The 111835-nt window shown below is 67.6% G+C and carries 105 protein-coding genes and 1 pseudogene (2 of these 106 only partly in view); 46 read left to right on the forward strand and 60 right to left on the reverse strand.

From position 1 onward, the window contains the following. The 4 genes from urtB to urtE all read left to right on the forward strand — a co-directional run. A protein-coding gene (gene urtB / locus CVM50_RS02490; protein ID WP_085886276.1) for an urea ABC transporter permease subunit UrtB crosses the window boundary here: on the forward strand, positions 1–656 show its final stretch. The gene continues 1342 nt to the left of window position 1, outside the view; 656 of the gene's 1998 nt are visible here — the last part of the coding sequence; its start codon lies off the left edge, out of view; the stop codon is at positions 654–656. A 240-nt stretch (positions 657–896) separates the two neighbouring features. After that, positions 897–2126, forward strand: a complete 1230-nt coding sequence (urtC, locus tag CVM50_RS02495; RefSeq protein WP_085886275.1) for an urea ABC transporter permease subunit UrtC — start codon at positions 897–899, stop codon at positions 2124–2126. Then, entirely contained in the window at positions 2123–2863 is a 741-nt protein-coding gene (gene urtD / locus CVM50_RS02500; RefSeq protein ID WP_085886274.1) for an urea ABC transporter ATP-binding protein UrtD, read from the forward strand. The genes urtC and urtD overlap by 4 nt, the downstream gene beginning before the upstream one ends. A 1-nt stretch (position 2864) precedes the next feature. Further along, on the forward strand, positions 2865–3560 hold the full coding sequence (gene urtE, locus CVM50_RS02505; protein ID WP_085886273.1) for an urea ABC transporter ATP-binding subunit UrtE: 696 nt from the start codon (positions 2865–2867) through the stop codon (positions 3558–3560). A 75-nt stretch (positions 3561–3635) separates the two neighbouring features. Here urtE and dtd read toward each other — a convergent pair whose 3' ends face one another. Next, complete coding sequence (gene dtd, locus CVM50_RS02510) at positions 3636–4076, reverse strand: D-aminoacyl-tRNA deacylase (protein WP_085886272.1); 441 nt, start codon at positions 4074–4076, stop codon at positions 3636–3638. A 146-nt stretch (positions 4077–4222) separates the two neighbouring features. On the opposite strand from dtd, the gene CVM50_RS02515 reads away from it, so the two are divergent. Beyond that, the gene (locus CVM50_RS02515) at positions 4223–4606 is read left to right on the forward strand and encodes a CZB domain-containing protein (protein ID WP_085886271.1); all 384 of its coding nucleotides are present in this window, start codon (positions 4223–4225) and stop codon (positions 4604–4606) included. 33 nt (positions 4607–4639) lie between these two features. On the opposite strand, the gene CVM50_RS02520 is transcribed toward CVM50_RS02515, so the two are convergent. The 3 genes from CVM50_RS02520 to CVM50_RS02530 form a co-directional block, all read right to left on the reverse strand. After that, the gene (locus tag CVM50_RS02520; protein ID WP_085886270.1) at positions 4640–5719 is read right to left on the reverse strand and encodes a DUF2927 domain-containing protein; all 1080 of its coding nucleotides are present in this window, start codon (positions 5717–5719) and stop codon (positions 4640–4642) included. 161 nt (positions 5720–5880) lie between these two features. Beyond that, on the reverse strand, positions 5881–6873 hold the full coding sequence (locus CVM50_RS02525; protein WP_085886269.1) for a toxic anion resistance protein: 993 nt from the start codon (positions 6871–6873) through the stop codon (positions 5881–5883). A 277-nt stretch (positions 6874–7150) separates the two neighbouring features. Further along, a complete protein-coding gene (locus CVM50_RS02530; RefSeq protein ID WP_085886268.1) occupies positions 7151–8419 on the reverse strand; it encodes a pseudouridine synthase in 1269 nt (422 codons plus the stop codon). Positions 8420–8480: 61 nt separating this feature from the next. On the opposite strand from CVM50_RS02530, the gene CVM50_RS02535 reads away from it, so the two are divergent. Further along, the gene (locus CVM50_RS02535; protein ID WP_085886267.1) at positions 8481–8945 is read left to right on the forward strand and encodes a nucleoside deaminase; all 465 of its coding nucleotides are present in this window, start codon (positions 8481–8483) and stop codon (positions 8943–8945) included. A 259-nt stretch (positions 8946–9204) separates the two neighbouring features. Here the strand turns inward: CVM50_RS02535 and CVM50_RS02540 are convergent, their stop codons facing one another. Then, positions 9205–10221, reverse strand: a complete 1017-nt coding sequence (locus tag CVM50_RS02540; protein ID WP_085886629.1) for a ribose-phosphate pyrophosphokinase — start codon at positions 10219–10221, stop codon at positions 9205–9207. Between the two features lie 122 nt (positions 10222–10343). On the opposite strand from CVM50_RS02540, the gene CVM50_RS02545 reads away from it, so the two are divergent. Both CVM50_RS02545 and CVM50_RS02550 read left to right on the forward strand, forming a co-directional pair. Further along, the gene (locus CVM50_RS02545; protein ID WP_085886266.1) at positions 10344–10949 is read left to right on the forward strand and encodes a 2-hydroxychromene-2-carboxylate isomerase; all 606 of its coding nucleotides are present in this window, start codon (positions 10344–10346) and stop codon (positions 10947–10949) included. Continuing rightward, the gene (locus CVM50_RS02550) at positions 10946–11788 is read left to right on the forward strand and encodes an alpha/beta fold hydrolase (protein ID WP_232618130.1); all 843 of its coding nucleotides are present in this window, start codon (positions 10946–10948) and stop codon (positions 11786–11788) included. The genes CVM50_RS02545 and CVM50_RS02550 overlap by 4 nt, the downstream gene beginning before the upstream one ends. Positions 11789–12003: 215 nt before the next feature. Here the strand turns inward: CVM50_RS02550 and CVM50_RS02555 are convergent, their stop codons facing one another. The 4 genes from CVM50_RS02555 to glyA form a co-directional block, all read right to left on the reverse strand. Continuing rightward, positions 12004–13041: a threonine aldolase family protein gene (locus CVM50_RS02555; protein ID WP_085886265.1), complete on the reverse strand. Its 1038-nt coding sequence runs from the start codon at positions 13039–13041 to the stop codon at positions 12004–12006. Next, the gene (locus tag CVM50_RS02560; protein ID WP_085886264.1) at positions 13041–13511 is read right to left on the reverse strand and encodes a YcgN family cysteine cluster protein; all 471 of its coding nucleotides are present in this window, start codon (positions 13509–13511) and stop codon (positions 13041–13043) included. The genes CVM50_RS02555 and CVM50_RS02560 overlap by 1 nt, the downstream gene beginning before the upstream one ends. Continuing rightward, on the reverse strand, positions 13508–14446 hold the full coding sequence (locus tag CVM50_RS02565; protein ID WP_085886263.1) for a bifunctional riboflavin kinase/FAD synthetase: 939 nt from the start codon (positions 14444–14446) through the stop codon (positions 13508–13510). The genes CVM50_RS02560 and CVM50_RS02565 overlap by 4 nt, the downstream gene beginning before the upstream one ends. Before the next feature lie 103 nt (positions 14447–14549). Continuing rightward, on the reverse strand, positions 14550–15833 hold the full coding sequence (gene glyA, locus CVM50_RS02570) for a serine hydroxymethyltransferase (RefSeq protein ID WP_085886262.1): 1284 nt from the start codon (positions 15831–15833) through the stop codon (positions 14550–14552). Positions 15834–16051: 218 nt separating this feature from the next. Here glyA and CVM50_RS02575 point away from each other — a divergent pair, with 218 nt between their 5' ends. Continuing rightward, positions 16052–16816: an NAD kinase gene (locus tag CVM50_RS02575; RefSeq protein WP_198431835.1), complete on the forward strand. Its 765-nt coding sequence runs from the start codon at positions 16052–16054 to the stop codon at positions 16814–16816. A gap of 147 nt (positions 16817–16963) precedes the next feature. Then, positions 16964–17167, forward strand: coding sequence for a CsbD family protein (locus CVM50_RS02580; protein WP_085886261.1), 204 nt, complete (start codon positions 16964–16966; stop codon positions 17165–17167). Between the two features lie 182 nt (positions 17168–17349). On the opposite strand, the gene CVM50_RS02585 is transcribed toward CVM50_RS02580, so the two are convergent. Further along, a complete protein-coding gene (locus CVM50_RS02585) occupies positions 17350–19254 on the reverse strand; it encodes a propionyl-CoA synthetase (RefSeq protein ID WP_085886260.1) in 1905 nt (634 codons plus the stop codon). Positions 19255–19526: 272 nt separating this feature from the next. Continuing rightward, the gene (locus CVM50_RS02590; RefSeq protein ID WP_085886259.1) at positions 19527–21818 is read right to left on the reverse strand and encodes an NADP-dependent malic enzyme; all 2292 of its coding nucleotides are present in this window, start codon (positions 21816–21818) and stop codon (positions 19527–19529) included. A 244-nt stretch (positions 21819–22062) separates the two neighbouring features. Between CVM50_RS02590 and CVM50_RS02595 the strand changes: the two genes are divergently transcribed. The 6 genes from CVM50_RS02595 to CVM50_RS22130 all read left to right on the forward strand — a co-directional run bounded on the left by CVM50_RS02595 (position 22063) and on the right by CVM50_RS22130 (position 28019). Further along, a complete protein-coding gene (locus tag CVM50_RS02595; RefSeq protein WP_085886258.1) occupies positions 22063–22455 on the forward strand; it encodes a cytidine deaminase in 393 nt (130 codons plus the stop codon). Between the two features lie 2 nt (positions 22456–22457). Next, positions 22458–23771 (forward strand): thymidine phosphorylase, encoded by a 1314-nt coding sequence (locus CVM50_RS02600; RefSeq protein WP_085886257.1) that lies wholly within the window; start codon positions 22458–22460, stop codon positions 23769–23771. Further along, the gene (locus tag CVM50_RS02605) at positions 23768–24985 is read left to right on the forward strand and encodes a phosphopentomutase (protein ID WP_085886256.1); all 1218 of its coding nucleotides are present in this window, start codon (positions 23768–23770) and stop codon (positions 24983–24985) included. Before CVM50_RS02600 ends, CVM50_RS02605 begins: the two co-directional genes overlap by 4 nt. Then, the gene (locus CVM50_RS02610) at positions 24982–25992 is read left to right on the forward strand and encodes an adenosine deaminase (RefSeq protein WP_085886255.1); all 1011 of its coding nucleotides are present in this window, start codon (positions 24982–24984) and stop codon (positions 25990–25992) included. Before CVM50_RS02605 ends, CVM50_RS02610 begins: the two co-directional genes overlap by 4 nt. Continuing rightward, complete coding sequence (upp, locus tag CVM50_RS02615; RefSeq protein WP_085886254.1) at positions 25989–26621, forward strand: uracil phosphoribosyltransferase; 633 nt, start codon at positions 25989–25991, stop codon at positions 26619–26621. Before CVM50_RS02610 ends, upp begins: the two co-directional genes overlap by 4 nt. 66 nt (positions 26622–26687) lie before the next feature. Then, a complete protein-coding gene (locus tag CVM50_RS22130; RefSeq protein WP_085886253.1) occupies positions 26688–28019 on the forward strand; it encodes an SPOR domain-containing protein in 1332 nt (443 codons plus the stop codon). 100 nt (positions 28020–28119) lie between these two features. On the opposite strand, the gene CVM50_RS02625 is transcribed toward CVM50_RS22130, so the two are convergent. Next, entirely contained in the window at positions 28120–29148 is a 1029-nt protein-coding gene (locus CVM50_RS02625) for a hypothetical protein (protein ID WP_085886252.1), read from the reverse strand. 178 nt (positions 29149–29326) lie between these two features. On the opposite strand from CVM50_RS02625, the gene CVM50_RS02630 reads away from it, so the two are divergent. Together CVM50_RS02630 and CVM50_RS02635 are read left to right on the forward strand one after the other, a co-directional pair. Beyond that, complete coding sequence (locus CVM50_RS02630) at positions 29327–29980, forward strand: sulfotransferase family 2 domain-containing protein (RefSeq protein ID WP_085886251.1); 654 nt, start codon at positions 29327–29329, stop codon at positions 29978–29980. A 181-nt stretch (positions 29981–30161) separates the two neighbouring features. Continuing rightward, on the forward strand, positions 30162–30896 hold the full coding sequence (locus tag CVM50_RS02635) for a Hint domain-containing protein (RefSeq protein WP_157792118.1): 735 nt from the start codon (positions 30162–30164) through the stop codon (positions 30894–30896). Between the two features lie 271 nt (positions 30897–31167). On the opposite strand, the gene CVM50_RS02640 is transcribed toward CVM50_RS02635, so the two are convergent. From CVM50_RS02640 to CVM50_RS02680, 9 genes are all read right to left on the reverse strand, one after another. Further along, positions 31168–32208 (reverse strand): nickel/cobalt transporter, encoded by a 1041-nt coding sequence (locus CVM50_RS02640; protein WP_085886249.1) that lies wholly within the window; start codon positions 32206–32208, stop codon positions 31168–31170. Continuing rightward, positions 32205–32888: a DUF1007 family protein gene (locus tag CVM50_RS02645; RefSeq protein WP_232618131.1), complete on the reverse strand. Its 684-nt coding sequence runs from the start codon at positions 32886–32888 to the stop codon at positions 32205–32207. The genes CVM50_RS02640 and CVM50_RS02645 overlap by 4 nt, the downstream gene beginning before the upstream one ends. A 400-nt stretch (positions 32889–33288) precedes the next feature. Continuing rightward, positions 33289–35478 carry a 3-hydroxyacyl-CoA dehydrogenase NAD-binding domain-containing protein gene (locus tag CVM50_RS02650; RefSeq protein WP_085886248.1) on the reverse strand — a complete coding sequence of 730 codons (2190 nt, stop codon included), beginning with the start codon at positions 35476–35478 and terminating at the stop codon, positions 33289–33291. A 15-nt stretch (positions 35479–35493) separates the two neighbouring features. After that, positions 35494–36705, reverse strand: coding sequence for an acetyl-CoA C-acetyltransferase (locus CVM50_RS02655; protein WP_085886247.1), 1212 nt, complete (start codon positions 36703–36705; stop codon positions 35494–35496). A gap of 194 nt (positions 36706–36899) precedes the next feature. Next, entirely contained in the window at positions 36900–37538 is a 639-nt protein-coding gene (locus CVM50_RS02660) for a glutathione S-transferase family protein (RefSeq protein ID WP_085886246.1), read from the reverse strand. A 411-nt stretch (positions 37539–37949) separates the two neighbouring features. Further along, positions 37950–38162, reverse strand: a complete 213-nt coding sequence (locus tag CVM50_RS02665; RefSeq protein WP_085886245.1) for a hypothetical protein — start codon at positions 38160–38162, stop codon at positions 37950–37952. Between the two features lie 192 nt (positions 38163–38354). Beyond that, positions 38355–40133: an acyl-CoA dehydrogenase C-terminal domain-containing protein gene (locus CVM50_RS02670; RefSeq protein WP_085886244.1), complete on the reverse strand. Its 1779-nt coding sequence runs from the start codon at positions 40131–40133 to the stop codon at positions 38355–38357. Between the two features lie 50 nt (positions 40134–40183). After that, the gene (locus CVM50_RS02675) at positions 40184–40588 is read right to left on the reverse strand and encodes a MerR family transcriptional regulator (protein WP_085886243.1); all 405 of its coding nucleotides are present in this window, start codon (positions 40586–40588) and stop codon (positions 40184–40186) included. A gap of 268 nt (positions 40589–40856) precedes the next feature. Then, entirely contained in the window at positions 40857–41267 is a 411-nt protein-coding gene (locus tag CVM50_RS02680) for a MerR family transcriptional regulator (RefSeq protein WP_085886625.1), read from the reverse strand. Between the two features lie 173 nt (positions 41268–41440). Between CVM50_RS02680 and CVM50_RS02685 the strand changes: the two genes are divergently transcribed. The 4 genes from CVM50_RS02685 (at position 41441) to CVM50_RS02700 (ending at position 45155) form a co-directional block, all read left to right on the forward strand. Further along, positions 41441–41878 carry a PaaI family thioesterase gene (locus tag CVM50_RS02685; RefSeq protein ID WP_085886242.1) on the forward strand — a complete coding sequence of 146 codons (438 nt, stop codon included), beginning with the start codon at positions 41441–41443 and terminating at the stop codon, positions 41876–41878. Then, positions 41875–42414, forward strand: a complete 540-nt coding sequence (locus CVM50_RS02690; RefSeq protein WP_085886241.1) for a PaaI family thioesterase — start codon at positions 41875–41877, stop codon at positions 42412–42414. The genes CVM50_RS02685 and CVM50_RS02690 overlap by 4 nt, the downstream gene beginning before the upstream one ends. After that, positions 42411–43766: an MATE family efflux transporter gene (locus CVM50_RS02695; protein ID WP_085886240.1), complete on the forward strand. Its 1356-nt coding sequence runs from the start codon at positions 42411–42413 to the stop codon at positions 43764–43766. Before CVM50_RS02690 ends, CVM50_RS02695 begins: the two co-directional genes overlap by 4 nt. Positions 43767–43943: 177 nt before the next feature. Next, positions 43944–45155 (forward strand): pyridoxal-phosphate-dependent aminotransferase family protein, encoded by a 1212-nt coding sequence (locus CVM50_RS02700; RefSeq protein ID WP_085886239.1) that lies wholly within the window; start codon positions 43944–43946, stop codon positions 45153–45155. 55 nt (positions 45156–45210) lie between these two features. Here the strand turns inward: CVM50_RS02700 and CVM50_RS22135 are convergent, their stop codons facing one another. Together CVM50_RS22135 and CVM50_RS02705 are read right to left on the reverse strand one after the other, a co-directional pair. After that, on the reverse strand, positions 45211–45345 hold the full coding sequence (locus CVM50_RS22135; protein ID WP_268808197.1) for a hypothetical protein: 135 nt from the start codon (positions 45343–45345) through the stop codon (positions 45211–45213). Between the two features lie 34 nt (positions 45346–45379). After that, on the reverse strand, positions 45380–46495 hold the full coding sequence (locus CVM50_RS02705) for a pyridoxal phosphate-dependent aminotransferase (protein ID WP_085886624.1): 1116 nt from the start codon (positions 46493–46495) through the stop codon (positions 45380–45382). Between the two features lie 353 nt (positions 46496–46848). On the opposite strand from CVM50_RS02705, the gene CVM50_RS02710 reads away from it, so the two are divergent. Further along, positions 46849–47673 carry a crotonase/enoyl-CoA hydratase family protein gene (locus tag CVM50_RS02710; protein WP_085886238.1) on the forward strand — a complete coding sequence of 275 codons (825 nt, stop codon included), beginning with the start codon at positions 46849–46851 and terminating at the stop codon, positions 47671–47673. 120 nt (positions 47674–47793) lie between these two features. Here CVM50_RS02710 and arsC read toward each other — a convergent pair whose 3' ends face one another. From arsC to CVM50_RS02755, 9 genes are all read right to left on the reverse strand, one after another. Beyond that, on the reverse strand, positions 47794–48135 hold the full coding sequence (gene arsC, locus CVM50_RS02715; RefSeq protein ID WP_085886237.1) for an arsenate reductase (glutaredoxin): 342 nt from the start codon (positions 48133–48135) through the stop codon (positions 47794–47796). Next, positions 48132–49163, reverse strand: coding sequence for a quinone-dependent dihydroorotate dehydrogenase (locus tag CVM50_RS02720; protein WP_232618147.1), 1032 nt, complete (start codon positions 49161–49163; stop codon positions 48132–48134). Before CVM50_RS02720 ends, arsC begins: the two co-directional genes overlap by 4 nt. Before the next feature lie 77 nt (positions 49164–49240). Continuing rightward, positions 49241–49579 (reverse strand): DUF952 domain-containing protein, encoded by a 339-nt coding sequence (locus CVM50_RS02725; protein WP_085886235.1) that lies wholly within the window; start codon positions 49577–49579, stop codon positions 49241–49243. 59 nt (positions 49580–49638) lie between these two features. Beyond that, entirely contained in the window at positions 49639–50490 is an 852-nt protein-coding gene (locus tag CVM50_RS02730; protein ID WP_085886234.1) for an alpha/beta fold hydrolase, read from the reverse strand. Then, entirely contained in the window at positions 50487–51551 is a 1065-nt protein-coding gene (locus tag CVM50_RS02735) for a branched-chain amino acid ABC transporter permease (RefSeq protein ID WP_085886233.1), read from the reverse strand. The genes CVM50_RS02730 and CVM50_RS02735 overlap by 4 nt, the downstream gene beginning before the upstream one ends. A gap of 7 nt (positions 51552–51558) precedes the next feature. After that, entirely contained in the window at positions 51559–52551 is a 993-nt protein-coding gene (locus tag CVM50_RS02740; RefSeq protein ID WP_085886232.1) for a branched-chain amino acid ABC transporter permease, read from the reverse strand. A gap of 19 nt (positions 52552–52570) precedes the next feature. Then, on the reverse strand, positions 52571–53275 hold the full coding sequence (locus CVM50_RS02745; RefSeq protein WP_085886231.1) for an ABC transporter ATP-binding protein: 705 nt from the start codon (positions 53273–53275) through the stop codon (positions 52571–52573). After that, positions 53272–54036, reverse strand: a complete 765-nt coding sequence (locus tag CVM50_RS02750) for an ABC transporter ATP-binding protein (RefSeq protein WP_085886230.1) — start codon at positions 54034–54036, stop codon at positions 53272–53274. The genes CVM50_RS02745 and CVM50_RS02750 overlap by 4 nt, the downstream gene beginning before the upstream one ends. A 108-nt stretch (positions 54037–54144) precedes the next feature. Next, positions 54145–55341 carry a substrate-binding domain-containing protein gene (locus CVM50_RS02755; RefSeq protein WP_085886229.1) on the reverse strand — a complete coding sequence of 399 codons (1197 nt, stop codon included), beginning with the start codon at positions 55339–55341 and terminating at the stop codon, positions 54145–54147. Between the two features lie 109 nt (positions 55342–55450). Between CVM50_RS02755 and CVM50_RS02760 the strand changes: the two genes are divergently transcribed. From CVM50_RS02760 to CVM50_RS02775, 4 genes are all read left to right on the forward strand, one after another. Then, positions 55451–56047: a helix-turn-helix transcriptional regulator gene (locus CVM50_RS02760; RefSeq protein WP_232618132.1), complete on the forward strand. Its 597-nt coding sequence runs from the start codon at positions 55451–55453 to the stop codon at positions 56045–56047. 975 nt (positions 56048–57022) lie between these two features. Then, positions 57023–60436, forward strand: a complete 3414-nt coding sequence (locus CVM50_RS02765; protein ID WP_143515547.1) for a calcium-binding protein — start codon at positions 57023–57025, stop codon at positions 60434–60436. Positions 60437–61019: 583 nt separating this feature from the next. Beyond that, positions 61020–62207, forward strand: coding sequence for an amidohydrolase (locus tag CVM50_RS02770; protein ID WP_085886226.1), 1188 nt, complete (start codon positions 61020–61022; stop codon positions 62205–62207). Between the two features lie 261 nt (positions 62208–62468). Next, positions 62469–64028, forward strand: coding sequence for a bifunctional metallophosphatase/5'-nucleotidase (locus CVM50_RS02775; RefSeq protein ID WP_085886225.1), 1560 nt, complete (start codon positions 62469–62471; stop codon positions 64026–64028). A gap of 101 nt (positions 64029–64129) precedes the next feature. Here the strand turns inward: CVM50_RS02775 and CVM50_RS02780 are convergent, their stop codons facing one another. Then, positions 64130–64522 (reverse strand): hypothetical protein, encoded by a 393-nt coding sequence (locus CVM50_RS02780; protein WP_085886224.1) that lies wholly within the window; start codon positions 64520–64522, stop codon positions 64130–64132. Positions 64523–64735: 213 nt separating this feature from the next. Between CVM50_RS02780 and CVM50_RS02785 the strand changes: the two genes are divergently transcribed. Then, positions 64736–65044, forward strand: coding sequence for a DnaJ family domain-containing protein (locus CVM50_RS02785; RefSeq protein WP_085886223.1), 309 nt, complete (start codon positions 64736–64738; stop codon positions 65042–65044). 2 nt (positions 65045–65046) lie between these two features. Continuing rightward, positions 65047–65733, forward strand: coding sequence for an SOS response-associated peptidase (locus tag CVM50_RS02790; RefSeq protein WP_085886222.1), 687 nt, complete (start codon positions 65047–65049; stop codon positions 65731–65733). Between the two features lie 27 nt (positions 65734–65760). Here the strand turns inward: CVM50_RS02790 and CVM50_RS02795 are convergent, their stop codons facing one another. Further along, positions 65761–66408 (reverse strand): cupredoxin domain-containing protein, encoded by a 648-nt coding sequence (locus tag CVM50_RS02795; protein WP_085886221.1) that lies wholly within the window; start codon positions 66406–66408, stop codon positions 65761–65763. A gap of 170 nt (positions 66409–66578) precedes the next feature. Between CVM50_RS02795 and CVM50_RS02800 the strand changes: the two genes are divergently transcribed. The 4 genes from CVM50_RS02800 (at position 66579) to CVM50_RS02815 (ending at position 70532) form a co-directional block, all read left to right on the forward strand. Next, on the forward strand, positions 66579–66941 hold the full coding sequence (locus tag CVM50_RS02800; RefSeq protein ID WP_085886220.1) for a DUF883 family protein: 363 nt from the start codon (positions 66579–66581) through the stop codon (positions 66939–66941). Positions 66942–66951: 10 nt separating this feature from the next. Beyond that, complete coding sequence (locus tag CVM50_RS02805) at positions 66952–67356, forward strand: phage holin family protein (RefSeq protein ID WP_085886219.1); 405 nt, start codon at positions 66952–66954, stop codon at positions 67354–67356. Between the two features lie 284 nt (positions 67357–67640). Continuing rightward, positions 67641–68879, forward strand: a complete 1239-nt coding sequence (locus CVM50_RS02810) for an NAD(P)/FAD-dependent oxidoreductase (protein WP_085886218.1) — start codon at positions 67641–67643, stop codon at positions 68877–68879. A 219-nt stretch (positions 68880–69098) separates the two neighbouring features. After that, the gene (locus CVM50_RS02815; RefSeq protein WP_085886217.1) at positions 69099–70532 is read left to right on the forward strand and encodes an aminotransferase class V-fold PLP-dependent enzyme; all 1434 of its coding nucleotides are present in this window, start codon (positions 69099–69101) and stop codon (positions 70530–70532) included. 39 nt (positions 70533–70571) lie between these two features. Here CVM50_RS02815 and CVM50_RS02820 read toward each other — a convergent pair whose 3' ends face one another. From CVM50_RS02820 to CVM50_RS02880, 13 genes are all read right to left on the reverse strand, one after another. Continuing rightward, positions 70572–71033 carry an Lrp/AsnC family transcriptional regulator gene (locus CVM50_RS02820; protein WP_085886216.1) on the reverse strand — a complete coding sequence of 154 codons (462 nt, stop codon included), beginning with the start codon at positions 71031–71033 and terminating at the stop codon, positions 70572–70574. Positions 71034–71097: 64 nt separating this feature from the next. Beyond that, entirely contained in the window at positions 71098–73350 is a 2253-nt protein-coding gene (locus tag CVM50_RS02825; RefSeq protein ID WP_085886215.1) for a molybdopterin-dependent oxidoreductase, read from the reverse strand. A 67-nt stretch (positions 73351–73417) separates the two neighbouring features. Next, the gene (locus tag CVM50_RS02830; RefSeq protein ID WP_100148430.1) at positions 73418–74905 is read right to left on the reverse strand and encodes an ABC transporter substrate-binding protein; all 1488 of its coding nucleotides are present in this window, start codon (positions 74903–74905) and stop codon (positions 73418–73420) included. 40 nt (positions 74906–74945) lie between these two features. Further along, positions 74946–75857 carry an ABC transporter ATP-binding protein gene (locus CVM50_RS02835; RefSeq protein ID WP_085886213.1) on the reverse strand — a complete coding sequence of 304 codons (912 nt, stop codon included), beginning with the start codon at positions 75855–75857 and terminating at the stop codon, positions 74946–74948. Then, entirely contained in the window at positions 75854–76867 is a 1014-nt protein-coding gene (locus CVM50_RS02840; protein WP_085886212.1) for an ABC transporter ATP-binding protein, read from the reverse strand. Before CVM50_RS02840 ends, CVM50_RS02835 begins: the two co-directional genes overlap by 4 nt. Position 76868: 1 nt before the next feature. Then, complete coding sequence (locus CVM50_RS02845) at positions 76869–78062, reverse strand: M24 family metallopeptidase (protein ID WP_085886211.1); 1194 nt, start codon at positions 78060–78062, stop codon at positions 76869–76871. Beyond that, positions 78059–78916, reverse strand: coding sequence for an ABC transporter permease (locus CVM50_RS02850; protein ID WP_085886210.1), 858 nt, complete (start codon positions 78914–78916; stop codon positions 78059–78061). The genes CVM50_RS02845 and CVM50_RS02850 overlap by 4 nt, the downstream gene beginning before the upstream one ends. A gap of 12 nt (positions 78917–78928) precedes the next feature. Continuing rightward, a complete protein-coding gene (locus CVM50_RS02855) occupies positions 78929–79849 on the reverse strand; it encodes an ABC transporter permease (RefSeq protein WP_085886209.1) in 921 nt (306 codons plus the stop codon). Continuing rightward, entirely contained in the window at positions 79846–80709 is an 864-nt protein-coding gene (locus tag CVM50_RS02860; RefSeq protein ID WP_085886208.1) for an alpha/beta fold hydrolase, read from the reverse strand. The genes CVM50_RS02855 and CVM50_RS02860 overlap by 4 nt, the downstream gene beginning before the upstream one ends. Continuing rightward, positions 80706–82163, reverse strand: a complete 1458-nt coding sequence (locus tag CVM50_RS02865) for a flavin-containing monooxygenase (RefSeq protein ID WP_085886207.1) — start codon at positions 82161–82163, stop codon at positions 80706–80708. Before CVM50_RS02865 ends, CVM50_RS02860 begins: the two co-directional genes overlap by 4 nt. After that, positions 82156–83106 carry a LysR family transcriptional regulator gene (locus CVM50_RS02870; RefSeq protein ID WP_085886206.1) on the reverse strand — a complete coding sequence of 317 codons (951 nt, stop codon included), beginning with the start codon at positions 83104–83106 and terminating at the stop codon, positions 82156–82158. The genes CVM50_RS02865 and CVM50_RS02870 overlap by 8 nt, the downstream gene beginning before the upstream one ends. A 284-nt stretch (positions 83107–83390) precedes the next feature. Next, complete coding sequence (locus CVM50_RS02875; protein WP_085886205.1) at positions 83391–83954, reverse strand: peroxidase-related enzyme; 564 nt, start codon at positions 83952–83954, stop codon at positions 83391–83393. Beyond that, a complete protein-coding gene (locus CVM50_RS02880) occupies positions 83951–84433 on the reverse strand; it encodes a CMD domain-containing protein (RefSeq protein ID WP_085886204.1) in 483 nt (160 codons plus the stop codon). Before CVM50_RS02880 ends, CVM50_RS02875 begins: the two co-directional genes overlap by 4 nt. 134 nt (positions 84434–84567) lie before the next feature. Between CVM50_RS02880 and CVM50_RS02885 the strand changes: the two genes are divergently transcribed. Beyond that, a complete protein-coding gene (locus CVM50_RS02885) occupies positions 84568–85434 on the forward strand; it encodes a LysR family transcriptional regulator (protein ID WP_159457043.1) in 867 nt (288 codons plus the stop codon). A gap of 16 nt (positions 85435–85450) precedes the next feature. Here the strand turns inward: CVM50_RS02885 and CVM50_RS21925 are convergent. After that, a pseudogene (locus CVM50_RS21925) lies at positions 85451–87349 on the reverse strand (SulP family inorganic anion transporter). Between the two features lie 257 nt (positions 87350–87606). Here CVM50_RS21925 and CVM50_RS02900 point away from each other — a divergent pair. Beyond that, entirely contained in the window at positions 87607–88152 is a 546-nt protein-coding gene (locus CVM50_RS02900; protein ID WP_085886200.1) for a YaeQ family protein, read from the forward strand. Positions 88153–88425: 273 nt separating this feature from the next. Here CVM50_RS02900 and CVM50_RS02905 read toward each other — a convergent pair whose 3' ends face one another. From CVM50_RS02905 to CVM50_RS02930, 6 genes are all read right to left on the reverse strand, one after another. Continuing rightward, complete coding sequence (locus CVM50_RS02905; RefSeq protein ID WP_085886199.1) at positions 88426–90915, reverse strand: TonB-dependent receptor; 2490 nt, start codon at positions 90913–90915, stop codon at positions 88426–88428. 118 nt (positions 90916–91033) lie between these two features. Beyond that, positions 91034–91978 carry a FecR family protein gene (locus tag CVM50_RS02910; RefSeq protein ID WP_085886198.1) on the reverse strand — a complete coding sequence of 315 codons (945 nt, stop codon included), beginning with the start codon at positions 91976–91978 and terminating at the stop codon, positions 91034–91036. Then, a complete protein-coding gene (locus CVM50_RS02915) occupies positions 91975–92472 on the reverse strand; it encodes an RNA polymerase sigma factor (protein WP_085886197.1) in 498 nt (165 codons plus the stop codon). The genes CVM50_RS02910 and CVM50_RS02915 overlap by 4 nt, the downstream gene beginning before the upstream one ends. 244 nt (positions 92473–92716) lie before the next feature. Beyond that, the gene (locus tag CVM50_RS02920) at positions 92717–94234 is read right to left on the reverse strand and encodes an amidohydrolase family protein (protein ID WP_085886196.1); all 1518 of its coding nucleotides are present in this window, start codon (positions 94232–94234) and stop codon (positions 92717–92719) included. 110 nt (positions 94235–94344) lie between these two features. Next, on the reverse strand, positions 94345–95148 hold the full coding sequence (locus tag CVM50_RS02925) for an IclR family transcriptional regulator domain-containing protein (RefSeq protein ID WP_085886195.1): 804 nt from the start codon (positions 95146–95148) through the stop codon (positions 94345–94347). Positions 95149–95154: 6 nt separating this feature from the next. Next, positions 95155–96018 (reverse strand): dioxygenase family protein, encoded by an 864-nt coding sequence (locus tag CVM50_RS02930; protein ID WP_085886194.1) that lies wholly within the window; start codon positions 96016–96018, stop codon positions 95155–95157. A gap of 130 nt (positions 96019–96148) precedes the next feature. Here CVM50_RS02930 and CVM50_RS02935 point away from each other — a divergent pair, with 130 nt between their 5' ends. Genes CVM50_RS02935 through CVM50_RS02960 form a run of 6 tightly spaced genes read left to right on the forward strand, consistent with a single transcriptional unit; the run spans position 96149 to position 101585 of the window. Further along, positions 96149–96952 carry a citryl-CoA lyase gene (locus tag CVM50_RS02935; RefSeq protein WP_085886193.1) on the forward strand — a complete coding sequence of 268 codons (804 nt, stop codon included), beginning with the start codon at positions 96149–96151 and terminating at the stop codon, positions 96950–96952. 11 nt (positions 96953–96963) lie between these two features. Further along, a complete protein-coding gene (locus CVM50_RS02940; protein ID WP_085886192.1) occupies positions 96964–98109 on the forward strand; it encodes a CaiB/BaiF CoA transferase family protein in 1146 nt (381 codons plus the stop codon). 23 nt (positions 98110–98132) lie between these two features. Further along, positions 98133–98531 carry a YciI family protein gene (locus CVM50_RS02945; RefSeq protein WP_085886191.1) on the forward strand — a complete coding sequence of 133 codons (399 nt, stop codon included), beginning with the start codon at positions 98133–98135 and terminating at the stop codon, positions 98529–98531. A 23-nt stretch (positions 98532–98554) separates the two neighbouring features. Continuing rightward, a complete protein-coding gene (locus tag CVM50_RS02950; protein WP_085886190.1) occupies positions 98555–99634 on the forward strand; it encodes a C4-dicarboxylate TRAP transporter substrate-binding protein in 1080 nt (359 codons plus the stop codon). 14 nt (positions 99635–99648) lie between these two features. Next, a complete protein-coding gene (locus tag CVM50_RS02955) occupies positions 99649–100275 on the forward strand; it encodes a TRAP transporter small permease subunit (protein WP_085886189.1) in 627 nt (208 codons plus the stop codon). Beyond that, entirely contained in the window at positions 100272–101585 is a 1314-nt protein-coding gene (locus CVM50_RS02960) for a TRAP transporter large permease (protein ID WP_085886188.1), read from the forward strand. Before CVM50_RS02955 ends, CVM50_RS02960 begins: the two co-directional genes overlap by 4 nt. A 254-nt stretch (positions 101586–101839) precedes the next feature. Here CVM50_RS02960 and CVM50_RS02965 read toward each other — a convergent pair whose 3' ends face one another. Further along, positions 101840–102277, reverse strand: coding sequence for a hypothetical protein (locus tag CVM50_RS02965; protein ID WP_143515546.1), 438 nt, complete (start codon positions 102275–102277; stop codon positions 101840–101842). A gap of 162 nt (positions 102278–102439) precedes the next feature. Beyond that, positions 102440–103366, reverse strand: coding sequence for a DMT family transporter (locus tag CVM50_RS02970; RefSeq protein ID WP_085886186.1), 927 nt, complete (start codon positions 103364–103366; stop codon positions 102440–102442). 69 nt (positions 103367–103435) lie between these two features. Here CVM50_RS02970 and CVM50_RS02975 point away from each other — a divergent pair, with 69 nt between their 5' ends. Then, entirely contained in the window at positions 103436–104347 is a 912-nt protein-coding gene (locus tag CVM50_RS02975) for a LysR family transcriptional regulator (protein ID WP_085886185.1), read from the forward strand. Positions 104348–104395: 48 nt separating this feature from the next. On the opposite strand, the gene CVM50_RS02980 is transcribed toward CVM50_RS02975, so the two are convergent. Continuing rightward, positions 104396–105094 carry a siderophore-interacting protein gene (locus CVM50_RS02980; RefSeq protein WP_232618133.1) on the reverse strand — a complete coding sequence of 233 codons (699 nt, stop codon included), beginning with the start codon at positions 105092–105094 and terminating at the stop codon, positions 104396–104398. Positions 105095–105143: 49 nt separating this feature from the next. Next, positions 105144–106052 (reverse strand): ABC transporter substrate-binding protein, encoded by a 909-nt coding sequence (locus tag CVM50_RS02985; RefSeq protein ID WP_085886183.1) that lies wholly within the window; start codon positions 106050–106052, stop codon positions 105144–105146. Between the two features lie 98 nt (positions 106053–106150). Between CVM50_RS02985 and CVM50_RS02990 the strand changes: the two genes are divergently transcribed. The 3 genes from CVM50_RS02990 to CVM50_RS03000 are packed head-to-tail and all read left to right on the forward strand — an operon-like array spanning position 106151 to position 108949. Next, positions 106151–107134, forward strand: a complete 984-nt coding sequence (locus CVM50_RS02990) for a FecCD family ABC transporter permease (protein ID WP_085886182.1) — start codon at positions 106151–106153, stop codon at positions 107132–107134. Continuing rightward, a complete protein-coding gene (locus CVM50_RS02995; RefSeq protein WP_085886181.1) occupies positions 107131–108150 on the forward strand; it encodes a FecCD family ABC transporter permease in 1020 nt (339 codons plus the stop codon). Before CVM50_RS02990 ends, CVM50_RS02995 begins: the two co-directional genes overlap by 4 nt. Then, positions 108143–108949: an ABC transporter ATP-binding protein gene (locus tag CVM50_RS03000; RefSeq protein WP_085886180.1), complete on the forward strand. Its 807-nt coding sequence runs from the start codon at positions 108143–108145 to the stop codon at positions 108947–108949. The genes CVM50_RS02995 and CVM50_RS03000 overlap by 8 nt, the downstream gene beginning before the upstream one ends. Before the next feature lie 82 nt (positions 108950–109031). On the opposite strand, the gene CVM50_RS03005 is transcribed toward CVM50_RS03000, so the two are convergent. Both CVM50_RS03005 and CVM50_RS03010 read right to left on the reverse strand, forming a co-directional pair. Continuing rightward, positions 109032–109820, reverse strand: coding sequence for a GntR family transcriptional regulator (locus CVM50_RS03005; protein ID WP_085886179.1), 789 nt, complete (start codon positions 109818–109820; stop codon positions 109032–109034). Positions 109821–109834: 14 nt separating this feature from the next. Next, the gene (locus CVM50_RS03010) at positions 109835–111205 is read right to left on the reverse strand and encodes an aminomethyltransferase family protein (RefSeq protein ID WP_198431836.1); all 1371 of its coding nucleotides are present in this window, start codon (positions 111203–111205) and stop codon (positions 109835–109837) included. A gap of 176 nt (positions 111206–111381) precedes the next feature. Between CVM50_RS03010 and CVM50_RS03015 the strand changes: the two genes are divergently transcribed. Next, positions 111382–111835, forward strand: partial view of a TRAP transporter substrate-binding protein gene (locus tag CVM50_RS03015; RefSeq protein WP_085886178.1) — the start only. 530 nt of this gene lie beyond the right edge of the window; only the first 454 of its 984 coding nucleotides appear in the window; it begins with the start codon at positions 111382–111384; its stop codon lies beyond the right edge, outside the window.

A 111835-nucleotide genomic window follows, 5' to 3' on the forward strand; every position in this document is an offset into this window, starting at 1 on the left:
CCATGGAGCGGCTGGTGATCCGCTGGCTCTACTCCCGCCCGCTGGAAACCCTGCTGGCCACCTTCGGCGTCTCCATCGCGCTGCAACAGCTGGCCAAGAACATCTTCGGCACCCAGGCCCGCCCGCTGACCTCGCCCGACTGGCTGAACGGATCCTGGGTGATGAACGACATCGTCGGCATCAGCTACATCCGCATCGCCATCTTCGTGCTGGCGCTGATCTTCCTCGCTCTCTTCCTCTTCATGATGAAGAAGACGCGCCTTGGCCTGGAAACCCGCGCGGTGACCCAGAATCCGAAGATGGCCGCCTCCATGGGGATCAACCCCGACCGGGTGAACATGCTGACCTTCGGCCTGGGCTCCGGCATCGCCGGCATCGCGGGCGTCGCCATCGGGCTCTATGCTCAGGTCACCTCGGAAATCGGCCAGCAGTACATCGTGCAGAGCTTCATGACCGTGGTCGTGGGCGGTGTCGGCAACATCTGGGGCACGCTTCTGGGCGCCACGATGATCGGCTTCCTGCAGAAGGGGATCGAGTGGGTCTACCCGTCCAACACCCTGGCGGCCCAGACCTACATGATCGTCTTCATCATCATCTTCATCCAGTTCCGCCCCCGCGGCATCATCGCCCTCAAGGGCCGCGCAGCCGGAGATTGACCCCCATGTTCCAGTACCACCCCCCCGCCAATCTCGACCGCCCGCCGCTGCCCGTCATCGACGGCGGCCGCCCGGACAATGATGAGGAGGGCAGCTCGTGATCTCCCTCACCACCCCTTTGGCGGGCCTGATCTTCGCGCCCCTCCCTGTTCATCCGACGGCCGGAAATACTCCGGGGTGCGGCGCCCCCGGCGCCGGGGGGCAGCGCCCCCCCGCGACCCCCGCGACGGAGGCCCCCGCATGAGACAGAGCTTCATCGCCCGCAACCCGTCGGTCCTGATCTTCCTCGCCTGCCTCGCGGTCTTCACCCTCGCGGTGACGCTGATGTCGCACGCGCTCGGCGCCGAGATGATCTCGACCTCCTTCATCAAGACGCTGGGCCGCACCCTCTGCCTCTGCCTCGTGGCCATCGCCATGGATCTGGTCTGGGGCTACTGCGGGATCCTGTCGCTCGGCCATTTTGCCTTCTTCGGGCTGGGCGGCTACATGATCGGCATGTGGCTGATGTACGCCCGGACCGAGATCATCGTGGCCGAAAGCCTGGCCAATGCCGCCATACCACCCACGCCGGATGAGGTGCGCGATGCCATCGGCAGCCAGATCTTCGGCGTCGTCGGCAGCTCGGACTTCCCCGCGATCTGGGCCTTCGCCCATTCCCTGCCGCTGCAACTGGCGCTGGTGGTGCTGGTGCCGGGGCTGCTGGCGCTGGTGTTCGGCTGGCTGGCCTTCCGCTCGCGCGTCACCGGCGTCTATCTGTCGATCCTGACCCAGGCGATGACCCTGGCCCTGTCGCTCTACCTCTTCCAGAACGAAAGCGGGCTGCGCGGCAACAATGGCCTGTCGGGTCTGCAGAACCTGCCGGGCGTGGAGGCGGGGCAGGACTGGATCTCCCTGTGGTTCCTCTGGGCCTCCGCGCTGGCGCTCGGCCTGGGCTATGTGCTCTGCGCCTGGGTGGTCTCGGGCAAATTCGGCTCGGTAGTGCGCGGCATCCGCGATGACGAGGCACGGGTGCGCTTCCTCGGCTACTCGGTCGAGGGCTACAAGCTCTTCATCTTCACCTTCACGGCCATCATCGCCGCCGTGGCCGGCGCCCTCTACTACCCGCAGGCGGGCATCATCAACCCGGGCGAAGTGGCGCCCATTGCCTCGATCTACTTGGCGGTCTGGGTCGCCATCGGCGGGCGCGGGCGGCTCTACGGCGCGGTGATCGGCGCGGCGGTGGTCAGCCTCGTCTCAACCTGGTTCACCGGCGGCATGGTGCCCTCGATCCCGCTGGGGGTCTACACCGTCGACTGGGTGGACTGGTGGCTGGTCCTGCTGGGCCTCAGCTTCGTTCTGGTCACGCTCTTTGCGCCCAAGGGCATCGGCGGGCTGGTCGATCTGGTCTCGGCCCGCGTGGCCCCTGATCGCCACGGCGCCGACTACGGCCCCGACAAGGGCGCCCTGCGCGAAGAGGAGGGCCGGAAATGAGCGCGCTTCTAGAAGTCTCCGGCGTCTCCGTCAGCTTCGACGGGTTCAAGGCGATCAACAACCTCAGCTTCTCTATCGGTGAGGCGGAGCTGCGCGCCATCATCGGCCCCAATGGGGCCGGCAAGACCACCTTCATGGATATCGTCACCGGCAAGACGAAACCGGATGAGGGCAAGGTGCTGTGGGGGGAGCTGTCGCGCAACCTGCTGAAGATGCGGGAATCGAAGATCGCCCAGGCCGGGCTGGGGCGGAAATTCCAGCGTCCCACGGTCTTCGAGGACCAGTCGGTCTTCGACAACCTGCTGATGGCGCTGAAGAACCCGCGCGGCGCCTTCGCCTGCCTCTTCTACCGCCCGACCCGCGCCGACCGCGCCCGGGTGGGCGAACTGGCCGAAGAGGTGGGCCTGGCCGCCTTCCTGTCGCGCACCTCTGGTGAGCTGTCGCACGGACAGAAGCAATGGCTGGAGATCGGCATGCTGCTGGCGCAGGAGCCGCGCCTGATGCTGGTCGACGAACCCGCCGCCGGCATGACGCTGGCGGAACGCGAACATACGACTGACCTGCTGGTGTCGCTGGCCAGGACCCGCGCCGTGGTGGTTGTGGAACATGACATGGAATTCGTCCGCCGCCTCGGTTGCAAGGTGACCGTACTGCACGAGGGATCGGTGCTGGCCGAAGGCTCTATCGATCATGTCACCGCCGACCCGCGGGTCATCGAAGTTTACCTGGGGCGCTGAGATGCTGGAAGTGAACGGACTGACCCTCCACTACGGTCAAAGCCAGATCCTGAACGGGATCGACCTCTCTGCCGCCCAGGGGCAGGTGACCTGCATCATGGGCACCAACGGGGTGGGCAAGACCTCTCTGCTGAAGGCCATTTCGGGGACGCACCCGCGCTCGGGCGGAACCATGGCGCTGGATGGCGAGGATCTGGGGCGGCTGCCCGCCCATATGTTGGCGCAGAAGGGGATCGGCTATGTGCCCCAGGGGCGGATGATCTTCCCGCTCTTGACGGTGCAGGAGAACATGGAGACGGCCTATGCCTGCCTGCCGCGGTCCGAACACCACATACCCGACGAGATCTACGAGCTGTTTCCGATCCTGAAGGATTTCCTGAACCGGCGCGGCGGCGACCTGTCGGGCGGGCAGCAGCAACAGCTGGCCATCGCCCGGGCCATGCTGACCAAGCCGAAGCTGCTGCTGCTGGACGAACCGACGGAGGGGATCCAGCCCAACATCATCCAGCAGATCGGCCGGGTCATCGAATACCTGCGCGACCGGGGGGACATGGCGATCGTGCTGGTCGAGCAGTATTTCGAGTTCGCCTATGGACTGGCGGACAAGTTCTACGTGCTGCGCCGTGGCGCGGTCACGGCGTCGGGCAGCAAGTCCGAGCTGACCAAGGACGAGCTGATGGCCGAGGTGTCCGTCTGAAGTGACGCCCGGGCGCTCCGCTCCGTCGCGCGGTGCGCGACACCCCCACCGGGCGGATCGGGCGCGAAGACGATACTAGACTTCCACCCAGATTGTCACCGGGCCGTCGTTCGTGAGACTGACCTGCATGTCGGCGCCGAAACGGCCCGTCTCGACGGGGATGCTCTCCTGCTCCGCCAGCGCCTTGGCGAAATGCTCGTACAAGGCGCGGCCGTCCTCCGGCGCGGCGGCCGCGGAAAAGCCGGGGCGGTTGCCGCGCGAGGTGTCGGCGGCCAGGGTGAACTGGCTGACCACCAGCGCTGACCCCTCGATGTCCCGGAGGGAGCGGTTCATCTTGCCGGCCTCATCCTCGAAGATGCGCAGCTTTGCGACCCGCGCCGCCAGCTTCTCCGCCTGGGCCGTCGTGTCGCCCTGCATGGCGCAGACCAGGATCATCAGGCCGCGCCCGCAGCGTCCCACCGTTTCGCCGTCGATCTCGACCTTCGCCTCGTTCACCCGTTGCAGCAATGCCCGCATCGCATCTCTCCTTCTTTTTCCAAGGCCTAGCCGATCCGGGGAGGCGGCGCGAGGGGGGCGCCGCGGGCGAAATGCCCGGGGTTCAAGATCGGGGAAAGGAAAAGCGCCGAGGATGCTTGCATGTTGCCGTGATGAGGAGGTGTGACATGTTCTATCGACCCGACCTGATCGACGAACTGGAAGCGGCGCGAGATGCGCTGGACCGCTGGCGCGACCTGCATCTGGAAATGGCCCTGCGCCTGCGGCGCGGACGCCGCTCTGGCCTGGTGCATCTGCGCTCGCAGGATGAAAGCCAGTGCCGGCTGGGACGGTGCCTGGGGGAGATGCGGCGGCAGGCCCCCTCCGATCCCTATGTGGCCGAGCTTTGCCTGCTGCACGATGATTTCCACGCCTATGCCGGCGCGGTGCAGCGCATGATCGAGCAGGGCCGGGCCGACGCGGCGATTGCGGCCCTGACGGGGATGGAATTCGAGGGGCGGCGTGGCGCGCTGACCGATCGGATCACCGAACTTCTGGCCGAAGCCGCCTGACCCGGTGCCCCCCGCAGGCTGGTAAGCCTGCGGTCAGAGCGTGCTGGCGTCCGCGGTGACCTCCGGCATCAGCTCTGCCGCGATCTGCTCGATGATCGGGTGGGCTTCGTCCAGCGACATGCCCGGGCGCAGTCGGCTGTCGTAGAGGATCTCCAGCATCATCTCGTCCTGAGCCGTCAGCAAGGCGAACTCGCCATCGTCGTTGAAGATGGAGGGACGCGCGGCACGGCTGTCGTTGCGCAGGCCAAGGCCCTGGGCGATCTCCTCGTGGAAACAGGCGCGGCGCATCAGCTCCGGCAGCTCAGCCCGCACCAGGGCGACTGCCAGGTCATAGGTCGCAGGGTTGCCCGCCGCGGCAAAGCCCATCACCAGGCAGGGGATGTCGCGGGGCAGGGTGCGCAGGGTGTTCCTCGTGCTTGCCGACAGGTTGGGCACGAGGCTGCGTAGCTCGGCAATGGCCTCTTCGCGGTCGTCTTCGCCCATCACCAGCACGTGGAAATTGCCGCCCGGACCGGTGCCCAGTCCGATCGAATGGCCCGTGGCGTGGGCCAGGCGGCGGGCGTAGCCGCGCAGGACCGCGCGGTCATCGTCCCGGGTCGCCTCGTCGACGGAGGTGCCGAAGGTGACCCGCATCCGCACAGGTTGCTGCCAGCGCAGCAACTGGCCCGGCATGCCGTCGCCGGCGGCCAGCCCGGCCCCGGGGCGGTGTTCGCTGTAGAAGGCGATCCGTTCGAAGTTGCGCACCAGGTCGTCGCGATCATGGGCCGCTTCGGCGTCGCCGCCGCCGTCCTGGCGCAACAGCCCGGCGGCCAGATCCCGGGTCTGGGCCTCGGCGTAATAGGCCGCCAGCAGGCGGCTTTCGACCGAGGCGACCTCGGGCCGTGCGGCGGTTTCGGTGCGCGGAACGGGGCGCAGGCTTTCCTGTGGCGGGCCCTTCGGGCCGAAGAGGTCGGCCATGTCGGTACAGCCCGACAGCAGAAGCGGCAGGGTCAGGCCGAGGGCCAGCGGACGGATCCGCGAGGACCAGCGCTCGGCGCCCCTCCGCCGCCCGGATGAGCGCGGATCTGCGGACCGCGAAAGACCGCCTGCGGGCGGCTCTGCCTTGTCTGTCATGACCGTTCGGCCCCCACCGAGTACGATTTACACGCTTCCCCATACGACAGGACGGCCTTTGTGGAAAGGACCGCCCCCCTCGGGCGGGGTGCCGTCGCCCCCTGTCTGGGCGGGGTTTCGCCGGTCCGTGAACGTATCGGGAGGCGCCGGGCGGGACGGGGTCAGGGTTTCGGCGGATGGCCGCCGGCGGACAGGTCGGCCAGCGCCTGTGCCATCTGATGCAGGGCCTCTCGCGCCATCTCCTGACGGGCCTGTCCCTGTTCGGCGAGGGCCTGGCCCTGCAGAAGGGCGGTCAGGCAATGGTCGTGGCGCGCTATCTCCTGTGGGCCGGGCTGGGTGGTTTCTGCGGCGCGGGCGCAGTCAGGCAGCGCGCGGCTCAGAAGGTCCGAGAGATGCCCCAGCAGGCGCTTGTCTTCCTCCTGCGCCAGCCGCACCAGCGGCAGCGCCTGCGCCACCCGGTGACGTGTGGCGGCCATCTCCTCCAGCCGCCGTTCCAGCACGTCGCAGCAGGGCGGGGGCACCGCTAGGGTGGCTGGGTCCGGCTGGCGGGGCATGGCCAGTTCCAGCCGCGCCAGGCGCAGGCATTCCTTCCCGGCGGCCAGGTCCAGGGCCAGGGCGTCGTAGTGGTCCAGCCCCTGTTCATAGAGCATATCCAGCCGCCGCAGGCGCGCCATCAGGTCACGGTGTCGCCGAAGCAGGTCCTCGGCCAGCCGCCCGACCTGGCGCCAGGCCTCCGCCGCCTGCCGGCCTGCGCGGGGCGCGGGGCGGCGGCGCAGCCTTTGCCACAGCGTGAGGCGGGCTGACGCGGTATCGGGCGCAGAGGCGGCGCCGGACTGGGTCGCGGCCAGCGCCCGGGCCAGGGCCGTCAGGTCCCCCGCGATATGGGTATTCTCCCCGGCGTCCAGGGCGAGCAGCATTTCGCGGCTGATCCGCCCCAGCCCGTCATCCCCGGCGCGCCCGAACCCGCGCAGGGCCTCGGCATCTGCCATGTCCAGATCGGCCATCCGCGCACGGATCTGGTCGGCAAAGGCATCGCTGACCGCCTCCAGCGACAGGGCACTGTGCGCGGGGGAGGGTTCGGGCAATTCCAGCGCCGAGACGGCGTCGACCTCGGATCGGGTCGCACTGGCGGCCTGGCGGAGGGCCTCCAACATCTGCTGCTCTCCTCCTGTTCATCGCGCCCGACGGAGGGCCGGCCCCCCGGCCTTCGCGGCGCGCGGGATGGACCGACACCTCTCGCGGGTGTCTCACAGCCAAAGCACCGGAATGTAACAAATCCTTGGTCGATGTCCGGCGCTGCGGTGTCGGAGCAGGTTAGCCCCTGACCACGGGCAGGTGAAACCCCTGGCCCGCCGGAAACCGGGCCAGACGGGGCGCACCAGGAGGATTGTCACCAAACTGTCAGAAGAGGGGCCCCGGACGGAGCGGCGCCTAGCGCGATCCGCGCGGCGGCTTTCCGTTGCCGGGCCGTCCCTTGTGGGGGCCGCTGCGCGGGCCCGAGGGGCCGCCGGTGTCGCGGCGCGGGCTACCCTTGCCGCCCTGCGGCCTGCCGGCATCGCCCTTGCCACCGAAGGGCGCGGCGCCACCGGGCTTGCGGCCCGACCGTCCATCCTCCCGCGCGCTGTCCGCAGATCGCCCGTCACGGGCGCCGCCCTTGCCACCGCGCAGCTCGGCGCGGCCGATCAGCCCGCCTTTGCCGCCGCGCGTCCCCTTGCCTGCGCGGGTCTCCTTGGCGCCGGACCGGGGGCCTTGCCCGGCAAAGCCGCGCGTGCCGCTGTCGGCCTCCGCGCCCTTGCGGGGCAAGCGTTTCGGGCGGGGGGCGGCGTCGGGGTCGATCTCCAGCCCCAGCTGGTCACGCAGGACGCGCGGGCGCAGCTCCTCGACCTCACCGGCCTTCAGGGTGCCTAGCTGGAAGGGGCCGTAACTCACGCGGATCAGCCGGTTCACCGTCAGGCCGATGTTTTCCATGGCGCGGCGGATCTCGCGGTTGCGGCCCTCGCGCAGGCCGACGGTCAGCCAGGCATTGGCGCCCTGCTGCCGGTCCAGGGTGACCTGCATGGGCTGGAAGTGTTCGCCGTCGACCACTACGCCGTCGCGCAGGGGGGCGAGGGTGGCATCGGTCGGCGCGCCCTTGACCCGCACGCGGTACTTGCGCACCCAGCCGGTCTCGGGCAGCTCCAGCCGCCGTTTCACCTCACCGTCGTTGGTCAGCAGCAGCAGCCCTTCGGAGTTGAGGTCGAGCCGGCCCACGCTCATCACCCGGGGCAGATCCTCGGGCAGGGCGTCGAAGACGGTCTCGCGGCCCTGTTCGTCCTTTGCGGTGGTCACCAGCCCCGTGGGCTTGTGGTAGAGCCAGACGCGCGGCGGTTCCGCCGGGCCGAGCGGCTTGCCGTCCACCACGATCTTGTCTTTGCCGGTGACGTTCAGCGCCGGGCTGGTGATGACCTTGCCGTTCACGCTGACGCGGCCTGCCTCGATGATCTTCTCCGCATCGCGACGGCTGGCCACGCCCGCGCGCGCCATGACCTTGGCGATCCGGTCGGATCCGCTGCCCTGCGGGGCGGCGGCGACAGGGGCGCTGTCGGCGGTGGTTGCCCCTTTCGGGCCGGGGCGCCGGGGGCGGCCGGGTTTGGCGGGACGGTCAGGGCGGGGGCTGCCGGGGCGGGGGCCGCCGGGGCGCGTCGGTTTTTTCGGGCTCATGTCCCGGCTCTAGCGCAGCTTGGGCGCTTGCGAAAGCATTCATCGCGCGCCAGACAGGGGCATGAGCGTCACGCAGCCCCCCTTCACCTCCCACATGGACGCGGCCCTGGACGAGGCCAGTGCGGCTGCGGCGCGCGGCGAGGTCCCCGTGGGCGCGGTGCTGGTCGCCCCCGATGGGCGGGTCGTGGCCCGGGCCGGCAACCGTACGCGGGAGCTGTCGGATCCCACGGCCCATGCCGAGGTCCTGGCGATCCGCGCCGCCTGTGCCGCTGCCGGGTCGGAGCGGCTGCCGGGCCATGTGCTCTACGTCACGCTGGAGCCCTGCCCCTTCTGTGCTGCGGTGATTTCCGCGGCCCGGATCGCGCGTGTGGTCTATGGGGCAGCGGATCCCAAGTCCGGTGGGGTGGCCCAGGGGCCGCGCATCTTCGCCCACCCCCAGGCGCATCACGTGCCGGAGGTGATCGACGGAATCGCCGCCGCCGAGGCCGAAGCCCTGTTGAAGAACTTCTTCGCGGCGAAGCGGTGAGGGGAAGGGGGGCTCTGCCCCCGTCCGCTGACGCGGACTCCCCCGGAGTATTTTTGACGACGTGAAGGAACAGGGGAGGTGTTTGACCGGTGCCTGTGGCGCGGGGGGCGGAGGTTGCACGCTCTCCATTAAAAAAGGAGGGCGCCACTGCGGCGGCGCCCTCCTGTCTTCACCTTGTTTCAAATACTCATGGCGTGCCGGGGCAGCCCGTCTCAACGGATCCGTTCGGGGGCAACCGTCGAGCCGGGCGACTGGCGCCTCAGCCGCGGAAGAAGCCTTCGTAGATCGGCTCCAGCGTGCCCTGCTCGAAGAGCGAGGAGACGGAGGTGCCGTTCCAGATGTTCAGGATCGCCTGGGCGAACATCGGGGCGGTCGGCAGCACGCGGATCTTCTCACATGCGGCGACCGGTTCGGTGGCGGCGATGGAATCGGTGATCACCAGGTTCTCCATCACGGAGTTGGTGATCCGCTGCACCGCGGGGCCGGACAGAACGCCGTGGGAGATATAGGCGTGCACTTCCTTCGCGCCGAAGTCGAGCAGAAGCTCTGCCGCCTTGCACAGGGTGCCGGCGGTGTCGCACATGTCGTCGACGATGACGCAGATCTTGTCCTTCACATCGCCGATGACGGTCATCTCGGCCACTTCGCCGGGCTTCTCGCGGCGCTTGTCGACGATGGACAACGGCGCATTGATCCGCTTGGCCAGTTCGCGGGCGCGGGCCACGCCGCCGACGTCCGGGGACACGACCATGATCTCGTCGATGCGGTCCTTGAACTTCTCCTTGATGTCCAGGGCGAAGATCGGGCTCGCGTAGAGGTTGTCGACCGGAATGTCGAAGAAGCCCTGGATCTGCGCGGCGTGCAGGTCCATGGTCAGGACACGTTCCACGCCGGCCTCGACCAGCATGTTGGCGACCAGCTTGGCCGAGATGGGCGTGCGGGCCTTGGTGCGGCGGTCCTGGCGGGCATAGCCGAAGTAGGGGATCACGGCGGTGATGCGGCTGGCCGAGGAGCGACGCAGGGCGTCGGTCATGATCAGCAGTTCCATCAGGTTGTCGTTGGCGGGGTTCGAGGTCGACTGGATCACGAACATGTCCTCGCCGCGGACGTTCTCGAAGACCTCGACGAAGATCTCGCCGTCGTTGAAGCGTTCGACCCGCGCGTCGACCAGGCCGACGTTCATGCCGCGGTGCATCGACATGCGGCGCGCGATCGAGGTCGCAAGCGGCATGTTCGAATTCCCCGCGATCAGCTTGGGTTCGATGATATTCGGCATGAGGATGTCTCCGGGAGGCAGCAGGCCCGACAGGGCAGGGGATGACAGATTCGTGACGTTGAACACGCCTTAGCACCCCGGTAACGTCTTGCCAAACCACGCTGCAGGGGAGGGCCGCCAGGATGTCGCGGACCATTGACTACTATTTCACGACGATCTCGCCTTGGGCCTATCTGGCCGGCGACGGGTTGGAACGGATCGCGGCCGAGCATGAGGCCCAGATCCGCTACAAACCCGTTGATCTGATGGCGGTTTTTGCCCGCAGCGGCGGGCAGCCCTTGGGCGAGCGGCCACCCGCGCGGCAGGCGTACCGGATGCAGGAGTTGCGCCGGGCCAAGGCGAAGACGGGTATGGACCTGGTGCTGGAGCCGGCGTTTTTCCCGACCAACCCCGCGCCGTCCTGCTACGCCATCATCGCCGCGGATCGGGCGGGCGGCGGTGACACTGGCCTGCTGGTGCGTCTTCTGATGCGCGCCTGCTGGGCGGAGGAAAAGAACATTGCCGAGGATGACGTGATCCGTGCGGCCCTGGAGGCGGCGGGGTTTGATCCCGGCCTGGCCGACAGCGGGCTGCTGACCGGGGCCGAAACCTTCCTGCGCTACACCGAGGAGGCGGTGACGGAGGGGGTGTTCGGCTCCCCCTTCTACATCGTCGACGGGACCGAGCGGTTCTGGGGTCAGGACCGGCTGGCGGACCTGGACGCCTACCTTGCGGGGCGGCTGGGATGAGTGACGCCTTGGACGGGATCGGCCTGCGCACCTGGGGGCAGACGGGCCGCAAGCTGTTGATGATCCACTGTTCCCTGGCGCATTCCGGGGCTTGGGGCGGGGTCGCCCAAGCGCTGGACGGGCTGGCGCAGATGCGCGCCTTCGACCTGCCGGGGCACGGGCGCAGTGCCGATTGGGACCCCGCGCAGAGTTTCCAGGAACAGGCCCGTGACATGGCGGTGCGGGTGATCGAGGACTGGGGCGGCGGGCCGGTGGACCTGGTCGGCCACAGTTTCGGGGCCACCGTGGCGCTTCGGCTGGCGGTGGACCGGCCGGACCTGGTGCGCTCTCTGGCGCTGTACGAACCCGTCTTCTTCACCGCGGCCTTCCGGGCCTTTCCGGGCATGGAGGCGCAGCATGATCGCGACCTCGCCGATTTCGCCACTGCCTTTGCCGCAGGCGACCGGGAAGGGGCTGCGCGGGCCTTCATGCGGGTCTGGGGCGATGGTCGCCCCTGGGCGTCGCTGCCCGAGGCGCAACGGGCTGGCTTCGTGGCGCGCATCCATCTGATCGACGCGATCCGGGATACGAATTACGGCGATCCGGCCGGTATGCTGTCTGAAGGCAAGCTGGCCGCCCTGGACCTGCCGGTGTTGCTGATGGATGGCGCCGACAGCCCGATCTTCGCGCCGCGGATCAACGAGGCGCTGCTGGCCGAGATCCCCGGCGCGCGGCGCCAGGTGGTGGCCGGGGCGGCGCACATGGGGGTGCTGACTGCGCCCGAGGCGGTGGCTTCGCTGCTCAAGGCGTTCCTTGATCTCGAAGGCGCTGCGCCGTCGGCCCTGCCTGCGGGTGCCTGATTGGGGGGCAGAGCCTGCGACTGGCGGCAGAAACCATTTTCACTTTCTATACATTCTCGACGAAAAGCGAAAACGGTTGCTTGTTGAGGCTTTAGATGAACTCAAGACGACAAGGGGTTTTACTTTCAGGATGAATCTACGCAAAGGGCGCGCGACCTGCTGTCGTGCGCCTTTTCAAATCTTGATCTGACGCGATGAAGCCGGTCCTTGGCGGCTCAGCCCGCGGCGATGTTGAGGAAACGGGTGATTTCCTCTTCCGGCAGGGACCAGTCGCAGACGAAACGCGCCTGCAGCATGGTGTCATCCGGACCCTCGACCGACCCGTCCAGGTAGTAGACGGCCCCGGCTTCCTGCAGGCGGCGATGCATCGCGCGTGGCAAGGAGGCGAAGAGGATGTTGGCCTGCGGCTCCTGCAGGAAGGAGGCGCCCAGGGCGCGAAGCCCCTCAGCCAGCAGTCCCATCCGCGCGTTGGAGCGGCGGGCCAGGTCCAGCCAGAGGTCGTCAGCCAGGTAGGCCTCCATCTGGGCGGAGAGGTAGCGGTGCTTGGAGAAGAGGTGGGCGCCACGCTTGCGCCGCAGCTCGAACTCCCAGGCCTTCTCGGGATCGAAGAAGATCACCGCCTCGACACCCACGCAGCCGTTCTTGGTGCCGCCAAAGCTGACGGCGTCGACACCGGCGCGCCAGGTCATTTCGGCCGGGGTGCAGCCCAGGGCGACCAGCGCATTGGCGAACCGCGCCCCGTCGAGGTGCGTCGGCTGGCCGGCGCGGCTGGCGATGCTGGCCAGGTCCGCGATCTCGGCACAGGTGTAGATCCGGCCCTTCTCGGTCGCCTGGGTGATCGACAGCGGCCCGGGCTGGGCGCTGTGCACGGTGATGTCCGGGCTGCCGCCCATGGCGGCGGCCAGAAGTGCCGGGTCGATCTTGTCGCTGTCACCGACAGGGCAGAGCTTGCCGGCGCCCATGTAGAACTCGGGCGCGTTGCACTCGTCCTCGTTGATATGGGCCACGGGAGTGCAGAAGACCTGCTGCCAGGGCTGAGACAGCGTAGCCAGCGCCAGGGAATTGGCGGCGGTGCCGGTGGCGACCAGGTGCACAACGGCGTCCGGAGCCTCGAAGATTTCGCGCAGGCGGGCGCGCACACGGGTCATGATCTCGTCATTGCCGTAGGGCATGGCGAAGCCCTCGTTGGCGCGGATCATCGCCTCGGTGATCGAGGGGTGGGCGGGCCCGGCGTTGTCGGATGCAAAGAACATCAGAGCGGCTCCTCTATGATGTGGTCCTCCCAGTCGTCGTCATCCACCTCGAACTCGGGCACGGTCAAGTTGCGGACCGAGACCCCGGCGCGATGCACGCTTTCTGGATCGCCGGAAATCAGAGGATGCCAGTCGTATAGCGGCTGACCTTCATGCAGCAGGCGGTAGGCGCAGGTCTGCGGCATCCAGTAGAGATGGCTTTCCAGCGTCTTGGCCGTCAGGGTGATGCATTCGGGGACGAACTGGTGGCGGATCGGGTACTGCGAGCAGAGGCAGCTTTCCCCGTCCAGCAGGCGGCAGGCCACGCGGGTCAGGGCCACGTCGCCCGTTTCCTCGTCTTCCAGCTTGTTCAGACAGCACTTGCCGCAGCCGTCGCACAGCGCTTCCCATTCGCGCTGCGTCATCTTCTTCAGGGGCACGTGCTCCCAGAAGCGGTCGCGCAGGCCGGTGCGGTCGATGGCATCGCTCATAGCGCCGCCAGGATCTCGCGCGCCTGGGCGCAGTCGCGGTCCATCTGATCTATAAGCGCCTGAATCCCGTCGAATTTCATCTCTGGACGCAGGAAGTCGACCAGGCCTACGGAAATCTCGCAGCCATAAAGGTCACCGCGGAAATCGAAGAGGTAGCTTTCCAGGTTCGGCTCTTCTCCGTCGAACATCGGTCGCATGCCGAGGTTGGCGGCGGAGAGGTAGCTGCCCTTATGCGGGCCGGTCAGCACGTCAACCAGCGCGGCGTAGATGCCGAAGCGCGGACGGTGCAGGCCGCTGATCGCCATGTTGGCGGTCGGGAAGCCCAGGTCGCGCCCACGCTGGTCGCCGCGAATGACGGTGCCCTCGATCCGGTGCCAGTGGCCCAGCATGGCGGCGGCGTCACGCGGGCGGCCCTCGGCCAGGGCCGTGCGGATCTCTGTCGACGAAATCTCCCGTTCGCCACTTTCCAAAAGCTGCGCAACGGAGACGCCGAAACCGTACTTCTTGCCGAATTCTTTCAGTATTTCCACATTTCCGGCGCGCTTGGCGCCGAAGTGGAAATCGGCGCCCACGACGACGTGGCGCAGGCCCAGGCCGTTCACGATCACCTTTTCGACGAAGTCCTGCGGCGACAAGGCAGCCAGGGCGTGGGTGAAGCTGAGCTCGTAGAGCATGTCGACCCCCAGCTTTTCCAGCCGGTGCGCGCGGGACGCGGCGTTGGTCAGGCGGAAGGGGGGGCTGTCGGGGGCGAAGACCTGCCGCGGGTGCGGCTCGAAGGTCATGACTCCGAGCGGCGCGCCCAGCGTCTCTGCCTCGGCCCGCGCGATGTCGATCACCGCCTGGTGGCCCAGGTGGACGCCATCGAAATTGCCGATCGCGGCGACGGCGCCCCGGTCGGCATCGGAAACGAAAATGTAATCCCGGACGGTCTTCATGCGCTTTCGCCTACCCCCGAAACCCGGACAAGGCAAGGGGCGGGCAAAGGCCCGCCCCCCTTATGCTTTGCGCAGAGGCGCACAGTGCCTCCGCAAGCCGCTCTTACATCTCGGGATAGAGCGGGAAGTTGGCGCAAAGAGCCTCGACTTCGGCCTTCACCTTGGCCTCGACCTCGGCGTTGCCGTCCTCACCGTTCGCGGCCAGCCCATCGACCGCTTCGACGATCCAGTCGGCGATCTGGCGGAACTCGGCTTCCTTGAAGCCGCGGGTGGTGCCGGCCGGAGCGCCCAGGCGGATGCCGCTGGTGACAAAGGGCTTTTCCGGGTCAAACGGCACGCCGTTCTTGTTGCAGGTGATGTTGGCACGGCCCAGGGCGGCCTCGGCGGCCTTGCCGGTCACGCCCTTGGGGCGCAGGTCGGCCAGGCACAGGTGGTTGTCGGTGCCGCCCGAGACGATGTTGATCCCGCCCTTCATCAGCTGGTCGGCCATCGCCTGGGCGTTCTTGACGACCTGGGCCGCGTAGTCCTTGAACTCGGGGCGCAGCGCCTCGCCGAAGGCCACGGCCTTGCCGGCGATCACATGCATCAGCGGGCCACCCTGCAGGCCGGGGAAGACGGCGGAGTTGACCTTCTTGGCGATCGCCTCGTCGTTGGTCAGGATCATGCCGCCGCGCGGGCCGCGCAGGGATTTGTGGGTGGTGGTGGTGACCACGTCCGCGATCCCGATGGGCGAGGGGTGCTGGCCGCCGGCCACGAGGCCCGCGATATGGGCCATGTCGACCATCAGGTAGGCGCCGACCTCATCCGCGATCTCGCGGAAGGCCTGCCAGTCCCAGACGCGGGAATAGGCGGTGCCGCCGGCGACGATCAGCTTGGGCTTGTGTTCCCGTGCCTTTGCCCGGATGTCGTCCATGTCCAGCAGCTCGTCCTGCTGACGCACGCCGTAGGAAACGACGTTGAACCATTTGCCCGACATGTTGACCGGGCTGCCGTGGGTCAGGTGACCGCCGGAGTTCAGGTCGAGACCCATGAAGGTGTCGCCGGGCTTCAGCAGGGCCAGGAAGACGGCCTGGTTCATCTGGCTCCCGGAGTTCGGCTGGACGTTGGCGAAGTTGCAGCCGAACAGCTCTTTCGCGCGCTCGATCGCCAGCTCTTCGGCGATGTCGACGAACTGGCAACCGCCGTAGTAGCGCTTGCCCGGGTAGCCTTCGGCGTATTTGTTCGTCATCACCGAGCCCTGTGCCTGCAGCACGGCCAGGGAGACGATGTTCTCCGAGGCGATCAGCTCGATCTCATGGCGCTGGCGGCCCAGCTCCTTGGTGATGGCGCCGAAGATCTCGGGGTCGCGGGCTTCGAGGGTCTCGGTGAAAAAGCCGGTGTCCGACATGGGCGTTCTCCTTGGTCAGGTTCAGCGCTAGTTAGCGCGCAAGAGGCGCGGTCGGAAGGCCCCAAATCGTCATGATGATCATGAAAAGCGGCGTCGGGCGCAGGTTTCCCGGCGGGGCTGGTGCCTCCGGGACATTTATGCTTGTTTCGGAACCGGATGAGGGCTTTCGGAAACCGGCGTGCGCCGGGGCCCCCGGCCCGCGCTGGAGACGACGACGCATGCCCATCAAGATTGCCTTTACCGCCAGCCGGGGCCAGACCGCCCAGGCCGCGCGCAAGTTGCTGTCGGCGCGCTACGGGACGGTGCCGGAGGCCGAGGCGGACGTGATCGTGGCGCTTGGTGGTGATGGTTTCATGCTGGCCACGTTGCATCGCACCCAGGCGCTGTCAGCTCCGGTCTACGGGATGAATCGCGGCACCATCGGATTTCTGATGAACGCCTTTTCCGAGGACGACCTGGTCGAACGCCTGTCGGGCGCCGAGGAAGAGGTCATCAACCCGCTGCTGATGCGCGCCACCCGGGCCGATGGCAAGGTGCAGGAGGCGCTGGCGATCAACGAGGTCTCGCTGCTGCGCGCCGGGCCCCAGGCGGCGAAACTGCGGATCTCGGTCGATGGCCGCGTGCGCATGGAGGAGCTGGTCTGCGACGGGGCGCTGGTGGCCACGCCCGCGGGCTCGACCGCCTACAACTATTCCGCCCATGGGCCGATCCTGCCCATCGGGTCGGACGTGCTGGCGCTGACGGCCATCGCCCCCTTCCGCCCGCGTCGCTGGCGCGGCGCCTTGCTGCCGAAGGAGGCGACGATCCGCTTCGACATCCTGGAGCCGGAAAAGCGCCCGATCATGGCGGATGCGGACAGCCGCCGCTCCGTCTCCAACGTGCTGTCGGTGGAGATCGGCTCGGAGCCGCGGGTGGAGCATCGCATTCTCTTCGACCCCGGCCACGGGTTGGAAGAACGGCTGATCCGCGAACAGTTTTCCTGACCGAGGGCTCATCGGAAGGCGGCCATTTCCGGCCGATTCCGGCGCCGCGTCATCGAACCGTCACGGAACCTGTCGGGCGGGTGTCGGGTTGATAGGGTGACGGAGGCCGGGACCTCCCGCCACAGATGACCCGAAAGGAGAATTCCGATGAATTGGGATCGTATCGAAGGCAACTGGAAACAGATCAAGGGCGAGGCCATCTCGCAGTGGGGCAAGCTGACCGACGACGACGTGGATGTCGCCAACGGCGATCGCCAGAAACTGGTGGGCCTGGTGCAGGAACGCTACGGCGTGGCCAAGGACGAGGCGGAGCGCCAGGTGGATGAATTCGCGGCCAAGCACGGCGCCTGATCGGCGCTTGGACGCAAGCTGGTGTGAGAACGGGCGGCCCCAAGGGGTCGCCCTTTTGCTGTTCGGCGTCCCGGGGCAGGGTCGTCCAGACTGGCAATGCTGCTGGTGGCCCGACCCTGACGGAAGAAGGAGGGCCCAGGTGGGCGCCCTCCTTCGCTGCCTTGGTCATGCAGGGGCGCCTCTCAGGCGTCCTGCGGTTCGGGGGCGAAGCCGATGGTCTTCAGCGCGGTGGCGATCTCATCCAGGATGGCGGGATCGTCGATGGTCGCCGGCATCTTGAAACTGTCGCCGTCGGCGATTTTCACCATCGTGGCGCGCAGGATCTTGCCCGAGCGGGTCTTGGGCAACCTGTCGACCACGACCGCCTGCTTGAAGGCCGCGACCGGGCCGATCTGATCGCGGACCATGGCCACGCATTCCTTCACGATTTCCGCGTGTTCGCGGGTCACGCCTGCGCTGAGGCAGAGGAAGCCGAGCGGCACCTGGCCCTTCAGCGCGTCCGCGGCACCGATCACTGCGCATTCGGCCACGTCGGGGTGGTTGGCCAGGACCTCTTCCATGGCGCCGGTCGACAGGCGGTGACCGGCCACGTTGATCACGTCATCGGTGCGCGCCATGATGTAGAGATAGCCATCCTCGTCGATCATGCCCGCATCGCCGGTCTCATAATACCCGGGGAAGGTGGTCAGGTAGCTCTTCTTGAACCGGTCTTCGGCATTCCACAGCGTCGGCAGGGTGCCCGGCGGCAGCGGCAACTTGATCGCGATGGCACCCAGTTCGCCCGCGGGCAGGGGGCTGCCGCCCTCGTCCAAGACCTGCACGTCGTAGCCCGGCATCGGCACCGAGGGGCTGCCCGGTTTCACCGGCAGCAGTTCGATCCCCAGCGGGTTGGCCGCGATGGCCCAGCCGGTTTCCGTCTGCCACCAGTGGTCGATCACCGGCACGCCGAAATGTTTCTCGGCCCATTCGATGGTGGCCGGATCGGCGCGTTCGCCCGCCAGGAAGATCGCCTGCAGATCGTGTTTCGCATAGCGCCGGATCCATTCGCCGTCGGGGTCCTCGCGGCGGATGGCACGCAGCGCCGTGGGGGCGGTGAAGAAGCTCTTGATGCGGTTATTCTGGATGATCCGCCAGAAGACGCCCGGGTGGGGCGTGCCGACAGGCTTGCCCTCGAAGACCACGGTGGTGGCTCCCGCGATCAGCGGCCCATAGCAGATATAGCTGTGGCCCACGACCCAGCCCACGTCCGAGGCGGCCCAGAAGCGGTCGCCGGCCTCGATGTTGTAGATGTTCTTCATCGACCAGTTCAGCGCGACCAGATGGCCGGCGGTATGGCGCACGACGCCCTTCGGCTGGCCGGTCGTGCCGGAGGTATAGAGGATATAGGCCGGGTGGTTGCCCTCGACCGGCACGCAATCGGCCGGTTTCACCCCGTACTGGAAGCCGTGCCAGGAGAAGTCGCGCCCCTCGATCAGCTTGGCAACCTCTTGTTCGCGCTGGAAGATTACGCAGAACTCGGGCTTGTGGTCAGCCTGGTCTATGGCGTCGTCCAGCAGCGGCTTGTAATGCACGACCCGGTTGGGCTCCAGGCCGCAGGAGGCCGCGATGATCGCCTTGGGGGTGCAGTCGTTGATCCGCACCGCCAGTTCATGGGCGGCAAAGCCACCGAAGACCACGGAATGCACGGCGCCCAGGCGCGCGCAGGCCAGCATGGCTTCCAGCGCCTCGGGGATCATCGGCATGTAGATGATGACCCGGTCGCCCTTTTCCACCCCGCGCATGCGCAGCGCGCCGGCGAGGCTCGCCACGCGTTTCTGCAGCTCGGCATAGGTGATGCCCTTGGTGGCGTGGGTGATCGGGCTTTCGTGCTGGATCGCGATCTGATCGCCGCGACCGGCCTCGACATGGCGGTCCACCGCGTTCCAGCAGGTGTTCACCATGCCGTCGGCGAACCATTCGCCCGCCGGTTCGGCATCGGCAAAACAGGCCTTGCTGGGCGCCTCAGCCCAGTCGATGCTCTGCGCGGCGTCCATCCAGAATGCTTCGGGGTCCGCCTTCCAGGCGGCATAGACCTCGGAATAGGTCATTGGCCTCCTCCTCCTTAAACCCAATGTCCGGAAGGGTACGGGAGGAGTTCGGCGCGCGGCAAGCGTGCAGGCGCCCCCTGCGGCAACATGGTATGCAGAATTTGCAGGTCCGCCATGTTAGCGCCTGCAAATTTTTGCAAAGTCATTGGGTCTATGCAGAAATCGGCAAAGTCAGCGGGGTTTTGCAAAGTCTGCAAAGTCCTGGCTGCAAATCCTGCGCGGCGAAAGGCATATCTGCCGCGCAGGGATTCGGGTCGGGATGGCCGACGGGATCAGCCGTAGTGGGCGACCGGGGTGCCGGCGATGGCGGCCATGTTCAGCAGCCCGCGTGCAGTGATCGAGGGGCTGACGATATGGGCGCAGTTGCCCATGCCCATCAGGATCGGCCCCACTTCCAGCGCGCCGCCCTTCATCTTCAGGATGTTGCGCACGCCCGAGGCCGCATCGGCCTGGCCAAAGATCAGCACATTGGCAGGCCCCTGGATGCGCGCGCCGGGCAGGACGCGGTCACGCAGCTCCGGATCCAGGGCCGTGTCCACGTTCATCTCGCCCTCGTAGGCGAAATCGCGGGGCTTGGCGTCCAGGATTTCCATCGCGCCACGCAGGCGGCGGGCGGTTTCAGTATCCTGGTTGCCGAACTGCGACCGGCCGCACAGGGCGATCTGCGGGACCAGGCCGAACCGTTTGACGTGACGCGCGGCGCCGATGGCGGATTGCGCGATCTCTTCCGCCGTGGGGTCGGACCAGACATGGGTGTCAGCCAGGAACAGCGGCCCGTCTTCCATGATCATCAGCGACAGGGCGCCGTGCGGCGTGCGATCGGGCCGGCCCAGGATCTGTTCGATGTACTTCAGGTGCCAGCGGTATTCGCCGAAGGTGCCGCAGATCAGGCTGTCGGCCTCACCGCGATGGACCATCACCGCGCCGATGGCGGTGGTGTTGGTGCGCATGATCGCCTTGGCGAGGTCCGGCGTCACGCCACGGCGGGCCATGATCTTGTGATAGGTCTGCCAGTAGTCGCGATAACGCGGGTCGTTTTCCGGGTTCACCACGTGGAAATCCTCGCCCGGGCGGACGGTCAGCCCGGCGCGTTCGCAGCGCGCGGCGATCACGTCGGGACGACCGATCAGGATCGGCTGTTCCGGGGTCTCTTCCAGGATGGCCTGGGCGGCGCGCAGCACGCGGTCGTCTTCCCCATCGGCAAAGACGATGCGCCGCGCGGCGGTGCTGGCGGCCTCGAAGACCGGGCGCATCAGCAGGGCGGACTTGAAGACCGACGAGTTCAGCTTCGCCTTGTAGGCGCTCATGTCCTCGATCGGACGCGTCGCCACGCCGGTTTCCATCGCGGCCTTCGCCACGGCGACGGACACGACGCCCGACAGGCGCGGGTCGAAGGGTTTGGGGATCAGGTAGTCGGCGCCGAAGGTCAGCCGCTCGCCCTGGTAGGCGGCGGACACCTCGGCCGAGGTGGTGGCGCGAGCCAGCGCCGCGATCCCCTCGATACAGGCGATCTGCATCTCGTCGTTGATCTCGGTCGCGCCCACGTCCAGCGCGCCCCTGAAGATGAAGGGGAAGCACAGGACGTTGTTGACCTGGTTGGGAAAATCGCTGCGGCCCGTGGCGATGATCGCATCGGGGGCGACGGCGCGGGCCTCGTCCGGCATGATCTCGGGGGTGGGGTTGGCCAGGGCGAAGATGATCGGGCGCGCCGTCATCTTCTTCACCAGCTCGGGTTTCAGCACACCGGGGCCGGAGAGACCCAGGAACATGTCCGCGCCCTCGATCACCTCCTCCAGCGACCGCTTGTCAGAGGGCTGCGCGAAGGCCGCCTTCTGCGGGTTCATGTCCTCCTCTCGGCCCTCGTAGACCAGCCCGTGGATATCACAGAGCCAGACGTTTTCCCGCTTCACCCCCAGTTTCAGCAGCATGTTCAGACAGGCGATGCCCGCCGCACCACCACCGGTGGAGACGATCTTGATGTCCTCGAACTTTTTGCCGGCCACGCGCAGGGCATTGGTGGCGGCGGCGCCGACGACGATCGCGGTGCCGTGCTGGTCGTCATGGAAGACGGGGATATTCATCCGATCGCGGCACAGCTTTTCAACGATGAAGCAGTCGGGCGCCTTGATGTCTTCGAGGTTGATCGCGCCGAAGGTCGGCTCCAGCGCGCAGACGATCTCGGCCAGCTTCTCGGGGTCAGGCTCGTTCACTTCGATGTCGAAACAGTCGATGCCGGCGAACTTCTTGAAGAGGACGGCCTTGCCTTCCATCACCGGTTTCGACGCCAGCGCGCCGATGTTGCCCAGGCCCAGAACGGCAGAGCCGTTGGACACCACGGCCACCAGATTGCCGCGCGAGGTGTAGCGCGAGGCGGCCTGCACGTCCGCCTTGATCTCCAGACAGGCCTCGGCCACGCCGGGGGAATAGGCCAGAGACAGGTCGCGGCCATTGGCCAGCGGCTTGGTCGCGCGCACTTCCAGTTTCCCGGGCTTGGGGTTCTCGTGGTAGCCTAGGGCGGCGGCGCGGAAGGTCGATTTGTCGGTGTTCGGGCCGGTGTCGGACATGTCGTGCCTCTCTCTCCGAAAAGTAGTTTGGCGTTAAACTATCTTGGCGCCGGGGGGAAGCCCCGCCTTTGGTCCTGCCCCTGACGCAGGGGCATTCCGCCGGTTTATCCGGCCCGGACCTGCCCTGCCGAGGGGTCCCCCCTTGCAAACCCCGGCAGCCCCCGAAAGACTGCGCCGAACAATGCCGGCGCGCCGCTTGTCGCGTGCCGATGTTTCAGGACAGTGAAGATCACGGGAGACAGTGATGAAGGATCTGCTTACGGCGGCAACGGCCGTCTACGAAAAGGCCTATGCCCCCTATTCCCGGTTCAAGGTCGGTGCCGCCGTGCGCACGCCCTCGGGCGCGATCTATTCGGGCTGCAACGTGGAAAACGTGGCCTACCCGGAAGGCACCTGTGCGGAGGCCGGCGCCCTGGCCGCCATGGTCGCGGGCGGCGAGACGGAGATCGTCGAGGTCGCGGTCATCGCTGATGCCACCGCCCCCGTGCCCCCCTGCGGTGGCTGCCGGCAGAAGCTGGCGGAGTTCGGCAAGCCCGACATCAAGGTGACCATGTACACGCTGACCGGCGACCGGCTGGAGACGACGCTGGCCGACCTGCTGCCGGGCAAGTTCACCAAGGACCACATGAAAGACTGATCATGGACGCGCGCCACATCATCGCCACGCTGCGCGACGGCCATGTGCCGCGCGACGGCGAGATCCGCTGGTTTGCCCAGGGATTGGCCGACGGCACCGTGACCGACGCCCAGGCGGGCGCCTTCGCCATGGCCGTGCTGCTGCGCGGGCTGGGCGAGGAAGGGCGCGTGGCCCTGACCCGGGCCATGCGCGATTCGGGCCGGGTGCTGAGCTGGAATCTGCCCGCGCCCGCGCTGGACAAGCATTCCACCGGCGGGGTGGGCGATTGCGTCTCCCTCGTGCTGGCACCGATGCTGGCGGCCTGCGGCGCCTACGTCCCGATGATCTCGGGCCGGGGGCTGGGGCACACGGGCGGCACGCTGGACAAGATGGAGGCGATCCCGGGGCTGTCGACCGAGCTGACGGAAACGGCTTTTCGTGGCGTGACGGCGGAGGCGGGCTGCGCCATCGTCGCCGCCTCCACCGACATCGCGCCGGCCGACCGCCGGCTTTACGCGATCCGCGACGTGACCGGCACGGTAGAAAGCCTGGATCTGATCACCGCCTCGATCCTGTCGAAGAAGCTGGCGGCGGGGCTGGATGCGCTGGTGCTGGACGTGAAATGCGGCGCGGGCGCCTTCATGAAGACCGAGGAGGACGCGGCGAAACTGGCCCGCGCGCTGGTCTCCACCGCCAATGCCGCCGGTTGCCCGACCGAGGCCCTGCTGACGGACATGAGCCAGCCCCTCGCGCCCGCCCTTGGCAATGCGCTGGAGGTGGCGGAAAGCATGGCGGTGCTCTCTGGCACGAAACGCGGGCGGCTGGCCGAGCTGTCCATCGCCCTGGGCGCGGGCCTGCTGGTGCAGGGCGGCCTGGCCGCTACACCGGAAGAGGGCGCGGCGACGCTGGAAGAGGCGCTGACCAGCGGCGCGGCGATGGAGCGGTTCGGGCGCATGGTGGCCCTGATGGGCGGTCCCGTCCGCTTTGCCGAGGACTGGCAGCGCCTGCTGCCCGAGGCCAACGTGATCCTGGAGGTCACGGCCCAGGGTCCCGGCCATGTCACCGCCATGGATGGCGAGGCCCTGGGCCTGACGGTCGTCGCCCTGGGCGGCGGGCGCCAGGTGGAAAGCGACCGGATCGAGCCCTCCGTGGGCCTGTCGGACCTGGTGCGGATCGGCCAGCCGGTGGAGAAGGGCCAGGTGTTGGCCCGCGTCCATGCCGCGCGGATCGAGGCGGCAGAGGCCGCCGTGGCCGAGGTGCGCGCTGCCATCACAATTTCCGAAACCACCACAGCGCCCGCCCCGGCGCCGCTGGTTCTGCAAAGGATCACCGCATGACCCGCGCTTTTCTCGTCGTCATGGACAGCGTCGGCATCGGCGGCGCGCCGGATGCCGACCGCTTTTTCAACGGCTCCACCCCCGACACCGGCGCCAATACCCTGGCTCATATCGCCGAGGCCTGTGCCTCTGGTCGTGCCGAGGAGGGGCGAAGCGGCCCCCTGTCGCTGCCCAACCTGGCCGCGCTTGGCCTGGGCGAGGCGGTGAAACTGGCCTCCGGCGCCGTGGCACCGGGGGTCGAGGCCGAGGTGACGGGACGCTACGCCGCCGCCGCCGAGGTGTCGCCCGGCAAGGATACCCCCTCTGGCCACTGGGAGCTGGCGGGTGTGCCGGTGCCCTGGGACTGGCACTATTTCCCCGACACGCAGCCGGCCTTCCCCGAAGAACTGGTGGCGAAGGTCTGCGAGCTGGCGGGCACCGACGGCATTCTGGGCAACTGCCATGCCTCGGGCACGCAGATCATCGCGGAACTGGGGGAGGAGCACATGCGGACGGGTTGGCCCATCTGCTACACCTCCGCTGACAGCGTCTTCCAGATCGCCGCGCATGAGGACAGCTTCGGCAACGACCGCCTGCAAAAGCTCTGCAAGGATCTGGCGCCGACCCTGCACGCGATGAAGGTGGGGCGCGTCATTTCCCGCCCCTTCGTCGGCACGCCCGGCCAGTTCATCCGCACCGGCAACCGCCGCGACTATGCGGTGGCGCTGCCCAGCCCGGGCCTGTGCGACTGGGCGCAGGCGGCGGGGCGCAAGGTGCACGCCGTGGGCAAGATCGGCGACATCTTCTCGATGGCGGGTATCGACGATGTGGTGAAAGGCTCGGACGCCGAGCTGATGGACCACCTCGACCGGCTGCTGGGAGAGGCGCAGGACGGCTCTCTGACCTTCGCCAATTTCGTGGAATTCGACAGCCTCTATGGACATCGGCGCGATATTTCGGGATATGCCCGCGCGCTGGAATGGTTCGACGCCCGGATCGGCCAGGTGATCGCGGCCCTGCGCCCCGGCGACCTGCTGCTGGTCACCGCCGATCATGGCAACGACCCCAGCTGGACCGGATCGGACCACACCCGCGAACGCGTGCCGGTGCTGATCGCCGGTCTCGACGGGGCGGGGGAGCTTTCTCCGGGCCTGTGCCAGTTCACCGACGTGGCCGCGACCGTGGCCGCGCATCTGTCGATCCCGGCCGAGGGGCCGGGCAGGAGCCTGATATGAGCCTCACCCAAGAGGGTGCCGATTTCGCCGCCATCCCCAAGCTGGAACTGCACCTGCACCACGAAGGGGCAGCGCCGCCTGCCTTCATCCGGGGCCTGGCCTCCGAGAAGAAGGTGAACATCGACAAGGTCTTCGACGAGAGGGGCCATTACGCCTACGACGACTTCTGGCACTTCCTGCAGGTCTACGAGGCCGCGACCTCGGTGCTGAAGACGCCGGAGGACTACGCGCGTCTGACCACTGCCGTGCTGGAGGAAAGCGCGGCCTCGGGCGTGATCTATACCGAGACCTTCCTGTCCCCCGATTTCTGCGGCGGTCGGGACGTGGGGGCCTGGCGCGAATACCTGCATGCCATCCGCGAGGCCGCCGACGCGGCGGAACGCGACATGGGGATCGTCACCCGGGGCATCATCACCTGCATCCGCCACTTCGGCCCCGACAAGGCCAAGGAAACCGCGCTCTGCGCCGCCGAGACCGCGGGCGACTGGATCGTCGGCTTCGGCATTGCCGGTGACGAGAAGGCCGGCAAGCCCCGTGATTTCGCCTACAGTTTCGACATGGCGCGCGAGGCAGAGCTGGCTCTGACCGCCCATGCGGGCGAATGGGGCGGCCCGCAATCGGTGCGCGACGCGCTGGAGGCGCTGCGGCCCGCACGCATCGGCCACGGCGTGCGCGCCATTGAGGACCTGGAACTGGTTGACCGCCTGGCGGAAGAGGGCGTGGTGCTGGAGGTCTGCCCGGGGTCCAATGTCACCCTGGGGATCTACCCCGACGTCGCACGCCACCCCATCGAGATGCTGCGAGAACGCGGCGTGAAGGTCACCGTGTCCACAGATGACCCGCCCTTCTTCCACACCACCATGGCGAAGGAATACGAAGCGTTGCATCATGCCTTCGGCTGGGAGGAGGAGGTCTTTGCCCAGATCAACCGCACCGCCCTGGATGCCGCTTTCTGCGACCAAGCCACCAAAGACACACTCGCCAAACGCCTGGAGATATCCGCATGACCGATCATCTGACCGTCGTCACTCACCCGCTGGTCCAGCACAAGCTGACCCTGATGCGCGAGCAGGAGACCTCCACCGCGAAGTTCCGCCAGCTGCTGCGCGAGATTTCCCAGCTGCTGGCCTATGAAGTCACCCGCGAGCTGGAGATGACGACGAAGACCATCCAGACGCCGATGCAGGAAATGGATGCGCCGCTGCTGGACGGCAAGAAGCTGGCGCTGATCTCGATCCTGCGGGCGGGCAACGGCCTGCTGGACGGCATCCTGGAACTGGTGCCGGCCGCGCGCGTGGGCTTCGTCGGCCTCTACCGCGACGAGGAAACGCTGCAGCCGGTGCAATACTACTTCAAGGTGCCCGAGCACCTGGAGGACCGTTTGGTGATCGCTGTCGACCCGATGCTGGCGACCGGCAACAGCTCCGTCGCGGCCATCGACCTGCTGAAGAAGGCGGGCGCGACGAACATCCGCTTCCTCTGCCTGCTGGCGGCGCCCGAGGGCGTGGCCCGGATGAAGGAGGCGCACCCCGATGTGCCGATCGTCACCGCCGCGCTGGATGAGAAGCTGAATGAGCATGGGTATATCGTTCCGGGCCTAGGGGATGCGGGCGACCGCATGTTCGGCACAAAATAAGCCGTCCCGGCTTTACTCGGGCCGTGACCTGCGGCAGAGTCGGGCGAGCATCTGTCGGGGGACACGATGAAGCTGCTGCACAAGACCTATCTGCCCTTTGCCTGCCTGGCCCTTGGCCTGCTGCTCGATCCCGTTGCGGGGTCGGCACAGAGCCTGCGTCGCGATGACGGACCGGCGGAATATCCGCCGGCCTCCTACCGGGGCAGCCAGTATGTCGACAGCGAGGGCTGCATCTATATCCGCGCGGGCGTTGACGGATCGACCACCTGGGTCCCGCGCGTCAGTCGCGACCGCAAGGTGGTCTGCGGCTACCAGCCGACCCAGGTCGCCGGTGCCCGCAGCGCGGCCCCAGGCGGCGCCTCCGCCGATGCGGCCCCGGTGACGATCACCGCCGCCCAGCCCGAGAACACCGCGCCCGCCCCGGCCCCCGCCGCCTCCGCGCAGGCGCGGGCGGAGACGACTGCGACATCAGCGGCGCCGGCTACACAACAGGCCCGGGCCGCGACGCAAAGCGCGCAGGTGCCGCGCACGACCCGCCCGGCCAGCAGCGGCGGCGTGCGCTATGCCGCCCGCCCGGTGACGGAACGTCGCCCCGTGTTGCCCGCCGCGATCACCCCGGCACCGCGGCCCCAGGTGATCCGCCCTGCGCCCACCTCCGGCACGACGGCCTGCCCGAACCTTTCGGCCGTCGGACAGAAGTATGTCCGCCCCGGCCCCTACGAGATCAGCTGCGGCCCCTCGGGCTACACCCCGCCGCAGATGCAGACCACCAGCTACCGCCGTCCCTCCGGCGCCGTCGTCGTGACGCCGCCCGTGCAAGTGGTGACACCGGGGCAGGTGCCACCGGGCACCCGGGTGGTGCCGAAGCATGTCTACGAGAACCGCTACGTCGCGCAGGGCGCCAACGCCCCGCAGGTGCCCGAGGGGTATCAGCGCGTCTTCGACGACGGTCGCCTGAACCCGCATCGCGCGGAACAGACCTTTGACGGCAAGGCCCGGATGGAGCTGATTTGGACCAACACCGTGCCACGCCGCCTGGTCGAGGTCCGCACGGGTCGTGACGTGACCGCGCAGTTTCCGCACCTTCGCCCCGGGCAGACCGGGCGGGTGATGGGGCCGGTGATCTCCACCCAGACCCGTGCGCCGGCCGCGGCCCCGGCCCGGCCCGCGCAGGGACAGCGGGCGGCGGCCTATCGCTATGTCCAGGTGGGCAGTTTCACCGAGGCCGGCAATGCCAGCAGCACCGCGCGCGCCTTCGGGGCCTATGGCGGCCGGGTCGTCAACAGCGGGCGCTACAACGTGGTTCTGCTCGGGCCCTTCGGCTCCGAGGCGGACATGGCCCATGCCCTGTCGGCGGCGCGGCGCGCGGGCTTCGACGACGCCTACCCGCGGAACTGAGGCCCGGGCCCGCAGGACGGGTCCCCGATCTGACAAACGACAAGAGGACCGCGCGCTGCACGGTCCTTTTTCTTTTGCCGAAGGGGAAGGGTCCCGTGCCTCAGCCGCCGCAGATCGCCTGCAGGCGCAGCCAGTCACTGTCGCGCAAAACGGGTTCGGGCGCGCCGGAGGGGTAGGGATCCGCCTCGATTAGGGGCAGGGTGCTTTCGCCCGTGATGTCAACGGCGTAGCCATAGGGGCGGGTCTGGATCCCGGCGGCGGCAAAGCCCGCAATCAAGGCATCGGCGGGCAGGGCGCGCGGCTCGGCACCGACCAGGGTGCGGGCGTGGTCGCCCAGGGTGTCCTGGGTCAGCTCGCCGGTGGTCAGCAGGCGCAGCACGGCGCCCGTGCCGGCCTCGTCCAGCAGACGGTCCACCGGGTCCTGGGCGCGGGCGCGCAGATATTCGGCCACGACGAAACCCGCAGCGATCTCGGGATCCTCGTAATCCTCCACCACGCTGCGCGACAGCAGCAACAAGTTGCCCGGCAGATGCAGGCTGTCCCGCAAGCCGGTGCGCATGACGTAGAGATCGGGCGGCGTACCGCCCTCTGGGGTGATCCGGTTGGCCAGCAGGGCCAGCGCCTCAGCACCGCCCGGTCCGGCGCAGGGAGGCCCGGTCAGGGTCTGGACCTCGTCGAAGAGCTTGCGCCCGATCTCGTCGCGTTTCACCTGGGGCAGCACTGACAGGGCATGGGATTGCAGCGCGCCCGGCAGCCAGAACAGGCCAAGCGCCAGGATGCCGGCGGCAAAGCCCCCCACGACGCCCAGGCGCACGCGCCCCTTCTGGGGACGGCGGCGGGCGACGGCGCTGCGCAGCTGTTCCAGCGCGTCGATCATCTGACCCTCGTCCTCGGCCAGTTCCAGCGTTTCGTCCGGGTCGCCGTCGGGGTGGTAGATCGCGGGCAGGGCCCCGGGGTTGGCGCGGGTCAGGGCGGAGATCGACCAATGGGTCAGTGGCCGGTCCTGGCGATCGGAAATGGTGATCGTCGCCTCGCCGATCGACAGGATCACGTCGCGACGCTGGCCGTCCGGACCTTCGCGCCACAGGGCGGCGGCCTCCAGCCGCTGATACTTCTCCAATGCCGTCATGGGCGTATTGCGTCCGGCCTGCTCATCGAGGGGGAGGGCGGTCGCGCCCCTCTGAAGGGGGCTTGCATCCAGCCTCTGGCCTCTGGTTTCGGCGGACAATAGCACGAGCCGACGAAGACCCGCAATTGCGCAGCGTGACCGCCTTCCCCGGGGCCGCCCCCTGCGCTAGCCTCCGACCATGATCCTATCGCGCGGGCGCCGCTACATCTTCATTCACATTCCCAAGACCGGCGGCACCTCCATGGCGCTCGCACTGGAAAGCCGCGCGATGAAGGACGACGTGATGCTGGGCGACACGCCCAAGGCGCGCCGCAGGCGGCACCGGGTGCGCGACGTGACGGCGCGGGGGCGGCTGTGGAAGCACTCAACCCTGGCGGATATCGAAGGGTTGGCAACGCCGGAGGAAATCGACGACTTCTTCGTCTTCACCCTGGTGCGCAACCCCTGGGACCGGGTCGCGAGCTACTACCTTTGGTTGCAGGGGCAGGGGTTTTCCCACCCCGCTGTCGAGCGTGCCAGGCGTCTGTCCTTCAGTGCCTTCATCCGCGATCCGCTGATCGCCCGGAGCCTCGAATCGTCGCCCTACGGGAGCTATGTGCGCGAATCATCGGGGCGTGAGAAATGCAGTGTTTTCATTCGATTGGAATGGTTTTCCGAAGATGCAGATCCTCTTTGGCGTCATCTTGGGTTTCAGTTGACGCTGCCGCGCGTCAATCAGGTTGACGTGCATGTCAAGTCGCAACTTGTATACCGCGACGAAGATCGTAATTTCATCGCGGATCTCTGTGCGGAAGACATTCAGCGCTTCGGATACGATCGGTTGGAAGGTTGAAAACGACACCTTTGATCCCATTCTGGGGACAAATTTACTAAATTTAAATAACTGTCGCCCGAAATTGCGGATTGCCCCTTTCCTGCCTGATTTCGCCCCAAGACCCGTCTTAGTTGTGTTGCGAAATGCACGTCATAAGCGAGCTGCAGAAGCAGCGAATGCGAAATCGGGAAACGACAGAATGTTTGACATCAAGACACGGCGCGACGCGTCGAGAAGATCCGAGGAGGCCGAGGTGGGATACGGCTCCGACACGGATCTCGGGCCGGAAACGGCGTTGTCCGGGATCGTCGCAGGGACACGCGTGGCCACCGCCGTCGGCTGGCGCAATGTCGAGGACCTTGAAGCCGGCGATGCCGTGCTGACCTTCGACAGCGGCCTGAAGACCGTTCAGAACATCAAGCGCAAGGCGCTGTGGGATGGCAACGGGGCCTGCCCGTCGCGCTTCCAGCCGCTGCATGTGCCGCGTGGGGCCATCGGCAACCGCGAAGAGATGCTGTTGTTGCCGCGCCAGGGCGTCCTGGTCGAAAGCGACATCGCCGAGGAAGAACTGGGCGATCCCTTTGTCCTGATCCGCGCCGAGGCGCTGGACGGGGTCTGCGGCATAGCCCGCCGTCGTCCGATTTTCGCGCCCGAAGTCTTCGTTCTGGAGTTCGAGGAAGACCAGGTGATCTTCGCCAGTTCCGGGGCGCTCTGCGTCTGCCCTGCAGCCGGCGACATGTTCAGCCGCCTGTTCAGCCGCAGCCAGGAAGCCACCAGCGATTACACCATTCTCAGCCAGGAAACCTCCCGCGAGCTGATCGAGAAGATCACCTGGGAACTGGAAGAGAAATGGGCCTTCGCCCTGGCCCGCAGTGGGCAGGCGGAAGGGGGCCGCAGCGCGGCACGTCAGCAGGAAATGCGCACGTCCCGCTAGGCCGGGAGGTCATCACCGCCACGTCCGGGTCGCTGGGGCCGGGGCGTGCGCGACGACATCAGGCCGGGGGGCTGCCGATCGGGATCCGGAAGGGATCCAGCCGCCATCTGCGGCGCCGGCCCCTTGCGAATGGCGGGGCCCGGCATCTTCCCGTCAGACAAGCTCACCGTGGGCCGCATGGCCCGCATGAACCTCGCCCCGTCTGCTGACCGGGTGCCCTGCGTGACCGGATGTGTCCCCCGTCCGGTTCGTTTCCCCAACAGGGCCTCGGTTAGAACACGTGCAGTGAAAGGCCAGTGGCAGCGGAGGCGATGAGCGTGCCGGCGGTCAGTTCGACCAAGGCGAGAAGCGGAGCGGACCCTTTGTCCCAACTGTCCTGCTCCGTGGATCTGTCGAGCGCGCCGGTGCGCAGAAATACCGAGGCCAGCGCCACCGTCACGGTGACGCTGGCCACACCCAGCCCCATGGCGAAGGCCCCGGCCACGCCAGAGGCGAAGATATCCATCCGCCAGGTCAGGATCAGCAGGAAGAGCGCGCCGGTACAGGGCCGGATTGCCACCGCGCCGATCAGCAGCAGTGCATCACGCACCGAGCTTAGCCGGGCGGCCTCTTCCACCGTTGGCCCGTGACGGTGCCCGCAGGCGCAGGTGCCCTCGGCGCCATGGTCGTGGGTGTGATCGTGACCACGGTCCTGCCCTTGGCCCGCGGTCTCGGAGGGAGTGGGCCGATCTTGCCGCAGCCGACGCACCGCCTGCCACAGGTGCCGCAGCCCGCGCAGCGCCAGCCACAGGCCGACCAGCCCGATCGCCGCGTAAGAGAGCGGCGCCAGCCATTCCTCGGCCATGCCCACCATATGGGCCCGGCTCCAGTCGAACAGCAGCACGCCCGCACCCACCATGAGGACGGCGGTGGCCGATTGCGCCAGCGAAGAGGCCAGTGCCAGTCCCGACAGGCGCAGCGCGGTGACACGCTGCGAGACGCCGTAGCCGCCGATCAGGATCTTGCCGTGGCCCGGTCCCGCCGCGTGGAAGACGCCATAGGTGAAACAGATCCCCATCAGCAGCAGCCAGGCGCCGGGTTCGCCGGCCCGCAGGGCGCGCAGGGTCCCGGCCATGGCGTTCTGCGCGTCGCGCTGCCCCTCGGCGGCCCAGCCTTCCAGCGTGCGCATGCCGCCCCACCCCCAGAGGTAGGCCGCCAGCGCGATGAGGCCGGCCAGCAGCAGCGCCGGCACGGCAGTCCGGGCCAGGCGCCAGAGGCGCAGCGCCAGCGGGCGGTGCCCGGAGAGACCGGAAGAGGCGGTGTGATCGGTCATTCCGAACCTCCGCAGCGGATGCGGATCGTATCGGCAAAGGTCTCGCCCACCTCCGGGTAGCCTGTGGCATCGGGAGGCAGCTCCGCCAGCTCGGCGGCCAGCTCCTCGTAGGCGTCGTCGACCTCGGGCGGGGTCACGTTCAGCTCGCAGGCCGAGGCCCCCGGGCCGCTCAGCGACACGCCGCCTTGCAGGTCGTAGGCGGTGTAGAAGGTTGGATCATAGGCCTTCACCACCAGCCCGTCCGCCTCCGGCAGGGCCTCGGGGCGGCGGCGGTGACGGCTGGCATAGACGCCGTCGTCGAAGGTGACGCCCAGCCCCTCGGGCGGCCCCAGGGCCAGGTCCTGCCCGTCCGGCGCGGTGACGTAGAGATCGCCCGCGAAGCCCTCCATCCAGTTCAAGTCGTAGCCGTCCAGTTCCTCCAGTTCGGCGTCGGTCAGGATGCCGTCGAAGTCGGGATCCAGCGACAGCTCGTCCAGCAAAAGCATGGAGTACATCTCGTCATAGGCCCAGGTGACGTCGATCCCCGTCAACTGGCCTTCCTCGTCGATCTCCAGCGCCAGCGTGGTGGAGATGAAGATGTGCGGGTGCGCCCGCGCCGCGGTGGCGGGCGCCAGCAGCGCCAGCGCGCCAAGCAGAAGGGCAGGGCGGGCGCCGCGACGCCGGAGGATCAGATGCATCATGGCTGCAATCTAGACGTCTCGCCGCGCTTGGGAAAGTGGGCTCGCAAAGCTGTGTGGACCGCGCGCGACGCGGTGCCGATCCCGACCGGCGCGGAGGCGTCGCGTCATCTATCGACCCGTGTCGAGCCGATGCCTCCGGCGGGGATACCTGTGGCAAGGAGAAGAGCAGGGGGCGCGTCGCGCAAGCCGGAGCCGCGCCCTGACTGCAAAGGCCGCCAACGGGGCCGGGGGCGCGAGGCGTCTGATCGCGCGCTGTGCCCTTCCCATTCTCTGGCTGGGAAATATCCCGGGGGAGTCTCCGGCACGGAGACGGGGGCAGAGCCCCCCTCTTGAGGGTCGCAGGAAAAAGGCCGCCCGGGATCTCTCCCGGACGGCCCTGCGTCTTGCGCTGTGGCGTGGCTCAGGCGGCCTTGGCTTCGGGGCCGAAGCGGCCGTAGAAGCTGTGGTTCTTCTCTGCCATCTCGCGCAGCAGGGCGGGGCAGGCGAAGCGCGGGCCATAGGTGGCTTCCAGATGGTCGCAGCGCTCGGCGGCATAGGCGGCGCCCAGCATGTCGAGCCAGCCGAAGGGGCCGCCGGACCAGGGGGCGAAGCCCCAGCCGAGGATCGCGCCAACGTCGCCTTCGCGGATGTCCATCAGCACGTTCTCTTCCAGCGCGCGGACCGCTTCCAGAACCTGGGCGAACATCAGGCGATGCTGCACCTCGATCAGGTCGGGCTGGTCCTCGGCATGGGGGTATTTCTCCTCCAGGCCCGGCCAGATGCCGGTGCGCTTGCCCTTCTCGTCGTAGTCGTAGAAGCCGGCATTCGACTTGCGGCCCTTTCTGCCGAGATCGAACATCCAGAACATCAGGTCATCAACGCCCTTAGCATCCGCCGGGTAGGCATCGCCCATGGCTTCCTTGGTGGCCTTGGCGATCTTGACCCCGAGGTCGATCGAGGTCTCGTCGATCAGCTGCAGCGGGCCGACGGGCATGCCCAGCAGACGCGCCGCATGATCGACCAGAACCGGGCTGACGCCCTCGCTGACCATCCGCGCCCCTTCGTTCAGGTAGGGGATGATGCAGCGGTTGGCGTAGAAAAACCGCTCGTCATTGACGACGATCGGCGTCTTGCGGATCTGGCGCACGTAGTCCAGCGCCTTGGCCACAGCACGGTCGCCGGTCTCCTTGCCCTTGATGATCTCCACCAGCAGCATCTTCTCCACGGGGGAGAAGAAGTGGATGCCGATGAATTGCTCGGGCCGCGAAGACGCCTTCGCCAGGTCGGTGATCGGTAGGGTCGAGGTGTTCGACGCAAAGATGCAGTCGGCGGGGATCACCGCCTCGACGGCCTTGGTGATCTCGGCCTTGACCTTCGGATCCTCGAAGACGGCCTCGATGATCAGGTCACAGCCGTCCAGCTGCGCGTAATCGGTCGTCGCCGTGATCTGGCCCAGCACCTTCTCCTTCTTCTCGGGCGTGGACTTGCCGCGCTTGATGCCCTTGTCCAGGTAGGCCTCAGTGTAGGCCTTGCCCTTGTCCGCAGCCTCCTGGGTCTGGTCGATCAGCACGACGTCCATACCGGCCTGGGCGGAAACCAGTGCGATGCCCGCGCCCATCATGCCGGCGCCCAGAACACCCAGCTTCTTCACCGTCTGGTCCGGTGCCTCGGGGCGGTTTGCGCCCTTCTCCAGCGCTTCCTTGTTGATGAAAAGCGACCGGATCATGTTTCCCGAAGACGGGTTCATGATGACATTGGTGAACCAGCGCGCCTCGATCTTCAGCGCGGTGTCGAAGGGCACCATCAGGCCCTCATAGACGGCCGACAGCATCGCCTTGGGCGCGGGATAGGCGCCCCAGGTGTTGGCCATGATCATCGCGTTGGCGCCGACCATGGTCTGGAACCCCGCCGGGTGATAGGGCGCGCCGCCCGGCAGCTTGTAGCCCTTGGCATCCCAGGGTTTCACGATGTCGGCGTCCTTCGCCTCCAGCACCCAGGCCTTGGCGGCGGCCATCGGGTCCTCGGAGACCTCGTCGATGATGCCGGCCTTCACGGCGCCCTTGGGGTCGCTCAGCTTGGCCTGCAGCAGGAAGGGCGAGGCGCCCATGACGCCCAGCTTGCGCACCAGGCGCGTGGTGCCGCCCGAGCCGGGGAAGATGCCCACCTGGATCTCCGGCAGGCCGATCTTGGCCTTGGGGTTGTCGGCGGCGAAGACGCGGTGCGTCGACAGCGGCAGTTCCAGCCCGATGCCAAGGGCGGTGCCCGGCAGAACGGTGGCGATCGGCTTGCCGCCCTTCAGGGTCTTGGGGTCCATGCCCGCGCGTTCGATCTTGCGCAGCAGGTGGTGCAGGGACATGACGCCCTCGAAGACGCCCTCGGCGCCCTGCTCCTTGAAGCCGGCCAGCACGTTCAGGTCCATGCCGGCGGCGAAAGTGTCCTTTCCGGAGGTGATGACGATGCCCTTCACGGCCTCATCGGCCAGCGCATCGGTCACGGCGGCGTCCAGCTCGCCCGCGCCCTCCATCGACAGCACGTTCATCGACTTGCCCGGCACGTCCCAGGTGATCACGGCGACGCCATCGGCGCCTTTTTCCATGGTGAATTCAGCCATTGTCCTGATCCTCCCTTACACCAGTTCGATGACGGTCGCGGCACCCATGCCCGAGGCGACGCAAAGCGTGGCCAGGCCGGTGGACTTGCCGGTGCGTTCCAGCTCGTCCAGCAGGGTGCCGATGATGATGGCGCCCGATGCGCCCAGCGGGTGACCCATGGCGATGGCACCGCCGCAGGTGTTCAGCTTGGAATGATCCACGTCGAAGGCCTGCATGAAGCGCAGCACGACCGAGGAAAACGCCTCGTTCACCTCGAAGAGGTCGATGTCGCCGATCTCCATGCCTGCGGCCTTCAGCACCCGCTCGGTCGCGGGGACGGGGCCGGTCAGCATGATGGTCGGATCGGTGCCGATCTTGGCGGTGGCGCGGATGCGGGCGCGGGGCTTCAGCCCGTATTTCTCGCCGAATTCCTTCGACCCCACGAGGATGGCCGCCGAGCCGTCCACGATGCCCGAGGAGTTGCCTGCGTGGTGCACGTGGTTGATCGCCTCCAGGTGCGGATACTTCAGCATGGCGACCTTGTCGAAGCCGGGCATGGTCTCACCCATGTCCTTGAAGGCGGGCTTCAGACCGCCGAGCGTTTGCATGTCGGTGCCCGGGCGCATGTATTCGTCATGGTCCAGGATCGGCAGGCCGTTCACGTCGCGGATGGTGATGATCGACTTTTCGAAACGGTTTTCTTCCCAGGCGACACCGGCGCGGCGCTGGCTTTCCATGGCGAAGCTGTCGACGTCATCGCGCGAGAACCCGTATTCGGTGGCGATGATGTCGGCGCTGATGCCCTGGGGGACGAAGTAGCTTTCCATCGCCACGGTCGGGTCGATGGCCACGGCGGCGCCGTCGCTGCCCATGGCCACGCGGGACATGCATTCCACGCCGCCCGCGATATAGGCCTCGCCCGCGCCGCCCTTCACCTGGTTGGCGGCCAGGTTCACGGCTTCCATGCCGGAGGCGCAGAAGCGGTTGATCGACAGGCCCGGGATGCGTTCGTCCAGCTCCGAGGCCAGCACGGTGGTCCGCGCCAGGCAGCCGCCCTGCTCGAACGCCTGGGTGGCATTGCCCCAGATCACGTCCTCGACCGCATGGCCGTCCAGGCCCGAACGATCCTTGATCGCGTTCAGCATCTGCTTGCCGAGCGCGACCGAGGTCACCTCGTGCAGGCTGCCGTCCTTGCGGCCCTTGCCGCGCGGGCTGCGCACGGCATCGTAGATATAGGCTTCGGTCATGGGATCCTCAGCTCCTTCCTTGAAATGCGGGCCGGCTCCTCCGCCTCCCGTTCGCGTGCAGTCTCAGGGCAGAGGCCGCGTATTTCCATCGCGACGTTGCGTGAGTTTCGCTGACGTGCCGCCACGTCCACGTCAACCGTGGGCGGCGCGAGGGGCTTTGCCGGGCAGGGGAGCCCCGCCCGGCGAAGCGCGGCTCAGCCCGCGCGGTCGGACGGGTGGCCGGGCATCAGGTCATAGGGATGCTTCCAGCCCGGCAGCGCCTCGATATTGCCCAGCCAGCGGTCGATCTCCGGCCAGTCCTCGCGGACGAAGGTGAAGGGCTCGGGATAGAACAGATAGCCGCAGCAGGAGAAATCGGCATTGGTCGGCCCGTCGCCCACGAGCCAGTCGCGCCCCTGCAGCGCCTGGTTCAGTGTCTGGAAGACGGCCTTCAGCCGCGCCCCCATGAAGGCGATGACCTCCGGGTTGCGCTTGTCCTCCGGCAGGAAATTCATCTGGAAGCGCAGCATGCCGGCCTGGCTGGACAGCTTGTGATTGTCCCAGAAGCACCAGCGCATGACCTCGCGCGCCTCTTCCGGCGTGCTGCCGCCGAACTTGCCGGTCTTCTCGGTGATATACATCTGGATCACCCCCGACTGGGTCAGGGTCAGATCGCCGTCCTGCAGCACCGGCGCCTCGGCCATGATGTTCAGATCCGCATAGGTCGGGCTGCGGGTCTCTCCGCCGAAGAAGTCGACCTTCACCGGCTCCCAGTCCAGGCCCGACAGCTCCAGCGGCAGGGCCGCCTTGTAGGCGTTGCCGCTTTCTCCGAAACAATGCAGCTTCATGGTCATCTGCGTCTCCTCCTTGCAGTCGTTTCGCCGCGGGGGTTTCACACCCCCGCACCCCCGTGGAGTATTTCAGACGAGATGAAGACAGGGGGGCCTCCACCGTCTTCACTCTCTCTTAACGACGTTCGCCCAAGACTGGATCCCGCGCAACAGGCTGGAGAGCCGATGGGCGCACGAGGTGAAGCCCCGGTCCGACAGATCCGGTCACCAATCCGGTGGAGCGGGCCGGGGTGGATCACGCGCGGCGCCGGGGTGTGGTGCGGCGGACTTTGGACAGGGGCGGGTCCCCCGGGCCGAGTTCGCGCCGCGGTGGCCCGCCTGCGCCTGCCGCCCCTGTCTTCACGTCGTCAAAAATACTCCCGCCGGAGGCGTCGATCCCGCGCCACAGGCGCGACACTGCGGCAGCGCGGCGCCCTAGCGCTTGCGCGATTCCAGCTCGGAGTTGAAAACCCGCAGCCGGTGGGTGAGGTTCTCCTCGTCGGTCACGCTGTCGAAATTCTCGAACAGGAAGGAGAGGGCCTCGCCCTCGTCCAGCCCGGCCTCGCGGGCAAAGCGGCGCAGGCGGCGGTAGCCGTCCTCGGTCATGGCGGCGGGAAAGCGGCGGGTCAGGCGGAAACGCTTTGGCATGGTCCAGACCTAGCGCAGCGGGCGCGGGCTGTCTTCCCTCGATCGTCACGACCCGATCCGGGGGAGGGGGCTTCCGGCACGCGATCAAAAAATGAGGGCGCGCGGCCATCCCCGGTCGCGCGCCCTCGCCCGTGAGTGGGCTTGGTCGTGGTGGATTGGCCCGCGCCCCCGGACGGGAGGCGCGGGGCCGGATCAGAAGGCCTCGGCGTCCAGCGACATCACCGTGTCGGCGCCCGACAGGATGCGGCTGAGGTGCATGGAGCAGGCCGGCAGGCGGCGCGCCATGTAGTAGCGGCCCGTGACCAGCTTGGTCTCGTAGAACTCGGCATTGCCTTCACCGGCGGCCAGCTTGGCCTTGGCGGCCAGCGCCATCTGGGTCCAGACGTAGCCCAGGCAGACATGGCCGAACATGTGCATGAAGTCATAGGACCCGGCCAGCGCATTGTTCGGCGTCTTCATCGACTGCATGAAGTACATCGCCGCTTCCTGCAGCTGCTTCGAGGCGGTCTTCAGGGGCTCGACGAATTCCTTGGCGATTTCCTCGTCCTGGGCCGCGGCCTCCTTGCAGAAGTCCTTGATCATCTGGAACAGCGCCATGGCAGGCTTGCCGCCGCCCGATGACAGTTTCCGGCCCACAAGGTCCAGCGCCTGCACGCCGTTGGCGCCTTCGTAGATCTGGGTGATGCGCGCGTCGCGGGTGAACTGCGACATGCCCCATTCCTCGATGTAGCCATGGCCGCCGTAGACCTGCTGGGCCTGCACGGTCATGTCGAAGCCCTGGTCGGTCAGGAAGCCCTTCAGCACCGGGGTCAGCAGCGAGATCAGCCCCTCGGCCTCGTCGTCCTGGTTGCGATGCGCGCGGTCCAGCATGGTGCCGCCCCAGAGGCCAAAGGCGCGGGCGCCCTCGATGAAGCTCTTCTGGTCCATCAGCATGCGGCGCACGTCGGGGTGCACGATGATCGGATCGGCGGGGCCGTCGGGGTTCTTCACCCCGGTCACGTCACGCCCCTGCAGGCGGTCCTTGGCGTAGATCACGGCGTTCTGATAGGCGGCCACGGCCTGGCTAAGGCCCTGCATGCCGACGCCCAGGCGGGCCTCGTTCATCATGGTGAACATGGCGCGCATGCCCTTGTGGGCCTCGCCCAGCAGGTAGCCTTCGGCCTCGTCGTAGTTCATCACGCAGGTGGCATTGCCGTGGATGCCCATCTTCTCCTCGACCTTGCCGACGGAGACACCGTTGCGGGCGCCGATGGTGCCTTCGTCATCGACGAGGAACTTCGGCACGATGAAGAGCGAGACACCCTTGATGCCGTCGGGGCCGCCGGGGATCTTGGCCAGCACCAGGTGGATGATGTTGTCCGCCATGTCGTGATCGCCGGCGGAGATGAAGATCTTCTGCCCGGTGATCTTGTAGGTGCCGTTGTCCTGCGGTTCGGCCTTGGTGCGCATCAGGCCCAGATCCGTGCCGCAATGGGGCTCGGTCAGGTTCATGGTGCCGGTCCATTCGCAGCTGACCATCTTCGGCAGCCACTTCGCCTTCTGCTCATCCGTGCCGTGGGCGTGGATGGCGGAATAGGCGCCGTGGGTCAGGCCCGGGTACATCATGAAGGCCTGATTGGCGGCCGAGAACATCTCGCCGGTGGCCACCTGCATCAGGTAGGGCATGCCCTGGCCGCCGTATTCGGGGTCGCAGTCGAGCCCGGTCCAGCCGCCCTCGCGCAGCTGGTCGAAGGCCTCCTTGAACCCGGTCGGCGTGCGGACCACGCCGTTCTCCATGGTCACGCCTTCCTGGTCGCCCACCGTGTTCAGCGGCGCGATCACCTCGGAGGAGATCTTGGCGGCCTCCCCGAGGATGGCGCCGGTGAACTCGGCATCAAGCTCGTCATAGCCCGGAACATCCTGTTCCGAGATCTTCAGGACCTCGTGCAGAACGAACTGCAGGTCCTCGACGGGGCCGGTATAGCTGGGCATGTTCTCTCTCCCTTCGCGTTCCCACCCGGATGCAGGCGCAGTCCGGGCGTTTACTCAGCGGCGTCGCTTGCCTTCATCGAGGCAATCACGTTTGCCACCCAATCCATCTGCTCTTTCAGCTCGCCGATCGCCAGGTTCAGCTCATCCCGCTGCGCCTCCATGGAATGCAGCCGCTCGCGCGCCACTTCTAGGGTCTTGGTCAGCTGGGTCTGTTGCTGGTCGCCCATGTCGTACAGGTCGAGCAACTGCCGGATCTCCTCCAGGCTGAAGCCAAAGCGCTTGCCGCGCAGGATCAGTTTCAGCCGGGCCCGGTCGCGCCGCGTGAAAAGCCGTTTCTGGCCCTCACGGATCGGAAAGAGCAGCTCCTTCGCTTCATAGAACCGCAGCGTGCGCGGGGTTACCTCGAAGGCATCGCACATGGCGCGGATCGTCATCAGATCATCGGTGTCCGTCATCTCCACCCACTCAGAATTTTTTATCATTTGGTAGGAAATGCCGGGGCTTTCCTCTCGATACAACGCTGATCTAAGTTGACGTAAGTGATACGTCACGTCACTTGCCAAATGACGTAAGATAAGCCGCATCGGCGCTGTCGCCGCGCAATTTCCTTCCCCGGCCTATCGGCCCATTGGCGCTCAGGCACCTGCCGGGCAGGCGCATGCCGCAGCCTCACGGATGCAGTTCGATTCGAACCAAGGGAGCTGGGCGGCCGGGCCGATGGGGTCAGCCGGGGTCCAGTTCTGACTTGGTGGCGTCCCGCAGCTGGCGCAGCTCGTCCATCGCCTCGTCGATCTGGCGACGCTGTTCGGCCAGTTCGGTCATCTGGCGGTCGGCCATCTCGATCCAGACGCGCATTTGCGCCTCGGATCCCTGCTGTTCGCGCATCTCCAGCCACTGACGGATTTCCTCCAGGCTGAACCCGAAGCGGCGACCGCGCATGATCAGGGTCATCCGCGCGATTTCCCGCGCGGTGTAGAACCGTGATCGGCCCTCGCGCTCGGGCTGCAGCAACTCGATGTACTCGTAGTAGCGCAGGGTACGCGGTGTCACCTCGAATTTCTCGCACATCTCCTTGAAGCTGAGACGGGCGTCGGCATCGGCGGCGGAGCTGTCGGAGGCGAACTGATGGGTCATCGGGGCCATGCGGTATGGAATTGTCTACTCCCGAAACTATGCGTCGCCGGGGCGAAGGGCAACAGCGCGGTGCTTGCCCCCGGCGCGGATCGGAGGTTTGATGCCCGCCGTGGCCCCAGGGCGCCGGCGATCGGCGCCTGTCTTCCTCGGGGCCAGAGGCACGAGAGGACCCCATGGACGAGACCCAGGCGCTTGAGATCGCGCGGCAATTCATTTCCAGCCTGCCCCATGCCCGGGCGCTCGGCATGTCGGTGGTACGGATCGGGCCCGGCAGGGCCACCTTCTCCATGCCGTATGACGAGCGGTTGATCGGCGATCCCGAGACGGGGGTGATGTCGGGCGGGGCCGTTTCGGCCTTGCTGGACACGACCTGCGGCGCTGCCGTCATGAGCCATCCCGAAATGGCCGGGCTGACGGCGACCCTGGATCTGCGCATCGACTACATGCGCCCCGCCGTGCCGGGCCAGGCCCTGCGGGCCGAGGCGGAATGCACCCATGTCACACGGTCGGTGGCCTTCGTGCGGGCGCGCGCCCTGGATGACGACGACGACAATCCGGTGGCCACCGCCGCCGGGGCCTTCACCTTTACCAAGCGGGAGGACATGGCATGAGCCCGCATCGTCCCCCCGAACCCGTCCAGGTCATCAAGCAGCGGCGCGATGCCGCACTTCAGGCGCTGGTCTCCGCCGTGCCCTACATCGGCTTTCTCGGTCTGCATTTCGACCGGCGCGGGGATGAGCTGACGGCCGTGATGCCCTTCGACGAGAAGCTGATCGGCAACCCCGAGCTGCCCGCCCTGCACGGTGGCGCCACCGCCGCCTTCCTGGAGGTGACGGCGGTGATCGGCCTGGCCTGGGCGCATTACTGGCCGCAGTTCGAAAGCGGCGTGCTGGACCCTGAGGCGGTGGCCGGCGGGCAGTTGCCCCGCCTGCCGAAGACCATCGGCATTACCGTCGACTATCTGCGCTCCGGCCTGCCACGCGATGCCTATGCCCGCGCCGAGGTGACCCGCTCGGGCCGCCGCTATGCCTCCGTCCGGGTCGAGGCCTGGCAGGACAACCGCACCCGTCCCATCGCCCAGGCCACGGCGCATTTCCGCATGCCCCTCCCGCCGCGTGACACCCCCCAGGGTGAGGGCGCCGCGTGACGCCGCTGCCCGGCGCGGATGTGCTGCCGGAGGGCGAGAGCCCGCGTCAGCTGACCCATGCGCGCGTGCTGAAGATCGCCGTGCCGGTGGTGCTGTCAAATGCCACGGTGCCGATCCTGGGCGCGGTGGACACCGGCGTCATCGGCCAGATGGGGGAGGCCGCGCCGATCGGGGCCGTGGGCATCGGGGCCATCGTGCTGGCCGCGCTTTACTGGATCTTCGGCTTCCTGCGGATGGGCACCACCGGGCTGACGGCCAATGCTGCCGGGGCCGGGGACCGGGCGGAGGTCGCGGCCCTGCTGACCCGCGCCCTGATCATCGGGCTGGGCGCCGGGCTGGCGATCATCGCGCTGCAGCTGCCGCTGTTCTGGCTGGCCTTTAAGGCCTCGCCCGCCAGCGCCGAGGTTGAGGAGATGGCCCGCGCCTACATGGCGATCCGCGTGCTGTCGGCGCCTGCGGCCATCGGGATCTATGGCGTCACCGGCTGGCTGATCGCGCAGGAGCGCACCACGGGCGTGCTGGTCCTGCAGGTGGGGATGAACCTGATCAACATCACTCTCGATCTGATCTTCGTGCTGGGTCTGGACTGGGGCGTCGAAGGGGTGGCGGCCGCCACCTTCATCGCGGAATGGTCGGGACTGGCCCTGGGGTTCTGGCTGTGCCGTGCGGCCTTCCGGGTGCCGGCCTGGCGCGACTGGGCGCGGGTCTTCGATCCGAGGCGCCTGCGCCACATGGCCCTGGTCAATCGTGATATCCTGCTGCGGTCGCTGATGCTGCAGGGGATCTTCATTTCCTTCATGTTCCTGGGCGCGGATTTCGGCGACGTGCAGCTGGCGGCGAACCAGGTGCTGTTGCAGTTCCTGGAAATCACCGCCTATGCGCTGGACGGTTTCGCCTTCGCCGCCGAGGCCCTGGTGGGCCAGGCCATGGGGCGGCGCGACCGCACGGGCCTGCGCCGGTCGGTCCTTCTGTCGGGCACCTGGGGCGCGGCGATCGCGGTGCTGATGGCGCTGGCCTTCGCCCTGCTGGGCGGTGCAGTGATCGACCTGATGACCACGGCGCCGGAGGTCCGCGAGGCCGCGCGCCGTTTCCTGCCCTGGATGGTGGCCGTGCCTGTTCTGGGCTTTGCCTCATGGATGCTCGACGGGGTCTTCATCGGGGCCACCCGCGCCCGCGACATGCGCAACATGATGGCGCTGAGCCTTCTGGTCTATATCGCCGCCGTGATGGTGCTGGTGCCGGTGATGGGCAACCACGGTCTCTGGGCCGCCTTCCTCGTCAGCTTCGTCGCGCGGGGGATCACCCTGGGCCTGCGCTACCCGGCGCTGGAGGCGGAGGCGGCACGAGGCTGAACCAGACCGGGGCGTCGCGGTGCCCATTTGCACAGCGGCGGCGACAGGGCGCGATAGGGTGCGGCAGGGCGATGGATTGACCTCGCCCGGAGCGGCGCTAAAGCTGGGCGGGCCGCCGGCGCGGGGCCGCTTCAGCCCCGCGCCGGACGTGTATTCCAAAGCTCGAAAGGACAAGAGATGAGCCTTGCCCATGGCCGCCCCTATCTCGCCATTCCCGGCCCCTCGGTTATGCCCGATGCCGTGCTGCAGGCCATGCACCAGCCCGCGCCGAATATCTACGAGGGCGACATCGTCACCCTGGTCGAAGGCATCGTGCCCGACCTGAAACGGGTGGCGAAAACCGACGGCGAGGCGGCGATCTACATCTGCAATGGCCATGGCGCCTGGGAAGCGGCGCTGTCGAACCTCTTCCAGCCCGGCGACCGGGTGCTGATCCCGGCCACGGGGCGGTTTGCCCATGGCTGGGCCGACATGGCCGTGGGCCTTGGGATCGTGCCGCAGATCGTCGATTTCGGCACCAAGTCCACCATCGACGCCGACCGCATCGAGGAGGTGCTGCGCGCCGATACAGAACGCCAGATCAAGGCGGTGATGTTCAGCCACGTGGACACCGCCACCTCGATCCGCAACGATCCGCGCGCCCTGCGGGCCGCGCTGGATGCGGCCGATCACCCGGCGCTGCTGATGGCCGACTGCATCGCCTCCATGGCCTGTGACGAGTTCCACATGGATGCCTGGGGCGTCGACGTGGCGATCACCGGCAGCCAGAAGGGGCTGATGGTGCCGCCGGGCCTGTCCTTCGTCTTCTTCAATGACCGCGCGAAGGAGTTTCGCGCCGCCAATCCGCGCGTGTCGCGTTACTGGGACTGGGTGCCGCGCACCGAACCGGAAGCGGTCTATCAGTACTTCGGAGGCACCTCTCCGACGCACCACCTCTTCGGTCTGCGCGCCGCGCTGGACATGCTGCACGAGGAAGGGATGGAGCGGGTCTGGGCGCGTCACGCCACGCTGGCCCGCGCGATCTGGGCGGCCTGCGAACGCTGGGCGGAGGGCGGCGCCATGGTGATGAACGTCAGCGATCCGGCCCTGCGCAGCCATGCGGTGACGGCTCTGGGGCTGGGCATCGGCAATGGCCAGAAGCTGCGGATCTGGACGGCGGAGAACGCCGGGCTGACCCTGGGCATCGGACTGGGCATGTCGACCGAGGACGATCCCGACGGCACCGGCTTCTTCCGCATCGGCCACATGGGTCACCTGAACGCCCACATGGTGCTGGGCGCCGTCGGCGTGATCGAGGCGGGGCTTCAGGCTCTGCAGATCCCGCACGGGCATGGCGCGCTGGAAAAGGCGGCCGAGGTGGTGGCCCAGCCCGGTGCCGTGGCCTTCTGAGGTCACGAGGCCATAGCGACATGAGAGGGGCGCCGCCGCAAGGCTGGCGCCCTTTTCAGGCGCGGCGGGCGCGGTGGCGCCGCAGCGCCTCGATCGCCACATGCAGGGCGTAACCGGCGGCCACCACGGCGCCGAAGCCCCAGGCGGCCCAGAGGGCGAAGAAGATCCACAGCAGGTTGACGCCCGCCATCACCAGGACGGCGGCGGTTGCGGCCCGGTGGCGCTCAGGCGACGGGATCGAGGCGTGCCAGCGCCCGGGGCAAGGCCGCTTCCAGCGCGTCGAGATCGGCCGAGGGGCCGCAGGAGATGCGGATGCAGCGATCCTGGGGCGCTACAAAGGGCATGCGCACGAAGACGCCTTCCTCGGCCAGGGCCGCGACCAGGGCGCGGGCGCGTGCCCCGTCGCCGCCGCAGTCCAGCGCGACGAAATTGGTGGCCGAGGGCAGGGCGGTCAGCCCTTGGGCTGCGCCGATGCGGGCGATCTCGTCCCGGGCGCGGGTCACCTCGTCGCGCACATGGGCCAGCCAGTCCTGGTCCTGCAGCGCGGCCAGCGCGGCGGCCTGGGCGCCGCGGTTCATGCCGAAATGGTTGCGGACCTTGTCGAAGGCCGAGATCAGCTCGGGCGCGGCCAGGGCATAGCCCACGCGGGCACCGGCCAGGCCGTAGCCCTTGGAGAAGGTGCGCATGCGGATCACGCGCGGGTCGTCCACGGCCAGGGGCACGCTGGCTTCCTCGGGGGCGAACTCACCATAGGCTTCGTCGAGGATCAGCAGGCAGCCCTCGGGCAGGGCGTCGAGTGCGGCGGCCACGTCCGCGCCGCGCTGCCAGCTGCCCATGGGATTGTCGGGGTTGGCGAAATAGACCAGCTTGGCGTCCACTTGGGCGGCGCGCGCCAGAAGGGCCGGCAGGTCCTCCGCGTCGTCGCGGTAGGGCACCGTCTCGATCCGGCCGCCGAAGCCCGCGACGTGGTAGTTGAAGGTCGGGTAGGCGCCCAGCGAGGTGACGATCGCCTCGCCCGCGCTAACGGTCAGCCGGACCAGTTCCCCCAGCAGGCCGTCGATGCCGGTGCCGACGACGATATTGTCCACTCCGCAGCCCCAGTGGGCGGCCAGCGCCTGGCGCAGGTCATGGCTGGCGGGGTCGCCGTATTGCCACATCTCGGTCGCCGCCGCCTGCATCGCGGCAATGGCGCGGGGGGAGGGGCCGAAACCGTTTTCATTGGCGCCCAGGCGTGCCGCGAAGGGCGCGCCACGGCGGCGTTCCATCTCCTCCGGGCCGGTGAAGGGCACGGTCGAGGGCAGCGAGGCGGCAAGCGCCGTGAAGCGGGCATTCGTGGTCATGGCGCGGCTCATAATCCGCGGTTGCAGCGCGGCGCAAGAAGAATCGAACGCAGCGGAATGCGGCACCGGCGCGCGCCCTTTCGGGCCCGTCAGAAGCCGCCCGGGGCATGTCGCAATTGCGACTTTCCGGGAGGGTTTTCCGACGCGATGAGGAGGTGGGAGGAGCCTGCGAGAAGGGAAGGGGGGTAGGGCCACCCCCTGTCCGCTGGACCGTCCAGTGGGCCCCCGATCAGCGGCACGACGGGCACGTGTCGGCCGTGACGTTGCGTAGGCAGGTGCCGCTGCCGCCGCGCCGCCCCTCGACAGGCGCCGGACGGCACCGGATGATCCCGGCAACAGAGGAGGGAGTATCCATGAGCGCAAACCAGATGACATTCGGCGCCGAGGGCAGCCCGCGCGTCACGGTCGAGATCCGCGATCACGTGGCCCATGTGACCCTGGTGCGGTCGGACAAGATGAATGCGGTCGACACCCCCATGGCGGAGGCCCTGGCGGCGGCGGGCGAGGCCCTGATGGCGCGCACCGAGGTGCGGTGCGTGCTGATGCGTGGCGAGGGGCGCGCCTTTTGCGCCGGGCTGGACGTGGCCAGCTTTGCCGAATTTGCCGGCACGGACCCGGAGGCGCGGGTGATGCCGCGCACCCATGGGGACTGCAACCTCTACCAGCAGCTCTGCCTGGTCTGGCGCGCCCTGCCGGTGCCGGTGATCGCCGCGCTGCACGGGGTGGCCTTCGGCGCCGGGTTCCAACTGGCCATCGCCGCCGATGTACGGATTGCGCATCCGGAGACGCAGCTGGCGATCATGGAGGCGAAATGGGGCCTGGTGCCCGACATGGGCGGCATGGTGATCCTGCCGCAGCTGATCCGGTCCGACGTGCTGCGCCTGATGACCTATACCGCCGAGCCCGTGGAGGCGGCGCAGGCGCTGGACTGGGGGCTGGTGACCGAACTGGCCGAAGATCCCCTGGCGCGGGCTGAGGCGCTGGCGGCCTCCATTGCCGGGCGCAGCCCTTCCGCCACCCGCGCGGCGAAGCGCCTGATCGGGCTGGCCGAAAGCGGCGCTTCGGCGGAAACGGTTCTCTATGAGGAAAGCCGGGAACAGGCCGCGCTGATCGGCGGCAAGGACCAGAGAGAGGTCATCGCCGCCAACATGCAGGGCCGCGCGCCGACCTTCGACTGAGGGCGTGGGCCGTCCTGTGGCAGTCGCAGCCTGGCCCGTCCCATGGCCGGACGGTGACGCTTGCAAGCGCCGCCGCCCAAGCCTGGCCATCGCGCCGGGGCGATGACAGGGGGCGGGGCCTCAGAGCAGGTCCTGCGCCTTTTCCGGCGGGCGGGCGATAATGGCGCGGTCGGCCGTGATGACGACGGGGCGTTCGATCAGCTTCGGATGGGCGGCCATGGCGGCGATCAGTTGATCCTCGGGCGTCTCCCGGGTCAGACCCAGCTCCTTGAAGAGGGCCTCCTTGGTGCGCATCATCTCGATCGCGGGCAGGCCCAGCTGGGACTGCAGGGCGCGCAGCTCCGCTTCGCTGGGCGGCTCGTCCAGGTAGCGGCGGGTGGTGAAATCCACCCCGGCCTCTTCCAGCAGGGCCAGCGCCTGGCGGGATTTCGAACAGCGGGGATTGTGCCAGATGGTGATCACAGCCAGTCCTTTCGGCCCGTGCCCACGGCCTCCGCCACATTGGCGAAACCGTCCCGGGCGAGCAGTTGATGCAGGCCTTCGGCGATGCGCGGCACCAGCGACAGACCTTCGTAGACCAGCGCCGAGTAGAGCTGCACCGCCGAGGCGCCGGCGCGGATCTTCTGGTAGGCCTGCTCAGCCGAGGAGACCCCGCCCACGCCGATCAGCGGCACGCGGCCCTCGGTCAGCTCCGACAGGCGCGCCAGGACGCGGGTGGACTTCTCGAACAGAGGCGCGCCGGACAGGCCGCCGGTCTCGCCCCCGTGGGCCGAGCGCAGGCCTTCGCGCGCCAGCGTCGTGTTGGTGGCGATGACGCCATCGAGGGAGAGCGCGGTGGCAACCTCGGCGATGTCCGACAGGCCCTCGGCGTCGAGATCGGGGGCGATCTTCAGGAAAATCGGGATGCGCCGGTCGAGGCTGTCGCGGGTCGCCAGCACCCCTTCCAGAAGGGCAGTCAGCGCCGCCTTGCCCTGCAGGTCGCGCAGTTTCTCGGTGTTGGGCGAGGAGACGTTGACCGTGGCGAAATCCAGGGTGCTGCCGCAGCGGGCCAGCACGGCGGCGAAATCGCCCGCGCGGTCGGTGCTGTCCTTGTTGGCGCCTAGGTTCAGGCCGATCACCGCGTCGCGGGGGCGGGATTCCAGCCGGGTGGCGATCGCCTCTATCCCCTCGTTGTTGAAACCGAAGCGGTTGATCACGCCCCGGTCCTCGGTCAGGCGGAAGAGGCGCGGCTTCGGGTTGCCGGGCTGCGGGCGGGGCGTGGCCGCGCCCACCTCGATGAAGCCGAAGCCCGCGCGCGACAGCGGCGCCAGCGCCTCGGCGTTCTTGTCGTATCCAGCGGCGAGGCCCAGCGGGTTCGCCAGGTTCAGCCCCGCGACGGAGGTGCGCAGCCGGTCGGAGGTGACCAGCCCGGGCAGGGGCGCCAGCCCGCTGCGCAGGGCGAAAATCGACAGCCCGTGGGCGCGTTCCGGGTCCAGCCGGTGCAGGGCCATCAAGCCCAGCTTTTCCACGCCCCGGTCCCAGGCGCCGGGAATATCGCTGCCGGTGGTGCTGGTCACGCCGCTGGCTTTCATGCCATGTCCTCGGGGAAGACGTGGGCGCCGTCCTGCAGGGGCAGCGGCCAGTGGGTCTGCACCTCCGACAGTTTCAGGCGCCGGTAGAGGTGGGGGAAGAGGGCGCCGCCGCGCGACACCTCCCAGGTCAGGGCCTCGCCCAGTTCGTCGGTGTCGCAGGCGGCCAGCACCAACCCCTCGACCCCGGCGAAGTGTTTCGCCGCCGTCTCGGCGGCCTGCTCGGCGGTGGAGAAGTGGATGAACCCGTCGGCCAGGTCGATGGGGGCGCCGGCGGTCTCGCCCGCCGTCACCAGGTCCTGCCATTCGGCATCGCGGAAGATCTTGTAAATCAGCATGGGGTGGGGATGCCCCGAAACGCGGCGCCGGTCAACGGCGCCGCGCGATCCCGGGCGGTTCAGCCGCCCAGATCGGTCAGGATCTGCCGGATCATGGCGATGTCCTGCGGCCGCGACAGGGTGGGGGCATGGCCACAGCGAGCGATCTCGGTGGTGGCGGCGCGCGGGCCATCGGCGGCCATGCGGGCCGCGACCCCGGTCGGGAACAGGTCGCTGTCGGCGCCGCGGATGGCGTGCACCGGAATCGCGATGCGTGCCCAGCGGTCCCAGGTCGTCAGTTCGTCGGGCGAGGCGGAGAACTGGATCGTGATCCGTGGATCGTAGTGTAGGGTGAACATGCCGTTGCCCTTGCGCCGGACGGAGGTGCGGGCCATGCGCCGCCAGAAGGCATCCGTGGCCGGGCCGAAAGGCTGGTAGGACTGGCGGAACCAGACCTCGGCCTCGGACATGCTGCGCCATTCGGGGGCCGAGCCCGCATAGGCCAGGATGCGGTCGATGGCGGCCTGGGGGATCTCCGGGCCGATGTCGTTGACGATCAGGCACGACAGCCGCTCGGCCAGCGGCCCGGAGGCCATGCGCATGCCGATCAGCCCGCCCATCGAGGTGCCGATCCAGGCCACCCGGGTAATGCCGTAGCGATCCAGAAGGTCGCCCGCGATCCCGGCGTAGTATTCCACCGAATATTCCGCCGCCGGGTTGCTCGACCAGCTGGACAGGCCCCGCCCGATGGTGTCGGGGCAGAGGACGAAGTAGCGGTCCGAGAGGGCACGGGCCAACTCGTCGAAGTCGCGGCCCGTGCGGGCCAGCCCGTGCCACATCACCAGCGCCGGGTTGGCCGGGTCGCCCCATTCGGTGACGTGCAGTTCGTGGTCCAGAACGGGTACGAAGCTGAAGCGGGGATCGGAACTCATGCGCCTTTCCCCCGGGCCGAGAGCGTGCCTGCGATCCCTTTCGGGAAGAAGTAGACCAGCAGGATGAAGACGATGCCCAGCCACAGCAGCCAGCGGTCGGGCGACAGGATGTCGGGCAACACGGGCAGGCCGGCCAGCGCCTCGGAGGCGGAGCCCATCAGGTCGCGCAGGTAGTATTGCGCCAGGACCATCAGCGTGGCGCCGATCACCGCCCCCCACATGGTGCCCATGCCGCCGATCACCACCATCAGCAGGATGTCGATCATGATGTCGAAGCTGAGCGCGGTTTCCGGCCCGGTGTATTTCAGCCAGACCGCATAGACCGTGCCCGCAAGCGAGGCGATGACGGCCGCAATGCAGAAGACGAAGGTGCGATAGGCCACGACGCGATAGCCGATGGCCTCGGCTCGGGCTTCGTTTTCGCGGATCGCCTTCAGCACCGTCCCGATGGGGGAGGCGACGAGGCGCAGCATCGCCAGGAACAGCACCAGCGAGCTGACGAAGACGAAGTAGTAGGCCGCCAGCTTGCCGTTCAGACGCACGCCGAAGAGGCTGGCCACCTTGCCCTCTTCGTCCACCAGCAGCTTCGTTGCCGGTTTGAACAGGTCGGGCGCGCGGTAGGTGATGCCGTCTTCGCCCCCGGTCAGGCCCGACAGCTGCGAGGCCAGCACCAGCGCGACGGAGGCCGCCGCCAGGGTGATCATGGCGAAGAAGATCGCCTTCACGCGCAGCGACAGCAGGCCGACGGCCACGGCCACCACCAGCGACACGGCGACACCCGCCAGACCGCCCAGCAGGACAGGGGTCCAGCCCGCGCCCATGCGGTCCAGCGCGATGGCCGCGCCATAGCTGCCGAAGCCGAAGAACATGGTGTGGGCAAAGCTGACGATACCGGTATAGCCGATCAGCAGGTCGTAGCTGGCCACCAGCACGATGAAGACGCAGATCCGCGCCGCCACCTGGATCGAGCGCACGTCCTGGAACAGGAACGGCCAGAACAGCAGCGCCGCGGCGATGGCCAGAACGGCCAGTTTCACGATGGGGGAGGTTTGGTTTTTCATCTCGGCCTCACTTCACCGCCGGTTTCAGGCCGTTGGGCCGCCACAGCAGGATGACCATCATCAACAGCATGTTCGACGCCAGCGACAGTTTCGGCGCCAGGAAACCCACGTAGTTGGACATCAGCCCGACCATGATCGCGCCCAGCAGGGTGCCCTGGACGCTGCCCAGCCCGCCGATGATGACGACGATGAAGACGACGATCATCATGTCGGCGCCCAGGTGCGGGGTGATCAGCGTCTCATACCCCGCCCACATGGCACCGCCGAGGGCGGCCAGCGCGCTGCCCGCCATGAAGACGCCGATGAACAGACGGTCAATGCGGAAGCCGAGCGCCTCCACCATTTCGCGGTTTTCCACGCCGGCGCGGATCAGCAGGCCCAGGCGGGTGCGGTTCAGCACCCAGTAGAGGCCCGCATAGACGATCAGGCCCAGCATGAAGGCGAAGAAGCGGTAGATCTCGATCGTGACGTCGCCGATGACGAAGGCCCCTTCGAGGAAGGCCGGGCGGCCAACGCTGAACGGCGTGCCACCCCAGATCGCCAGGATCAGCTCCTCGACCACGATCAGCGCGCCCATGGTGATCAGGATCTGGCGCAGGTGATCGGAATAGACCGGCTTGATGATGACGGTCTCGAAGAACCAGCCCGCGATCAGGCCAAAGACCATCGCCGCGCCGAAGGCCGCGACCAGGGCCGCGATGTTCAGCATCAGCGAGGGCGAGCCCAGCCAGCCGCCGAGCGAGGCCAGCACGCTGGCAGCGATGAAGGCGCCCAGGGATACAAAGGCCGAGTGGCCGAAGTTCAGCACGTCCATCAGCCCGAAGACGAGGCTGAGGCCAGAGGCCATCAGGAAGATCATCATCCCCATGGCCAGCCCCGCCACGGTCAGCGTGGCCCAGGATGATGGCGCGCCGATCAGCACGAAGCAGACCGCGGCCACGGCGACCGGCAGCAGATAGACCCCGCCCAGCCGGTCGATGGTTTCATTCAATTTGTCCATTGTCTCTCCTCGGGCCTCCTCACGCGGACAGGGACAGCAGGCGATCCTGCAGGTCCTTGTCGGCCACGAAATCCGCCATGCTGCCGGTATGGGCGACGCGGCCGTCCTCGATGACGGCCATGTCGCGGCCCAGCGAGCGGGCAAATTCGAAATTCTGTTCCACCAGCAGGATCGTGGTCTTGTCCGAGATCTCGCGGAAGGCCTCGGCCATGTTGTCCACGATGGAGGGCGCCAGCCCCTTGGTGGGTTCGTCGATCAGGATCAGCTGGCGCGGTTCGATGATGGCGCGGGCCACCGACAGCATCTGCTTCTGCCCTCCCGAAAGGGCACCGGCGGGCTTGTCCCAGAATTTTTCGATGGCGGGGAAAAGGCCGTAGATCCATTTCAGCCGGGTCCTGTCGAAGGTCCCGTTGGCGGTGGCAAGGATCATGTTCTCTTCCACCGTCAGCCCGCCGAAAATGCCCATGTCCTCAGGCACGAAGGCGATGCCACGGCGGGAGATGTCGGCGGTGTGCAGGCCGGTCAGATCCTCACCCCGGAAGGTGACGGAGCCGGGGGAGGGGGACCAGAGCCCCATGATCGAGCGCAGGGTGGTGGATTTGCCCGCGCCGTTGCGGCCCAGCAGGCAGAAGACGCCGCCCTCGGGCACGTCGAAACTCACGTCGTGCAGCACATGGTATTGCCCGATGGAGGTCTTCATGTTCTTCAGCGAAAGCAGGCTCATGCGGGTTCGACCCCCTTGCCGAGGTAGACATCCTTGACCAACTGGCTCGACATCACCTCCTCGGGGTTGCCGTCGGCCAGCAGGGTGCCGTTGTGCAGGACGATGATCCGGTCGGCGAGCGCGCGCACCACGTCCATCTTGTGCTCGACCAGCAGCACGGTCTTCGAGGTGTCGTGCTTGATCTCGGCGATCAGCTCCAGCACGTCGGGCGCGTGGTCGAGGGACATGCCGGCGGTGGGTTCGTCGAACATGTAGATGTCGGGCTCCATCGCCATCAGCAGGGCGACCTCCAGCTTGCGCTGGTCGCCGTGGCTAAGTTCCGAGGCCGCCTGATGGGCGACGCCCTGCAGCTTGGTGGCCTCCAGGTAGCGTTCGGCGCGGGCGGTCAGTTCGGTCAGCGACCTGGCCGATCGGAAAATGCGCCAGCCGTCGCCAGATCGCGCCTGCACCGCAAGGCGGATGTTTTCCAGCACCGACAGCTCGGGGAAGAGGTTGGTCAGCTGGAAGGCCCGGCCGACGCCATGATGGGCGCGGGTCGAGGGCGCCATCTTCGTCAGATCGGTGCCGTCCTTCAGGACGCGGCCCGACGTGGCGCGCAGCTGGCCGGAAATCAGGTTGAAATAGGTGGTCTTGCCCGCGCCGTTTGGGCCGACGATCACCGTCAGCTCCCCGGGGCGGAAGTCGCAGCTGACGGCGTTCACGGCCACGTGGCCGCCGAACCGGATCGTCAGATCCTGCGTGATGAGGGATGGTTTGGACATGGGAAACCTGGGGTCTGCCGGGGCGCGGGGATACGTCGCGCCGGCGGTCTGTCTTGGGAAAATCCCCGGGCCGGGGATGGACCGGCCCCGGGCAGTGGATCGTCGCGGTCAGTTCTCGCGGCCGATCGGGATTTCCATCTCTTCCGGCTTGATCTCACGGACCAGTTCCGGGATCGCCCAGTCGACGTCCTCATCCACGCGGATCTTGAAGTGGTACATGGATTGCAGCGCCTGGTGATCCTCGGGGCGGAAGGTCATGGTGCCCTTGGGCGTTTCCCAGGACATGCCTTCCATGGTCTCGATCAGGGTCTCGGTGTCCCACTCCTCGGCTGTCTCCAGCGCCTTCACGACCGCCAGAGCGGCGGACATGCCACCGGCGGTGAAGAAGTCCGGGGGCGTCTCGAAACGTTCCATGTGGGTGTCGACCAGCCAGTCGTTCACCTCGTTCTGAGGCGCCTCGTAATAGTAGTAGATGGCGCCTTCCATGCCCGGGACCCGCTTGTAGGTGGGCAGGACGGGTAGGATGTGACCGCCGGTCGAGATCTCGATGCCATAGCGTTCGGGCTGCATCGCCTGGATCTTGCCCATCGGGTCACCGCCGCCGGCGACGTAGATCATGATGACCTTGCGGCCCTCGTGATCCTTCAGGGCGTTGAACATCCGTTCGGCGGAGGCGGTGAAATCAGTGGTGCCCTGGGGGATGTATTCCTCGGTCACGACCGTTGCGCCGGTGCCGTCCAGCGCGGACTTGAAGGCGGTGATGCCGTCGCGGCCAAAGGCGTAATCCTCGGCCAGGGTGGCAACGTAAAGGTTTTCATCAGGGGCCAGCGCCAGAGCCTGGGCCTGCATGTCCATCGACGAGTTGCGCGACGTCTTGAAGACGTAGCGGTTGCTGTCCTCGCCGGTCAGCCCGTCGGCCACCGCCGGTTCGACGATCAGGATCTTCTCGTATTCCTCGGCAATGGGCAGCATCGACAGGGTCACCCCCGAAGAGGTGGCGCCGACGGCCAGCAGCACCTCGTCATCGCCATAGGCCTCTTCCAGGGCGGCGCGCGCCATGTCGGGCTTGAACTGGGTGTCCTTGTGGATGATCTCCACCGGGTGGCCGTTGATCTCATTCGTGCCGCCGGTGGCATATTCGATGCCCAGCTCGAACCCGGTCTGCGACTGCTTGGAAAACGCCTCCAGCGCTGAGCCGGACATGCCGTGGATAAGGGCGATCTTCACCGGGTCCTGCGCCTGCGCAGCCCCCGTGACGCCCAGGCCGAACGCAAGCGCGCCGACCAGTGTGAACACTGATTTCATGGGTCCTCCCTCCCTTAAGTCAGGCAGACGGTCGCATTGCGCGGGGCCGTCTGTTTCAGTATCTCCTTGCGTCAGGAAGATCCCATTGCCCGGGATCGGGAGCAATATCGTGGAACTACTTATCGACGAGGCCTACCGTTCCGGACGGTTCGAGGAGATCGCGTTCCTGCATGCGCCCGTGGGCCTTGTGGTGACCGAGGACCGGGTGATCCGCGACTGCAACATCGCCTTCGCGGAGATGTTTCGGTACGCCCGCGACCAGCTGCGCGATCAGACCTTTTCGATCCTCTATCCCTCGCGGGAGGAATTCGTGAACATCCGCGACCGGGGCATCCGGACACTGGCGGAAAAGAACGTCTACTGGGACGAGCGGATCATGGCGCGCTCTGACGGCACGCTGTTCTGGTGCCGGGTGCGTGGCCATTCCTTCACCCCCGACGAGCCGCTGGCACGCGCCGTCTGGTCCTTCGCCGACCTGTCGTCGATCCGCCCCTACAACGAGCTGACCCGGCGCGAGCGGGAAATCATTTCGTTTCTGGCCGACGGGCTGACGTCGAAGGAAATCGCGCTGAAGCTCGACATCTCGCACCGCACGGTCGAGGTCTACCGGGCGAAGCTGCTGAAGAAGTTCGGGGTGGTGAACACCTCCTCCCTGCTGCAGGCGCTTGGCCACATCGACGCCGATCACGTGGTCGACCGGGCCTAGGCCGGCAGGACAGGCTGTCGGCGCGGCTTTCATGCCGGCGACAGGGGATGGCAGGAATGTGGCGGTCACGCTGCGATTGGTGTCTCTTTGGAACCAATTTAGGGTCTGGCGCTGGGATAGTTGCCGGATCGCCCCCTAACCTGCCGCACTTTCGCCACGGTTGATCGCCTTAAGGTTGTGCCTCCGGGTGGCCTGCTTGGCCACCCAGGCTGCCGAGACACCGCGAATCTTCCGGGCTGTGAAGATGTCTTCTGGACGGCTGACAAAGCCGCCCTATATCCATCCGGTATAGTATTGCGACCAATGTCTAAGGTCCGCCTCCGGTCTGGCCCGCCAGATCGGGCTGAAATCTGCCAGGAACATTCATGCTGACGTGAACGTCAATTTTGGCGTTTGGCGGGAAATATTCCCGGTTTTGGCGGCCTTCCTCCCCTGTTTGTCTGAAAGTCGGCTCGAATCACCTATCGGAAGGCGGGCGTTCGGGCGCGTGTGTTGGCTGTGATCCGCCGACCGCGGAAAACCCAATAAAATCTACCAAAAACGGATCGTTTTGGACTAAGATGGGGTCAGGATACAGCTTTGCTCCGTCACCCTGACACACACACACCCGATGGTCATTGAGTGTATCTCGGCAGTGAGAGACCCCATTCAGGGGTCTCTCACTCGCCTTTAAGGTGAAAATCTAAACAGATTCCGGGCTGCGCGACTCCTGCAGGGGCAGCGTTGCATTTTTGTGCTCTCCCTAGAATTGTATCGATCCGCTTTATGGATCGTTAATCTACGTCTTCGGATTTTCCCAACGCGCCCAATGACTTGCCTGGATAACTTGCTGTTTCCAGGCGGTATGAAGAGCGCTGTCGTTCGTATTCACTCAACTTAAACGTAAAGCTGTCGTTGCACGTATTTCGGTTCACTGCCCTGAATTTTGCGTCAAGCTGTTCTTGTGTGTGTCAGTAGTGAGTGCGGAGTTTCAGAGTGGAACCGTTATTAGTGTCGCTCTTCGGCATGATGGCCTCGGGCTATGTCGCCGAAGACAGTACTTTGGGTAAACTCCTCGGTGTCGAGGGAGAAGCAGAGGACGGAGAGGACGAGATCGCGGAAGAGCAGGCGCCGGCGGAAGACGGCACCAGCATTCTCGACTTCGCTTTCCCCGAGGACGCTTCGTCCGACGACGGAGGACAAGAAGAAGGGGAGCCGGCCGACCAGGCCGGTTCCCCCGATAACCAGGCCGCGACGGGAGAAGCCGCGGTAACCGATCCGACGCTGGGCCAGCAGGCTGCCGGCGCGGAGGATGCGATCACGGCTGACAGCCTGGTCGACGAGTTGGACGACACGGTGAAGTTCGATGTCGTCACGGGCCTGGCAGGCGCCGCGCCGGCGCTGATCTCGGGCTTCGACAATGCCAGCCATGATCCCAGCCTGAAATCCGACCAGGTCTATCTCTACGACAGCGAAGGCAACCTGATCCCCGAAAGCGATTTCGTCGCGGGTGACCGGATCCTGTCCATCGTCGACATGGAGGACGGCAGCGGGGCTGCGCTCTACCTGGATGACGAGCTGGTGGCCGTGGTGGAGGATTATACCGCCGACGAACTGGCCGCCGATACCTCCTGGGTCGGCAATTTCACCGGCGATGAGGGCGAGGTGGTCGAGATCACCGAGCCGGAAACCACCAACATCTTTGCCGATCTGGACGAGGACGAGGCCCCCGAAGCGGAGGAGGCGTCCGCCGAGACCCCCGAAGAGGAGCCCGCAGAAGAGGCGGCGCCCGAGGAGCAGGTCGAGGAGCCGGAGCTTGCCGCAGCCGAGCCGGAGGAAGACGCGGCCCCGGCAGAGGAGGCCTCTGCAGCCGAGGCGACCGAAACGGCAGCGGCGGAGCCGGCCCCCGAGGCCGAGGACAGCCTGGCGTCCGGCGCGGGTGAGGACAGCCTGGCCGGTGCAGCGGGCGAAGACAGCGTCGACGCGGCGCAGGATGAGCCGGTCGCCGAAGCGCCTGCCGAGGCCACCGAGGAGACCGCTGGCGAGGCAACGCCCGAGCCCACGATCTCCCTCACGGTCGAAGGCGCCACGGCAAGCGGCAACAGCGTCAACCAGGCGATGTTCGGCGGCAACGTCATGTTCGGGATCAATTCCGAAGGGGGCGCGCTGAATGACAATATCCAGGACGCGCTGGATGCCACCGACATCGAGAACATCCGCTTCCCCGCCGGCAAGGGCGACGGCATCGCCGCCGAAGAGGGCGAGAAGTGGCTGAACATCGTCGACCTGGACTACGACGAGGAGGGCAATGCCACCCTGTCGCAGGAGGTGACCGAGCTGCTGGACTGGGCACGTGATCCCAACGGCGACGGCGATCTGTCGGATGGCAAGCAGGTCACGCTGGTCATCCCGACCCAGCACCTGTCGCTGGAGGAATACGAGGAATTCGGCACCGACATCGAGATGTTCTCTCAGCTGGTGATGGAGCAGTACGGCGATGTCGTCGCGGGCTTCGAGGTGGGCAACGAATACTGGACCACCATCGGCGAGAGCGAATACGGTGCAAAGGCCAACATCGCGGTGAAGGCCCTGGCCGACGGGATGGAGGCCGCCGGTGTCGAGGCCGAGGATCAGCCGCACATCGTAGTGCAGATGGCCACGCCCACGGGCGCGTCGGACTTCCACGTCTCCGTCGCCGACGGCTCCTGGATCGAACGTCTGGAGGGCGCCAACGAGGCGATCATCGCCGAGCTGGACGAGGAGGCGCGCGCGGACCTGGATGGGGTGGTGGAACATTACTACTACCGCCAGGACCACGACACCTACGAGGACAGCCTGGAGGAGTTCAACTACATCGAGAAGGACTACGACGTCTGGGACGCGGCCTTCGACAAGGAGTTGGATCTTCACATCACCGAGTGGAACATCAAGACCTCCAACACCGCAGAGACCGGCATGAAGGCCGCCTCGACCATGGTCGAGCAGTTCGAGAACATGATCGAACAGGGCGTGGATCACGCCGATGCCTGGGCGGTGATGCACAACACCTCCACCGATCTGGCGGGCGACCGCGACGGTGAGGTGACGACCGACGATCAGGGTCGGGTGACCACCTCGATCAACGGCGCCACCTTCGATCTGATGTCCTCGGCGCTGCCGGGCAAGGAGCTGCTGGAGCTGGACATTCCCGGCGACGACGGCACCATCGAGGTCAACGCCTATGCCGACCAGGACGAGACGGTGGTCTACCTGTCGTCCCGCTCGCTGGAGGTGGAAACGATCGAGATCGACCTGCGCGAGCTCGTGGGCGGCGATGTCGAGGGCGCGACCGGCGTCAAGATCGGCATCGACCAGAGCACCTCGAATGGCTGGCACTGGGTGTCCGGCGAGGGCCGCGTGGATGCGGACTTCGTCGAGATCGACGGCGAGAAGTACTACTACAACGAGCATGACGTCGGCGCCGAGCTGACCGACTATACCTACGACAGCTCGGTCATCACCGTGACGCTGAAACCCTATGAGGTCCTTCAGGTGACGATCCCCGGCTCCGACCTCGCGGTCGGGGCAGGGGAGGACGATCTGGCCGGCTCGGCCGGCAGCGACGACCTGACCACGCCCGACGCGGGCTCTGTCACCGCCCCCGATGGGGCGACGGAGGCCCCGGTGGAAGACCCCGCCGAAGAACCTGTCGAACTCGAGGCGCCCGAAGACACGGTGTCGCTCGACGATCACCTGGTGGGGTCGGGCTATGCCGACTACCTCAAGGGGTTTGAAGGGGATGACACCATCGACGGTGGCCGTGGCGATGACACCCTGGCCGGCTCGGAGGGCAATGACCTCCTTGAAGGCGGCGCCGGCGAGGACCTGATGAACGGCGGGCAGCAGGATGACCGGCTGTTCGGCGGCTCTGGCGACGACGAGATGCTGGGCTGGACCGGCGAAGATTACCTCAAGGGCGGCCACGGGCATGACGTCATCGACGGTGGCGAGGGCAATGACACCCTGGCCGGGTCCCAGGGCAACGACTCCATGTATGGTGGCGAAGGCGCGGATGAGATGAACGGCGGCAAGGACGACGATTACATCTCAGGGGGCGAAGGCGCCGACACGCTGACCGGCTGGTCCGGCAACGACACCTTCGCCTTCGCCGAGGGTGACACGGTCGAGGGCGATGTCATCACCGACTTCCAGCCCGCCAAGGATGTGATCGAGCTGGACGTGCCCGGCCTGACCTCCATCGCCGACCTGGTGTTCACCCAGCGGGAGCAGGGCGGCGTGCTGATCGAGATCCCCGGGCAGGGCACGGTCCTGCTGGAAGGGGAACTGACGGTGGCCGACGTGGCAATCGACGAGAACTTCATCTTCCTGGCAGGGGCCAAGACCACGGCCACCACTACGGCGGCTGCCTGACGAAGATCCCGGGAGCGGCCCGCCGGTGGCGGGCCGTCCCCCCAAGCCCCGTGGCCAAAGGCCCTGGGCGCAGGACGATGGACCGATGCAGAACTGACCCGAACCGGCATAGCGCCGCGCCCCGGGTCCAACCTGGAAAGGATGGAAAGGACATCTCATCTTTGGCCCGCCCGGACGGCACCCCGGGACCGGGCCTTCATACTTGCGGGAAGAGACACGGTTCCACACACCTCTTCCCGCAGGTGCGGGCGAGCCCGGCACGGCTCGCCCGCGGCTTGCGGCGGCTGACGGCACTCACACACACACCAGCCGCCGCAAGCATCCCCGCGCGCCTCGGGCCTGTGGTCCGGGGCGCGCACCCGTTTCGGGCCCGGCCACGCGCGCAGCGCGCTGTTTCCCGACGGGTATCGACCGATGCCGATCTGAATGAGTCCCAACAGGGATGACTATAGTCCAGGATGTGACGCGGAAAAGGTGCAGCATGCGCAACCGTGCGGTCACCCCTGCGTCGTGGGCCGTCCGGCCTTGCCATTTCCCCGCGGCTCCCGCAGCCTCGGGGCAAGCAAATCCAAGGACGCCTGCCATGCCCACCACTGCCACCCCCTCCGCCGTTGCCCGTTTCCTCGCCGATCATTTCGACGATCACCAGGCCCTGCGCCGGGACATCCACGCGCACCCCGAACTGGGGTTCGAAGAGACCCGCACCGCCGCCCTTGTGGAGGAGCGGTTGCGCGCCGCGGGCTTCGAGGTGACGACCGGCATCGCCCGCACCGGCATGGTGGCGACGCTGAAACGCGGCGAAGGGCCGGCCATCGGGATCCGGGCCGACATGGACGCCTTGCCGATGGATGAACAGACCAACCTGCCGCATGCCTCGAAGGTGGCGGGCAAGATGCACGCCTGCGGTCATGATGGCCACACCGTCAGCCTGCTGGCCACTGCCGAGGCGCTGGCGGCCGAAGGCAACTTTTCCGGCACTGTGCACCTGATCTTCCAGCCCGCCGAGGAAGGGCTGGCCGGCGGCGCCAAGATGGTCGAGGAGGGGCTGTTCGAGCGTTTCCCCTGTGACCGCATCTTCGGCTTTCACAATGAACCGCGCATGATGCTGGGCCAGGCGGCGACGCGCAGCGGGCCGACCATGGCCTCGGCGGATGAATTCCGCGTCACCTTCACCGGCAAGGGCGGCCATGCCGCCGTGCCGCATATGGCCAAGGACAGTGCCCTGGCCCTGTCGGAACTGGTGGTGGCCCTGCAACAGCTGGTCTCGCGCCGCATCGACCCGCTGCATTCGGCGGTCGTGTCGGTGACCCAGATCCACGTCGGATCCGCTCATAACGTGATCGCGGGCGACGGCTGGATCGGCGGCACCGTGCGCTGCCTCGTGCCCTCGGACCGCAAGGTGCTGGAGGAGGGGATCCGCAGCATCGCCCAGGGCCATGCCGATGCCGCCGGGGTCGAGATGACCTTCGAGTGGTCGGGGGGCTATCCGCCGCTGGTCAACGACACGGCGGCGGTGGCCGACGTGGCCGTGGCCCTGTCGTCCGACGCCGCGCCGGTGACCTATTCCGAGGCGACGCCGATCATGGCGGGGGAGGATTTCGCCTTCATGTTGCAGGAAGCGCCCGGCGCCTATGTCTTCTTCGGCATGTCGGAGGAGGGCGCGCCCTCGCCGATGGTCCATGACCCGGCCTATGACTTCAACGACAAGCTGATCCCCATCGTCGCCGAAAGCATGGTGGCCCTCGTCGAGGCCGAGCTGCCGGCGAAATGATCCCGCGCGGCGGGACTTGCAGGGGCGGTCTGAGCCCCCACAGGCTCCCGCCGGCGACCGGGTCCAGGGCGGCTTTCAGGCTGCCCTAGGGGCAGCTTTCCCCTCATATGTGACAGTTTTGTGACTATTTTGATCGTCTGGTCAGACTCCGTTGCGCGGGGCGCCGGTGTCATGGCCCTGACGCAGAGTTCGGCTTTGACAGGTGGCATGCGCCGGGGCAGCATCCCGGTATAAGAATTGACCTTAGAGGGGAGAAACCCAATGTCCGTCCGTCTGCTGACGAGCGTGGCCGCCCTGGCGCTGAGCGCCGGCACCGCCATGGCCGATTATTCGCTGACCATTCTTCACACCAATGACTTCCACGCCCGTTTCGAACCGATCTCGAAATACGATTCCGGCTGCTCGGCCGAGGACAACGATGCCGGTGAGTGCTTCGGCGGTTCCGCCCGCCTGGTGACGGCGGTGGAAGAGGCCCGGGCCCGCGCCGAGAACTCCATCCTCGTGGATGGCGGCGACCAGTTCCAGGGCACGCTCTTCTACACCTACTACAAGGGCAAGCTCGCCGCCGAGATGATGAACAAGATGGGCTATGACGCGATGACCGTGGGCAACCACGAGTTCGACGACGGCCCCGAGGTTCTGCGCGGCTTCATGGATGCGGTTGAATTCCCGGTGCTGATGTCCAACGCCGACGTCTCGGCCGAACCGCTGCTGGCCGACACCCTGCTGAAATCCACCACCATCGAGGTGGGCGGCGAGACCATCGGCCTGATCGGCCTGACGCCGGAAGACACCGACGAACTGGCCAGCCCGGGCGACAACATCACCTTCACCGACCCCTCCGAGGCGGTGCAGGGCGAGGTCGACAAGCTGACCGCCGAGGGTGTGAACAAGATCATCGTCCTGTCCCACTCCGGCTATGGCGTTGACCAGACGGTGGCGGCCAACACCACCGGCGTCGACGTGATCGTGGGCGGTCACTCCAACACCTACCTGGCCAATGACGACGAGGACGCCGAAGGCCCGTACCCGACCATGGTCGGCGAAACCGCCATCGTCTCGGCCTATGCCTACGGCAAGTTCCTGGGCGAGCTGAACGTGACCTTCGACGACGAGGGCACGGTGATCTCCGCCGAGGGCGCACCGCTGATCATGGATGCCGCGGTGACCGAGGATGACGCCACCGTCGCCCGTATCGCCGAAGCCGCGGAGCCGCTGGACGAAATCCGCAATACCGTGGTCGCCGAGGCCTCGGAAGAGATCATCGGGGCGCGCGACGTCTGCCGTGCCATGGAATGTTCCATGGGCAACCTGATCGCCGACGCCATGCTGGACCGGGTCGCCGACCAGGGCATCGAGATCGCCATCGAGAACAGCGGCGGCATCCGCGCCTCCATCGACGCGGGCGAAGTGACGATGGGCGAAGTGCTGACCGTGCTGCCCTTCCAGAACACCCTGTCGACCTTCCAGGTGACCGGCGCGACCTTCGTCGAAGCTCTGGAGAACGGCGCCAGCCAGATGGAAGAGGGCGCAGGCCGCTTCCCGCAGGTGGCCGGGGTGACCTTCACCGTCGATCCGGCGGCCGAGCCCGGTTCGCGCATCTCCGAGGTCATGGTGGGCGGTGAGCCGATCGACCCGGAAAAGGTCTATGGCGTCGTGTCCAACAACTACGTCCGCAACGGCGGGGACGGCTATGCGATGTTCAAGGATGCCATGAATGCCTACGACTTCGGCCCCGACCTGGCTGACGTGACGGCGGAGTACCTGGCCGAGAACGGGCCCTACAAGCCCTACACCGACGGCCGCATCACCGTGAAGTGACGCAGCCCGGGCCCGCGCTCGCGCGGGTCCACCCGGTGCCTAACGCAAGACGCCCGCCGGTTCTCCGGCGGGCGTTCGCATGTGGTCTGGCCTCTGCGGGATCAGCCGGGCTGCTGCTGGCCCGGATCCATCGGCGGCGACGGCGGGGCCGCAGGCTCGTCATCCTCGGTATCTGCCGCGCCGAGCGACAGGCCGGCGTCGAAGCCGCCACCGTTCAGCTTCACGCCCAGATCAGCCCCGATGTAGGAGCCGTCCATCAGCTGCGCCACGCCGGCGGTGGCGCGCCAGCTTTGCGAGGTGAAGAGATAGTCCATGCCGACCGAGGCAACGGTGCTGTCTTCCTCGTCATCGGAAAAGACCCGCAGGCCGACACCCACATCGGTGCCGCCGCCTCCGAAGGCGAAGCTGAGGCCGAAGCCGATCAGCGGGTCTGCGCTCGCCGGGGCGGCCAGGCCAAGGGCCAGGGCCGCGGCAGTCAAGGCTTTGTATTTCATGAGATTCTCGTCCTCTTCGTGTTTGCGCAAGAGCAAAGCCGCTTATGGGGGAACCGGCAACTCCCCTAACTAGGGGGGGGCGAAGGCAAAGCTAGGGCCGAAACCGGCGGTCGGGTCTGGCAGATCTTGCAGGCGCTGCGCGACCGCAGGGCCCACGCCCGCCTCTTGCAGTGCCCGGGGTGCAGGACCTATCTTTGGGGAAAGGAGCGCGCCATGGATCACCCCCTGATCGACCTCATCAACAGCCGCATCTCCGAGGCCGAGGCCAGAGGGGATTTCAAGGATCTGCCGGGGTCAGGCAAACCGCTGCCGGCGGTCGACGATCCCGAAAACGCGCTGTTGAACCGGATGGTGAAGGAGGCCGGGGGCGAGCCGGAGTTCGTCACCCTGTCGCGCCAACTGCGTGCCCTGCGCGCGGAGTTGAGGGAGACCGGGGACCGGACACGGCGCCAGGAGATCCTGAAGGAGATCTCGATGATGGACGCCCGGATCGACATCGCCCGCAAGGCTTTCTCGCGCTAGCCATGTGCGGGCGCATCGCCAATACGCTGCCCCATGATGCCATGGCCCGGCTGTTCGGCGCTCGGCCGGACAATGATCTGCCTCAGGTGCCTCAGTACAATCTGTGCCCGACCCAGCCGCTGGCCGTCGTTCGGTCGGACGGCGGGGTAGAGGCGCGCCGGTTTGTCGCCATGCGGTGGGGGTTCCTGCCTCGGTGGTACCACTCCCCGACAGACGGCCCGCTGCTGATCAATGCCCGGGCGGAGACCATCGCCCAGAAGCCGGCCTTTCGCGAGGCCTGTCGGCAACGCCGCTGCCTGGTGCCGGTGACCGGATTCTACGAATGGCATCGGGCCGGGGACCGCAAGCTGCCGTGGTTCTTTTCCCGCGCGGACGGGGCGCCCCTGGTGATGGCCGGCATCTGGCAGGCCTGGGGGGAGGGGCCGGACAGCCTGCAGACGGTTGCCGTGGTCACCACCTCCGCCAATGCGCTGATGGCGCCGGTACATCACCGCATGCCGGTGGTGATCGAGGAACCGAACTGGCCGCTGTGGCTGGGCGAGGCGGGCCATGGGGCCGCACCGCTGATGCGTCCGGCGGCAGAGGGCGTGCTGCAGGGCTGGCGCGTGGGGGCAGAGGTCAACTCGAACCGCGCCAGCGGGCCGGAGCTGATGGAGCCCCTCGTCGAGGATGACGCAGAGCCGATCTGAGGGGGCGACAGCACAGGGCCGACGGGATCAGCCGCCGGGCGCGCCGTTCAAGATATTGCCCTGCGTGTCGACGGTATAGACGTGCTGACGGGTCGTCTCGATCCGACGCACGGCTTCGGTGATGTTGAACCGCTCCGCCAGGCTGGTGGCGACATAGGGATAGTCCTTCGGATCCGTTTCACTGTCGTGGGGGGCGTCCAGCGCGCGCCCGTCGAAGGTGGTCTCGTAAGTGCCCCAGTAGCTGTAGCTGTAGGTCGTGCCGGTGAAATCCCAGTCCGTCTCATGGTCCAGCATGATGGGGTAGGTATTGTGGTAGCCCAGCGTCCCGGAGGCCCAGCTGCCGTCATTCGCCTCGATCAGCTGGTTGCTGTGGGTCAGGTTCACGAACATCAGAGTGTCGCCCAGCTGGGCGTGCACCTCTTCCGGGAAAAAGTCGCTGCCGATCAGGTAGATCACATGGGTGATGCCGGTCGGCTCGACAGGTTCCGGTTCGGGCTCCGGCTCCGGATCGGGGTCCTCCCAGCCGCCACCCCAGCCGCCACCCCAACCGCCGCCCCAGTCCCACTGGGCCGCCACGGGCGAGGGCGCGACGCTCAGCCCGGCAAAGGCCGACAGCATCAGGCCCGCCAGCAGGGGGCGGGTCGGGAAGGCGCGAAGGAAGGCACGGAACCACATGGCTCTCACGGGTTAACGGAATCAGGTCTTGAGTATCCCTACGGTCAGAATGCGGCTGTTTTTTGGCCGGCCTTCCTTGGATTTTCATGTCGATTTTCATGGAACCGGGCGGCGGCGTAATGGGTTGATACCCAGAGAATTCCCGTCGATTCATCGCAAGGAGATCCGACATGGCGACCGCAAAATCCTCCACCGGTAGCAGCGCGAGCACCGAAAGCACCACCAAACCGACCGATCCTTCGGATCCGGCGGCCATCCAGGCGCAGCTGGATGCGGTGCGTGCCGATATTGCCGAGCTGACGCGCACTCTCGGTGCCTATGGTCAGGCCCAGAAGGATCAGATGACCGCCTCGGCGCGCGCCCGTGCGGAGAAGCTGAAGCGGGACGCCCAGGCCGGACTGACCGAGGCCGAGGCACGTGCCCGGGGAGCCTACGACCAAGCCGAGACCGCCGTACGCGAAAATCCCGCCTCGGCCATGGCCATCGCGGGTGGCGTCGGCTTCCTGCTGGGTCTGGTCCTGTCGCGCCGCTGAGGGGGCGCAGATGCTGACCTGGTTCTCATTCGCCCTGCGCCGGATGGCGCTGCGCGCCGGCGCTTCGATCGTCGGCGCGATCCTCATGCTCGTGGGGCTGGGCTTCTTCACGGTGGCGCTGTGGATCCTGCTGGTCGAGATGCGGGACCCGCTGTTCGCGGCCACCGTTCTGGGCGGCATCTTCCTTGGCGTTGGCCTGATCGTGCTGGCCCTGGCCATGCGACACCCGCGGCGCAAGCTGCCCTATGGCTACCCGCCCGCAGCGCCCGCGCCGCCCGCAGCGCCCGCGCCGCCCGCAGGCGTCGGCGCCGCCGGGGTGCCCGGGGCCACGATGCCGGGCCTCATGGGCGCGCTGATGCAGGGGGTCGGTGCCGGCATGGCTGCCGGGGCCGCGCGCAAGCGTCCGCCGGAATGAGGTTTGCCTGACCTCGCCGGGCCGGCCTCCATTTCGAAGTCGGCCCGCCTCCCATGCGTGGCGACAGACCGCGGTCCTTTGACCGCTAGAATTTAACCGCTCAAAAGAGTGGTGTTGGATAAATCTTTGCCGTCGTTTGATTGTTCCTGCGCCGAAACAGCGGTCAGGGACATCTTTGGCGGCCCATTTCTGTCCGCCAGCCTCTTCCATCCGTATCCGTGCTGAGTTTTGGTGCCCTCCAGCTACCTGCACATGCGGGGCATCGGGACGGGACGTACAGCGCCATGCGTATCGCCATAATCGGAGCAGGGGTCGTCGGGCTGAGCAGCGCGCTGGCGCTGATCGAGCGCGGGGCCGATGTGACGGTCTTTGACCGCGAGGGGGTGGCCGCCGGCGCCTCGCGCGGAAACGCGGGGATCTTCGCCGATTACGCGGTGCTGCCCGAAAGCACCCCGGACATGCTGCGCCAGGTGCCGCGGATGTTGCTGCAGCCCGACGGGCCGCTGTCTCTGCGCTGGCGCTACCTGCCGCAGATCGCGCCCTGGCTGCTGCGGTTTCTTGCCGCCGGGCGCCCGGGGCAGGCGCGTCACGGCACCCTCGCCATGGCGGCCCTGATGGCGCATGTGCGCGGCGACTGGGATCATCTGCTGTCGCAGATCGGTGCCGAGGACCTGCGCGTGACGCGCGGCGCCCTGCTGGCCTACACCAGCCGCCGCGCCTTCCAGGCGGATCGCGCCGGCTGGCAGGCCAGGGCCGAACACGGCGCCTGCGACGTGGAGCCGGTGATGGGCGAGCGCCTGCACGAAATGGAGCCGTCGCTGACCCGCGATCTGCATTACGCCATCCACCTGCCCAACCTCAGCCACTGCCTGAACCCCCACGGCCTGGTCGAGCGCATGGCCCGCGCCGTGCAGCAGCGCGGCGGAGAGCTGCGCCTGCGCGAGGTGGCGGGCGTGACCCCGACCGAGACCGGTGTGCGCCTGCGCCTGCCGGAAGGGGGCGCAGTGGACTACGACCGCGTCGTGCTTTGCGCCGGGGCCCATTCCACGGCGCTGACCCGGTCCCTGGGGCTGAAGATCCCGCTGGAAACGGAACGTGGCTACAACGTCACCCTGCCGGATCCGGGCGTAACCCTGTCGCGGCCCGTGTCGATCCCGGAGAAGGGCTATTACATGACGCCGATGTCGGTGGGCCTGCGGATCGGCGGCGGGGTGGAGCTGGCCGGGCTGAAGGCGCCGCCGCGCTGGTCGCGGGTCGAGGTCATGGCCCGCCACGCCGAAACCATGCTGCCGGGGCTGAACCGGGCAGGGGAGGCGCGCTGGATGGGCTTCCGCCCGGCGATGCCCGACACGCTGCCGGTGATCGGCCCGGCGCCCGGCGCCGAACGGGTCGTGCTGGCTTTCGGCCATGGCCACCTTGGCCTGACCCTTGGCGCCACTACCGGCCAGATGGTTGCGGGCCATATTTATGGCAGCAACAACCGGATCGATTCGATCCCCTACCTGCCCACGCGCTTCGGCTGACTGCTTGGCCGCCCCGTGGTGCGGCGCCTGAGGGCCCAAACTGCGCGCATCCCGCCCGGCAGAGCATTCACTGCTGCGGTTGGTCCGATCCGTGGAAACGGATTGCAGGTCTGGGCCGCGTCCTTCCCCAATTTGGAACCGGCTTGCGCCCGGGGGCTGGTAGATTTGCGGCGACGCCACCGCGGCGCCGTTTCCTCTCCCCAATCCCGGACCTCCGCCATGACCCCTTCCGATCCTGCCTCCCTCCTGTCCGCCTTCCGCGCTGCCTTGCCGCCGGTATCCGCGCTTGCCAAGGACCTGGTGGGGAAGGACGCGATGGTCGAGGGCCCCTTCGGGCCGAAGCCTCTGGTCTATGCGGATTATGTCGCCTCCGGCCGGGCGCTGCGCACGCTGGAGATGTTCATGCTGGAGCGGGTGCTGCCCTTCTACGCCAACAGCCACACCGAGGCGTCCTACTGCGGCGGCGTCATGACCCGGCTGCGCAATGCCGCCCGGGCCACCATCGGCGCCCATTGCGGGGCGACGCAGGACCATGCCGTCATCTTCGCCGGCAGCGGGGCTACGGCCGGCCTCAACCGCCTGGTCAGCCTGCTGGGCGCGGACCGGGGCCGGGTGAAGGTCATCATCGGCCCCTACGAACATCATTCCAACATCCTGCCCTGGCGCGAATGCGGCGCCGAGGTCGTCGAACTGCCCGAGGCGGCCGACGGTGGGCCGGATCGCGCGGCGCTAGCCACGGCCCTGGCCGATGCGGGGGCCTATGACCGGGTGATCTGCGCCTTTTCGGCGGCCTCCAACGTCTCCGGCCTCATCGCCGACGTGGCCGGGCTGACCCGCCAGGCGAAGGCGGCAGGGGCGCTGATGGTCTGGGACTACGCCGGGGGCGGCCCCTACCTGCAGATTGACATGCAGCCCGCCGAGGGCGCGGGCATAGACGCGCTGGTCTTCTCGCCGCACAAGTTCATTGGCGGCCCGGGCGCCTCGGGCGTGCTGGTGCTGCGCCGCGACGCCGTGGTCTCCGACCGGCCCACCTGGGTCGGCGGCGGCACCGTGCGCTTCGTCTCGTCCCAGGGGCACGACTATTCCGATGCGCTGGAGGCGCGCGAGGAGGCCGGGACGCCCAACGTCGTCGGCGACATCCGCGCAGCCCTGGCGGTGATCGTGAAGGAACATATCGGTGAGGCCTTCATGACGGCGCGCAACACGACGCTGTCGGCCCGGGCCATCGCCACCTGGGACGCCGAACCGGGGGTGGAGCTTCTGGGGCTGACCGGCCCCGCGCGCCTGCCGATCCTGTCCTTCCGGATCCGCAACCCGCGCGGCGGCTACATCCACCAGCAGCTGGCGACCCGGATGCTCAGCGACCGCTACGGCATCCAGGCGCGCGGCGGCTGTGCCTGCGCGGGGCCCTATGTCCTCGACCTGCTGGGCCATGATGCCGAGGCGGTCGCGCGTATTCGCGGCGACATCCTGTCGGGCAAGGAGCTGGAGAAGCCCGGCTTCGTGCGCCTTAACCTGTCGGTCCTGATGTCCGACGCCGAGGTGGAGTTCATCCTGCAAAGCGTCGCGGCGCTCTCGCGCGAGGCGCATGAGCTGGTCGACCTCTACGAGGCCGATCCCGCGCGCGCGGTGTTCCGCAGCACGGCCGCCTGAGGCTCCGGTCCCTGTCCCCGGCGCGGTGCCGTGCCGGGGTCAGATATAGTCGAGGGGCAGTTCGGTGCTGGACCGGATGGTCTCCATCGCGAACATCGAGGAGACGTCCTGGATCTCCACCTTCTCGATCAGCCGCTGGTAGACCTTGTCGTAGGTGGCGATGTCCGGCACCACGACGCGCAGCATGTAGTCGACGTCGCCAGCCAGGCGGAAGACATCCACGATCTCGGGAATGTCGCGGGTCGCCCTGACGAAGGCGCTGGACCATTCGCGGCTGTGCTGGTTGGTGCGGATCGCCATGAAGACAGAGACGCCGACATTCAGCTTCTCCTCGTCCAGCAGGACGACGCGCCGCTTGAAATAGCCCTGCTCCTCCAGCTTGCGGATGCGACGCCAGCAGGGGGTCGTGGTCAGGCCGATCTCCGCCGCGATCTCGGCGATCGGCATCTCGGCGTTCTTCTGGAGCAATCCGAGGATCTTCTTGTCGAAGGAATCTAGCATGGGCCTGACCTGATTGGTGTCGAGGGGGAATTATATTCCCATCCTGTCGGGAAGTGTAGGTGCCTTATGCTCCGCCGGCGCTCTGGGCCACGCCCAGATGCTCCGGCGCGGGCGCCGGTTCCAGGCGCACCCGGGCGCCGCCCGCACTGGGGCCCTGCGACAGCTCCGAGCTGCCGCTATCGCGGGTCAGGGTGTTGGGATTGCCGCCGCAGTCGATCCAGCGCCCGTCGATCCGGCGCGGGGCGTACCAGCCGCCCGTGGGCAGCTCCACATGGCCCGGGGCCAGCCGGTTGTCGGCCTCGATCATCACCAGAACGGCCCCGCGTTCATTGCTGAGAAGGGCGGGCGCCCCGGCAATCAGGCCAGCGGCACGGATCTCGTCGGGATGCGCACGGGCAACTTCCAACCCGTCACGCCGCGCGTCCTCGGCAATCGGCGCGCCGTCGAGCTGGCTGTGCAGCCGTTGCGCCGGTTGCGGCGACAGCAGGCGCAGGGGCAGGGCGGGATCCTCGCCCGCATCGCTGACGACCACGCGCGTCAGCGGCGCGCCCAGACGGCTGTCGGCGGCGCGCAGCAGGGCCGGCATCAGCTCGATCCGTCCGCTGGGCGTGGCCAGGGGGGAGGCCTGCGGGTCGGCGCGGAAGGCCTCCAGCGGCTGGATCACCTCCTCGGGCACGGGATCGGACAGGCGGGCATGGCCGGTGGCGCAGAAGGTGTCCCAGTCCGGCAGCTCGGGGAAGGCGGCGCAGTAGCCCGCGTAAAGTTGGGCGATCCACTCGGCCTCGCTGCGCCCCTCGTGGAAGGCCTCGGCCAGGCCAAGGTGTTCGGCGATCCGGGACAGGACGGCGTGGTCGGTTTCGACGCCCGCGGGCGGCTCGGTCACCTTGCTGGACCGGATGATCCAGTCGTCGCGGGAGGCGGCGGCGATATCGTCGCGTTCGCTCGGCAGGGCAGAGGGGAAGACCAGATCGGCGTGCTGTGCGGTGGCGGTCCAGACGCTCTCCTGCACGATGACGGTCTCGGGGCGCCGCCAGGCGCGGGCCAGGCGGTTCAGGTCCTGGTGATGGTGGAAGGGGTTGCCACCGGCCCACCAGATCAGCCGGATGTCGGGCAGGGTCAGCGACGCGCCGTTGTAGGCGATCGTCTCGCCGGGGCGTTCCAGCATCTCGGTGATGCGGGCCACGGGGATGAAGTCGCTCACCGGGTTCGTGCCCTGCACGAACGCCGGGCCGCGCAACCGGCGCAGCGGGTTGCCGACGGAGGAGACAGCCGAAAGTCCACAGGCCAAGCCGCAGCCGGGCTGCCCGATCTGGCCCGACAGCACCGCAAGAACCAGCGCGGCCCAATAGGGTTGTTCACCGGCCACGGCGCGTTGCAGCGACCAGGCAAGGTTGATCAGGGCAGGGCCCGCGACCAGCTTGCGCGCCAGCTGCGTCAGGGTCGCGGCCGGGATCCCGGTCAGCGGTGCGGCCCAGTCCGGCGTGCGGGCCGGCCCGTCGGCCTGCCCCAGGATCAGCGCCTTCAGCGCGTCATAGCCCGTGGTCAGGCGACGCACCGCAGCCTCGTCCACCAGGCCCTCGTGGATCAGCACATGGGCCATGGCCAGCATGGCGCAGGCATCGCTGCCCGCGTGGATCGCCAGGTGATCGCCCTGCGGCGCGTCGCGGCGATCGGGCGACAGGGTCAGCATCTCGCCGCCCGCTTGCGCGAAGGCGGTCAGCCAGCCGCGCGTGCGATGCGCGCCGGTGCCCCCGGCCTCGACCTGGGCGTTGGACAGGCGCATGCCGCCGAAGGACAGGATAAAGGGACGTTCGGCCACGATCCGGTCCCAGGTCGGGTTGAACGCGCCAGGGTCGGAATAGGCGGGGCCCACCAGATGCGGGATCAGCACCTTGGCGGTGCCGTAACTGTAGGTGTTGCGGGCCGAAACGAAGCCGCCGGCGAGGGTGAGGAAGCGTTTCAGCTGGCTTTGCGGGTGATGGAACCGCCCCGCGGAGCCCCAGCCGTAGGAGCCGCCGAAGATCGCGCCGTTGCCATGGGTCCGGCGCACCCGGTCCAGTTCGGCAGCTGCCAGTTCGCTGGCCCGTTCGATGGAAAGCGGGACGAAACTGTCAGCGCCGCGCGCCGCGCCGCCATCCCCGTCCAGCCAGCCGCGACGCGCCATGGGCTGTCGGATCCGCGTGGGGTGATCGGACAGCGCCAGGAACCCTTCGCCAAGGGGCGACGGGGCAGGGTCGTGACGGAAGGGGCGCAGGCGGGGTGTCTCTCCCGTGCGGTCGATCTCGTAGGTCCCGAAATGGCTGGCGAACAGCTCCATCCTGCGCTCCTGGGGAATAAAAAGACGGGCGAACAGCCGAAGCCGTCCGCCCGCAGTCGGGGAGGTCTTAGTCCGCCGGGGACATGTCGAAGGCACGCAGCCAGTCGTCGCCGCGACCCTCGTAGGTGACGCGGGTGGAGGCGCCGAAGGTGGCGGGCTGCGCGTAGAGGAAGACCACGGGGGCCTCTTCACACATGATCTCCGTCGCCTTCTTGTAGGCGGCCTCACGCTCTTCGGGGTCGGTGGTGGCGATGCCGGCGACCAGCTGTTCGTCGAAGGCCTCGTCGTTCCAGTAGGAGTACTGGTTGCCCGGCTTGAACAGGGTCAGCAGGCCGTCGGCGTCGATCGTGGCCCAGGCCTGGCCCAGCAGGGACAGGCGGCCCAGGTCATGGGCGGCGCGGTACTTGTCGAGGTAGGCGCCGAATTCCATGGTCTGGATCTCGGTCTTCACGCCCACGTCGCCGAACATCTGCGCCACGGCCTGGGTGACTTCCTCGCCCTGCAGGTAGGTGGCGGCGGGCAGCTCGAACTCGATGGTCTGGCTCAGGTCGACGCCGGATTCCTCCAGCAGCTCGCGCGCGCGCTCGGGGTCGTAAGGGTAGGCTTCCAGGTCGGGGTTGTAGCCGAAGTAGTCGGGCGTCATCACCTGGCAGTTCGACACGGTGGCCAGCCCGTCGAAGAGGGCATCGGCGATCAACTCCTTGTCGACGGCGTAGTTCAGCGCCTGGCGGAAGGCCTTGTTGTCCAGCGGGGCCTTCTCGGTGTTGAACTTGATGAAGACGGACCGGGTGCTGTCCACGGCGCCGGCGGTGGCGTTCGGGCTTTCCTCGATGCGGGCGATCTCGGAGGCGGGGACCTTGTTGATCAGGTCGACCTCACCGGCCATCAGCGCGGCGACGCGGCTGGCGGTTTCGGGGATCACGCGGAAGGTGACGCTGTCGAACTGCGCGGCCTCGCCCCAGAAGTCGGGGTTGGGCGACAGGGTGATGTGATCGCCCGGCACGTATTCGGTCATCTGGTACTTGAAGCCCGACATGGTCTCGGTCACCGGGTCATGCTCGGACGCCCATTCGGGGGGCAGCAGCATGAACATCGACAGCTGCGCGGGCAGCGCGGGGTAGGGCGAGGAGGTGGTGATCTCGAACTCGGTGGGGGAGATCACGTTCACGCCGTCGATCTGCGAGAACCAGGAGGAGATCCGCTTGGGGTTCTCGGCGTCGGTCACGCGGGCGATGTTCCAGGCCACGGTTTCCGCATCCAGCGGCTCGCCATTGGCGAAGGTGGCGCCCTCGGTCAGGGTGAATTTCCAGGTGTTGTCGTCCACCGCTTCCCAGTCGGTCGCCAGCGAGGGCTGCAGCGAGTAGTCGGGCGCGCGCAGGATCAGCGTGGGGTAGATGTGCGACAGGACCGACAGGTCGAGGCCCACCGAGGCGGAGCCGTGCGGGTCCAGCGTATTGACGGCGGAGGTTTGCGCGATGGTCACGTCCATCGCGAAGGCCGGCAGGGCCATCATCGTGGCCGCGGCGGTGGTCGTCAGGAGTTTGGAGAGCGTCATGGTGATTTTCCCTGTGGTGATGGTCATGGCCGTTTGGGCCTCATTGTACCTGGTGATCGAGGACGAAGTGGTCGGGGGCGACCTCGATCAGCGGTGCTTCGCGCGGCGGCACGTTGGCGGCCACGTCGAAGGGCGGGCGGTCCGGACGCACGCGGTCCGGATCGGGGACGGGGATCGCTGCCAGCAGCGAGCGGGTATAGGGGTGGCGCGGATCGGCGAAGATCTGCTCCGTGGGGGCCATCTCGACGATGCGCCCGCGCAGCATCACGGCGACCCACTGGCACAGGTAGCGCACCATCGACAGGTCGTGGGCGATGAACAGGTAGGCCAGGCCCAGTTGGTCCTGAAGGTCCTGGAACAGGTTCACGATCTGCGCCTGGATCGACACGTCGAGCGCGGTGATGGGTTCGTCCGCGACGATGAACCCCGGCTGCAGCGCGATGGCGCGGGCGATGTTGATCCGCTGGCGCTGGCCGCCAGAGAACTCGTGGGGGTAACGGCTCATGAAACTGGGATCGAGGCCGACCAGCTTGAACAGCTCCGCCACCCGGTCCTGCAGGGAGGAACCGCTGTCGACGCCATGCACCACCAGCGGCTCGCCGACGAAGCGGCCGACCTTCATCCGCGGGTTCAGCGCCGAGTAGGGATCCTGGAAGATCATCTGCATGTGCTTGCGGTAGGGCTTCAGCCCCTGTTGCCCGAGGGTCGACAGCTCGGTCCCGCGGAACCGGACGGAGCCCGCATCGGGCCGTTCCAGGTGCAGCACGGCGCGGCCCGTGGTGGACTTGCCCGAGCCGCTTTCGCCGACCAGGCCCAGCGTTTCGCCCTCGGCGATCTGGAAGGAGACGTCGTTGATCGCGTGGATCACCGGCTTCTCGCGGCCCAGCAGGGTGCGACCGCCGCCGTAGCTGCGCATCAGGCCGTTCACTTCGATGACGGGGGGCTGCGTCATGGCGTCTGCTCCTTCTCGGACTGGGCGGCCAGCAGGGCGGGCAGATCGTACCAGGCGGCGACCTTGTGGCCGGGCATGTTGCCCACGTCGCGCAGTGGCGGCACCTCGCGGTGACAGCGTTCGGTGGCGAAGGGGTTGCGCGGCGCGAAGGGGTCGCCCGGGGGCGGGTTCGACATGTCGGGCGGGCTGCCGGGGATCTGGTAAAGGCGCCGCTGCGTCCGCGCGCCCTCGTCCGGCAGGGAGTTCAGCAGCCCCCAGGTATAGGCCGAGCGCGGGTCGTGAAAGACCGGGCGCACGGGGCCGCGTTCCATGATGCGCCCGCCGTACATGACCTGGATCGTGTCTGCGAGTTCTGCCACCACGCCCATGTCATGGGTGATCCAGATGACGGTGGTGCCGAAGTCGTGCTTCAGCTGGCGCACCAGGTCCAGGATCTGCGCCTGCACGGTCACGTCCAGCGCGGTCGTCGCCTCGTCGGCGATCAGCAGGCGCGGGTTGCAGGCCATGCCGATGGCGATCATCACGCGCTGGCGCATGCCCCCCGAGAACTCGTGCGGGTACTGCGACAGCCGCGCCTCGGGGTGGGGGATGCCGACGATGTCCAGCAGTTCCACCATGCGGGCCTTCAGGGCGCGCCCCGTCAGGTTGGTGTGACGGGTCAGCACCTCCTTCAGCTGGCGCCCGACGGTCAGCACCGGGTTCAGCGATGACATCGGATCCTGGAAGACCATGCCGATCTCGCCGCCGCGGATGCTGCGCAGGTCGCGGTCGGAAAGGGCCATCAGGTTGCGGCCGTCGAACCAGGCCTCGCCCGACACGATGCGCCCGGGCGGGCAGGGCAGCAGGCCCAGCAGGGCCAGGATATGCACGGATTTCCCCGAGCCGCTTTCCCCCACGACGCCCAGCGTCTCACCGGCCTCGACACTGTAGTTCAGGTCGTTGACCGCGTGAACGACCCCGCCCGGGGTGTCGAACTCGACCGTGAGGTTCTTGATCTCGAGAAGTGCCACGTCAGACCTCGATGTAGCCGCCGCACGATTTCGTCAGGAACTCGTGGCCGTCCTCGGTGATCAGGATGGTATCGCTGATCTGAGTGGCCACGCCCTGATCGGGGACGCGCAGGTTGGGTTCCAGGGTGAACAGCATTCCCGGCTCCAGCACCACGTCGGTCTTGCCGTCGAGCGAGAAATGCTCATGCGCGCCGATGCCGATGGTGTGACCGATGCGGCCGGGGATGTTGGCGTCGTAGCCGGCCTTGATCAGGCCCGCCTTGGTGATGTTGTAAAGCTCGGCCAGCGGCGTGCCGGGTTTCATCACCGGGGTGATTTGCTCGCGGATCTCCAGGATGGTGTCCAGCGCGCGGCGGCGCTTTTCGGGCAGGGGACCCATGGCGACGGTGCGTTCGTTCTCCGCATGGATGCCGTTGGCGACGGCCCAGATGAAGATCGCCACCGTCTCGCCCGGCAGCGGCGTGCGGGAGATCGAGTTGTCGCAGTTGCGGAACATCCGGTCGCCGGACAGGACCCAGGTGGCCAGGCCGTTGACCATGCCGCCTTCCAACCCGCCGAAATCAGCGACCTCGATGTCGTCGGGCAGGGCGTTGGTCCAGTGCTTGTTCATCGCGATCAGGGACGCGGTATGCGCCTCCCGCTCGGTCCCGCCGTCGGCCAGGGCGGCAATGGCCGCGTCCATGCCGCGGTCCGCCAGATCGGCGGCCACGCGGGCCATGGCGATCTCGTCGCTGTCCTTGATCAGGCGGCAGCGGTCGATCAGCTTCGAGCTGTCCTCGAACTTTGCCTCCGGAACCAGCGCCTGCACCTGGCTCCAGCGGGCCATGGGAGTGCTGTCGGCTTCCATGCCGATCACGGCGTTGGCCAGGCCCTTCTCGGTCAGGATCTTCTGCAGGGCCTCGGGCCAGGTCGGACCCATGGTCTTCGTCGTCGACCAGACGCCATAGGCGCGGGTGTCCTCGACGAAGCCCTCGTCGCGCCCGTGGGCATCGCGCAGGGCATGCACCAGCATGGTCGGCGCGCCCTCAGCGGGCAGGATCATGACCACCGGATGCGAGTAGAGCACCGGGTTGAAACCCGACATGTAGAAGGTGTGCTCCGGCTTGAACGTGACCAGAGCGTCGATGCCCTTCTCGGCCATCGCGGCCTTCAGGCGGGCGATGCGGGGGCGGGGGCTGTTGGTGTCGAGGCTCATTTGGCGCTCCGTGTCTTGGGGTCGAAGTAGTCGCGCAGCCAGTCACCGAAGAGGTTCACCGACAGCACGGTCAGCACGATGGCGAGACCGGGGAAGGTCACGGTCCACCAGGCGGAGGAGAGGTAGACGCGACCATCGGCCAGCATCCGGCCCCAGGACGGGGTCGGGGGCTGCACGCCCAGGCCGAGAAAGGACAGCGCGGCGTCCATGATGATGACGCGGGCCAGCTCCAGCGTGCCGACGACCAAGGCGGGCGTCAGCACGTTGGGCAGGATGTGCAGGAACATGATGCGCGCGGTCGAGGCGCCGATGGCGCGGGCGGACTGGACGAACTCACGTTCGCGCAGGGACAGCACCTGGGCGCGGATGATCCGGGCGTAGCGGATCCAGGACGTCAGGGCGAGGACCAGCACCACGTTGCGGATCGACGGGCCGAGGGCCGCCACCACTAGCAAGGCCAGCAGCATCAGCGGGATCGCCAGCTGGATGTCGACCAGGCGCATCAGCAGCCGGTCGATGAAGCCGCCCTTGTAGCCGGCCAGGATGCCCAGCACCGTGCCCACGATGCCGCCCAGCACGACGGCGGTGGAGGCCACCATCAGCGTCATGCGGGAACCGTGGATCAGCCGCGAGAGGATGTCGCGGCCCACCTCGTCAGTGCCCAGGGGGTGCGCCCCGGGGGAGAAGAGCCCCTCCCAGGTCGGGCCGGCGAGGCGCGCGCGCAGGTCGCCGCGCGTCGGGTCGGGCAGCTCCAGCAGCGGCGCCAGCAGCGCCAGGGCGACGATCACGACCAGCAGGACGAAGCCGAACAGGCCGGCCCTGGAGCGCGAGAGATCCTTGAGGAAATGTGTCATCTGTCCGTCTCCTCAGCGGTTCGCGCGGATGCGGGGGTCAAGCACGCCGTAGAGCAGGTCGACCAGGAAGTTGATGAGGACGAAGATCGCGGCGATCAGCGTGATGCCGGCCTGGATGACGGGGAAATCCTTGGCCTCGATCGCCTGGATGATCAGCCGCCCGATGCCCGGCCAGGAGAAGACCGTTTCGGTCACCACCGAGCCGCCCAGCAATTCGCCGGTCAGGATCGCCGTCATGGTCACCACCGGGATCAGCGCGTTGCGTGCCACGTGCCAGAAGAAGACCGTGTGGCGCAGCAGCCCCTTCGCCTTGGCGGTGCGGATGTAGTCCTCCTTCAGGATCTCCAGCATCGAGGACCGCAGCAGCCGCGCGATGGAGGCGGAGACGAAGACCGCCAGGGTGAAGGCCGGCAGCACCAGATGCGCCAGGGTGCCGTAGCCGCCCGTGGGCAGCCAGCCCAAGTTCACCGCGAAGAAGAGGATCAGCATGATCCCCAGCCAGAAGACCGGCGTCGCCTGGCCCAGCAGGGCCACGGCCATGACCACCAGTTCGATCGCGCGGCCGCGCTTCAGCGCCGCGATGGAGCCGGCGACGGTGCCGATGACCAGGCCCATGGCAATGGCCGTCAGCGCCAGCTGTGCGGTGGCGGGCAGACGTTCCAGTACCACCTGCATGGCGTCGCGGCCATGCTGGAAGGAGACGCCGAAATCGCCCTGTACGGCGTTCAGCAGGAACTGTCCGTATTGCACCAGCATCGGCTGATCGAGGCCCAGCTGGCCGCGCAGGGCCTGGATGTCGGCGTCCGAGGCGCCGATGGGCAGCAGCAGGGCCGCCGGGTCGCCCAGGATGCGGGTGACGAAGAAGACGATCGTCACCACACCCCAGATGGCCAGAAGGGATTCGCCCAGGCGGCGAAGGATGAAGCCGGTCATGGCGCCTCGCCTTCCAGGAAGGCCCGGATGCGTTCCAGCACCAGGGCATTCTGTTCATGGTGGCACGAATGGTTCGCCTCCGGCACTTCCCAGCCGGTGGCATTGGGGCAGAGCTCGGCGATCAGCCGGGTCTGGCTGGGCGGGCAGATCCAGTCCTTCTCGCCGCAGAAGGCGAAGGTGGGCACGGTCATGGTCTTCAGCGCGTCCCGCAGGTCATGTTCCTTCTCGCGGAACATCTCGTTGTGGGTTTCCGCATGCAGGTGCATCGTGCGCGTGCGTTCCAGTGCCGCGTTCGGGTCGAAGACCTCGTAGTAGAGCGGCTGCAGCGCGAACCAGATCAGCCGGAATTCGGTATCGTCGGTGATCGTGGTGCCGAACAGCTTGTCGATCATTTCCGGGCTGGCCGAGGGCACCTTGTCGATGCGCGCCTTGAAGGTCTCGATCGCCTCCGCCTCGTGGTGGTGGCTGGGGGCGGTGCCGCGCAGGATCAGGTGGGTCAGATGCTGCTGGTAGTGCACCGCAAAGGTCAGCGCGATCATCCCGCCGAAGCTGCCGCCCTGCAGGATGATCTTGCCATCCTCGCCGCAGAAGTGGCGGCGGAAGGCATCCACGTCATCGGCATACTGGCGGAAGTTCATCGGGTAGGCGATTTCCGACAGGCCGCAGCCGCGCTGGTCGAAGGCGATGACGCGGTAGCGGTCGGCCAGGGCCGCATAGGCGGTCCATTCGCCGATGTGGTCGCCCGCGCCGCGTCCGCCGTGCAGCAGGATGATCGTCTCGGCGTTCTCCTCGCCCGCGATGCGGTAGCGGAAGCGGCAGCCGTTCAGGGTGATGTAGTCTTCGCGACCCGAGAGGCTCATTTCGCGGTCTCCATGAGGGTAGGGGTGCTGTCGACCCATTCGTCGCCCTGCAGTTCGGGCACGTCATAGGCCTGCAGCCCCTGATAGTGGGTTTCGACATCGGCGCTGAACATCTCGGCGACGATGCCGCGCATCAGCCGGTCGGCCCCGGCGGAGATGGCGGGAATGTCGCCCGACAGCTTGCCGTGGCTCAGCATGGCCGCGTCGTTGAAGCAGTGGATGCGCGCCAGCATCGGACAGCTGCCCGGCTCCTTCTCCAGGAACTCGTAGGCGTCGCCCAGGTAGGGCGCATCGGTCATGAAGGGGATGGGCTTGCCCATCGAGGGATCATAGACGCCGTCCTTCCAGGTCTTGATGTAGGGGGCGAAGGCGCTGAACTCGTCCCGACCGGTGAAATCGTTGCGGAAACCGGTGGCGGCGATGACGAAATCACTCTCGAAATCGGCATAGGGGGTCTTCACCACGATGTGGTCGCCGGCCTCCTGCACGTCCTCGACCGGGCAGCCGAGGAAGGTGCGGGCGTTCGGGTGTTCCGTGACCCGCAGGGTGGAGCTGCGCGGCGGCGGCACCTGCTGGCTGTTGACGTAGTCGTTGAACCGGTAATTCCAGGCGTCGGGCAGGTAGCGCATGCCGTGCACCACGCCCTGGCTGCCGATGCCGGTCATCTTGTTGACCCGCGGCATCTCCTTGCGCCGGATCAGCATGTCGAGCTGGGCGGCGCCCGCCTCCAGCGCCGTGGCGGCATTGTCCATGGCCGAGGCGCCGGCGCCGATCACGATGACCCGCTTGTCCTTCAACGCGGCAAAGTCGATGTCGTCGGCGCTGTGGGCCCAGAACCGGCGATCGACATCCGACAGGAAGCCGGGCACGGCGCCGCCGCCCAGGCCCGACCGGCCGGTGGCCAGCACCAGGTGGCGGCAGTACTCGGTGCGCGTGCCCTTGGCGTCGGTCAGGGTCACGGCGATCAGGTTGTCGCCTGCGTCCTGCACGTCGCTGACACGGGTTTCATTCACCACCGGCAGGTTCAGCACGTCGCGATACCAGCGCAGGTAGTCCATCCACATGCCCTTCGGGATCTTGCCGAGCGCGTCGAAGGCGTCCTCGCCCCATTGCGCCTCGTACCAGGCGCGGAAGGTCAGGGCGGGCAGGCCCAGGCAGGGCCCGGCCAGCGTCTTGGGGGAGCGCAGGGTTTTCATCCGTGCGAAGGTGTCCCAGGGGCCTTCGAGGCCCTTGGGCGCGGCATCGTAAAGCACGATGTTGTCCACCCCCGACAGCGTCAGCCGAGCGGCCCCCGCCAGCCCGCACATGCCGGCGCCGACGAAGATCACGTCGCGCACGCGCTGGCCGGCATGCTCCCGCGCCGGCACCCAGGACTTGGAGGGCAGCTCCAGCAGGGTGAGGTCCTTGGCGAGGCGGGTTTCGAGGGCTGAAAGGCCGCTGCGTGTGTCAGTCATGGTCAGTCTCTGATTTGGGAGAGGGCGTGCCGTCGATGCGGCGGACCTGGGGGATCAGGTCGAACAGGGCCGCTTCGCACAGGTCGAAGATGTCCTGCGTCGCCCGGGCGGCGTTGCCCCCGGCGGCGACGAAGAAACCGAAGGTGAAATCCACCTGTTCGACCAGCGGGCGCAGGATGACCCCGCTGGGGCAGGTGCCGTAGGCGGTCACCGGTTCGACGATGGCGGTCGCGCCGGTCAGCCGGGCGAACTGCAGCGCGGAGACCGAGGAATTGGCCCGCATGGCCCGGGCGGGGTGCACGTTCGCGGCTTCCAGCGCCTGGCGGATCCGGCCCTGCAGGCGGGTCTGGTCCAGCATGGTCACCACGGTGTCGGTGGCGACCTGCGCCAGGGACACCGGCTGGCCTTCGGGAAATTCGGCGGCGCGGCTTTCGGGCAGGGCCGCGACTAGGGGCGCAGCATAGACACGTTCGGCGGTGATGCCCGGCACGTCCAGCGGCAGGGAGGCAAAGCCGATCCGGGCGTTGCCGCTCAGCAGGTCCTGGGCGACCGCATTGGGCGCGGCCTGCATCAGGCGCACCTCCGTCGGGCGGTCGCTTTCCGGCCAGCGGGCCAGCGCGTGCGGCACCAGCCCGGTGCCAAGCGCATAGGTGGCCGAGATCGCCAGCGGCTGTTCCGTGCCCGCGGCCCGCGCCAGCGTGCGGGCGCGCAGATCCTCGAAGAGCGACAGCAGGCGGCGCGCCTCTTCCTCGAAGGCCACGCCCTCGGCGGTCAGCTGGATCCGGCGTCCGGCCCGTTCGACCAGGGGAAATCCGAGGCTCTCTTCCAGGTCCTTCAGGCAGCGGGTGACCGAGGGTTGCGACCGGCCGAGCATATCGGCCGCCAGGGTGACGGAGCCGGTCTCGGCGACTTTGAGGAAGGTGGCGAGGTCTTTGCGGTTCATGAATCTAAGATTCGTGAATTAATCCGCCCAATCAATTCAAAAATGACATGAATCAAGTTGCGCCCCCAGATTTCACGGAAAACGCCGTCTTATGATGCTTGAATGGGCATCATGGAGGTCTCATTATTTCACATTGAGGGGTCTGGCTTCGGTCCGATTCCCCGGCGTCCGGCGTGGTCTTCGCTGGTTTCGGGCCCAGGCCTGCCCCGACAAACGACAGCGCGCGCCTCCGGAGGAGACGCGCGGTCCGTCGGTGCAAGGGGGCCGTTGGCCTGCGTGGCCGGTCAGTCCGAATGGCCCAGCGGGTGCATCAGCCGGTTCGCCCAGCCGAAGATCGCGATCGAATGGATCAGGTCCTGGATCTCCGCATCCTCCATGCCCTGCGCGCGCAGCGCCTCGACATGGGACTGCTCCGCCGTCGGCGGCGTGGCGGTCAGGGCTTCGGCGAAATCCATGATCGCCGCATCGCGCGGGTTCAGCGCATCGCGGCGCCCGGCATAAAGGGCGGAGGTCGTGGCGGTGCCGGTCAGCCGGGCATGCTGGCGGGCATGCACGTTGGCGCAGTACTTGCAGCCATTGATCAGCGAGGCGCCAAGCGCGCCCAGCTCGCGGTCGGCGCGGTTCAGCCCGCCCTCGGCATACATGATGGCGTTGAACAGCACGGTGCGGGCCACGTAGCTGTCCGGGTCATGGGCCAGGGTGCGCACATAGGGCGACACCTTCTTCGCCGAGGGCGTGACCTTCATCGCCTCCAGCTGTCGGGGCGTTGCGTCCTCGATCTCCACCGGGGGCAGGTGCGGCGTCCATGTCAGGGGCTTCAGGGTGACCTGGGGGATGGTATCGGTCATGCGCGGGTTTCCTTCAGCAGGCCGAGGCCGTGGACGACGCGGATCTGGTAGCAGGCGAAGGCCAGCAGTTCCGACAGGGCGATGATCTGCGGCACGCTGAACCCCGCCTCCTGCAGGGCGCTCAGATGCTCGGGCCCGGCCTTGGCCGGGGTTTCCGCGATTAGGTCGGCGTGGCGCGCCAGGGCGGCCAGGGCGAAATCCTCGGGCATCTCGCCATCCGCCAAGGCGGCTAGGGCCGGATCGGCGGGGCGGGGGTAGCCTTCGGTCAGGCGATCATGACCGGCCCCGGCAACGACGCGGCGGGCGATCGCCCTGCGCAGCTCGGGCGACAGGTCCAGCGTCTCTTCGGGGTCAAGCACGGCGGCGCGGCAGGCCTCTGCGCCGGAAACGAACTCGGGGCGCAGGGCCCGCAGCGCGTGCAGGGGGGAGCCGGGCGCGATGCCGAGGGCCTGGTCGATTGCGTCGGGAACAGCGGTCATGAGGGGTCTTTCTGCATGGCTCGATCCATGGGAGCGTGTTAACTATGCTGAAAACGCATGGTGCGCCTCGCATCATATCTAAATAAGATCATTCGGGGGTGAGTATGTCAAACGGAAATAGTGGCGCCCTTGGTATGCGCGAGCTTGAGGTCTTCGCCTCGGTGATGGCCACCGGGTCGATGACCGGGGCGGCGCGCAAGCTGGGGATCGGCCAGCCGGCGGTGACGCGGATGATCCGTGATCTGGAACAGCTGATCGGATTTGCGCTGTTCCAGCGCAACGGGCCACGGATAACGCCCACCGAAAAGGGGCTGGCCTTCTTCGAGGAGGCGCGCCGGCTGCTGGAGTCCTACGACGCGGTGGTGCAGCGGGCGGCCGGGTTGCGCGAGGGGCGGGTGCAATCCCTGTCGCTGGCGGCGACGCCGGCGATGGCCGCCGGGTTGGTCCCCGACGTCTTGGCCCGGCTGGGCGATCTGCTGCCCGCGACGCTCAACCTGCAAACCATGGACGCCGAGCATGTGGCGCGGGCGTTGCATTCCGGGGCGGCCGCCTATGGTTTCAGTGCCCTGCCGCTTTCGCACGCGGATGTCGACTGCCTGGCCTCCGCCCGCTCCAGCCTGGTTGCGGTCCTGCCCGAAGGGGGGAACGAGGGTCCGATCCCCCTCCACATCTTCGCGCAGCAGCGGTTGCTGACGGTCGGCAACAACTACCGCATTCGCCATGCCATCGACGCAGCGCTGGAGGCGGCCGGGGTCACACCGGCGGCGGTGTTGAACACCAACAGTTCCCTGAACGCGGTCCAGGCCGCGGTGGCAGGGCTGGGCATCGCCCTGGTGGATTGCGTGACCGCCCGCGGCATTGCCGTCCACGGCGCGCGCGTCGTTCCGTTGCAGACGGAGATCCCCTACGAGTGGGGTCTGTTCCGGCGCGGGGGCGGCGGTATCCCCGAGATCGAGGCGCAGCTGGTCGAGGCCTTCGAGGCGGTCTCGAAAACCCGCTAGGGCGGCGCGCCGGCGCCTAGCTTTCAGATGGTTTTGCGGTCTGGTCGTCCGCCTGCGCCGCCGCCTCTTCGGCGCCGGGCTGCCGGGCGCATTCCCGGAAGATCCGCGCCTGGCAGGTGCGGCAGATCTCGGGATCGAGGTCGGGGATGATTTCCGCGATGGCATCGCGTTTCGACAGGTGCACCCGGCTGCGCCCCAGGGTCTTCACCACGTGGAAACGGGCCAGCTTGTTCAGCGCCCGGAGGCTGCCGATCTTGAGGTGCAGCGACCCGCCCGCTTCCTCGCGCTTGCGGGCTTCCTCGACCAGCAACTGTGCGGCAGGCAGGTCCATCTCGCTGCTGGAGGGGGTCATGAACAGGATATGCTTCTGCGACGGTCTTTCGGTGCGGAAGCGATGGAAGTCGCGCCGGATCGCCTCGACTGTCCCGAAGTAGAGCGGCCCGTGCATGGCGGTGATCATCAGTTGCGGGCATTCCTGCAGATCGAACAGCCGGGCGCTTCGCATATGGCGGCTCGGGGCCGTGGGGTCGGGGGCGACCACGGCGATGACCGGCTGGGCGATGCGCGCGAGGAACAGCAGCAGCGACAGGATCACGCCGGTGTAGATCGCGAACTCCAGGCTGATGAAGACCGTGCTGAAGAAGGTCGCGCCCGCGATCACCGTCTCGACCGCGGAGGACTGCCAAATGTGGCGGATTTCCCCAAAGTCGACCAGGCGCCAGGCCACCAGCAGGATCACCCCCGCCAGCCCGGCGATCGGCACGTAGGAAAAGAGCGGCGCGATCAGCAGCAGGATGGCCACCAGCAGCAGCGCGGAGAAGATCGCCGCCAGCGGCGTGCGCGCGCCGCTGTCGTAGTTGACCGCGGAGCGGGTGAAGGAGGCGGAAACGGGATAGGCCTGGAAGAAGCTGCCGACGAGGTTGGCGGCGCCCTGGCCGATGAACTCGCGGTTGCCATCCAGCATCTGGCCCGACTTGCCCGCCATGGCCCGCGCGATGGAGACTGCCTCCAACAGGCCGACGAAGGCGACGGCGAAGGAGCCCGACACGATGTCACGCAGCAGGCCCGGCGACAGGTCCGGCATCTTCGGCACGGGCAGGACGGAGGAGATGGAGCCCACGGTGTCGAGCTGGGCCCCTTCGTGGCTGAGCTAGCGGCCGAGCAGTGTCGCGGCCAGCAGGGCCACCAGGTAGTGCGGCAGGCGTTTGTCGATCCGCTTGACCAGCAGGCCGACGACGATGGCCGTCACGCTGAGTGCGACGGCGGCCAGGTCGGCCTGGGGCAGGCCAAGGGCCAGGCCCCGGACGAAGGCCAGAGGGTCCTCGGGGCGTGGCAGGTCGAGGTTCAGCACATGGCGCAACTGGCTGGTGGCGATCAGCAGGGCGGCCCCGGTGACGAAGCCGGTCATCACGGAATGGGACACGAAGTCGACCAGCGTGCCCATGCGCAGCAGGCCCAGCAGAAGCTGGAAGAGCCCCACCAGGAAGGCCATGGAAATCGCGGCTGCGATGAACTCGGGCGAGCCGGGGACGAAACCGCCGGCCAGCGCGCCGAAGACCAGCGCCGACAGCGCCGTGGTCGCGCCGGTCACCGCGTGCCAGCTGGACCCGAGCAGCGCCGCGATGATCGTCGGAACGATCGAGGCGTAGAAGCCGTACTCGGGCGGCAGCCCCGCGATGGCGGCAAAGGCAATGCCCTGGGGCAGCACCAGAGAGGCCCCGGTGAGCCCCGACAGCAGGTCGGCCCGCAGGGTCTGGCCATTGACCAGGCGCACCCAGTCGGGGCGGGAGAAAAGCTCCTTGCGGGTCTGGCGCAGCGCCCTGCGGACCTGGGCCCCGGGCGTCAGGGTCTCCTCGCCCAGCTCGGCCCGCTGCCGCGACTCGATTTCCGATCCGGTGGCGTGCCAATGTTCCATCTGCAAGGTCCTGTCGACGTAGGCCGCCGGTGGGACCGGCGGAGATGTGGGGCGCAATGCCAAAGACCCCGGCCGGGATGGTCGGGGGTATAGGGAGGTTCTAGCGGTTCAGCCCGGCTCGACAAGATGATCTGTGGTGTCATCTTTGGGGACGGGGGCGCCAAAGCGCAGGCCATCGGCGCCAGTGGTGCCACAAGGCTTTCCAACGGGGGCTGGGCGGGGTAAGCAGCGCGGTCCTTGGAAGGGGTGGGAAGATCATGGCGCAGAACGCCACCATTTACAAAGTCGAGCTGTCGGTCTCCGACATGGATCGACACTACTATGAGACGCACAAGCTGACCGTTGCCAAGCATCCCTCGGAAACGGATGAGCGGTTGATGGTGCGCCTTCTTGCCTTCGCCCTGAATGCCCACGAGCACCTGGAGCTGACCAAGGGGCTGTCGACGGATGACGAACCCGACATCTGGCAGAAAAGCCTGAGCGGCGAGATCGATCTCTGGGTCACGCTCGGGCTGCCCAGCGAGAAGATCATCCGGCAGTCCTGCAACAAGGCCGCGCAGGTCATCATCTATGCCTATGGCGGTCGGACCGCCGAGGCGTGGTGGGACAAGGTCGGAAGCGGGTTGACCCGTTTCGACAACCTGCAGGTGATCCGTTTCGCGGAGCCGGAGACCGTCGCCCTGGCCGGGCTGGCAAGCCGCGCGATGAAGCTTCAGGTCAACATCCAGGACGGCGAGGTGATGGTCAGCGCCGATGACAGCATGGTCTATCTCACGCCCGTGACCTGGAAGGGTGCGGCCTAGTCTGCGCGCGCCGTCCGGGCCTGCGATGCGAGCCGGCCCGGGGCGCCGTGACGGTCTGTCTTACTAGGGTTCGGCGAAGTCCCGGAAAAGGGAGGGCACGCCCGTCTGTCCCCCCCCTCTGCGGGATCGGGGCGATGTGGTTTTCTTTGGCCACGGGCTGACGCCGGACAAGCGCCGCGCGTCCCCCGTCCGGCCTGCAAGGGGGCTGGCGTATCGTTTTGACCTTGCGGCCGCCGGGGCGCCGACAGGCGGCGCCCCTTTGCCGTTCTCCCGTCAGAACCGCGTGTCGAGCGAGACCGTGAAGGTCCGCCCCGGCGTGCCGTAGTTGGGATTGCCCAGCACATCCGCATAGGCCAGGTCGGTCACGTTCTCGACGCCGAAGTTGACCATGGCGCTGTCGGACAGGGCGTAGCTGCCGAACAGGTCATAGACGGTGAAGCCCGACACATCTGACTGGTAGCCCGCCGCGCCGCCGTAGACCGAGTCCGAGGCCCAGGTGGCCCGCGTGCCCAGCGTCAGCCGGTCGTCCAGCAGTCGCATACCGGCCTCCAGCGTCGCCTTCTGCTCGGGCGGCATGTAGACGAAAAGACCGCCGTCCATGTCGTAGGTGAACTCCATCCCGGCGATGACCTGGGTCAGCGAGTAGCTGGTGTCGATATCGGCATCCATCCAGGAATAGGTGCCCCCGATGAAGAAGCGCCCGGCGTCATAGGCCGCTTCCAGCTCGATCCCGTCGAAGGTGCTGGTGCCGTTCGAGTTCATGTTCGTGAAACGGAAGTCGCTGTTGTACCAGAGCGAGACGTAATCCTCGACCTCCCGGCTGAAAACGACGGCCTTCAGGCGCAGGCTGTCGCCGGGCCGCAGGGCGTCGTCGCGGGTGTAGTTGGCGCCGATCTCCCAGGTGCGGGAGGTCTCGGGGCGCAGGGCCGGGTTGGGAATGTAGAACTGCCCGCCGCTGCCAATATGGGTGCCGCTGGCCGCGACCTCCATGATCGCGGGCGGGCGGTAACCCTCGCTGTAGGACAGCCAAAGGTCGAGGTTCGGGCCGGGCTCGAAGGTCAGCTGGGCCGAGGGTAGCCAGCGGGCGCCGGAGCTTTCGATCTGCTCCTCAGAGTAGTCCTGCGTGCCCTCGTCGTAGATCAGAGCGGTGCCGGACAGGTCGTAGCTGTCGCGCCGCAGGCCCAGGTGCAGGCCGAAGCGCTCGGACAGCTGGTAATCGGCCGAGGCGAAGGCGCTGGCGACCTCGCGGGTGCCGTCGGGCATGGTGCCCGCGTACCAGGCGCCCTGCGGGTCATCCGTCGGGTCCGAGCCGGTGGAGCGGGTCTCGGTATTGTCCTGGAAGGCCTCGACCCCGTAGCGCAGCGACAGGGGCCGCCCGGCCAGCACCAGCGCGCTGGTGTTGTCGACAGAGGCGCCGTAACTCATCATCTCGTAGCTGACATCGAAGGCGCCGTAGTTGGTGCGCGGCGGGCGGTACTGGTCGACGCGGGTGCGGTTCGCCCAGAGATCCGCGTTCAGGTCCAGCAGGGGTGAGGCGGGGTCATAGCTGTAGCCCGCGCGCAGGGTGTGGTTGGTGGTCTCGTTGGTGTCGATGTACTGCCCGGTGCCTGTACTGTAGTCACCCGAGAACCCCAGCCAGCTGAGGGTCAGGGTCTGGTCCTCATCCGGCGTCAGTTCGACCTTGGCCAGGCCCGACAGGGTTTCGGAACTGGTGTAATCGGCCGGCTCGCTGATCGGACCGAAGTAGCCGTCGATGTCGCCGTCATGGCCGATGTCATAGTCGCCCAGCTTGCGGCGGCTGATCCCGGCGGTCACCGCGATCTGGTCGGACAGGCGTTTGGCCCAGAAGGCGGATCCGGCGAAATCATAGCCGTTGCTGCCGGTCGCGGCGATGACCTGGCCGCCCTGGGCCGCGCCCTCCGCGATCAGATCCTCCGCGCCGAGGGTGCGGAAATCGACCTGGCCGCCCAGCGAGGCGGCGCCACCTGGCCCGGCGGTCACGGTCTTCTCCACCTGGGCGGCGCGGAACATCGACGGGTCGAGGTAGACATAGCCGGTGGAGCCGTGACCCGACAGTTGGAAGTTCTGCCGCACGCCGTCGATCGAGGTGGCAATCCGCGACTGATCCTGCAGGCCGCGAAGGTTGATGTTCAGGCCGGGATCCTGGGGGTTGTCGGCCGTGTAGACCCCGGCGACATCGTCCAGAAGGTCGTTGGCATGACGGACCCGGGCCGAGGTCATGGTGTCGCGCGTCACCTCGCTGACACTGGCGGCGGTTTCATAGATGCTGTCGGAGGCGCCTTGGAACCCCCGCCCGCCCGTTCCGCCCTGGGGCAGGGTGACCTGGATCGGCGGCAGCAACAGGCCCGCTTCGTTCTGGCCTCCGGGCAGGCCGACCCGGGGATCGACGATCGCCACGACCTTGTCGCCCGAGGCGCGATAGCTCAGCCCGCTGGGCGCCAGCAGACGCGTCAGCGCGGCCTGTGGGGTCATCTCCCCCTCGACGCGGGCGCTGCGATGGCCGCGCACCAGGCGCTGATCGGCGAAGACCTGAAGGCCGGTGCGGTCCGAAAACTCCAGCAGCGCGGCGGCCAGCGGCTGGGCCGCGATGGCGAAGTCCTGCGCCGTCTCTGTGCCAGCCTGCGCCAGGGCTGTGGTGGGTGAACCTAGGTAGGCGCCGCCGAGGGAAAGCATCGCGCAAAGCGCCAGGTGTGACACCCGCGCGCCCGCGCGTCGGTGATTGGTCGTGTCGCAGTGGGTCATGGTCCGTCCCGTTCCTGCCCCTTGCCGGGGCGTTGAGTTTCGGGCCAGGCGGCCCTTACCCTCTTCGACACCCGGGGGCGGGTGGGTCATTAAGGCGCGCCGAAGTTTTTTCGCCGCCTCAGGTGCGGACCAGGGTCAGCCCGCCCGGCAGCGGGACCAACGACAGGCCGAGGCTGTCGGCCACGGTGCGCAGGGCGGCGTCCGGGGTCGCGGCGTCGAATACGGCGGTCACCGGGATCTGCCGGGTCTGCGCGTCGAGGCACAGCAGCCGTCCCCCGCGATAGCGGTCCAGCGCGGCAAAGACCTCGGCCAGAGGGGCGTCGCGGAAGATCAGGCGCCCGTCGCGCCAGGCACCGATGGCCGTCGGCGGCACGGGGGAAGGCGCGGTCATTCCGCCGGCGTGAAGAGAGGTGGCCCAGCCTGCGTGCAGCGACCGTTCCGCGCTATTGCCGGCTGGGCGCAGCACCACCGCATCCCGGGCCACGGCCAGGGTCGCTCGGTCGGGCCAGAGAGCCAGGTCGAAGGCCCCGGTGGCGCAGCTGATCCCGGCGCCCGCGACGGCGACCTGCAGCGGGGCCGTGCCGTTGCGCCCGGGCCGCGCGAAGTAGGCGCCGCCCCGATGCAGGGTCAGCGGGCCGCCGTCTGTCGGAGCCTCCAGCGTCGATCTTGCCCCCAGGGTGATCCGGGTGCCGTCCGCCAGCGTCAGCTTGCGGATCTCTCCGGGGGCCGTGCCGATGCGTTCGCCCCTTGCCAGCAGCGTCCAGCCTCCGGCGCCCGCAAGCGTCAGCGCGCCCGCGCCGCGCAGGAGATCGCGCCGGGACAGGGCCCGGTCGCGCTGTCGCATTGCCTGCACCTGTGCCCGGGCCGGTTCGAAACATTCCCACAGGCGGGTCGCTTCCGCCCAGGCGGCGCGCTGGGGGGCGCCTTTGGCCAGCCAGGCCTCGAAGGCCTGCTGCTCGGCCGTGGTGGCCTGTTCGTCCCGCAACCGCACCAGCCATTCCAGGGCCTCTCGCAGAAGAGGGTCGTCCGGTCCGGTCTCATTGGTGTCAAAGCGGTCGGTCACAGCTGTTGCCTCAGGTCGGCCAGGGCATTGACGATCTGCACCATCACGGTGTTGCGCGAGATCCCAAGCCGTGCGGCGATCTGGTCATAGGTCAGATCCTCGAACCGGTGCTGCACGAAAATCTCGCGCCGGCGGGGCGGCAGGGTCAGGATCGCGCGCAGCACCTGTTCCAGGGACTGGCGGGCGATGATCCTGTCATCCACCGCCGGGCCGCTGTCGGCCATGGCGGCCAGCACGCTGTCCTCCACTGCGATCTCCACGCCCATGCGCAGGTGCCGCTGGTGGTTCAGCGCGAGGTGGCGCAGGACGCGGGTGACATAGGCCTCTTCCACCGTGATCCGGTCCTCGCCCCGGCGCGACAGGACCCTCAGGAAGGCCTCCTGCACCAGGTCTTCGGAGGTGGCGGCGTTGCCGGTCAGCCGGCGGGCAAAGCGCTGCAGCCGCGCGCGTTCGCTTTGGTAAAGAGTGCTGACAGCCGAGGAGGAGAGAGCCATGTGCGGAACCGGATCAGGGGACTGGGTTCGCTGCAGATGACGTAGCTGCGGGATTTCTACAGGGGGCAGGGGCTCTAGGCAAGGGAAGGGATGACAGCGCGGGGACGGCGCGGCGATGATCTTCCCCGGGCGGCCCTGCCAGGCGGAACGCGGTGCGCAGACCGGACGTGGCGTACCTCCCGCCGCGAGGCGCGGGCGGGAGGGTTAGGTTTAGGGTTAGGGGCGTGCCCCCGTCACTGCGCGCTCAGAGGGCGAAGAGGTCCTGTTCGACCCCTGCCGTCTCGAACAGGTGATCGCGGCTGGCGGTCAGTTCGTCGCGCAGCCGCGCGATGTCGAAGCCGACGACCTGCCCGCGCCATTTGCGGGGCCGGCCCGCCACGAGGACCGTGTCGACGTTGGAGCGTTCCATCAGCGTGACCACGGCGCCGGCTGCGTTGTTCAGCGGCGCCACGTTCAGCGCCTCGGCGTCCAGCAGCACGATGTCGGCGGCCTTGCCGGGGGTCAGGCTGCCGGTCACACCGTCCAGCTTCAGCCCCTTCGCCCCGTCGATCGTGGCGTGGCGCAGCGCATCGGCGCATTGCATGAGCGCGGGATAGTCCTCCGCGCCCGACAGCGCCGCCTCGTTCACGAACATCCGCTGCAGGGTGATCAGCCCGCGCATCTGGGTGAAGGGATCCGCGGTCATGGTGCATTCCACGTCCGACGACAGAGAGGTCGTCATGCCGAGGTCCAGCGCCTTCTGGATCGGCGGCGTGCCATGGCGCATGTGCATCTCGATCGGGACAGCGAGCGAGACATGGGCCCCGGCATCCGCGGCCCGCTGCCAGGCCATGTCCGACATGCCGGTCATGTGGATGAAGATGTTGTCCTCGCCGAATTCGCCGGCCTCGGCCAGGGCATCGAAGGTGCCGGCCATGCCGAAGGTCCCGACCACGTGCAGGGCGATCGGCAGGCCAAGTTCGCGACCGAGCGCCCAGGAGGTCTCGTACCCGGGCAGGTAGATTTCGCCCCCCATGACCATGGTCAGTAGCTGGTCGTCGGATGCGAAATACTGCTGCTTGATGCGCCGCGCGTCCTGCGGATATTGCGCCCGGTCCCCGTGGCCCTCGAAATAGCCGAAGACGGCGCGGCGTCCCGCATCCCGCAGCCCTTCGATTGCCGCATCGGAATGTTCGGGGCTGTGGTGGATCTGGCTGACGTCCATCACCGTCGTCACCCCCGCGTCGATCTGTGCGATCCCGGCGAACAGCTCGTTGATGTAGACGTCTTCGGGCCGGTAGGCCATCGAGAAGGTCTGCAGGATCGTCTCGTAGTAGTTCGTCGCATTCGCCGCGCGCCCGTCGTTGACCAGGATCCCGTGGGCCAGCTGACTGCGCAGGGCGGTCTCGAACTGGTGGTGATGGGTGTCGATGAAACCGGGCATGACGATCTTGCCGGCCGCCTCGATCACCGCGGCGTCGGGCGCGTCGATCCGGGCGGCGACCTGGACGATCCGTCCGCCCTCGATCAGGACGTCGCCGCTGGCGAAGTTGCCGATCGCCTCATCCATGGACAGGATCACGCCGCCGCGGATCAGGGTGCGGCGTCCGGGCTCTCCCATGCCGTCGGGGATGGAGCTTTCGGCCATTTCCTGAGCCGAGGCGCTGGTGCCCAGCGTGGCGCCCGTGGCCATCGCCGCGCCGCCGACCGCGCCGGCCTTCAGGAAATCGCGTCGCGAGGGGCAGGGTTGTTTCGGACGGCGGGGGTCGCAAAGTCTGCACATGGTTTCTCTCCTCCAGAAGTGCTGTGTCAGGTCTTGGACGGGCCCCGGTGATCCCTCCCGGATCGCGGGGCCGGATCGCGGGGCAGTTCGCGGCGCCAGATCAGGGCCGGTCAGGGGCCGAGGACCGATCCGAGGACCGGGTATCGCGTCAGTTGATGCGCGATGTGCGAGGCCGTGGCGCGCAGCTCGGGCAGCCGCTCCTCCACCAGGCGTTCGGGGGTCACGAGGCCGGTGTAGCCGGAGCTGTTCAGGGCCGCGACGGTGGCGCCTTCCGCGTTGCGGATCGGCACGGCGATGGCGGTGATCCCGTAGTCGAGCTGATCGACGGTCGTGGCATAGCCGTTCGCGCGGACCTCCTCGATCTCCTCGCCCAGGCGGCAGGGATCTATGCAGGTCTTGGAGGTCAATGCCTCCGGCTTGAGCCCGGCCAGCCAGGCCTGTCGCTCGCCGTCCGGCAGCCCGGCCACCAGGACGCGGCCCATGGAGGTCGCGAAGGCCGGGTAGCGCACGCCGACATTGGCCGACGCGCGGCGGGCCCGCTGGACGGAGACATGCGCGATGTAGATCACGTCATGACCGTCCAGCGTCGCGATGGAGGAGGCGTCGCCGAATTTCTCCACCAGCCCGCGCAGTTCTGGCTGCAGGACCTCCTCGATGCCCGTGGCGCCGTAGAAGGCAGAGCCCAGGGTCAGGATCCGGGGCGTCAGGTGAAACCGCTTGCCGTTGCGCCCGATGAACCCCAGATGCTCCAGCGTGATCAGGCTGCGCCTGGCGGCGGCGGGGGACAGGTTCACCGTCTTGGCCACCTCGCTCAGGGTCATCTCGGGGCGGGATCCGTCGAGGCTTTCCAGGATGGCGAGTCCCTTGGCCAGGCTATCGACGAATTCGGACGGTTTGTCAGCGGGATCAATCAAGTCAGGTCAGCCTTCCGGTGCAAGTACGAAGTCGAACTCGAAAACCGCATCGGGCTTGACGTCAAGCGCGTAGTCGAACTGATCCGCCTTGCGCACCGGCTGCACCTTCGCGATGAGCGACTTGCGCACACCGAAGACCGCGTCGTTGTCGATGTATTCCGTATTCTCGAAGAAGACCTCGGTGGTGATATCGGCCATGCCGGCCGCGCGCACGATGTAGTGCAGGTGCGCCGCGCGCCATGCGTGACGGTTGCCGGCCCGCAGCAGGTCTCCGACCGGGCCATCATAGGGCACCGTGTAGGGTTTGGGCAGGACCGTGGTGTAGTAGTAGCGCCCCTCGGAATCGGTGGTGAACTTACCGCGCAGGTCCATCTTGTCCTGGCCCTGTTCCTGCTCCTGGATGGGATAGGTGCCCGATCCGTCCGCCTGCCAGGTGTCGATGATGGCGCCGGGCAGGGGCTTGTGCAGCGTGTCCGTGACCTTGCCATGCACCAGCACGATGGCGCCGTCGCGCCCGTCCGACAGATCCGCGCCCAGTTTCTTCTCGGGCGCGTCATCCAGGTAGAACGGGCCCAGGTTCGAGCCCTCGGTCGCGCCGCCCCGGGTGTTGAGCATGTCGACCAGCGCCGAGAAGCCCAGCACGTCGGACAGCAGGATGAACTCGTGCCGTTCGGGCGTCGAGATCTTTCCGCAGTCGTAGAGAAAATTCAGGACGCGCATCCATTCGTCCTGGGTGAGCCCGTTCTCGCGCGTGAAGTCGTGAAGATGCTCGATCAGCCCGTGCAAAAGCTGCTCGAAGCGGCTTCCCGGTTCCGTGGCAAAGCTATCCTTCACGGCGTCGGTGATCTTGTACTGGTTGATATCTCGCATCGCTTCCTCCCGTTGCGCCTGTCGCGGGCCATCTCCTCCGCCCGCAACAATCATGCTTGACGCGACCCTAATCCGGCCCCTAGTCTTTCGGCAAGAGCAAAAGATTTCGGTATGCGAAAAAGGAAACGGAATGCGCATTGGGAAACAGGATCAGTCCTACACGGCCATCGCGACATCTGACGCAGAGAGCATCACTGTGCGCGGCCTGGATCTTTGCGATGAGCTGATCGGCAAGATCGACTTCACCGACTATTTCTGGCTCCTGGTGCTGGGCGAGCGTCCCACCCAGGCGCAGCGCCGGATGATGGATGCCTGCCTTGTCGCAATTGCCGAACATGGGCTTGTTCCTTCGGTCCAGGCTGCGCGCATGACCCTGGCCGCCGGGCCGGACGCCTGGCAGGGGGCGATGTCCGCGGGGCTGCTTGGCATGGGCAGCGTCGTCGCGGGCTCCTCCGAGGCCGCCGCCTATTTCCTGCAGGAGGTTCTCGACAAGGCCGAGGCCGACGGGACCGACGTGGAAACCGCCGCGATCGCGCGCCTCGAAGCCCTGGCCGCTGCGAAGAAGAAGGTGCCGGGCCTCGGCCATCCGCAACACGCTTCGGGCGATCCCCGGGCCAACGTCCTGCTTCAGCTCTGCGACGAGATCGGCGTGAGCGGGCGGTACGTCGACTGTCTGCGGGTGCTGGGAACCCAGGCGCCGAAGATCACCGGCCGGCCGCTGCCGATCAACGTCTCCGGCGCGATCCCGGCCACCATCCTCGATGCGGGCTTCCCGCTGCAGGCGGTGAAGGCTGTGCCGCTGCTGGCCCGTGCCGCCGGGCTGTCGGCGCATCTGTACGAGGAAAGCCTGCGGTCGATCGGCTTCATCATGTCCAACGCCGCCGTCACGGCCATCACCTACGACGGCACGCCGTCCTCGAAACACGGAGGCTGAGGAGGAAGACCATGGTCAAGATCCTGAAAGGCGTCCGGGTTGTCGAACTTGGGACATATATCACCGGCCCGGCGTGCGGCATGCACCTTGCGGACCTCGGCGCGGATGTCATCAAGGTCGAACGGCCCGGATCCGGTGACCCCTTCCGCGCCTTCAAGGGTGGGCTCTATTCCCCGCACTACCAGACCTACAACCGCAACAAGCGGTCGATCGCGCTGGATACGAAGGACAAGGAGGACCTGGCCGTCTTCCATGGCCTGATCGAGACCGCGGACATCTTCATCCAGAATTTCCGGCCCGGGGTGGCCGAGAGGCTCGGCGCCGGTGAGGCGGAGCTACGGGAGGTGAACCCGAAGCTGGTCTACTGCGCCATTTCCGGGCTTGGCCCGTCAGGCCCGGCGCGGGACCGTCCGGTCTTCGATTCCGTGGCCCAGGCGGCCAGCGGCTACCTGCGTCTGCTGACGCCGCCGGAGAACCCGCGGGTCATCGGTCCGGCCATCGCCGATGCGGTGACGGGGCAATACGCCGCCATGGCCTGCATCGCCGCGCTCTTCGAACGCGAACGCAGCGGGCAGGGGCATCGCATCGACATCTCCATGCTGGAGGCGATGTGCCACTTCAACCTCGACAGTTTCACCCACTACTATTCGGTGGACGAGGTGATGGGCCCGCTGTCGCGGCCAACCGTCTCCCAAAGCTACACCTTCGAGTGCGCCGACGGGAAATGGATCGCCTTCCACCTCTCCAGCCCGGAGAAGTTCTGGACGGGTCTGCTGGAGGCGACGGGTCAACAGCATCTCGACCAGGACCCGCGCTTCAACGAGAGGCTGCAGCGGATCGAGCATCAGGATGAGCTGATTGCCCATTTCACCCCGGTCTTCGCCAGCGCGGACCGCGACACCTGGTGCGACCGTCTGCGCGAGGCGGAGGTGCCCTATTCCCCGGCCTACGACAGCTCCGAGGCGCTGGAGGATCCGCAGGCGCGGCACCTGGGCATCAAGGTCAGCGCGCCAAGCGCGGAGATCGGCACCTTCACCACGGTGCGCGCGCCCTACAACTTCGATGGCCAGGCGGAGACCGATGTGCTGGCGCCGCCGCAACTGGACGAACATGGCCCGGAACTGAGGGCCGAGGTTGCCGGGCGCAGGCCGGGCTGAGATCGGCAGAGAGGGGAGGAAAGATGACGGAACCACTGACGTCCGTACCGGCCGCGGAGGTGAAGGAGGCCAGCAAGGCCATGCTGCAAAAGCAGCTCTACGCGATCTTCACCACGCCCGTGGCGGGCATTGGCCCGGTCCTGGAGCACCTCGAAGAGCATCTTGCGTTCCAGGTGCAGCTTGAAAGGGACGGCATCCTCTATGCCGCCGGCCCCATGTGGACCGACGCGGAGGACGCCTGGGAAGGCGAGGGGCTGGTCGTGATCCGGGCCGCGTCCCGGTCGGCCGCGATCCGGATCGCGCAAGGCGATCCGATGCACAAGGCAGGCGCCCGCGAGTTCCGCGTGCGTCCGTGGATGATCAACGAAGGCAGCGTGACCCTCCGGCTCGACATGTCGAGCCAGAGCTTCGCGATCGTCTGAGTGTTTCTTTGGGAGGAGAAAAAATGAAACTTATGCTTGGCACAGCCCTTGTGGGCGCGTTCGCAATGTCCGGTGCGGCTGCCGCACAGGAGACGATCAGCCTGACGGTGGCCTCCAGCCACCCGACGGTCATTCCCTGGGTGGGGATGATCCAGACCCATTTCATGGCCCGCACGGATGAAATCCTCGCCGAGGCGGGAGAGTACGAGATCAACTGGAACGAGGCCTTCGGCGGGCAACTCTACAAGGCGAATGCCACGCTGGATTCGGTCGAACAGGGCATCACCGACATTGGCTGGGTCTTCTCCATGTTGGAGCCCGCCAAGCTGCCGATGAGCCAGGCCTCGTCCTACGCCCCCTTCACCACGGCGGATGCGGCTCTTCAGCTTGAGGTGATGGAAGAACTGTTCGAGACGAACGAGGCGTTCCGCGAGGAATGGGAGCAGTATAACCTCAAGGTTCTGGGGTTCACCGGCACCGACAGCTACGACGTCTACACCTCTGAGCCGATTTCGGGCTTTGCCGACCTGGACGGGATGAAGTTGTCCGCGCCGGGCGTTCTGGGCAACTGGCTGCGCGGGACGGGCGCCAATGCCGTCGATGGCTCGCTGACCAGCTTCTACACCGATATCCAGACCGGCGTGTCCGACGGTGTCCTGTCGCTGGCCCTGGGTGTGCTGCCGGCCAAGATCTACGAAGTGGCCCCGCATGTGACCAAGGTTGACATGGGCGTGGCCTTCTCCGGGGCCATCGCGATCAACCGCGACAGCTGGGACATGCTGCCCGAGCCGGTGCAGGAGGCGATGGTCGAGGCCGGTGCCTATTACACCGAGGCGCACGGGCGGGACCTGAACGAACGCCACGCGGCGGCGCTTGAAAAGATGGTGGAGGCCGGGGCCGACCAGGGGGCGCCGGTGGAGATCACGCCGATGAGCGAGGCGGATCGCGAGGCCTGGGTGAACGCCATGCCCAACATCGCGAAGGAATGGGCCGACGGGCTGGAGGAGCGCGGCATGCCTGCGCGCGCCTTCATGAAGGCCTATATCGACGGTGTCCGGGCGCGAGGCGGTGAGCCGGTGCGTGCCTGGGACGATGAGCTCTGAGCCCGGGTCCTGACGTGACGGACAAGGACCCCAGGACAAGCGGTGCCGGGACCCGGCACCGCCCCGTCGCCGCCGATGCGCGGCCCGGTTCTCGGGCCAATACCCGGGCCAGTTCCTGGGCCAGTGGCTGGGCCCGGGCCTGGGGCGCTGTGGTGAATGCGCTGGCCGCGTTCGGCACCGCGCTCATCGCCGGGCTGATGCTGTTGATCTGCGCGGATATCGTCGCGCGGAACGGCATGGGGGCGTCGCTGCCTCTCGTGTCGGAGCTGGGAGCGCTCCTGCTCGTGATGATCGTCTGCCTGCAGTTCGGCGCCACGATCCGCGCCGACCGGCTGGCGCGGGCGGGCCTGTTCCTCGATCCGCTGCGGCAACGCCGACCAAGGATCAGTGCCGCGCTGGAGGCGGTGTTCAGCCTGGTGGGGGCGGTGATGATCGGCCTGATGGCCTGGGCGACCTTCGGCGTTCTGACGACGGACTGGGAGCGCCGCGAGTTCATCGGGACGCCCGGCCTCGGCACCCTGCCGACCTGGCCCTTCCGTCTTTTCATCCTGCTGGGCCTCACGGTGGCGGCCGTCGAGTTCGCGGTCCGCTCCGTCCGCTCCCTGCGTTCTGCCGCCGGTTTCTCCGAGGTGACACGATGACCCCCCTAGAAATCGGATACTACGCCGTCGGCGGCCTGCTGGTGCTGATCTATCTCGGCATGCCTATCGGGATCGGGATGCTGGGCGTCTCCTTCCTCGGTGTCTCGCTGATCCGCAACGATGCCGTGGCCTTGCGCATGCTGGGCGCCGCCGGCAACGACAGCCTGCGCGAATACCTCTATGCCGTCGTGCCACTGTTCGTGCTGATGGGCCTGCTGGTGACCGTTTCCAACGTCGGCAAGGACACCTTCGACGTCTTTCAGAGGTTGTTGCGCCGGGTGATGGCGGGGCTGGGGATCGCGACGGTCTTTGCCAATGCGGTGTTCGCGTCGATCACCGGGATCTCCATCGCCTCCGCTACCGTCTTCAGCCGGGTGGCGGTGCCGGAAATGACGCGGCACGGCTACTCGAAGCGCTTCGCCACGGGGGTCGTCGCAGGCTCCTCCGTGCTGGGGATGATGATCCCGCCCTCCCTGCTGATGATCGTCTACGCCGTCCTGGCCGAGGAATCGGTCGGCCGCATGTTCCTGGCAGGCATCGGGCCGGGCCTGCTGCTGGCGCTGGTCTTCTCGCTGACCATCCTGCTGCTGGCCTCCCGTCGCAAGGCCCTAGTCTACGAGACCCCCGACGACGAGGTCGCGTTCGAGGACTTCTCCGCCCTCGACCTGCTGCGCAAGGCCGTGCCGATCCTGGCGCTGATGCTAGTGGTCCTGGGCGGCCTTTATGGTGGTTTCCTGAACCCGACGGAGGCCGGGGCGGCCGGGGCCGCCGGGGCGCTGGTGATCGCGCTGCTGCGCCGCGCGCTGCCCGTGCGGACACTGTGGAAGCTGATGGTCGAGACCGGGCAGATCACCGTTTCGGTGCTGTTCCTCATCCTCGCCGCGACCTTCTTCAGTCGCATGCTTGCCCTGTCGGGGGTGCCTCGCGAACTTGCCGCGCTCTTCCTCGACAGTTCCATAGGGCCCTACGGTTTCCTGCTGGTCTACCTGGTGCTGATCGTGCTGCTGGGCTGCCTGATCGACTCGATCTCCATCATGCTGATCGTGCTGCCGATCGCCCTGCCGGTGGCCGAAGCGGCGGGGTTCGACCTGATCTGGTTCGGCGTGCTGACCGTCGTTGCCGTCGAGATGGGACTGCTGACGCCGCCCTTCGGCCTGTCGGTCTACACCATCAAGTCCGCCATCGACGATCCCGACCTTTCGGTGGGCGACATCTTTCGCGGTGCCTTTCCCTTCGTCCTGGCGATGGTGGTGGCTCTGGCGATCCTCATTGCCTTCCCGTCGATCTCGACCTGGTTGGCCCGGCTCTGACACGAAGGACATTCCATAGCTCATATCCTGCTGATCCCCCGCAGCCTGTACGCGGCTGCATCCTCCCGGGGGCGCGGGCCGCACTACACGGCAAGATCGCCGACGGGACGCTGGTTGATGACGGGATCCTGGACTTCGCCGGAGAGGTCCCCGACGGGGTCGTGTCGTCCTGTTGCCTCCGCACCGGCGGCTGAGGCCACGGGCGCCCAGACGGCTCACCCCGGCAGAAACGGGTGTCAGCGCCTTGAGCCTCGTCAGTCGGCCAGGTCAGACAGGTTGGCGTCAAGCAGCGGCTGCTGCTCCGGCAGGGGGATGGCCTCTTCGAGGATGTCGCAGAGAACCTCGAAGACCGCCGCAGCCTGTCCGTCCGAGGTGGTCTGCCAGATGCGTTCCGACCCGGCCATGGCCACATCCAGAAGATCGCCTCGTGCGGCTTCGAGGTCTTCGTCAGGCAGCTCCAGCGCGATCCGGATCCCCCCGTCGCCCTGCACCGGAAGCGTCTTGTCGTTACGGTGGAGCTCGAAGTTGGCCAGGAATTCCTGCTGCACCCCGGTCGACAGGGTGCGCTTCACGATCTCCAGGATCGGGCGCAATACCGCCCTTGTCTGCGCGCCGGCCTGTACGGCATCCAGCGCCTCCAGCATGTCTGATTGCCCACCAAGGCTCTTCGGGACGGTCAGTTCGAGTTTCACTCCGCAGCGGGCCCTTCCATTAATGTTGTCACCTAAGCAGCTATAGTGTCGGTCGCAAATGGCAAGCCGTGTCTGAGGGAAAGGGCTTCGAAGAAGGGGGAGAATTGCGCGAAGGGGTCCCTCTTGCGGATGCCGGGCAGGGCTGCGGAGCGATGGTTGCCCTCAATCGACGCCCCTGGCGCTGCTCATGAGGATCGCGCTGGCCGCGATCATGCCGATCCCGAGCGCTTCCCGGGATGTGGGCACCTCTCCGAAGAGGAGGGCGCCCCAGAAGGCTGCGAAGCCCAGGTAGGCGGTATCGAAGACTCCCACGACGGGTGTAGGGGCCAGGCGATAGGCCGCGGCAACGACCGTGGCGATGACCGCCATGAGGGCCCCGAGGAGAAGCACGAGGCGCCATTGTGCAGGGGTCAGTCGGGGCCAGACGGAGAGAACGAAGCTGTCGTCGCTGGAGGGGCCTATGACCGACAGCAGGCACAGTCCGGCGGCCGCCACGCCGACGAGACAGAGGTTGAGCGTGAAGGCCATCGCGCCCGGGCTTTCCGCCTGGCAACGGCTCCAGGTGATGATCCCGGCCAGCGCGTAGAAGCCGCCGGCGGCGAGCGGAAGCAACACGACGGGCGTGAAGGTGTCGGGCGCCGGGGACACAGCCAGCGCCACGCCGGCGAGCGACAGCGCTACGGCGGCCCATCCACGGCCACCGATCTTCATCCCCAAGAGGCAGCGCCCCAACAGGGCCATCCAGGCGGGCGATGTGTAGTAGCAGGCAGCGGCGAGCGCAAAGGACATGGCCGGCAGGGCGGCGTAGTAGCACAGCCACATCGCGGCCAGGCAGAGGCTGCGCGCCCAGACCCAGCCGCCCCGGGCCAGATGCAGGCCGCGGACGCCCTGGGCGATCCGGAGCCATGTCGCAAGCAGGGATGCGGCGACCACGGAGCGCAGCAGGACAAGCTGCGCCAGGCCGAAGCCATCGCCGCTCCGCTTCACCAGCGCGTCCGAGGCCGACAGCAGAGCCACGCCCGTGAGGATCGCCAGGATGCCGCGCGCGCGTCCGCCGCGTGGGCTGAGGTGTCCGATTGTCCATGCCATGTCTGGTGAAAACCATGGACTGGACGGCTGATAAAATGACAAATGATCGAAGACACATGAGGATATGGAATGGATCGCCGCCCGCTGCCGCCCCTGTCGCGCCTGCCTGCCTTCGAAGCGGCGGCCCGGCATGAGAGTTTCACCGCCGCCGCCGGGGAGCTTGGCCTGAGCCAGACCGCGGTGACCAAGCAGATCGCTGCCCTTGAGGCCGATCTCGGGGTGCGGCTTTTCGAACGGCGCAACCGGGCGGTGTTCCTGACCGAAGCGGGACGCGCCTTCGGCCGCGTCATCGGCGCGGCCCTGGCCGACATATCCGCCGAGACGGTCCGCCTGCGGGGCGGAGAGGCTGCGGGCGGACTGGTTCTGCACTGTCAGCTTTGCGAGGCCTTCTACTGGCTGATGCCGCGCCTGTCGCGCTTCCACGAGCGGCACCCGGGGGTGGAGGTCCGGGTCGTCAGCGCGCTCAGCCCCCTCACGGAGGCACCGGAGCCCTTCGACGTGGCGATGCAGACCACCGGGCGGCCGTCGGGGTCGGCCCGCCTGGTGTTCACCGCCTCGGACGAGGTCTTTCCCGTGGCCGCCCCGGGGTTGCTGTCGCCTGCTTCGCTGCCTCTCTCGGTCGAGGCGATGGCGCGGCAGCCGCTGCTGTCGCACCAGGTTCTGCCGCAGGACTGGATGGATTGGCCGGATTGGTTCGCAGCCGTCGGACAGGCCCTGCCGCGGGGCGCGCGGATCACCGGTTTCGACAGCTTTCCGCTGGTCCTTCAGGCGGCGGTCGCGGGGCAGGGTGTCGCGCTTGGGTGGCGCAACACCGTGAGCGGGCTCGTCAGCGAAGGAAAGCTCGTGAAGGTCTGCGCGGAATCCGTTTTCCGGCCCGCCGAGATTTCGGTGTTTCGCGGCACCCGACGCGGCAATCACGCGGAGACGGACGCCCTGCTGACATGGCTCCGGGAGGAACTGACCGGGTCCGAATCCGGGTGATCCCCCGCCGGCTTGGGGGCCGGTCAGCTGGACCGTCCTCGCGGCCTGTCAGCCCCCCAGCCTGCTGGCAGGCCCATCCCCGAACCAGTCCGCCCGGCGCTTTGCCTGGTCGACGTCTTCGGTCGTGAGGCCGGTTTTCCAGTAGCCCGAAGTGATGACCTGAGAGCGGGGCAAGGCGAGGACATCCAGCAGCAGCCGGCGGTAGCGGCGCATCTGTGTCGCTTCGCAGGCGGCGAAGACGCGCGTGCCGGGAAGGGTTGCATGCTGCAGCAAGTGCTGCTCGACGTCCTCCGGAGACGGCAGGTGGTGGATGCGGGCGCGGCCCTGGGGGGGCGGGTCGGGTGCGGCGTCAGGGCAGACCGTCAGGATCAGGGAGACCTGGCGCGTCGGGTGGGCCTGTTCGATCAGGGCCGCCATCACCGGCAGGCCGGACAGGTCCGCGATCAGGATGGTCGGCTCCGGGTTGGGGGCAGCCAGGCAGATCTTGGGCGGACCGCCGTGGCGCCAGCCAATGCAGGCGCCCGGGCGAACCTGCCGCAGCCAGCGGGCGGCGGGGCCGTCGCCCGCATGCACCACGAAATCCACGTCGAAGCGGCCATCCGCATGCCAGCGCCGGTAGGTGTAGGCGCGTGGCTGCGGCGGAGCGGAGGCGTCGCGCCCCGGAAAGCGCAGGCGACAGTGGCCGCCATGGGGGCGCTCCGCGGGCAGGGCCGCGCGATCCCGCGGCGCGAAGGTCACGCGTTGCATGCTCGGGCCGAGCGGTTGGACCCGCTCGACCTGCACGTCCCGGAAAGGGTCACTCGACGCCATAGATGCGCGCGATGTCTTCAAGCATCAGCCGGGCCGCCAGAATGCCGCCGGCGGTGTTCCAGATGGCGTCGCTGACCGCGTGGACGCGGCCGGACTGAACCGCCGAGAGGGACTGCCACAGCGGATCCTCCAGCACCTCGTTTGCCAGGGCATCGCCTTCCCCGTCGCCATTGTCGTAGGTGAAGTGGAAGATGCGGTCGCCGTCCATGTCGGGAATGCTCTCCTTGCCCGTGCGAATGGCGAAGGCGTCGACCTTCTGGTTTTCGGGGCGGTCGAAGCCGATGTCCTGCAGCAGTACGCCGGAGAAGCTGTCGAGCTGGTAGATGCGGATCTGTCCGGGCAGGAAGCGGATGACCGAGACCTTCTCGTTCAGGGCCTCTCCCAGATCGTCGCGCAGCGCCTGCACCCGGGCCTCGTAGTCCGCGATCGCAGCCTTGCCTTCCTCTTCGCGGCCAAGGGCCTCTGCATAGAGGTTGAAGTTGACCTGCCAGTCACCGCGCAACTCCTTCGACACCACCGTGGGCGCGATGGCGGAAAGCTGCGGGTAGATCTCCTCGTGGCGTTGTGCATTGCCGAGGATGAGATCGGGTTGCAGGGCCGCGACCAGTTCCAGGTTCACGGCGCTTTCGGTGCCCACCGGGGTGGCCTCGCCCATCTGGTCGGTGATGTGGTCCCACCAGGGATCGCCGTTCCAGGAATTCGCAGCCCCCACAGGCACGACGCCAAGCGCCAGCAACGCCTCCGTGCCTTCGTTGGTCAGGACGACAACGCGCTGCGGCGCCTCGGGCACCTCGGTCGTGCCAAGCGCATGTTCGACCTCGCGGGCCTGAAGGGGAGCTGCGGCCAGGAACGCCGCCAGGGGAAGCGCGGCGGCAAGGTGCCGTAAGAGTTTCATCGGGACGTTCCTATGTTTATTGATTCAGTCGGGTTTCCTGAAATTGATTGACTAAATCACTCGGAAATGTCAATCGCGCCGGGAAAGGCGCCCCTGACATGCAGAAATCCATCCTGGTCCTGACGCTGGCCCTGGCTTTGGCCACCATCGCGAGCCTTCATCTCGGGTTGAATGTCTACGGTCCGGCGAGGGTTCTGGACGCCCTGCGCGGGGGCGAGGGGACGGATGCGATCATCATCACCAGCCTGCGCATTCCCCGCACCCTGGTGGCCATATGCGCCGGGGCATCGCTGGGCCTGTCGGGCTTCCTGATCCAGGCCTCGACCCGCAATCCGCTGGCGGAGCCGGGTCTTTTGGGCATCAACGCAGGGGCGGCCTTCAGCGTCGTGCTGGGGGTCACGCTCTGGGGCAGTCAGAGCCTTGCCGCGACCGGCGGGCTGGCTCTGGCCGGCGGGCTGGTGACCACCGCGATCGTCTTCGGGATCGTCAGCGCCGCGGGCCGAACGGCGGGGCCGGGCACGACCCTGCTGGCCGGTGTGACCCTGGCCGCCATGCTGGGGTCGCTGACCCAGGTCCTGCTTTTGTTGGATGAAACCGCGCTGGAAACGCTGCTGTTCTGGCTGTCGGGCGGCTTCGCCGACCGTGCCCTCTCCGTTCTGGCGCTCGGGCTGCCGACGCTTGGGGTCGGGCTGATCGGGGCGCTGGCCATGGCGCCGTCGCTTGATGCATTGCGGCTGGACGATGACAGCGCGGGGGCGCTCGGCGTGCGGGTGACGGGCATCCGGATGGGGGCGCTGGCCCTTGGCGCCCTGCTGGCGGCAGGTGCGGTCGCCATGGCGGGGCCGGTCGTCTTCATGGGGCTCGTGGCGCCGCACCTGGCCCGCCGCATGGTGCCGCAGACCGGCAGCGCCGGTCAGATCGTCGTGACGGTGCTGACCGGGGCCGTCATTGCCGTCCTGGCCGATATCGGGGCCCGGCTCGTGGTCCTGCCGGGGGAGGCGCCGATCGGCGCCGTGCTGGCGCTGATCGGGGTGCCGATCCTGATCGGTCTGCTGCGCCGCAAGGGGGAGGCTGCCCTATGATCCGCATCGCCCCGCCGGCGCGCCTGCTGCTGCTGGTCCTCTGCCTGGCCCTTCTTGCCGTCGTGGCCACGGGCGTCGGATCCAGCGCCATGCCGCTGCATCGCGTGGCGGCCGCGCTGATCGGGCAGGGGGAGAAGATGGACGAGGTGATCGTCTGGACCCTGCGCCTGCCGCGGGTGGCTCTGGCGTTGCTGGCGGGGATGGCACTGGCCCTGTCCGGGGCATTGCTGCAACGGATCACCCGCAATCCCGTCGCCGCGCCCTCGATCCTCGGGATCATCGACGGGGCGGCCCTGGGGGTGGTCACCTTCCTCTGGGTCTTCTCGGACAGGGCGAATGCGCTGACGGTCTCGATCCACTGGCAACCGCTGGCGGCGGCGCTCGGGGCCTTCGGATTCTCGGTGCTCGTGGCGGTTCTTGCGCTGCTGGACCCGCAGGGCCGCAGCCCCTTGCGCGTTATCCTCTATGGCATCGCGCTGGCGGCGCTGGCCAAGGCGGGTGTCACGCTGATGATGATCCTCGGGCCCGTCTACCGCGCCGGTCAGGCGCTGACCTGGCTGACCGGGTCCATCGGCGCCGCCCATTGGAGCGACGTGGCCACGGTTGCGGCAGGCCTCGGCGCGGCGGCGCTGGTGCTGCTGTGCCTCGGGCCGGTGATCCGTCAGCTGGTCCTCGATCCGGATAGCGCGTCGGTCACCGGTGTGCCGGTCGGGCGCATGCAACTGACGGTTCTCGGTCTGGCCGTCGCGCTGACGGCGCTGGCCGTGTCGCAGGTCGGCGCGGTCGGTTTCGTCGGCCTGATCGCGCCGCATATCGCGCGTTTCGTGCATGGCCAGTTCTCCCCCGGCTTCCTGACCGCCACCGCGCTGATCGGTGGCATCCTGACGCTCGGGGCCGACACGCTGGCCCGCACCATCGCCGCGCCCGTCGAATTGCCGGCCGGGGCGCTGACGGCGCTGATCGGCGCGCCCCTCTTCCTGTGGCTTCTTCTGAAGGAAAGGCGATCCCATGGCTGACGCCCTTGCCCGTTTGCGCGATGTCACCGCCCGCTATGACGGGGTGACCGCGCTGGATCTTGTCGATCTCGATATCCCGGCGGGTCGGATCACGGCCTTCTGCGGCCCCAATGGCAGCGGCAAGTCCACCGCGCTGCGCGTGATGCGGCGCCTGCACGCCCCCGCGCAAGGCGTCGTAGAGGTGGCTGGACGCGCCTTGCAGGACTGGTCCCCCAAGGGTCTGGCCCAGGTCGTCGCCATGCTCAGCCAGTCGCCCGATGCGCCGCCGGAACTGACCGTGCAGGACCTGGTCCGGCTGGGGCGCTTCGCGCACCGGCGCGGGTTCCGGGGGCAGACCGCCGAAGATCGCAAGGCCTGCCAGCGCGCCCTGGCCGCGACCGAGCTTGCCGAGCTGGCCACGCGTCCCATCGGCCAGCTGTCGGGAGGACAGCGGCAACGCGCCTGGATCGCCATGACCATCGCCCAGGATACCCCGCATATCTTCCTCGACGAGCCGACGAACCATCTCGACGTGTCCCATGCGTTCGAGGTGCTGGAACTGGTGCGCCAGCTCAACCGCGCCGAGGGGCGCAGCATTGTCCTGGTGCTGCATGACCTGAACATGGCGATGCGCTATGCCGATCATGTCGTGCTGTTCCAGGAGGGGCGCGTGGTGGCAACCGGGGCAACCCGGGAGGTGCTGAGCGAGGCGCGGATCCAGGAGGTCTTTCGCATCGGCTGCAAGCTGATCGAGGTCGAGGGGCAGGAGCGGCCGGCAGTGCTGCCGTTGCCGCAGACTCCGCTGCACTCCGTCGGCTGACACTGGCGCCGGGAGGCCGCAGAGAGCAGGAGGCCGGGCGCGGGCGCCCCTTCTCCCCTGTCGTGGCTGCGAACGGCCTCTTTCAGTCGCCCGCGGTCTCTTCGGGGCTGCTCGGCCCGATCGGCAGCCCGGGGCCTGCTTCGCGGTGCCAGGGGCCCCGGGTCAGGCCCAGGCTGACCTTGACCATTTCGCCGTGCTCGCGGAACAGCCCCTCGGCACGGGCGCCATCCCGATCACGGATGGCGGCGACGATGTAGTGATGCTGCAGGTGGGCGTGATGCAGGTGCAGCCGCCGTTCCGCCGGGTCCATGCGGTGAAAGCGGATGGCGGAAGGGGCCCCGAAGGGCACACGGTCGAGGACCGCGCGGACCTCGCCGAAGAGGGACCCGCCGGCGGCCTTGGCTATCGCCTCGTGGAAGGCCGCGTTCATCTGCGAATAGCGGGCCTCGTCCACCGGGCCGGTTTCGCCGGGGGCGAAGAGCGCGTCGCCCTCGGCCAGGCAGGCGTCCAGGGTGGCCGCCGTCTCGGGCGTCAGCCCGATGCGGGCGACGGACCGCGCCGCCAGCCCTTCGACGGCGGAGCGGATTTCCAGGGCCACGGCCACGTCGCTGGCCTCGTAGCGGCGCACGACGTAGCCGCGCCCGCCGGCCCGCCGCATAACGCCTTCCTCCACCAGCACCGCAAGGGCGTGGCGCACGGGGGTGCGCGATACGCCCAGGCGCTTGGCCAGCGCCGCCTCGGAGTGCTTGCAGTCCGGGTCGAGCTGTCCGGTGACGATCATGTCCCGCAGCGTGTCGGCGACCTGCTGCTGGCGCGTGCCGGTCGCGACCTCGCCGGTCTCGGGGCTGGACGTCTCGGAGGGCTGGCTCATGCGGCGGGGGCTCCTCAGACCTGCTGACGGTAATGCGTGCGGGACGCTTCGTGGATGGGCCAGGCGTGGACGGTCGCGCGGACCTTGACCTGGCGGTGCGCCTCGACGTTGGGCTTGTCGGTGCCGCCGTCCGGCTCGCCCCAGATCACCGTCACCTCGGTGCCGACCTCGGCCACCTCCGGGTCGAGGATCGCCAGCGAAATCCAGGCGCGTTCGTTGGACGAGAAGACCGGGCTGATCGAGACACCCACGTCACCGCCGTCGGACAGCACGCGGTCATAGGGATGCGTCGCATAGTGCGCCGAGGGCATCTCCATGTATTTCGCGGGCAGGCCGCCGTCGTCCATCATGCCGCCGAATACCTCCAGCACGTCCTCGCGGTTCCAGACCAGGGTCACCTTGCGGCGGTGCGGGCCGTCCTTCATCCGCTCCAGCGCGGCGCGGCCCAGGAAGTCGTGGTCGAACTTCACCACCCGGCCATAGTCCAGGTCCCATGGGGTCAGGTAGTAGTCCGTCACGTCATCCGAGTCGAGGCTGCCGCCGATGGTGCTGACCCCCTCGAAGCTTTGCTCGTCCAGCCATTCGCGGTAGGGGCGCATCGCCGCGCCGTCGTAGATCGCGGGCAGGGGGGAGGGCACCCAGCCCGACTCTGCCGCCGCCGAGGAATAGGCCCGCGCGCCCACCTGGCGCAGGCCATGGGCCTCGCCCGTCTTCAGCAGCGCGGCCTTGACCCGTTGGCCGTCCTCGAAGGGCCCCCAAAGCTCCAGCCCCTCGGCGCCGCCCATGCCGTGGCTCAGGGTGCGCGCGGTGCAGCCGTCGATGGTGATCTCGCCCATGTTGAAGAACTTGGTGGTCAGCGGGCCGCCCTCGTTCACCGCGTTCAGGATCGCCAGGGCGTTCGGCCCCTGCACCTCGTAGCGGTAGGTCTTGCGCGGCTTGTCTGGGGCGTCGAGGGAGCGCTGATCGCGCTCGACGGTGACGTCGTAGCCGCCCGTTTCGGCGTGGTACTGGATCCAGTTCGGCAGCACCGGGCGGCCGACGATATTCACCTCGTCGTCTTCCAGCCCGAAGCAGATGGCGTCGCCGATGACATAGCCGTCCTCGTTCAGGCAGACGATCTGCTTGGCCTTGTTCTTGCCGAACTTGGCGAAGCTGTTGACGCAGAGATCGCTCAGCAGGCGGATCGTGTCGGGGCCGCGGACGTAGAGATCGGTCATGTGGAACGACTGGTCCATCAGGGCCGCGCTGTTGCGCCAGGCCTGCTGTTCCTCGATCCAGTTGGTGAACTGCGGCGGGATCGGAAATTCGTACCGTCCGGTCTGCAGGTTCCGCATCATTCGGGCGGGGTTGGGATACCGTCCGATCTTTTCGTCCAGCGATGCCATCGTCTTTTCTCCTCCTTTGGCGTCCACTGCCGTCATTGACAGCTGATTTGGGACTCTAATAGAACTTAAGGACGGAGGAGATGAGGTTTCAAGTCAAATTTGGGATCCCAAATTGACAAGGCGCCTCGGGACGCCCGCGCAGGCGGCGCGTCGGATCATACCCAAGGGAGGACTGCATGAGACATTTCACGAACCTGGTGGCGTCGGGCGCCATCCTCGCGGCCAGCACCGTTGCGCTGGCGGCGGAAACCCTGAACCTGGCGCATTTCGTGCCGCCGCAGCACGTGGTGACGCGCTCGACCATCGAGCCGCTTCAGGCCGGGGTGGCGGAGGCCGCGCCGGACCTGACGATCCAGGTCTACCCGGGCGGGGAGCTGGGCTCCGGCCCGCTGGAGCAATACGTGCGCGTGGTCCAGGGCACCGCCGACATCGCCTGGGGCCTGCCGGGTTATACCTCGACGCAGTTCGCCCGCACCATGATCGCGGAGCTGCCCGGCGCCATTCCCCAGGGCATGACCGGCTATGACGCGCTTTGGAATGCCTACGAGGCCGGGTTGCTGCAGGATGAGTTTCCCCGCACCGTGCCGCTGGCGCTGTATCTCTCCGAACGCAACATCTTCATCATGAAGG

It is taken from the genome of Pseudooceanicola marinus (assembly GCF_002786295.1).
Taxonomy (GTDB): Bacteria; Pseudomonadota; Alphaproteobacteria; order Rhodobacterales; family Rhodobacteraceae; genus Pseudooceanicola; species Pseudooceanicola marinus.

Excerpts from the sequence above, each read along its gene's own strand:
- urtC (WP_085886275.1), top strand. The coding sequence starts at position 897 with ATGAGACAGAGCTTCATCGCCCGCAACCCGTCGGTCCTGATCTTCCTC.
- urtD (WP_085886274.1), top strand. The coding sequence starts at position 2,123 with ATGAGCGCGCTTCTAGAAGTCTCCGGCGTCTCCGTCAGCTTCGACGGG.
- urtE (WP_085886273.1), top strand. The coding sequence starts at position 2,865 with ATGCTGGAAGTGAACGGACTGACCCTCCACTACGGTCAAAGCCAGATC.
- dtd (WP_085886272.1), bottom strand. The coding sequence starts at position 4,076 with ATGCGGGCATTGCTGCAACGGGTGAACGAGGCGAAGGTCGAGATCGAC.
- CVM50_RS02515 (WP_085886271.1), top strand. The coding sequence starts at position 4,223 with ATGTTCTATCGACCCGACCTGATCGACGAACTGGAAGCGGCGCGAGAT.
- CVM50_RS02520 (WP_085886270.1), bottom strand. The coding sequence starts at position 5,719 with ATGACAGACAAGGCAGAGCCGCCCGCAGGCGGTCTTTCGCGGTCCGCA.
- CVM50_RS02525 (WP_085886269.1), bottom strand. The coding sequence starts at position 6,873 with ATGTTGGAGGCCCTCCGCCAGGCCGCCAGTGCGACCCGATCCGAGGTC.
- CVM50_RS02530 (WP_085886268.1), bottom strand. The coding sequence starts at position 8,419 with ATGAGCCCGAAAAAACCGACGCGCCCCGGCGGCCCCCGCCCCGGCAGC.
- CVM50_RS02535 (WP_085886267.1), top strand. The coding sequence starts at position 8,481 with ATGAGCGTCACGCAGCCCCCCTTCACCTCCCACATGGACGCGGCCCTG.
- CVM50_RS02540 (WP_085886629.1), bottom strand. The coding sequence starts at position 10,221 with ATGCCGAATATCATCGAACCCAAGCTGATCGCGGGGAATTCGAACATG.
- CVM50_RS02545 (WP_085886266.1), top strand. The coding sequence starts at position 10,344 with ATGTCGCGGACCATTGACTACTATTTCACGACGATCTCGCCTTGGGCC.
- CVM50_RS02550 (WP_232618130.1), top strand. The coding sequence starts at position 10,946 with ATGAGTGACGCCTTGGACGGGATCGGCCTGCGCACCTGGGGGCAGACG.
- CVM50_RS02555 (WP_085886265.1), bottom strand. The coding sequence starts at position 13,041 with ATGTTCTTTGCATCCGACAACGCCGGGCCCGCCCACCCCTCGATCACC.
- CVM50_RS02560 (WP_085886264.1), bottom strand. The coding sequence starts at position 13,511 with ATGAGCGATGCCATCGACCGCACCGGCCTGCGCGACCGCTTCTGGGAG.
- CVM50_RS02565 (WP_085886263.1), bottom strand. The coding sequence starts at position 14,446 with ATGAAGACCGTCCGGGATTACATTTTCGTTTCCGATGCCGACCGGGGC.
- glyA (WP_085886262.1), bottom strand. The coding sequence starts at position 15,833 with ATGTCGGACACCGGCTTTTTCACCGAGACCCTCGAAGCCCGCGACCCC.
- CVM50_RS02575 (WP_198431835.1), top strand. The coding sequence starts at position 16,052 with ATGCCCATCAAGATTGCCTTTACCGCCAGCCGGGGCCAGACCGCCCAG.
- CVM50_RS02580 (WP_085886261.1), top strand. The coding sequence starts at position 16,964 with ATGAATTGGGATCGTATCGAAGGCAACTGGAAACAGATCAAGGGCGAG.
- CVM50_RS02585 (WP_085886260.1), bottom strand. The coding sequence starts at position 19,254 with ATGACCTATTCCGAGGTCTATGCCGCCTGGAAGGCGGACCCCGAAGCA.
- CVM50_RS02590 (WP_085886259.1), bottom strand. The coding sequence starts at position 21,818 with ATGTCCGACACCGGCCCGAACACCGACAAATCGACCTTCCGCGCCGCC.
- CVM50_RS02595 (WP_085886258.1), top strand. The coding sequence starts at position 22,063 with ATGAAGGATCTGCTTACGGCGGCAACGGCCGTCTACGAAAAGGCCTAT.
- CVM50_RS02600 (WP_085886257.1), top strand. The coding sequence starts at position 22,458 with ATGGACGCGCGCCACATCATCGCCACGCTGCGCGACGGCCATGTGCCG.
- CVM50_RS02605 (WP_085886256.1), top strand. The coding sequence starts at position 23,768 with ATGACCCGCGCTTTTCTCGTCGTCATGGACAGCGTCGGCATCGGCGGC.
- CVM50_RS02610 (WP_085886255.1), top strand. The coding sequence starts at position 24,982 with ATGAGCCTCACCCAAGAGGGTGCCGATTTCGCCGCCATCCCCAAGCTG.
- upp (WP_085886254.1), top strand. The coding sequence starts at position 25,989 with ATGACCGATCATCTGACCGTCGTCACTCACCCGCTGGTCCAGCACAAG.
- CVM50_RS22130 (WP_085886253.1), top strand. The coding sequence starts at position 26,688 with ATGAAGCTGCTGCACAAGACCTATCTGCCCTTTGCCTGCCTGGCCCTT.
- CVM50_RS02625 (WP_085886252.1), bottom strand. The coding sequence starts at position 29,148 with ATGACGGCATTGGAGAAGTATCAGCGGCTGGAGGCCGCCGCCCTGTGG.
- CVM50_RS02630 (WP_085886251.1), top strand. The coding sequence starts at position 29,327 with ATGATCCTATCGCGCGGGCGCCGCTACATCTTCATTCACATTCCCAAG.
- CVM50_RS02635 (WP_157792118.1), top strand. The coding sequence starts at position 30,162 with ATGTTTGACATCAAGACACGGCGCGACGCGTCGAGAAGATCCGAGGAG.
- CVM50_RS02640 (WP_085886249.1), bottom strand. The coding sequence starts at position 32,208 with ATGACCGATCACACCGCCTCTTCCGGTCTCTCCGGGCACCGCCCGCTG.
- CVM50_RS02645 (WP_232618131.1), bottom strand. The coding sequence starts at position 32,888 with ATGATGCATCTGATCCTCCGGCGTCGCGGCGCCCGCCCTGCCCTTCTG.
- CVM50_RS02650 (WP_085886248.1), bottom strand. The coding sequence starts at position 35,478 with ATGGCTGAATTCACCATGGAAAAAGGCGCCGATGGCGTCGCCGTGATC.
- CVM50_RS02655 (WP_085886247.1), bottom strand. The coding sequence starts at position 36,705 with ATGACCGAAGCCTATATCTACGATGCCGTGCGCAGCCCGCGCGGCAAG.
- CVM50_RS02660 (WP_085886246.1), bottom strand. The coding sequence starts at position 37,538 with ATGACCATGAAGCTGCATTGTTTCGGAGAAAGCGGCAACGCCTACAAG.
- CVM50_RS02665 (WP_085886245.1), bottom strand. The coding sequence starts at position 38,162 with ATGCCAAAGCGTTTCCGCCTGACCCGCCGCTTTCCCGCCGCCATGACC.
- CVM50_RS02670 (WP_085886244.1), bottom strand. The coding sequence starts at position 40,133 with ATGCCCAGCTATACCGGCCCCGTCGAGGACCTGCAGTTCGTTCTGCAC.
- CVM50_RS02675 (WP_085886243.1), bottom strand. The coding sequence starts at position 40,588 with ATGACGGACACCGATGATCTGATGACGATCCGCGCCATGTGCGATGCC.
- CVM50_RS02680 (WP_085886625.1), bottom strand. The coding sequence starts at position 41,267 with ATGACCCATCAGTTCGCCTCCGACAGCTCCGCCGCCGATGCCGACGCC.
- CVM50_RS02685 (WP_085886242.1), top strand. The coding sequence starts at position 41,441 with ATGGACGAGACCCAGGCGCTTGAGATCGCGCGGCAATTCATTTCCAGC.
- CVM50_RS02690 (WP_085886241.1), top strand. The coding sequence starts at position 41,875 with ATGAGCCCGCATCGTCCCCCCGAACCCGTCCAGGTCATCAAGCAGCGG.
- CVM50_RS02700 (WP_085886239.1), top strand. The coding sequence starts at position 43,944 with ATGAGCCTTGCCCATGGCCGCCCCTATCTCGCCATTCCCGGCCCCTCG.
- CVM50_RS22135 (WP_268808197.1), bottom strand. The coding sequence starts at position 45,345 with ATGGCGGGCGTCAACCTGCTGTGGATCTTCTTCGCCCTCTGGGCCGCC.
- CVM50_RS02705 (WP_085886624.1), bottom strand. The coding sequence starts at position 46,495 with ATGACCACGAATGCCCGCTTCACGGCGCTTGCCGCCTCGCTGCCCTCG.
- CVM50_RS02710 (WP_085886238.1), top strand. The coding sequence starts at position 46,849 with ATGAGCGCAAACCAGATGACATTCGGCGCCGAGGGCAGCCCGCGCGTC.
- CVM50_RS02720 (WP_232618147.1), bottom strand. The coding sequence starts at position 49,163 with ATGGCCCTGCACCGGCTGGACCCGGAACGCGCCCACGGGCTGTCGATT.
- CVM50_RS02725 (WP_085886235.1), bottom strand. The coding sequence starts at position 49,579 with ATGCTGATTTACAAGATCTTCCGCGATGCCGAATGGCAGGACCTGGTG.
- CVM50_RS02730 (WP_085886234.1), bottom strand. The coding sequence starts at position 50,490 with ATGAGTTCCGATCCCCGCTTCAGCTTCGTACCCGTTCTGGACCACGAA.
- CVM50_RS02735 (WP_085886233.1), bottom strand. The coding sequence starts at position 51,551 with ATGAAAAACCAAACCTCCCCCATCGTGAAACTGGCCGTTCTGGCCATC.
- CVM50_RS02740 (WP_085886232.1), bottom strand. The coding sequence starts at position 52,551 with ATGGACAAATTGAATGAAACCATCGACCGGCTGGGCGGGGTCTATCTG.
- CVM50_RS02745 (WP_085886231.1), bottom strand. The coding sequence starts at position 53,275 with ATGAGCCTGCTTTCGCTGAAGAACATGAAGACCTCCATCGGGCAATAC.
- CVM50_RS02750 (WP_085886230.1), bottom strand. The coding sequence starts at position 54,036 with ATGTCCAAACCATCCCTCATCACGCAGGATCTGACGATCCGGTTCGGC.
- CVM50_RS02755 (WP_085886229.1), bottom strand. The coding sequence starts at position 55,341 with ATGAAATCAGTGTTCACACTGGTCGGCGCGCTTGCGTTCGGCCTGGGC.
- CVM50_RS02770 (WP_085886226.1), top strand. The coding sequence starts at position 61,020 with ATGCCCACCACTGCCACCCCCTCCGCCGTTGCCCGTTTCCTCGCCGAT.
- CVM50_RS02775 (WP_085886225.1), top strand. The coding sequence starts at position 62,469 with ATGTCCGTCCGTCTGCTGACGAGCGTGGCCGCCCTGGCGCTGAGCGCC.
- CVM50_RS02780 (WP_085886224.1), bottom strand. The coding sequence starts at position 64,522 with ATGAAATACAAAGCCTTGACTGCCGCGGCCCTGGCCCTTGGCCTGGCC.
- CVM50_RS02785 (WP_085886223.1), top strand. The coding sequence starts at position 64,736 with ATGGATCACCCCCTGATCGACCTCATCAACAGCCGCATCTCCGAGGCC.
- CVM50_RS02790 (WP_085886222.1), top strand. The coding sequence starts at position 65,047 with ATGTGCGGGCGCATCGCCAATACGCTGCCCCATGATGCCATGGCCCGG.
- CVM50_RS02795 (WP_085886221.1), bottom strand. The coding sequence starts at position 66,408 with ATGTGGTTCCGTGCCTTCCTTCGCGCCTTCCCGACCCGCCCCCTGCTG.
- CVM50_RS02800 (WP_085886220.1), top strand. The coding sequence starts at position 66,579 with ATGGCGACCGCAAAATCCTCCACCGGTAGCAGCGCGAGCACCGAAAGC.
- CVM50_RS02805 (WP_085886219.1), top strand. The coding sequence starts at position 66,952 with ATGCTGACCTGGTTCTCATTCGCCCTGCGCCGGATGGCGCTGCGCGCC.
- CVM50_RS02810 (WP_085886218.1), top strand. The coding sequence starts at position 67,641 with ATGCGTATCGCCATAATCGGAGCAGGGGTCGTCGGGCTGAGCAGCGCG.
- CVM50_RS02815 (WP_085886217.1), top strand. The coding sequence starts at position 69,099 with ATGACCCCTTCCGATCCTGCCTCCCTCCTGTCCGCCTTCCGCGCTGCC.
- CVM50_RS02820 (WP_085886216.1), bottom strand. The coding sequence starts at position 71,033 with ATGCTAGATTCCTTCGACAAGAAGATCCTCGGATTGCTCCAGAAGAAC.
- CVM50_RS02825 (WP_085886215.1), bottom strand. The coding sequence starts at position 73,350 with ATGGAGCTGTTCGCCAGCCATTTCGGGACCTACGAGATCGACCGCACG.
- CVM50_RS02830 (WP_100148430.1), bottom strand. The coding sequence starts at position 74,905 with ATGACGCTCTCCAAACTCCTGACGACCACCGCCGCGGCCACGATGATG.
- CVM50_RS02835 (WP_085886213.1), bottom strand. The coding sequence starts at position 75,857 with ATGACGCAGCCCCCCGTCATCGAAGTGAACGGCCTGATGCGCAGCTAC.
- CVM50_RS02845 (WP_085886211.1), bottom strand. The coding sequence starts at position 78,062 with ATGAGCCTCGACACCAACAGCCCCCGCCCCCGCATCGCCCGCCTGAAG.
- CVM50_RS02850 (WP_085886210.1), bottom strand. The coding sequence starts at position 78,916 with ATGACACATTTCCTCAAGGATCTCTCGCGCTCCAGGGCCGGCCTGTTC.
- CVM50_RS02855 (WP_085886209.1), bottom strand. The coding sequence starts at position 79,849 with ATGACCGGCTTCATCCTTCGCCGCCTGGGCGAATCCCTTCTGGCCATC.
- CVM50_RS02860 (WP_085886208.1), bottom strand. The coding sequence starts at position 80,709 with ATGAGCCTCTCGGGTCGCGAAGACTACATCACCCTGAACGGCTGCCGC.
- CVM50_RS02865 (WP_085886207.1), bottom strand. The coding sequence starts at position 82,163 with ATGACTGACACACGCAGCGGCCTTTCAGCCCTCGAAACCCGCCTCGCC.
- CVM50_RS02870 (WP_085886206.1), bottom strand. The coding sequence starts at position 83,106 with ATGAACCGCAAAGACCTCGCCACCTTCCTCAAAGTCGCCGAGACCGGC.
- CVM50_RS02875 (WP_085886205.1), bottom strand. The coding sequence starts at position 83,954 with ATGACCGATACCATCCCCCAGGTCACCCTGAAGCCCCTGACATGGACG.
- CVM50_RS02880 (WP_085886204.1), bottom strand. The coding sequence starts at position 84,433 with ATGACCGCTGTTCCCGACGCAATCGACCAGGCCCTCGGCATCGCGCCC.
- CVM50_RS02885 (WP_159457043.1), top strand. The coding sequence starts at position 84,568 with ATGCGCGAGCTTGAGGTCTTCGCCTCGGTGATGGCCACCGGGTCGATG.
- CVM50_RS02900 (WP_085886200.1), top strand. The coding sequence starts at position 87,607 with ATGGCGCAGAACGCCACCATTTACAAAGTCGAGCTGTCGGTCTCCGAC.
- CVM50_RS02905 (WP_085886199.1), bottom strand. The coding sequence starts at position 90,915 with ATGACCCACTGCGACACGACCAATCACCGACGCGCGGGCGCGCGGGTG.
- CVM50_RS02915 (WP_085886197.1), bottom strand. The coding sequence starts at position 92,472 with ATGGCTCTCTCCTCCTCGGCTGTCAGCACTCTTTACCAAAGCGAACGC.
- CVM50_RS02920 (WP_085886196.1), bottom strand. The coding sequence starts at position 94,234 with ATGTGCAGACTTTGCGACCCCCGCCGTCCGAAACAACCCTGCCCCTCG.
- CVM50_RS02930 (WP_085886194.1), bottom strand. The coding sequence starts at position 96,018 with ATGCGAGATATCAACCAGTACAAGATCACCGACGCCGTGAAGGATAGC.
- CVM50_RS02935 (WP_085886193.1), top strand. The coding sequence starts at position 96,149 with ATGCGCATTGGGAAACAGGATCAGTCCTACACGGCCATCGCGACATCT.
- CVM50_RS02940 (WP_085886192.1), top strand. The coding sequence starts at position 96,964 with ATGGTCAAGATCCTGAAAGGCGTCCGGGTTGTCGAACTTGGGACATAT.
- CVM50_RS02945 (WP_085886191.1), top strand. The coding sequence starts at position 98,133 with ATGACGGAACCACTGACGTCCGTACCGGCCGCGGAGGTGAAGGAGGCC.
- CVM50_RS02950 (WP_085886190.1), top strand. The coding sequence starts at position 98,555 with ATGAAACTTATGCTTGGCACAGCCCTTGTGGGCGCGTTCGCAATGTCC.
- CVM50_RS02960 (WP_085886188.1), top strand. The coding sequence starts at position 100,272 with ATGACCCCCCTAGAAATCGGATACTACGCCGTCGGCGGCCTGCTGGTG.
- CVM50_RS02970 (WP_085886186.1), bottom strand. The coding sequence starts at position 103,366 with ATGGCATGGACAATCGGACACCTCAGCCCACGCGGCGGACGCGCGCGC.
- CVM50_RS02975 (WP_085886185.1), top strand. The coding sequence starts at position 103,436 with ATGGATCGCCGCCCGCTGCCGCCCCTGTCGCGCCTGCCTGCCTTCGAA.
- CVM50_RS02980 (WP_232618133.1), bottom strand. The coding sequence starts at position 105,094 with ATGCAACGCGTGACCTTCGCGCCGCGGGATCGCGCGGCCCTGCCCGCG.
- CVM50_RS02985 (WP_085886183.1), bottom strand. The coding sequence starts at position 106,052 with ATGAAACTCTTACGGCACCTTGCCGCCGCGCTTCCCCTGGCGGCGTTC.
- CVM50_RS02990 (WP_085886182.1), top strand. The coding sequence starts at position 106,151 with ATGCAGAAATCCATCCTGGTCCTGACGCTGGCCCTGGCTTTGGCCACC.
- CVM50_RS02995 (WP_085886181.1), top strand. The coding sequence starts at position 107,131 with ATGATCCGCATCGCCCCGCCGGCGCGCCTGCTGCTGCTGGTCCTCTGC.
- CVM50_RS03000 (WP_085886180.1), top strand. The coding sequence starts at position 108,143 with ATGGCTGACGCCCTTGCCCGTTTGCGCGATGTCACCGCCCGCTATGAC.
- CVM50_RS03005 (WP_085886179.1), bottom strand. The coding sequence starts at position 109,820 with ATGAGCCAGCCCTCCGAGACGTCCAGCCCCGAGACCGGCGAGGTCGCG.
- CVM50_RS03010 (WP_198431836.1), bottom strand. The coding sequence starts at position 111,205 with ATGGCATCGCTGGACGAAAAGATCGGACGGTATCCCAACCCCGCCCGA.